General features: G+C 71.3%; 90 protein-coding genes (1 of these 90 cut by a window edge). 57 read left to right on the plus strand and 33 right to left on the minus strand.

The window, feature by feature from the left end:
* Window positions 1-1,900, plus strand: the 3' portion of a protein-coding gene (gene lon, locus C1A38_RS03205; protein WP_102656319.1) for an endopeptidase La. It extends 431 nt beyond the left edge of the window; 1,900 of the gene's 2,331 nt are visible here — the last part of the coding sequence; its start codon lies off the left edge, out of view; the stop codon is at window positions 1,898-1,900.
* 197 nt (window positions 1,901-2,097) lie between these two features.
* On the opposite strand, the gene C1A38_RS03210 is transcribed toward lon, so the two are convergent.
* Window positions 2,098-3,798, minus strand: coding sequence for a DEAD/DEAH box helicase (locus C1A38_RS03210; protein ID WP_102656320.1), 1,701 nt, complete (start codon window positions 3,796-3,798; stop codon window positions 2,098-2,100).
* 185 nt (window positions 3,799-3,983) lie between these two features.
* Here C1A38_RS03210 and C1A38_RS03215 point away from each other — a divergent pair, with 185 nt between their 5' ends.
* Genes C1A38_RS03215 through C1A38_RS03225 form a run of 3 tightly spaced genes read left to right on the plus strand, consistent with a single transcriptional unit; the run spans window position 3,984 to window position 7,449 of the window.
* A complete protein-coding gene (locus C1A38_RS03215; RefSeq protein WP_102656321.1) occupies window positions 3,984-4,940 on the plus strand; it encodes a DUF5715 family protein in 957 nt (318 codons plus the stop codon).
* 4 nt (window positions 4,941-4,944) lie between these two features.
* Window positions 4,945-6,576 carry an asparagine synthetase B family protein gene (locus tag C1A38_RS03220; RefSeq protein ID WP_102656322.1) on the plus strand — a complete coding sequence of 544 codons (1,632 nt, stop codon included), beginning with the start codon at window positions 4,945-4,947 and terminating at the stop codon, window positions 6,574-6,576.
* Window positions 6,577-6,630: 54 nt separating this feature from the next.
* Window positions 6,631-7,449, plus strand: coding sequence for a MerR family transcriptional regulator (locus C1A38_RS03225; protein WP_102656323.1), 819 nt, complete (start codon window positions 6,631-6,633; stop codon window positions 7,447-7,449).
* A gap of 113 nt (window positions 7,450-7,562) precedes the next feature.
* On the opposite strand, the gene C1A38_RS03230 is transcribed toward C1A38_RS03225, so the two are convergent.
* From C1A38_RS03230 to C1A38_RS03250, 5 genes are all read right to left on the minus strand, one after another.
* Complete coding sequence (locus C1A38_RS03230; RefSeq protein WP_102656324.1) at window positions 7,563-7,922, minus strand: winged helix-turn-helix domain-containing protein; 360 nt, start codon at window positions 7,920-7,922, stop codon at window positions 7,563-7,565.
* Window positions 7,919-8,596, minus strand: a complete 678-nt coding sequence (locus tag C1A38_RS03235) for a hypothetical protein (RefSeq protein WP_102656325.1) — start codon at window positions 8,594-8,596, stop codon at window positions 7,919-7,921. The genes C1A38_RS03230 and C1A38_RS03235 overlap by 4 nt, the downstream gene beginning before the upstream one ends.
* A gap of 14 nt (window positions 8,597-8,610) precedes the next feature.
* Window positions 8,611-9,822 (minus strand): ArsB/NhaD family transporter, encoded by a 1,212-nt coding sequence (locus tag C1A38_RS03240; protein ID WP_102656326.1) that lies wholly within the window; start codon window positions 9,820-9,822, stop codon window positions 8,611-8,613.
* A gap of 140 nt (window positions 9,823-9,962) precedes the next feature.
* On the minus strand, window positions 9,963-10,184 hold the full coding sequence (locus tag C1A38_RS03245; RefSeq protein ID WP_102656327.1) for a DUF2188 domain-containing protein: 222 nt from the start codon (window positions 10,182-10,184) through the stop codon (window positions 9,963-9,965).
* A gap of 118 nt (window positions 10,185-10,302) precedes the next feature.
* Window positions 10,303-11,757, minus strand: coding sequence for an LVIVD repeat-containing protein (locus C1A38_RS03250; protein ID WP_102656328.1), 1,455 nt, complete (start codon window positions 11,755-11,757; stop codon window positions 10,303-10,305).
* A 151-nt stretch (window positions 11,758-11,908) separates the two neighbouring features.
* Here C1A38_RS03250 and C1A38_RS03255 point away from each other — a divergent pair, with 151 nt between their 5' ends.
* The 4 genes from C1A38_RS03255 to C1A38_RS03270 all read left to right on the plus strand — a co-directional run bounded on the left by C1A38_RS03255 (window position 11,909) and on the right by C1A38_RS03270 (window position 17,222).
* Window positions 11,909-13,114, plus strand: coding sequence for a sensor histidine kinase (locus tag C1A38_RS03255; protein ID WP_102656329.1), 1,206 nt, complete (start codon window positions 11,909-11,911; stop codon window positions 13,112-13,114).
* Entirely contained in the window at window positions 13,111-13,794 is a 684-nt protein-coding gene (locus C1A38_RS03260; RefSeq protein ID WP_102656330.1) for a response regulator, read from the plus strand. Before C1A38_RS03255 ends, C1A38_RS03260 begins: the two co-directional genes overlap by 4 nt.
* Before the next feature lie 131 nt (window positions 13,795-13,925).
* Window positions 13,926-14,726 (plus strand): ABC transporter ATP-binding protein, encoded by an 801-nt coding sequence (locus C1A38_RS03265; RefSeq protein ID WP_102656331.1) that lies wholly within the window; start codon window positions 13,926-13,928, stop codon window positions 14,724-14,726.
* Window positions 14,727-14,753: 27 nt separating this feature from the next.
* Window positions 14,754-17,222: an ABC transporter permease gene (locus C1A38_RS03270; RefSeq protein WP_353505505.1), complete on the plus strand. Its 2,469-nt coding sequence runs from the start codon at window positions 14,754-14,756 to the stop codon at window positions 17,220-17,222.
* Window positions 17,223-17,277: 55 nt separating this feature from the next.
* On the opposite strand, the gene C1A38_RS03275 is transcribed toward C1A38_RS03270, so the two are convergent.
* Both C1A38_RS03275 and C1A38_RS03280 read right to left on the minus strand, forming a co-directional pair.
* Window positions 17,278-18,540 carry a nucleotide sugar dehydrogenase gene (locus C1A38_RS03275; protein ID WP_102656333.1) on the minus strand — a complete coding sequence of 421 codons (1,263 nt, stop codon included), beginning with the start codon at window positions 18,538-18,540 and terminating at the stop codon, window positions 17,278-17,280.
* Window positions 18,541-18,658: 118 nt separating this feature from the next.
* Window positions 18,659-20,041, minus strand: a complete 1,383-nt coding sequence (locus C1A38_RS03280; RefSeq protein WP_102656334.1) for a serine/threonine-protein kinase — start codon at window positions 20,039-20,041, stop codon at window positions 18,659-18,661.
* A gap of 341 nt (window positions 20,042-20,382) precedes the next feature.
* Between C1A38_RS03280 and C1A38_RS03285 the strand changes: the two genes are divergently transcribed.
* The 9 genes from C1A38_RS03285 to C1A38_RS03325 all read left to right on the plus strand — a co-directional run bounded on the left by C1A38_RS03285 (window position 20,383) and on the right by C1A38_RS03325 (window position 27,916).
* Window positions 20,383-21,012, plus strand: coding sequence for an RNA polymerase sigma factor (locus C1A38_RS03285; protein WP_102656335.1), 630 nt, complete (start codon window positions 20,383-20,385; stop codon window positions 21,010-21,012).
* A 1-nt stretch (window position 21,013) separates the two neighbouring features.
* Window positions 21,014-21,901 carry a hypothetical protein gene (locus tag C1A38_RS03290; RefSeq protein ID WP_146017417.1) on the plus strand — a complete coding sequence of 296 codons (888 nt, stop codon included), beginning with the start codon at window positions 21,014-21,016 and terminating at the stop codon, window positions 21,899-21,901.
* A 130-nt stretch (window positions 21,902-22,031) separates the two neighbouring features.
* Window positions 22,032-23,267 carry an ergothioneine biosynthesis glutamate--cysteine ligase EgtA gene (egtA, locus tag C1A38_RS03295; RefSeq protein WP_102656337.1) on the plus strand — a complete coding sequence of 412 codons (1,236 nt, stop codon included), beginning with the start codon at window positions 22,032-22,034 and terminating at the stop codon, window positions 23,265-23,267.
* Window positions 23,264-24,601: an ergothioneine biosynthesis protein EgtB gene (egtB, locus tag C1A38_RS03300; RefSeq protein WP_373306977.1), complete on the plus strand. Its 1,338-nt coding sequence runs from the start codon at window positions 23,264-23,266 to the stop codon at window positions 24,599-24,601. Before egtA ends, egtB begins: the two co-directional genes overlap by 4 nt.
* 10 nt (window positions 24,602-24,611) lie before the next feature.
* Window positions 24,612-25,358, plus strand: a complete 747-nt coding sequence (egtC, locus tag C1A38_RS03305) for an ergothioneine biosynthesis protein EgtC (protein ID WP_102656338.1) — start codon at window positions 24,612-24,614, stop codon at window positions 25,356-25,358.
* A 41-nt stretch (window positions 25,359-25,399) separates the two neighbouring features.
* Window positions 25,400-26,365, plus strand: coding sequence for an L-histidine N(alpha)-methyltransferase (gene egtD, locus C1A38_RS03310; protein WP_102656398.1), 966 nt, complete (start codon window positions 25,400-25,402; stop codon window positions 26,363-26,365).
* Window positions 26,366-26,624: 259 nt separating this feature from the next.
* Entirely contained in the window at window positions 26,625-27,212 is a 588-nt protein-coding gene (locus tag C1A38_RS03315; protein ID WP_102656399.1) for a TMEM165/GDT1 family protein, read from the plus strand.
* Between the two features lie 51 nt (window positions 27,213-27,263).
* Window positions 27,264-27,629 carry a DUF1622 domain-containing protein gene (locus tag C1A38_RS03320; protein ID WP_102656339.1) on the plus strand — a complete coding sequence of 122 codons (366 nt, stop codon included), beginning with the start codon at window positions 27,264-27,266 and terminating at the stop codon, window positions 27,627-27,629.
* Entirely contained in the window at window positions 27,626-27,916 is a 291-nt protein-coding gene (locus C1A38_RS03325; RefSeq protein ID WP_102656340.1) for a hypothetical protein, read from the plus strand. Before C1A38_RS03320 ends, C1A38_RS03325 begins: the two co-directional genes overlap by 4 nt.
* 4 nt (window positions 27,917-27,920) lie before the next feature.
* On the opposite strand, the gene nhaA is transcribed toward C1A38_RS03325, so the two are convergent.
* Window positions 27,921-29,249: a Na+/H+ antiporter NhaA gene (nhaA, locus tag C1A38_RS03330; protein ID WP_102656341.1), complete on the minus strand. Its 1,329-nt coding sequence runs from the start codon at window positions 29,247-29,249 to the stop codon at window positions 27,921-27,923.
* Window positions 29,250-29,611: 362 nt separating this feature from the next.
* Here nhaA and C1A38_RS03335 point away from each other — a divergent pair, with 362 nt between their 5' ends.
* On the plus strand, window positions 29,612-31,069 hold the full coding sequence (locus C1A38_RS03335; RefSeq protein WP_102656342.1) for a tyrosine-protein kinase domain-containing protein: 1,458 nt from the start codon (window positions 29,612-29,614) through the stop codon (window positions 31,067-31,069).
* On the opposite strand, the gene C1A38_RS03340 is transcribed toward C1A38_RS03335, so the two are convergent.
* Window positions 31,050-31,604, minus strand: coding sequence for an arsenate reductase/protein-tyrosine-phosphatase family protein (locus C1A38_RS03340; RefSeq protein WP_102656343.1), 555 nt, complete (start codon window positions 31,602-31,604; stop codon window positions 31,050-31,052). The genes C1A38_RS03335 and C1A38_RS03340 overlap by 20 nt on opposite strands.
* 159 nt (window positions 31,605-31,763) lie before the next feature.
* Here C1A38_RS03340 and C1A38_RS03345 point away from each other — a divergent pair, with 159 nt between their 5' ends.
* The 5 genes from C1A38_RS03345 (at window position 31,764) to C1A38_RS03365 (ending at window position 37,418) form a co-directional block, all read left to right on the plus strand.
* Window positions 31,764-33,023 carry a glycosyltransferase family 4 protein gene (locus C1A38_RS03345; protein WP_102656344.1) on the plus strand — a complete coding sequence of 420 codons (1,260 nt, stop codon included), beginning with the start codon at window positions 31,764-31,766 and terminating at the stop codon, window positions 33,021-33,023.
* Between the two features lie 79 nt (window positions 33,024-33,102).
* On the plus strand, window positions 33,103-34,887 hold the full coding sequence (locus tag C1A38_RS03350) for a DUF4012 domain-containing protein (protein WP_233196586.1): 1,785 nt from the start codon (window positions 33,103-33,105) through the stop codon (window positions 34,885-34,887).
* Window positions 34,888-34,900: 13 nt separating this feature from the next.
* Entirely contained in the window at window positions 34,901-35,539 is a 639-nt protein-coding gene (locus C1A38_RS03355) for a hypothetical protein (RefSeq protein WP_102656346.1), read from the plus strand.
* Between the two features lie 195 nt (window positions 35,540-35,734).
* On the plus strand, window positions 35,735-36,706 hold the full coding sequence (locus C1A38_RS03360) for a pirin family protein (protein WP_102656347.1): 972 nt from the start codon (window positions 35,735-35,737) through the stop codon (window positions 36,704-36,706).
* A 49-nt stretch (window positions 36,707-36,755) separates the two neighbouring features.
* Window positions 36,756-37,418, plus strand: a complete 663-nt coding sequence (locus tag C1A38_RS03365) for a hypothetical protein (protein ID WP_102656348.1) — start codon at window positions 36,756-36,758, stop codon at window positions 37,416-37,418.
* Between the two features lie 219 nt (window positions 37,419-37,637).
* On the opposite strand, the gene C1A38_RS03370 is transcribed toward C1A38_RS03365, so the two are convergent.
* The gene (locus C1A38_RS03370; protein ID WP_013734449.1) at window positions 37,638-37,910 is read right to left on the minus strand and encodes a DUF2795 domain-containing protein; all 273 of its coding nucleotides are present in this window, start codon (window positions 37,908-37,910) and stop codon (window positions 37,638-37,640) included.
* Between the two features lie 141 nt (window positions 37,911-38,051).
* Between C1A38_RS03370 and C1A38_RS03375 the strand changes: the two genes are divergently transcribed.
* Window positions 38,052-38,462 (plus strand): DUF2267 domain-containing protein, encoded by a 411-nt coding sequence (locus C1A38_RS03375; RefSeq protein WP_102656349.1) that lies wholly within the window; start codon window positions 38,052-38,054, stop codon window positions 38,460-38,462.
* Between the two features lie 16 nt (window positions 38,463-38,478).
* On the opposite strand, the gene C1A38_RS03380 is transcribed toward C1A38_RS03375, so the two are convergent.
* Entirely contained in the window at window positions 38,479-39,645 is a 1,167-nt protein-coding gene (locus C1A38_RS03380; protein ID WP_102656400.1) for a CaiB/BaiF CoA transferase family protein, read from the minus strand.
* A gap of 221 nt (window positions 39,646-39,866) precedes the next feature.
* Here C1A38_RS03380 and C1A38_RS03385 point away from each other — a divergent pair, with 221 nt between their 5' ends.
* The 5 genes from C1A38_RS03385 (at window position 39,867) to C1A38_RS03405 (ending at window position 43,971) form a co-directional block, all read left to right on the plus strand.
* Window positions 39,867-40,883 carry a TerC/Alx family metal homeostasis membrane protein gene (locus C1A38_RS03385; protein ID WP_102656350.1) on the plus strand — a complete coding sequence of 339 codons (1,017 nt, stop codon included), beginning with the start codon at window positions 39,867-39,869 and terminating at the stop codon, window positions 40,881-40,883.
* A 74-nt stretch (window positions 40,884-40,957) separates the two neighbouring features.
* On the plus strand, window positions 40,958-41,548 hold the full coding sequence (locus C1A38_RS03390; RefSeq protein ID WP_199180069.1) for a sulfite oxidase-like oxidoreductase: 591 nt from the start codon (window positions 40,958-40,960) through the stop codon (window positions 41,546-41,548).
* An 8-nt stretch (window positions 41,549-41,556) separates the two neighbouring features.
* Window positions 41,557-42,279: a ferredoxin reductase gene (locus tag C1A38_RS03395; RefSeq protein ID WP_102656352.1), complete on the plus strand. Its 723-nt coding sequence runs from the start codon at window positions 41,557-41,559 to the stop codon at window positions 42,277-42,279.
* A 54-nt stretch (window positions 42,280-42,333) separates the two neighbouring features.
* Window positions 42,334-42,618: a DUF6510 family protein gene (locus tag C1A38_RS03400; RefSeq protein WP_102656353.1), complete on the plus strand. Its 285-nt coding sequence runs from the start codon at window positions 42,334-42,336 to the stop codon at window positions 42,616-42,618.
* A gap of 51 nt (window positions 42,619-42,669) precedes the next feature.
* On the plus strand, window positions 42,670-43,971 hold the full coding sequence (locus C1A38_RS03405; RefSeq protein ID WP_102656354.1) for an NAD(P)/FAD-dependent oxidoreductase: 1,302 nt from the start codon (window positions 42,670-42,672) through the stop codon (window positions 43,969-43,971).
* Window positions 43,972-44,091: 120 nt separating this feature from the next.
* Here the strand turns inward: C1A38_RS03405 and C1A38_RS03410 are convergent, their stop codons facing one another.
* Window positions 44,092-45,072 (minus strand): 4a-hydroxytetrahydrobiopterin dehydratase, encoded by a 981-nt coding sequence (locus C1A38_RS03410; protein ID WP_102656355.1) that lies wholly within the window; start codon window positions 45,070-45,072, stop codon window positions 44,092-44,094.
* 218 nt (window positions 45,073-45,290) lie between these two features.
* Here C1A38_RS03410 and C1A38_RS03415 point away from each other — a divergent pair, with 218 nt between their 5' ends.
* The gene (locus C1A38_RS03415; RefSeq protein ID WP_102656401.1) at window positions 45,291-45,584 is read left to right on the plus strand and encodes a hypothetical protein; all 294 of its coding nucleotides are present in this window, start codon (window positions 45,291-45,293) and stop codon (window positions 45,582-45,584) included.
* Between the two features lie 58 nt (window positions 45,585-45,642).
* On the opposite strand, the gene C1A38_RS03420 is transcribed toward C1A38_RS03415, so the two are convergent.
* Together C1A38_RS03420 and C1A38_RS03425 are read right to left on the minus strand one after the other, a co-directional pair.
* Complete coding sequence (locus tag C1A38_RS03420; protein WP_102656356.1) at window positions 45,643-45,987, minus strand: STAS domain-containing protein; 345 nt, start codon at window positions 45,985-45,987, stop codon at window positions 45,643-45,645.
* Between the two features lie 99 nt (window positions 45,988-46,086).
* On the minus strand, window positions 46,087-46,443 hold the full coding sequence (locus tag C1A38_RS03425) for an STAS domain-containing protein (protein WP_233196587.1): 357 nt from the start codon (window positions 46,441-46,443) through the stop codon (window positions 46,087-46,089).
* A 244-nt stretch (window positions 46,444-46,687) separates the two neighbouring features.
* Between C1A38_RS03425 and C1A38_RS03430 the strand changes: the two genes are divergently transcribed.
* From C1A38_RS03430 to C1A38_RS03445, 4 genes are all read left to right on the plus strand, one after another.
* The gene (locus C1A38_RS03430; protein WP_102656357.1) at window positions 46,688-48,418 is read left to right on the plus strand and encodes a PP2C family protein-serine/threonine phosphatase; all 1,731 of its coding nucleotides are present in this window, start codon (window positions 46,688-46,690) and stop codon (window positions 48,416-48,418) included.
* The gene (locus C1A38_RS03435) at window positions 48,415-49,476 is read left to right on the plus strand and encodes a cobalamin B12-binding domain-containing protein (protein WP_102656358.1); all 1,062 of its coding nucleotides are present in this window, start codon (window positions 48,415-48,417) and stop codon (window positions 49,474-49,476) included. Before C1A38_RS03430 ends, C1A38_RS03435 begins: the two co-directional genes overlap by 4 nt.
* Before the next feature lie 77 nt (window positions 49,477-49,553).
* Complete coding sequence (locus C1A38_RS03440; RefSeq protein WP_102656359.1) at window positions 49,554-49,907, plus strand: STAS domain-containing protein; 354 nt, start codon at window positions 49,554-49,556, stop codon at window positions 49,905-49,907.
* Window positions 49,908-49,963: 56 nt separating this feature from the next.
* Window positions 49,964-50,416, plus strand: a complete 453-nt coding sequence (locus C1A38_RS03445) for a response regulator (protein WP_199180067.1) — start codon at window positions 49,964-49,966, stop codon at window positions 50,414-50,416.
* 30 nt (window positions 50,417-50,446) lie between these two features.
* On the opposite strand, the gene C1A38_RS03450 is transcribed toward C1A38_RS03445, so the two are convergent.
* From C1A38_RS03450 to C1A38_RS03460, 3 genes are all read right to left on the minus strand, one after another.
* On the minus strand, window positions 50,447-51,322 hold the full coding sequence (locus tag C1A38_RS03450) for a hypothetical protein (RefSeq protein WP_102656360.1): 876 nt from the start codon (window positions 51,320-51,322) through the stop codon (window positions 50,447-50,449).
* 307 nt (window positions 51,323-51,629) lie between these two features.
* A complete protein-coding gene (locus C1A38_RS03455) occupies window positions 51,630-52,052 on the minus strand; it encodes an OsmC family protein (RefSeq protein ID WP_013734432.1) in 423 nt (140 codons plus the stop codon).
* Between the two features lie 59 nt (window positions 52,053-52,111).
* A complete protein-coding gene (locus C1A38_RS03460; RefSeq protein WP_102656361.1) occupies window positions 52,112-53,053 on the minus strand; it encodes a serine/threonine-protein kinase in 942 nt (313 codons plus the stop codon).
* A gap of 155 nt (window positions 53,054-53,208) precedes the next feature.
* On the opposite strand from C1A38_RS03460, the gene C1A38_RS03465 reads away from it, so the two are divergent.
* From C1A38_RS03465 to C1A38_RS03480, 4 genes are all read left to right on the plus strand, one after another.
* Window positions 53,209-53,430: a DUF8847 domain-containing protein gene (locus C1A38_RS03465; protein WP_102656362.1), complete on the plus strand. Its 222-nt coding sequence runs from the start codon at window positions 53,209-53,211 to the stop codon at window positions 53,428-53,430.
* A gap of 75 nt (window positions 53,431-53,505) precedes the next feature.
* Window positions 53,506-54,249, plus strand: a complete 744-nt coding sequence (locus C1A38_RS03470; protein WP_373306981.1) for a response regulator transcription factor — start codon at window positions 53,506-53,508, stop codon at window positions 54,247-54,249.
* A gap of 17 nt (window positions 54,250-54,266) precedes the next feature.
* The gene (locus C1A38_RS03475) at window positions 54,267-55,706 is read left to right on the plus strand and encodes a sensor histidine kinase (protein ID WP_102656405.1); all 1,440 of its coding nucleotides are present in this window, start codon (window positions 54,267-54,269) and stop codon (window positions 55,704-55,706) included.
* Window positions 55,707-55,874: 168 nt separating this feature from the next.
* A complete protein-coding gene (locus C1A38_RS03480) occupies window positions 55,875-56,600 on the plus strand; it encodes a helix-turn-helix domain-containing protein (protein ID WP_102656363.1) in 726 nt (241 codons plus the stop codon).
* A 75-nt stretch (window positions 56,601-56,675) separates the two neighbouring features.
* Here C1A38_RS03480 and C1A38_RS03485 read toward each other — a convergent pair whose 3' ends face one another.
* Window positions 56,676-57,080 carry a VOC family protein gene (locus tag C1A38_RS03485; RefSeq protein ID WP_102656364.1) on the minus strand — a complete coding sequence of 135 codons (405 nt, stop codon included), beginning with the start codon at window positions 57,078-57,080 and terminating at the stop codon, window positions 56,676-56,678.
* A 181-nt stretch (window positions 57,081-57,261) separates the two neighbouring features.
* Here C1A38_RS03485 and C1A38_RS31275 point away from each other — a divergent pair, with 181 nt between their 5' ends.
* The 4 genes from C1A38_RS31275 (at window position 57,262) to C1A38_RS03500 (ending at window position 62,433) form a co-directional block, all read left to right on the plus strand.
* Window positions 57,262-57,411 (plus strand): hypothetical protein, encoded by a 150-nt coding sequence (locus C1A38_RS31275; RefSeq protein WP_013734425.1) that lies wholly within the window; start codon window positions 57,262-57,264, stop codon window positions 57,409-57,411.
* A 6-nt stretch (window positions 57,412-57,417) separates the two neighbouring features.
* Window positions 57,418-58,908 carry a class I SAM-dependent methyltransferase gene (locus C1A38_RS03490; RefSeq protein WP_233196588.1) on the plus strand — a complete coding sequence of 497 codons (1,491 nt, stop codon included), beginning with the start codon at window positions 57,418-57,420 and terminating at the stop codon, window positions 58,906-58,908.
* Complete coding sequence (locus C1A38_RS03495; protein ID WP_102656365.1) at window positions 58,901-60,934, plus strand: sulfatase-like hydrolase/transferase; 2,034 nt, start codon at window positions 58,901-58,903, stop codon at window positions 60,932-60,934. The genes C1A38_RS03490 and C1A38_RS03495 overlap by 8 nt, the downstream gene beginning before the upstream one ends.
* A 215-nt stretch (window positions 60,935-61,149) precedes the next feature.
* Window positions 61,150-62,433, plus strand: coding sequence for a citrate synthase (locus C1A38_RS03500; RefSeq protein WP_102656366.1), 1,284 nt, complete (start codon window positions 61,150-61,152; stop codon window positions 62,431-62,433).
* 145 nt (window positions 62,434-62,578) lie between these two features.
* Here C1A38_RS03500 and C1A38_RS03505 read toward each other — a convergent pair whose 3' ends face one another.
* The 4 genes from C1A38_RS03505 to C1A38_RS03520 all read right to left on the minus strand — a co-directional run bounded on the left by C1A38_RS03505 (window position 62,579) and on the right by C1A38_RS03520 (window position 68,251).
* Window positions 62,579-63,259, minus strand: a complete 681-nt coding sequence (locus C1A38_RS03505; protein WP_102656367.1) for a fasciclin domain-containing protein — start codon at window positions 63,257-63,259, stop codon at window positions 62,579-62,581.
* A 77-nt stretch (window positions 63,260-63,336) separates the two neighbouring features.
* Window positions 63,337-65,499: a M14 family metallopeptidase gene (locus tag C1A38_RS03510; RefSeq protein ID WP_233196589.1), complete on the minus strand. Its 2,163-nt coding sequence runs from the start codon at window positions 65,497-65,499 to the stop codon at window positions 63,337-63,339.
* 131 nt (window positions 65,500-65,630) lie between these two features.
* On the minus strand, window positions 65,631-66,287 hold the full coding sequence (locus C1A38_RS03515; protein WP_102656369.1) for a response regulator transcription factor: 657 nt from the start codon (window positions 66,285-66,287) through the stop codon (window positions 65,631-65,633).
* Window positions 66,288-66,847: 560 nt separating this feature from the next.
* The gene (locus C1A38_RS03520; protein ID WP_102656370.1) at window positions 66,848-68,251 is read right to left on the minus strand and encodes a glycosyltransferase family 4 protein; all 1,404 of its coding nucleotides are present in this window, start codon (window positions 68,249-68,251) and stop codon (window positions 66,848-66,850) included.
* A gap of 395 nt (window positions 68,252-68,646) precedes the next feature.
* Here C1A38_RS03520 and glgX point away from each other — a divergent pair, with 395 nt between their 5' ends.
* The 3 genes from glgX to treZ are packed head-to-tail and all read left to right on the plus strand — an operon-like array spanning window position 68,647 to window position 74,795.
* Window positions 68,647-70,764 carry a glycogen debranching protein GlgX gene (gene glgX, locus C1A38_RS03525; RefSeq protein ID WP_102656371.1) on the plus strand — a complete coding sequence of 706 codons (2,118 nt, stop codon included), beginning with the start codon at window positions 68,647-68,649 and terminating at the stop codon, window positions 70,762-70,764.
* A gap of 1 nt (window position 70,765) precedes the next feature.
* Window positions 70,766-73,057 (plus strand): malto-oligosyltrehalose synthase, encoded by a 2,292-nt coding sequence (gene treY / locus C1A38_RS03530; protein ID WP_102656372.1) that lies wholly within the window; start codon window positions 70,766-70,768, stop codon window positions 73,055-73,057.
* 16 nt (window positions 73,058-73,073) lie between these two features.
* Window positions 73,074-74,795: a malto-oligosyltrehalose trehalohydrolase gene (gene treZ, locus C1A38_RS03535; RefSeq protein WP_102656373.1), complete on the plus strand. Its 1,722-nt coding sequence runs from the start codon at window positions 73,074-73,076 to the stop codon at window positions 74,793-74,795.
* A gap of 1,092 nt (window positions 74,796-75,887) precedes the next feature.
* Here the strand turns inward: treZ and C1A38_RS03540 are convergent.
* Together C1A38_RS03540 and C1A38_RS03545 are read right to left on the minus strand one after the other, a co-directional pair.
* Window positions 75,888-76,376 carry an NUDIX domain-containing protein gene (locus C1A38_RS03540; RefSeq protein ID WP_102656374.1) on the minus strand — a complete coding sequence of 163 codons (489 nt, stop codon included), beginning with the start codon at window positions 76,374-76,376 and terminating at the stop codon, window positions 75,888-75,890.
* Between the two features lie 40 nt (window positions 76,377-76,416).
* The gene (locus tag C1A38_RS03545) at window positions 76,417-77,784 is read right to left on the minus strand and encodes an NsdA family TPR-like regulatory protein (RefSeq protein ID WP_146017419.1); all 1,368 of its coding nucleotides are present in this window, start codon (window positions 77,782-77,784) and stop codon (window positions 76,417-76,419) included.
* A gap of 202 nt (window positions 77,785-77,986) precedes the next feature.
* On the opposite strand from C1A38_RS03545, the gene C1A38_RS31280 reads away from it, so the two are divergent.
* The 3 genes from C1A38_RS31280 (at window position 77,987) to C1A38_RS03555 (ending at window position 80,107) form a co-directional block, all read left to right on the plus strand.
* Entirely contained in the window at window positions 77,987-78,151 is a 165-nt protein-coding gene (locus tag C1A38_RS31280; RefSeq protein ID WP_199180068.1) for a hypothetical protein, read from the plus strand.
* Entirely contained in the window at window positions 78,135-79,340 is a 1,206-nt protein-coding gene (locus tag C1A38_RS03550) for a helix-turn-helix domain-containing protein (RefSeq protein WP_102656376.1), read from the plus strand. Before C1A38_RS31280 ends, C1A38_RS03550 begins: the two co-directional genes overlap by 17 nt.
* 179 nt (window positions 79,341-79,519) lie before the next feature.
* Window positions 79,520-80,107, plus strand: coding sequence for a hemerythrin domain-containing protein (locus C1A38_RS03555; protein ID WP_102656377.1), 588 nt, complete (start codon window positions 79,520-79,522; stop codon window positions 80,105-80,107).
* Window positions 80,108-80,227: 120 nt separating this feature from the next.
* Here C1A38_RS03555 and C1A38_RS03560 read toward each other — a convergent pair whose 3' ends face one another.
* Window positions 80,228-81,226 carry a sulfite exporter TauE/SafE family protein gene (locus C1A38_RS03560; protein WP_102656378.1) on the minus strand — a complete coding sequence of 333 codons (999 nt, stop codon included), beginning with the start codon at window positions 81,224-81,226 and terminating at the stop codon, window positions 80,228-80,230.
* 178 nt (window positions 81,227-81,404) lie between these two features.
* Here C1A38_RS03560 and argG point away from each other — a divergent pair, with 178 nt between their 5' ends.
* A complete protein-coding gene (argG, locus tag C1A38_RS03565) occupies window positions 81,405-82,856 on the plus strand; it encodes an argininosuccinate synthase (RefSeq protein ID WP_102656407.1) in 1,452 nt (483 codons plus the stop codon).
* Between the two features lie 77 nt (window positions 82,857-82,933).
* Here the strand turns inward: argG and C1A38_RS03570 are convergent, their stop codons facing one another.
* From C1A38_RS03570 to C1A38_RS03580, 3 genes are read right to left on the minus strand one after another with little or no spacing between them, the layout of a single operon-like run.
* Window positions 82,934-83,911: an NAD(P)-dependent alcohol dehydrogenase gene (locus tag C1A38_RS03570; protein ID WP_102656379.1), complete on the minus strand. Its 978-nt coding sequence runs from the start codon at window positions 83,909-83,911 to the stop codon at window positions 82,934-82,936.
* Window positions 83,908-84,141 (minus strand): helix-turn-helix transcriptional regulator, encoded by a 234-nt coding sequence (locus tag C1A38_RS03575; RefSeq protein ID WP_102656380.1) that lies wholly within the window; start codon window positions 84,139-84,141, stop codon window positions 83,908-83,910. Before C1A38_RS03575 ends, C1A38_RS03570 begins: the two co-directional genes overlap by 4 nt.
* On the minus strand, window positions 84,135-84,563 hold the full coding sequence (locus C1A38_RS03580; RefSeq protein WP_102656381.1) for a hypothetical protein: 429 nt from the start codon (window positions 84,561-84,563) through the stop codon (window positions 84,135-84,137). Before C1A38_RS03580 ends, C1A38_RS03575 begins: the two co-directional genes overlap by 7 nt.
* Before the next feature lie 223 nt (window positions 84,564-84,786).
* Here C1A38_RS03580 and C1A38_RS03585 point away from each other — a divergent pair, with 223 nt between their 5' ends.
* From C1A38_RS03585 to C1A38_RS03595, 3 genes are read left to right on the plus strand one after another with little or no spacing between them, the layout of a single operon-like run.
* On the plus strand, window positions 84,787-85,704 hold the full coding sequence (locus C1A38_RS03585) for a polyphosphate polymerase domain-containing protein (protein WP_102656382.1): 918 nt from the start codon (window positions 84,787-84,789) through the stop codon (window positions 85,702-85,704).
* Window positions 85,705-85,708: 4 nt separating this feature from the next.
* Window positions 85,709-86,383, plus strand: a complete 675-nt coding sequence (locus C1A38_RS03590) for a DUF4956 domain-containing protein (RefSeq protein WP_102656383.1) — start codon at window positions 85,709-85,711, stop codon at window positions 86,381-86,383.
* Complete coding sequence (locus tag C1A38_RS03595) at window positions 86,383-88,101, plus strand: CotH kinase family protein (protein WP_102656384.1); 1,719 nt, start codon at window positions 86,383-86,385, stop codon at window positions 88,099-88,101. Before C1A38_RS03590 ends, C1A38_RS03595 begins: the two co-directional genes overlap by 1 nt.
* Before the next feature lie 78 nt (window positions 88,102-88,179).
* Here C1A38_RS03595 and C1A38_RS03600 read toward each other — a convergent pair whose 3' ends face one another.
* Complete coding sequence (locus C1A38_RS03600) at window positions 88,180-88,767, minus strand: TetR/AcrR family transcriptional regulator (protein ID WP_102656385.1); 588 nt, start codon at window positions 88,765-88,767, stop codon at window positions 88,180-88,182.
* A 76-nt stretch (window positions 88,768-88,843) separates the two neighbouring features.
* On the opposite strand from C1A38_RS03600, the gene C1A38_RS03605 reads away from it, so the two are divergent.
* Together C1A38_RS03605 and bla are read left to right on the plus strand one after the other, a co-directional pair.
* Window positions 88,844-89,335 carry an FBP domain-containing protein gene (locus tag C1A38_RS03605; protein WP_102656386.1) on the plus strand — a complete coding sequence of 164 codons (492 nt, stop codon included), beginning with the start codon at window positions 88,844-88,846 and terminating at the stop codon, window positions 89,333-89,335.
* Window positions 89,336-89,370: 35 nt separating this feature from the next.
* A complete protein-coding gene (gene bla / locus C1A38_RS03610; RefSeq protein WP_502696913.1) occupies window positions 89,371-90,303 on the plus strand; it encodes a class A beta-lactamase in 933 nt (310 codons plus the stop codon).
* A gap of 8 nt (window positions 90,304-90,311) precedes the next feature.
* On the opposite strand, the gene C1A38_RS03615 is transcribed toward bla, so the two are convergent.
* Window positions 90,312-91,406, minus strand: coding sequence for a carboxypeptidase-like regulatory domain-containing protein (locus tag C1A38_RS03615; RefSeq protein ID WP_102656388.1), 1,095 nt, complete (start codon window positions 91,404-91,406; stop codon window positions 90,312-90,314).
* 85 nt (window positions 91,407-91,491) lie between these two features.
* Window positions 91,492-92,970, minus strand: a complete 1,479-nt coding sequence (locus C1A38_RS03620; RefSeq protein WP_102656408.1) for a glutamate-cysteine ligase family protein — start codon at window positions 92,968-92,970, stop codon at window positions 91,492-91,494.
* Window positions 92,971-93,123: 153 nt separating this feature from the next.
* On the opposite strand from C1A38_RS03620, the gene C1A38_RS03625 reads away from it, so the two are divergent.
* Window positions 93,124-93,468, plus strand: a complete 345-nt coding sequence (locus C1A38_RS03625; protein ID WP_102656389.1) for a DUF3817 domain-containing protein — start codon at window positions 93,124-93,126, stop codon at window positions 93,466-93,468.
* Window positions 93,469-93,533: 65 nt separating this feature from the next.
* Here C1A38_RS03625 and C1A38_RS03630 read toward each other — a convergent pair whose 3' ends face one another.
* On the minus strand, window positions 93,534-94,073 hold the full coding sequence (locus C1A38_RS03630; protein ID WP_102656390.1) for a hypothetical protein: 540 nt from the start codon (window positions 94,071-94,073) through the stop codon (window positions 93,534-93,536).
* A 148-nt stretch (window positions 94,074-94,221) separates the two neighbouring features.
* Here C1A38_RS03630 and C1A38_RS03635 point away from each other — a divergent pair, with 148 nt between their 5' ends.
* Both C1A38_RS03635 and C1A38_RS03640 read left to right on the plus strand, forming a co-directional pair.
* Entirely contained in the window at window positions 94,222-95,340 is a 1,119-nt protein-coding gene (locus tag C1A38_RS03635; protein ID WP_102656391.1) for a baeRF2 domain-containing protein, read from the plus strand.
* The coding region (locus C1A38_RS03640) for a thiamine pyrophosphate-binding protein (RefSeq protein WP_233196590.1) at window positions 95,333-96,593 on the plus strand (1,261 nt) is incomplete at its 3' end. The genes C1A38_RS03635 and C1A38_RS03640, both read left to right, overlap by 8 nt.

Genomic DNA, 96,593 nt, shown 5'->3' on the forward strand with positions numbered 1-96,593 from the left:
CCTCGGCGAGCTGGCCGACTCGGCCGGCTACGCGCCCTGGCTCAGCCTGGCGCAGAAGACCGAACTGCTTGCCGCACCGGACGTCACCGCGCGGCTGGAACTGCTCGTCGGCTGGGTGAAGGACCACCTGGCCGAGCAGGAGGTCACCGAGCAGATCAACTCCGAGGTACGCGAAGAGCTGGAGAAGACGCAGCGGGAGTTCCTGCTGCGCCAGCAGCTCGCCGCGATCCGCAAGGAACTCGGCGAGGACGCCCCGGACGGCTCGGCCGACTACCGGGCCCGCGTCGAGACCGCCGACCTGCCCGAAAAGGTACGCGAGGCGGCGCTGCGCGAGGTCGGCAAGCTGGAACGGGCCAGCGACGCCTCCCCGGAGGCGGGCTGGATCCGTACCTGGCTGGACACGGTGCTGGAAATGCCGTGGAGCACGCGTACCGAGGACAACACCGACCTGACCGCGGCGCGGGCCGTGCTCGACGCCGACCACGCCGGTCTGTCCGATGTGAAGGATCGCATTCTGGAATATCTGGCGGTGCGCAACCGGCGGGCCGAGCGTGACCTCGGCGTGATCGGCGGTCGCGGCTCCGGCGCGGTGCTGGCCCTGGCCGGTCCGCCCGGCGTCGGCAAGACCAGCCTCGGCGAATCCGTCGCCCGGGCACTCGGCCGCCGCTTCGTCCGGGTCTCCCTCGGCGGCATCCGCGACGAGGCGGAGATCCGCGGTCACCGACGCACCTACGTCGGCGCGCTGCCGGGCCGGATCGTCCGGGCGCTGCGCGAGGCGGGCTCGATGAACCCGGTGGTGCTGCTCGACGAGGTCGACAAGCTCTCCGCGGGGTACGCGGGCGACCCGGCCGCCGCCCTGCTGGAGGTGCTCGACCCGGCGCAGAACCACACCTTCCGGGACCACTACCTGGAGGTCGACCTCGACCTGTCCGACGTGCTGTTCCTGGCCACCGCCAACGTGGTGGAGGCCATTCCCGGCCCGCTGCTGGACCGGATGGAACTGGTCACCCTGGACGGCTACACCGAGGACGAGAAGGTGGCCATCGCCCGGGATCACCTGCTGCCCCGGCAGCGGGAGCGGGCCGGGCTGACCGCCGACGAGGTCGACGTGGACCCCTCGGCGCTTAGCCGCATCGCGGGGGAGTACACCCGGGAGGCCGGCGTACGGCAGCTGGAACGGGCGCTTGCGAAGATCATGCGCAAGGTCGCGGTGGCGCTCACCGACGACCCGGCGCGGGTCCGCGTCGACGCCGACAACCTGGTCCGCTACCTCGGCCGGCCGAAGCACACGCCGGAGTCGGCGGAGCGTACGGCGGTGCCGGGGGTGGCCACCGGCCTGGCGGTCACCGGTGCCGGGGGAGACGTGCTGTTCATCGAGGCGACCAGCATGGAGGGTGAGCCCGGACTGACCCTTACCGGTCAGCTCGGTGACGTGATGAAGGAGTCGGCGCACATCGCCCTGTCCTACCTACGGGCCAACGGTCGCCGGCTGGGTCTGGACCCCAACGCCCTGGCCGGGCGGCGGATCCACCTGCACGTGCCGGCCGGCGCGGTGCCCAAGGACGGCCCCAGTGCGGGCATCACCATGGTCACCGCCCTGGCCTCGCTGGCCAGCGGACGCCCGGTACGCCCCGAGTTCGGGATGACCGGTGAGGTGACGCTCTCCGGTCGGGTGCTGCCCATCGGCGGGGTGAAGCAGAAGCTGCTCGCCGCGCACCGGGCCGGCCTGACCGAGGTGATCATCCCGGCCCGCAACGAGCCGGACCTCGACGACCTGCCCACCGAGGTCCGCGAGGCGCTGACCGTGCACACCCTGGCCGACGTCGCCGACGTCCTCGCCCTGGCCCTGCGCCCGGCCGACGCCGACACCCTCATCACCCCCAACCTCACCCCCGCCTGAGGTGTAAGGAAGGGCACCTTGTTAACGCATTCTGCATAGCAGGGTGCCCCTGTTAACAACGGGCAAGCCACGGGCACCTGTGCCGCCACGCAAGGCGGCACAGGTGCCCGTATGTCGTTGCGCGTGGGGTGAGAAGGGTTCCCTTCTATACGCGAGGCGTTAACAAGGTGCCCTTCCTTGCACACACCCCGTACGCCTCAGGGGCGGTCGTCGCGGTCGCGGCGGACGGTGGCCTTGCGGCCCTTGATGGTGCTGCCACGCAGCCCGGCGATCACCTCGTCGGCGACGGCGATCGGCACCTCGACCAGGGAGAACCGGTCGGCGATCTCGATCGAGCCGATGTCGCGGCCCCGGATGCCGGTCTCCCCGGTGATCGCACCGACCAGGTCCTGCGGGCGCACCCCGGCACGGCGACCCAGACCGATGAAGACCTGGGTGGTGCCGTTGCTGCGGGGCCGGGCCGGGCGGCGGTCGCCGCCGCGGGCGTCGGCACCGGGCCGGGACTCCCGCGGGGCGCGGACCGCCACCTGGGGGATCTCCTCGGCGGCCTCCTCGGCGCCGGGCAGGGTCGCCTCGTGGGCCAGCTTCACCGCAGCCAGCGCCACCTCCATCAGGTCGAACTCGTCGCTGAGCGTCTCGACGATGACCCGGAACGGATCGAGGTCGTCCTCCAGCAAGCTCTCCCGCAGCGCCGCCTGGGTCAGCTCCAGCCGGCGGGTACGCAGGTCGGCCACCGTCGGGATCTTGTCGATGGTGATCCGCTGCCCGGTGACCCGTTCGATGGTCTTGAGCATCCGGTGTTCGCGCGGCTCGGCGAGGGTGATCGCCACCCCTTCCCGCCCGGCCCGGCCGACCCGGCCGATGCGGTGCACGTACGACTCCGGGGCCGACGGCACGTCGTAGTTGACCACGTGGCTGAGCTGCTCGACGTCCAGCCCACGGGCCGCCACGTCGGTGGCGACCAGCAGGTCGGCGGTGCCGCCGCGCAGCCGGCCCATCACCCGGTCGCGCTGTTCCTGGCTCATCCCGCCGTGCAGCGCCTCGGCCCGGTAGCCGCGCCCGTTCATCGTCTCGGTGAGCCGGTCGACCTCTTCCCGGCTGCGGCAGAACACGATCGCCGCGGTCGGCGACTCGACGTCCAGCACCCGGCCCAGCGCCGCCGGCTTGTGCGCCCGCGCCACCAGGTACGCGCTCTGGCGTACCCGGGGGGCCTCGCCGGCCACCGGCTGCTCCCGGGCGATGAGGATGCGGACCGGATCGGTCAGATGGGCGCGGGCCATCCCGTCGATGCGCGACGGCATGGTCGCCGAGAACAGCACGGTCTGTCGCTGCTCGGGGGTGTGCTCCAGGATCGCCTCGATGTCCTCGGCGAAGCCCATGTCGAGCATCTCGTCGGCCTCGTCGAGCACCACCGTGGCGAGGTTGCCCAGCCGCAGCGTGCCCCGGGCGATGTGGTCGAGTGCCCGGCCCGGCGTGGCGACCACCACGTCGACCCCGTTGTCCAGGGCGCGCAACTGCCGGCCGATCGGCTGTCCGCCGTAGATCGGCAGCACCCGGGCACCGAGATCCTTGCCGTAGCGGTGGAAGGCCTCGGAGACCTGCACGGCCAGCTCCCGCGTCGGCACCAGCACCAGGGCGACCGGGTCGCCGGTGGGTCGCTCGTCGGGCATGCGTTGCAGCAGCGGAAGGGCGAACGCGGCCGTCTTGCCGGTGCCCGTGGCGGCCTGCCCGAGCAGGTCCCGACCGGCCAGCAGCGGACCGATGGCCTCCCGCTGGATCGGCGTGGGCTCCTCGTAGCCGAGCGCGGAGAGCGCGGCGAGCAGTTCGGAACGCAGGCCAAGGTCCGCGAAGGCGGGCGGCTCGGTGGACGGGTCCGGCAGTACGGGCGTGGAACTCATGGGTCAAGTTTTTCATTACGCCCCCGGCCGCATTGCGGCGACCACCGCAACACCGCCAACGACCGGCGGCGATAAGGACGGTGCGCACCCATTCAGGGAAAATGGGAGGATTGCTCGGACTCATCCCGCAAAGTGTGGTTACTGTCGGCAACAGGCGAACCCACACCGGGAGAGAGGACCCGACCATGCGAGTGCCCAGTCGAAGTCCGGGACAGCGGCCTGGTCCTCCTGCCGCACCGGCCCGGCGTCGCCCGCGTGGCCCGGGACGGCAGCCGGCCGCGAACGGTCCCGATCTGGACGCCTACCGCGCCGCCGTGGCGGAACTGCTCGTCGAGGTGGGTGCGCTCGCGTCGGCCAGCAGCACCAAGGCCCGCCAGGTGCTGATCGACCAGCGGCTGCGCGAGCCGGCCATCGCCGCGGTGCTCGACGCCACGCCTCAGGGGCTGATCGGCGCCCGGGAGACCCTGTTGCTGGAGATGGCCAGATACCAGCCCAACGCGCGCAGCTCGGCCGCGGACCTGACCGCCCTGGTGCGGATCTATCTGCTGTCCCGCATCGACGTGATGTGGTGGCGGGACGCGGGCACCTTCCTCACCGACATCGAGGTCCACCACAGCGTCGACCTCGTCGACCTGGACTGGCTGCGGCGTCGGGACCTGCTGCACTTCCGCTACACCGAGCAGCCCCGCACCCTGGTCGGACGGGGAGTACGCGCACTGCGCCGCCGGGTGCTGCCCGACGCCACTCCGCGTACCGCCGGTCTGCTGTTCCGCCGGGCGCGGCGGGAGGTGGTCGCGCTGCTCAACGACATCGGTCGTGAGTTCGCCGCGGTGACCCCGGCGGGCACCCCGCCGCTGTGGGTGACCAGCCTGGTGCGCAGCGCCGAGCACCAGTACCGGCTGCGCCGGCTGGGTTACGCCGCGATGGTGCCCAGCGGACACTGCCTCGGCTGGGCGGTCGACCTGGAGATGGAGTGGTTCGGCCGGTACGGCGTCCGGGACACCCTCGCCGGGCTCCTGTTGAACCGGCAGCGCTCCGGCGAGATCAACGTGGTCGACGAGGGTCAGGCCTGGCACGTCTGTCTGGCACCGACCGCGACCGCACGCCTGCGCCGGGCGTACGAAGCCGAGATGGGGATCTGACGCGATGTGCGGGATCGTACTCAGCCTCGGTCCGGAGGCCGATCCGGTGATCTTCCGCAGGATGCTCGCCGTGCTCGCCGCCCGTGGCGAGGTCACCGAGACCCGGTACGAGGCCGGCCTGCTCGCCGGCACCCGCCGGCTGCGGGTGGTGGACCGGGACCGGGCGGTGCAGCCGTGGGTCTCCGCCGACGAACGCTGGCTGCTCTGCTACAACGGCGAGGTCTTCAACCACCACCAGCTGCGCGCGCAGCTGAGCGGGCTGGGGCATCGCTTCCGCAGCGCCAGCGACACCGAGGTGGTGCTCGCCGCCTTCGCGCAGTGGGGCGAGCAGATGGTGACCCGGCTGCGCGGCGAGTACGCGTTCGCCATCGTGGAGCGGGCCACCGGCCGGGCCTACCTGGTGCGGGATCCGCTCGGAGTGAAGCCGCTGTACCTGTCGCGTACGCCGGGCTGTCTGCACGTCGCCAGCGAGGTCAAGGCGCTGGTCCGGGCGGGCGCACCGGTGGTCGAGGTGCCGCCCGGCCACCACGGTTGGGTCGACGCCGACCACCAGGTTCACCTGCGCCCGTACGTGGAGCTGCTCTCCCTCGGTGCCGATGCGCCGTTGGTGACGGATCCGGACGAGGCCGCCCTGCTCGTCCGTACCACGCTCACCGACAGCATCCAGGTGCGGCTGGACACCGACCTCACGGTGGGTGTGGTGCTCTCCGGCGGGCTGGACAGCTCCCTGGTGCTGCTGCATGCCGCGCAGCGGCACCCGGACTGCGTCGCGGTCACCGTCGGCGTGCCGGACAGCCCTGACGTGGCGTACGCGCGGCGACTGGCCAGGGAACTCGGCGTCCGGCACGAGGTCGTCGAGCTGCGGCCCCGGGACATCCGGCTGGCCGACGTGCGGGAGGCGATCCGGATCTCCGAGCTGACCGAGTACGGCGACATCATCAACGCGGTGGTCTCGGTGCCCATCTTCCGACGCCTGGCCGAGTTGGGCGTCAAGGTCGTGCTCACCGGCGACGGCTCGGACGAACTGTTCGGCGGCTACCCGATGTATCACGAGGTCGGCCCCCAGGCGGCGCGGCGGCTGTTCCTGCACAAGATCCGCAACCTCTGTCGTACGGAGTTGCAGCGCGTCGACCGCACCAGCATGGGCTTCGGGGTGGAGGCCCGGGTGCCCTTCCTCGACCTGGCCCTCGTCGAGTTGGCGATGCGCCTGCCGATCGAGTTGAAGATGCGCGAGGGGCAGGAGAAGTGGATCGTCCGGCAGGCCTTCGCGGACCTGCTGCCCGACTACATTCGGCGGCGGCCGAAGAACCCGATGTCGTACTCCTCCGGGTTGCACGAGCGGGCCCGGCTGTACAAGCCGCTGTTCGCCCGGCTGCACCGCACGTTCGGCTACCACCTGTTGGAGCCGGTCCGCCGCGACTTCGACAGCGTCCTGACGAGCTGCGACAACGACCTGGACGCGGCGATCGCGGCCGGTCGGGAACGGCGGGACTACACCGTGCTGGAACACGCCCGCGACCTGGTCGGCGCGGCCCGGTGGAACGCCGCCCCGATGGTTCGTCGCCTGGTCACTCCGCGCCGCAACCGAGTCTCATCGCGTCGCAACCGAGACGACGGAGCACCGCTGCCCGGTTGACCCGGCGGCCCAGGTTGACTCTGACACCGTGTCAGCGTCGACCGTGGAGGGGCCATGTTCACCATCGGAGATTTCGCCAACCTGGGCCGGGTGTCGGTACGGATGCTGCGGCACTACGACAGCATCGGGCTGCTCCGCCCGGCCGCCGTCGACCCGCACAGCGGCTACCGCTACTACACGGCCGCCCAACTGGGTCGACTGAATCGGGTGATCGCACTCAAGGAGCTGGGGCTGCCGCTCGGCCAGGTGCGGGCGATCCTCGACGAAGCGGTCGACAGCACCGAGTTGCGCGGCATGCTGCGGCTGCGTCGAGCACAGCTGGAGGCGCAGATGGCGGCAGACACCGCCCGCCTGGCCGGCGTCGAGGCGAGACTCCGCATGATCGAGACGGAGGGTCGGATGACCAGCCAGGATGTCGTCATCAAGGAAATCTCCCCGATTCGGGTCGCGACGCTGTCGGCGGTCGCGGGGAGCTACGACGGGGCGGACATCGCGCCCGCGTTGACCCCGCTCTACCCGGAGCTGTTCCGTCGGCTTGAGGCCGCCGACATTCGCCCCGCCGGGCCGGCGCTGGCCTGGTACGACGCGGCCGACGACGGTGAGGCCGTCATCGTGCACGCCGGAGTGGGGATTGACGTCGACGCGGCGGGCCCGGACGTGACAGTGGTGGAATTGCCGGCGATTACCGCGGCGACGACGGTCCACCACGGTTCGATGCTCACGGCCGACCAGAGCATCCAGGTGCTGGCCCGGTGGGTCGAGGAGAACGGCTGGCGAGCGGATGGCTTTGCCCGCGAGTTCTACCTGGAGTACTGCGCGGACGAGCCCGACAAGGGCGTCACCGAACTGCAACTGCCGGTGCTTCGGACCTGACCGTCGCTGGCTGCCCGGCACGGGGCGGGTGGCCATGGAATCCGACGGCCGTGGCCCCGGTCACGGCCTTCGGGCGGCTCGGTGTCGGTTTCGGCGCGCTGCGGATGCCGGTGTCAGATCTCCTCGTCGGTTGCGGTGCGGATTCGTCTGACCAGCTGCTCCAGGGCGGCCACCTCGGCGCGCAGCGCGGTGCGGCCCGCCCGGGTCAGCCGCAACCAGGTGACCGGTCGGCGTCCCTCGTAGCCCTTGGTGGACTGGAGCAGCCCGGCCTGCTCCAGGATCCGCAGGTGGCGGTTGAGGTTGCCGTCGGTCAGGCCCAACTCGTCGCGGAGCGTGGCGAAGCGGCATTCGGTCGCCTCGCTGAGCATGGTGAGGATGCCGAGGCGTACCCGCTGGTGCACCACGTCGTCGAGGGCCGTCGCCGGGTGCGGCGACGACCCGGCGTCCGGGCCGCCGAAGCGTGGCTCGGTCACCTGGAGTGGCGGGCTGTCGCCAGGTTGACGGCGGCGACGACCAGCAGGGGCAGGGCCATCAGGACAAGATAATGGGCCGTTCGCAGCGACAGTTGGCCGCCGGCACCACTACCGCCGATGAGAACGCTGGTCCAGCCGGGCAGATGCCCGAGCGGGAAGGAGGTGCACAGCCAGGCGGTGAGTGCGGCGATCCAGGTGCCGGCGGCGACCAAGCCACGGCTGTGTTCGGCCCGGCCCAGCACCACGACGGCGGCGGCCAGGGGGAGCAGCGGGGTCAACAGGCCGGCCCAGCGCGGGCCGGAGGCGGAGACGAGGCCGTCCGGAACCGGGCCGACCGGCACCGCCGCGAGCACGGCGAGCAGCACCAGGACGCCGAGCCCGGTGGCGGCGGCCAACGGCCAGCCGACCCGTACGCCGTGACGGTGGGCCCGCCACGCGTACCAGAGCGCGATGACGGCGAACAGCAACGGTGTGCCGAGGAACCAGAACAGGTAGGACGCCACCGGGCTGACCTGTTCGTCGGGCAGTCCCGCCCAGAACGGGTGCTTCGCGTCGATCGAGTAGGGGCGGGTCAGTGGGTGGCGGTAGAGGGCGGCGCTGGCCAGCAGCAGTACGGCGAAGCCGAGGGCCGGAAGCCACGCCCCGCCGTGGGCTCCGGTGGGGGCCGAGAACAAGGAGTGGGCAAGGTTCAGCCGGTGAGCAGCAGGGCGCCGACCGCCGCCAGGGTGCCGAGCACCGCCAGCACGGTGCTGGTCAGCAGGAATCGCGCCAGCGGCACCCGTACCCGCGCGGCCCGGCATCGTTCCAGCCACAGCAGGGTGGCCAGGGAGGCCCAGGGCAGGGCAAGCGGGCCGACGTTGGTGCCGACCAGCAGCGCGAGCAGGCGCTGCCGGTCGCCGGTCGGCAGCACCGCCTCGCCGGCCAGGTACGCGGGCAGGTTGTTCACCAGGTTGGCCAGCAGCGCGCCGGTGCCGCCGGCGCGCAGCACCCCCGACGTGCCCCCTTCGTCACCGGCGAGCCAGGCGACCAGGTCGTTGAGCCCGTGCACGCCGATGGTCTGGATCACCAGGAACAGCCCGGTGACGAAGACCAGCAGCCGCCAGGGCAGCAGAGCCGGGCGCAACGTGCCGGGGGAGCGGATCGCGAAGCCGAGCAGCAGCAGGCAGGTGGCGACGGCCGAGGCGAGCCCGACCGGCGCCCCGAGAAGGATGGCGGCGACGAAGAGCAGGCAGGCGACGAGCGCCGTGCGGTACAGCACCGCGTCGGTGGGCCGGTGTGTCGGCGGTGGCGGGAACCGGCCGTCCGGTGGTTGGTCCCGCCGCCACCAGAACCACCAGAGCAGGACGGTGGTGACCGCGATCGCCGCCAGTTGGGGCAACCACATGACGCCCAGGTAGGCCAGCGGGTCCAGCCCGATCCGTTCGCTGGCCAGCAGGTTCGTCAGGTTGGACACCGGCAGCAGCAGGCTCGCCGTGTTGGCCAGCCAGACCGTGGTCACCGCCAGCGGTGCCACCGCGGTGCGCAGCGTCACTGCCAGCGCGAGCATCACCGGGGTGAGCAGCACCGCCGTGGTGTCCAGGTTGAGCACGATGGTGGTCAGCGCGGCGAAGCCGACGCAGAGCGCGAACAGCGCGGGCCAGCGCCCTCGGGCGGCGCGGGCCATCCGGGTCGCCAGCACGTCGAAGACGCCGGCGGCGGCGGTCAGTTCGGCGAGCACCACCACCGTGCCGAGGAAGATCAGCAGGGGCAGGATCCGGGTGAGGGTGGCGGCGGCGTCGGCGCGGGGCAGCAGCCCGGTCGCGACACAGGCGGCACCGGCCAGCGCCAGCCCGACGGCGATCACGTCCAGCGGGTGTGGCCTGCGGCCAGGTGGTGTCGGGGCGTCCCCGATGGCGGTCACGGCCGGCCATCCTCGCACGTCCGCGATGTCTCACCGGCGCCGGAGCCGGCCGACGTGACGGCGGCGGCACCGGGGGGATGAAACACGCCGCCGGCCGGCGCCACCTGCGGTCAGGCGCCGGCCGGCGGTCTGGCTGACGGTCAGCCGGCCGGTGGGTAGGGGTCGTCCTGGTAGGTGTACTCCGTCTCGATGCGGCCGTCGGCGGTGTGCACCACGAGCTGACTGGGCTCGCTGCCGTGGGCCGCCTCGCGCCCGGCGGAGACCGCGCGGTGCTTCGTGTCGTACGTGCCGACCGTGGTGCCGCCCTGCTCGACCTTCCAGCCACCACCGTCGGGCACGACGTGATACTCGGTGCGGGTCATCTCGGCATCCCTTCCTGGTACCAGAGGTGCCGACGAGGTACCCGGGACGCGAGGGACAAAACGCGACAGGGAACCAGGGGGATGCGCCGGGGCGGACGCCGTCCGCCCCGGCGATCTCCTACCAGCTCAGATAACTGGGCTGGGTCTGGACGTTCAGCTCACGGAACTGGACCAGCTTGGCCGTCCAGGTCCGCCAGTCGTTGAGGTCCAGCACGTCCAGCCCCTTCTGGATGTCGGACGAGTAGATGTGTCCGTTGTAGTAGTAGGCCGACCAGGAGCCGCCGACGACCAGCTGGGTGTCCGACAGCGGTCCCCGCTCCCAGAAGCCGATCTCGGTGGGCCGGCGGGAGTCGGTGAAGTCCCACACCGAGATGCCGCCCTGGTACCACGCCTGGACCATGATGTCCTTGCCGAGCACCGGGATCAGCGAGCCGTTGTGCGCCACGCAGTTCTCGGTGTCGCCGTTGGTCCGCGGGATCTTGTAGTAGCTGCGGAACTCCAGCTTGCGCTTGTCGCCCCGGCCGGTGAGGTCGTAGATCGCGTTGGCGCCGCGCTCCGGGCCGACGGTCTCGTTGCAGGTGGCACCGCCGCCACCGCCCAGTTCGTCGGTGAAGACGACCTTGGTGCCGCGGTTGTTGAAGGTGGCCGAGTGCCAGAAGGCGAAGTTGGTGGTGTCCCGGACCCGGTGCAGCACCCGGGGGGCCTCCCGCTTGCTGATGTCCAGCAGCACCCCGTCGCCCATGCACGCGCCGGCGGCCAGGTCCTTCTGCGGGTAGGCGGTGATGTCGTGGCAGCCGGTGGTCGCCGAGGCGCCGGTGCGGCCCTCGTAGCCGCCGTCGGGGAAGAGGTTCGGGGTGGCGACCACGGCGGCGTCGGTCGGCTTCTTCAGCGGCACCTTGACGATGCTGATCGAGTCGTGCGGCGGCTGGCAGTCCGGGAAGGCGTCCTGCGGACTGTACGAGGAGACGTACAGGTAGACCGACTTGGTGTTCTTGGCCGGCACCAGGGTGTGGGTGTGCGAGCCGCAGGCGGTCTCCACCGACTTGATGTAGCGCGGCTGCTGCTTGTTCCGGACGTCGAAGATCTTGATGCCCTCCCACGACTCCTTCACCGAGGCAGGCTGGGAGACGCTGCTGCACGAGTCGTCGCTGCGGGACGAGTCGGTCGACAGGAAGAGCAGGTCACCGTAGATGGAGATGTCGTTCTGGGAACCCGGACAGAGCACCTGCGAGACGATCTTCGGCTGGCTGGGCCGGGACACGTCGTAGATGACGAAGCCGTCGTAGTTGCCGACGAAGGCGTACCTGCCTTGGAAGGCGATGTCGGTGCCGAGGGCGTTCGTGGTGTTGAACGGCGACTGTTTCGGCAGGTTGGCGATCAGCCTGAGGTTGGGGCTGTGGGCGATCTCGTCGACGCCGAGCGGCGGCGCGGCGGCCGACGTCGAGGTGGCGACCGCCAGCGTGACCGGCCCGGCGTTGCCGGGTGCGGCGGCGATGCTGGCGAGGAGCAGCCCGGTGGCGGCGGCGCTGGCGACGCGTAACCACCGCGCCCGCGCCGGAGTCGGTATGACCATCGGCGACACCCTTCGGGAAGGAAGGACCTTTCTCGTACCATACGCCCCAGTGGAGGTCATCGATGTGATCTGCGTCACAGCGATGGCGATGGCCCGCCACCGCGGACTGACCCGCCGGGCGGCCCGAATCCCCTGCGTACGCTAGGTGCCGATGAGAACGACGGTCTTCGGCCATCCGCTGCGCAGCGTCGCCTTCGACGTGGTCGTCGCCGCGCCGGTGATGCTTGTCAGTGCAGCCGGTGCCCCGGTCCAGCCCGGTGGCTGGCAGGCCGCCGCGATCGGGGCGGCGATGGGCGCCGCCCTGCTGGCGCGTCGGGCCCGACCGGTGGCGGTGACCGCCGTCGTGGCGGTGCTGGCCTTCGTCCAGGTCGCCCTGGGCTGGGCGCCGCTGCCGTACGACCTGGCGGTGCTGATCGCGCTCTACAGCGTGGTCAAGTACGCCGACCGGCTGCGGCCCGGGGTGATCGCCGGACTGGTCGCCGTCGGCGGGGCGGTGTTCGCCGCGGTCCGCACCTCCACCCCGGGCATCTGGTACTTCACCGCCATCTTCTACGCCCTGGTCATCGGCGCGGTCTGGTTGTTCGCCCTGAACGTCCGTACCCGCCGGTTGTACGTGCTCAGCCTGGAGGAGCGGGCCGCGACGCTGGAACGGGAACGGGAGGCGGAGGCCCGGGCGGCGGTGGCCGAGGAGCGCACCCGCATCGCCCGGGAACTGCACGACGTGGTGGCCCACAGCATGGCCGTCATGATCGCCCAGGCGGACGGGGCCCGGTACGTGCTCGACAGCAGCCCGGAGACCGCCCGCGAGGCGGTCCGGACCGTGGCGGACACCGGCCGCCGCGCCCTGGACGACATGCGCCGCCTGGTCGGCGTACTCCGGGAACCGCAACCGCCCGCCGACGCCCCGCATGCGCCCGCCGCCGAACCGGCCCACCGGCGTCCGGTCGTGGCCGAACTGCCCGCCCTGCTGCAGCGTTTCCGCGACGCCGGGCTGCGGGTGGGATACACAGTCACCGACCTGCCCAACCCGCTGCCCCCGGCACTCGAACTGACCCTGTACCGCCTGGTGCAGGAGGCCCTCACCAACACCCTCAAGCACGCCGGGCCGGGCGCACAGGTGCAGGTCGAGTTGGCCCACGTCGGCGGTGCCGTCACGCTGCGGGTCACCGACGACGGGCAGGGCCGCACCCCGGCCGGTCCGCCGCCGTCGGGCGGTCACGGCCTCGTCGGGATGCGCGAACGCGTGTCGGTGTACGACGGCACCCTCACCGCCGGTCCGCGGCTGGCCGGGGGCTGGCAGGTGCTGGCGCGGCTGCCGCTACCGTCGTCGCCGACAGCGGAGGTGGTCGCGGCATGACCGTGCGGGTGGTGATCGTGGACGACCAGGCGTTGGTTCGCGCCGGGTTCCGGATGGTGCTCGACTCCCAGCCCGACCTGGAGGTGGTGGGCGAGGCGATCGACGGTGCCGACGCGCTGCGCCTGCTCTCCCGGGTCGAGGCGGACGTGGTGGTGATGGACATCCGGATGCCCACCATGGACGGGGTGGAGGCCACCCGCCGGCTCTGCGCCGACCGTCCCGCCGGCCCACCGCGGGTGCTGGTGCTGACCACCTTCGACACCGAGGCCGACGCGTTCGCCGCGCTGCGCGCCGGGGCCAGCGGCTTCCTGCTCAAGAACGTGCCGCCGGAGGAACTGCTCGCCGCGATCCGGGTCGTCGCCGAGGGTGACTCGGTGGTCGCCCCGTCGATCACCCGACGGCTGCTCGACCGGTTCGCCGGTCAACTCGGCACCACCCCCGGCGAGGACCCCCGCCTGGCCCAGCTCACCGAGCGGGAACGGGAGATCCTGCTGCTGGTGGCGCAGGGGCTGGCCAACGCCGAGATCGCCGAACGGGTGCACGTCGCCGAGGCGACGGTGAAGACCCACGTCGGGCGGATCCTGGCCAAACTCCAGCTCCGCGACCGGGTGCAGGCGGTGGTGCTGGCCTACGAGAGCGGGCTGGTCGTGCCCGGTGCGGAGTCCGGGCGTACGACCTGAGGCGTACGGGTTGCTTCGGTCCGGGGCCACCTGGGTCGTACCCAGGTCGAGCGCGCAGGTTGATCTCCACCGGTCGTGATCTCCGTAGCGTCTGAAGACGTCAGAGATCACCTCCTGCTCGGAGAATCCACGTGTCCCTCGCACCGCCCGTCCACGTCACCGCCGGCGTCGCCGTCACCGCCCACGGCCTGCGCAAGCAGTACGGCACCGGGGAGGCCGCCGTCGTCGCCCTCGACGACGTCGACGTCACCTTCGCCGCCGGCCGGTTCACCGCCATCATGGGCCCCTCCGGCTCCGGCAAGTCGACCCTGATGCACTGCCTGGCGGGCCTGGACCGGCCCACCGCCGGCACCGTACGCATCGGCGACGCGGAACTGGGCAGCCTCGACGACCGGCGGCTGACCCTGCTGCGCCGGGACCGGGTCGGCTTCGTGTTCCAGCGCTTCAACCTGCTGCCCGCGCTCAGCACCGAGGAGAACATCCTGCTGCCGTTGGCCATCGCCGGCCGGCGACCGGAACCCGACTGGTTCCGCCAGGTGGTCGCCGCCGTCGGGCTGACCGACCGGCTGCGGCACCGACCGGCCGAGTTGTCCGGTGGCCAGCAGCAGCGGGTCGCGGTGGCCCGCGCGCTGGTCACCAAGCCGTGGGTGGTCTTCGCCGACGAGCCCACCGGCAACCTCGACTCCCGGGCCGGCAACGAGGTGCTGCGGCTGCTGCGCGAGGCGGTGGACACCCTGGGACAGACGGTGGTGATGGTCACCCACGACCCGACCGCCGCCGCCCACGCCGACCAGGTGGTCTTCCTCGCCGACGGCCGGCTGGTCCGCGACCTGACCGCACCGACCGCCGAGCGGATCCTCGACGTGCTCGCCCACCTGGACCCCGGTGCCGACCGGGCCGGTGACGCCGTCGCGGCGCAGCGGGGGCGGTGACCCGTGCTGCGTCTGACCCTGCGCTCCATGCGCGCCGATCTCGCGCGCATGCTGATGTCCACCCTCGCCGTCGTCCTCGGCGTGTCCTTCATCGCCGGAACGTTGATCTTCGTCGACGGCATGCGGGCCGGCGCCTACGACCGGGCAGCCACCTTCGACCGGCACACCGACGTCGGCGTGTACCCCGATCCGGACGTCGACACCGACCCGGATCTGATCGACGCCGCGCTCGTCGAGAAGGTGCGCGCAATCGAGGGCGTCCGGGCCGCGGCGGCGGAACTGGTCGGCACCGGCGGGGTGGTGGGCGCCGACGGCCGTCCGGTGCTCGGCTTCGGGGTGCTCGTCGCCGTCCCCGCCGAGCCTGCCCTGCAGTCCTACGACGTGCTGGCCGGGCGGCTGCCCGAACGGGCCGGCGAGGCGGTGCTCGACGAGCGGACCGTCGCCGACGAGGGATTCGCCGTCGGCACCGAGGTGCGGGTCGGCGGTGCCGGCGGTGCGGCCGAGCCGTACACCCTGGTCGGTGTGGTCGACGTGGCCGGCACCTCGCGGGACATCGGCGGGCCGTTCATCGGGCTGTTCGGGCCCGAAGCGCTCGCCGCCACCGAGCAGTCGGGTTACCACCGGATCCTCGTCGCGGCCGAGCCGGGCGTCGCCGACGAGGCGCTCGCCGCACGGATCGCCGAGGTCACCGGCGCCGGTACGACGGTGCACACCCGGGCGGAGATCCTCGACGCCGCCGTCGACGACGCGGTACGCGACGTCAACCAGTTCAACATGGTGCTGCTCGTCTTCACCGCGGTGGCGGTGCTGGTGGCGGCGTTCGTCATCGCCAACACGTTCACCATCGTGCTGGCCCAGCGCACCCGACGGACGGCCCTGCTGCGGCTGGTCGGCGCCACCCGGGGACAGGTGTTCCGGGCGACCCTGCTGGAGTCCGCGGTGCTCGGCCTGGTCGCCTCGGCAGTCGGTGTGCTGATCGGCATCGGCATGGCCGCCGCGCTGAGCGCCCTGATGAACAGCCTGGACATTGCGCTCAACGGCGAGTTGACGGTCACCGCCACCACGGTGCTCGGCAGCCTCGTCATCGGCACCGTGCTCACCGTCGGCGCCGCCCTCGTACCGGCCTGGCAGGGCACCCGGGTCGCCCCGGTGGCCGCGCTGACCGACGCCGCCCTCCAGGTCACCCGGACCGCCGGCCGACTGCGCCTGATCTTCGGCGGGCTGGTCCTCGCGGCCGGCGTCGCGGCCCTGGCCGGCGCGGGCGGCACCGGGCAGATCGCGCTTGTCGCCCTCGGCGGGATGCTGAGCTTCTTCGGCATCGTGCTGTTCGGTCCGGTGCTGGTGCCGGCGCTGGTCCGGATGTTCGGCGTCGTCGCCCGACGGGCCTTCGGGATCACCGCCGGCCTCGCGGTGGCCAACGCGGTCCGCAACCCCCGCCGGGTCGCCGCCACCGCCACCGCCCTGGTGATCGGGATCGGCCTGGTCTCGTCCTTCGTGGTGGGTGCCCACAGCACCAAGGCCGTCATCGAACGCAGCGTGGACGCCCAGATCGGGGTGGACTTCGTGGTGACCGGCATCGGCGGGGACCTGCCCGCCGGGGTGGTCGACGCGCTGGCCGCCCGGCCCGAGCTGGGCGTGGTGCACGAGCAGCGGTCCCGCATCGTCGACGAGGGCAGGATCCGCGCGGCCGATCCGGCGCTTGTCGAGCGTCAGCTGGAGAGCGTGCTGGCCGGGCAGGTCGGCAGCTTCGGGCCGGGCCGGGTGCTGGTGCACCGGGAGTTGGCCGCCGAGCGTGGCTGGTCGCCCGGTGACCGGATCGACCTGCACGGGCACTCGTTCGAGGTGGCCGCCGTGGTCGTCGGCCCGGATGCCGCCGACGGGCCGGTGTCGCCCGGTCGCGTCGTCGAGCTGGTCGCCGCCGACTTCACCCGGCTCTTCCCCGACGAGCGCGGCTACCTGGTCGAGATCGAGCCGGCCGAGGGGGTGTCGTCGGCGGCGGCCCGGGACGTGATCGAATCGGTGCTGGCCGACTATCCGACGGTCAACCTGATGGACCAGGCGGCGTACAAGCGGATGCTGACAAGCACCGTGGACATGCTGCTCGCGTTCGTGGTGGCGTTGCTCGGCCTGGCCGTGGTGATCGCCCTGGTGGGTGTGGCGAACACGCTGAGCCTGTCGGTGCTGGAGCGGACCCGGGAGAACGCGGTCCTGCGGGCCGTCGGCCTGACCCGGGGACGGATGCGCGCGATGCTCGCCGTCGAGGCCGTCCTCACCGCGCTGGTCGGCGCGCTGCTCGGCGTCGCCCTGGGCACCGCGGTCACCGGCTCGGCGATGGCGATGCTGGCCAGCCTCAGCGGCGGCTTCATGCTGGCCGTGCCGTGGGGGCAGCTCGGCGGCATCCTCGCCGTCGCGGTGCTGGCCGCGCTGGCCGCCTCGGTGCTGCCCGCCCGCCGCGCGCTGCGTCGACCGGTGGTGGAGGCGCTCGCGGACCTGTGACGGCGTACGAACGGCCCCCGCCGAACCCGGCGGGGGCCGTTGCGTTGCCGTTGCCCTAGAGGCGTTCCACGTTCGGGCCGGAGCAGCGGTTGCGGGCGTCGAAGACGTACCGGGCGTGCCGTTCGACCAGGGCGTAGTCGAACACGTCGTGGTCGGTGATCACGACCACGCAGTCGGCCTCGCGGATCTCCCGCTCGCTGAGGTCCACGGTCAGCACCCCGTCGGGCAGGTGGTTCGCCGCGGCGTACGGCTCGACCGCGCGAACCTGGGCGCCGAGCTCGCGCAACCGCCGGGTCACGTCGACCGCCGGGGAGTCCCGCATGTCACCGGTGTTGGGCTTGTACGCCAGCCCGAGCACCAGCAGCCGGGCGCCGCTGACCGCCTTACCGGAGCGGTTCAGCCCGGCCATCACCCGCTGCGCGACGTGTTCGGGCATCTCGTGGTTGATGTCGTTGGCCAGCTCGATGAACCGGAACTGCCGCCCGAGCCGCCGCTTGACCTGCCAGGACAGGTAGCAGGGGTCGATCGGCAGGCAGTGCCCGCCGACGCCGGGGCCCGGCTTGAAGGGCATGAAACCGAACGGCTTGGTCTCCGCCGCCTCGATCGCCTGCCACACGTCGATGTCCAGCTGGTGCGAGAGCATCGTCAGCTCGTTGACCAGGGCGATGTTGACCTGGCGGAAGGTGTTCTCGATCAGCTTGGTCAGCTCGGCCACCTGGGTGGAGTCCACCGGGACGGTGCGCTCCACCAGCCGCCGGTAGAAGCCGTCGACACGGTCCAGCGCGGCCGGGTCCATCCCGGAGACCACCTTGGGGGTGTTCTCCAGCCGCCAGGTGCGGTTGCCCGGGTCGATCCGCTCCGGGCTGTAGCCGAGGTGGAAGTCGCCGGGGCTGCGCAGCCCGCTGGCCGACTCCAGCAGCGGCCGGAGCAGCTCCTCGGTGGTACCCGGGTAGGTGGTCGACTCGAGGATGACCGTGCAGCCCGGACGCAGGTACGGCGCGATCGCCGTGCCGGCCTCCTCGACGAAGCTCAGGTCGGGAGTGCCGTCGCGCAGCGGCGTGGGCACGGTGATCACGCAGAAGTCGAAGTCCTTGGCGTCGGCGTACTCGCTGCTCGGGCGGTACCGCCCGGTCGCCGTTGCCCGACCGAGCCGGTCAGCCGGAATGTCCGAGACGAACGACTCACCCGAAGCGAGCCGCTTCACCCGATCGGTGTCGACGTCGAGTCCCACGACGTCGAAGCCCGCCTCGACGGCTCGCATGGCCAGCGGTAGGCCGACGTACCCCTGGCCGACGACGACCAGCTTCTCCACACTCATCCGGGCTCCCGAACGTCAGGCGGTAATTGCTGGTAGGAGCCTAAGGTGAATTATGATGCCGGGTGTCCGTTTTGGGGATTCCGGGGCTGTTGGTGTGGTTGGGTCGATCTGGTGCGGGTCAGCTGGCCTCGGCATCGTCCTCGGGCGGGGTGTCGCCGCCGGGCGGTGCGGTCGTCGGGGCCGGCGCTGAGGTCGGCGGTGTCGCGGGCTCCGTGGCGGGGGTGCTGGTGACGGGACCGGGAGCGGGAGTGTCGGTGCTCGGCGCCGGGTCGGGTGACTCGGGCTCGCTCGACTCGCTGGGCGTCCCGGTGCTGGGTGAGGCCGAGGGCGAATCGGTCGCCTTGCCCGTCGAGCCCGCCGGCCGGTACGGCGGCACCCGTGCCGGCCTGCTCTCCGTCGCGTCCGACGGCTCCTCGGCCTCGACGACCGAACCGGTGGCCGGGACGCTGCTCGGCACCTGCACCGCCGGGGTGTTGGCGTGGCGGGCTGCGCCGAGCGCCGCGCCGAGCGCGACGAGACCCACCACCACCGCGGTGAGCGCGCCGACAAGCGTGCCGCGCCCGCGGCGCGAACGCGAGCCGGCCGGTACGGCCTGCGCCACCGTGTTCGCCGTGCGGGTGTCCGGTCCGGGACCGCGTACCGCCGCCGGCACCATAGCGGTGGGCAGGGAGCTGTCGGAGACCGCGCTGCGGGCCGCCTCCGCCATCGCCGCGCCGCTGCTGAAGCGGTCCGCGGGATCCTTGGCGAGGGCACGTTCGACCAGGGCCCGCACCGCTTCCGGAATGTCGTGGGGCAGCTCCGGCGGCGGGTCGTCGAGGTGCCGTACGGCGACCTGGAGCGGGTTGTCGCCGGTGAACGGCGGGCTGCCGATGAGGCAGCAGTAGGCGACCGCGCCGAGCGCGTACAGGTCGGTCGCTCCGGAGACGGGTCGTCCCGCAGCCTGCTCGGGGGCCATGTAGAGGGCGGTGCCCGGCACCGCGTTCGTGCTGGTGATGCTGGTCACATTGACCGATCGGGCGACGCCGAAGTCGACGAGTACGACCGTCCCGTCCTCCTGGACCAGCAGGTTGCTCGGCTTGACGTCACGGTGCACGATGCCGCGCTGGTGTGCGGCGTGCAGTGCCTGTGCCGCCTGGGCCACCACGGACATGGTCTCGGCGACGTCCAGACGACCCTCGGCCTCGATCCGCTTCGACAACGGTTGGCCGGTGACGAACTCCATCACCAGGTAGTCGGCCCGCCCGCCGCCGGCCAGGTCGTCCTCGCCGCAGTCGAAGACCTGCACGATGCCCGGGTGACGCAGCGCCGCCATCATCCGGGCCTCGGCGCGGAAACGGGCGATGAAATCGGGGTCGGACACCAGCGCGGGCAGCAGCACCTTGATCGCGACCTGCCGGCCGAGGATCAGGTCGGTGCCTCGCCAGACATCGCCCATGCCGCCGGTGGCGACGCGTTCGTCCAAGCGGTATCGACCGCTGAGTACGACCTCCGAAGACAACACGGCACCACCGTACCCATGATGAGCCTGATCGGCGCGCCGGCGGCCCGGCTGCGGGAGGCCTCCCGACGGGCCGCGATGAGCGTACGGCACCCGATGGTGACCACCGGTGACGAGGTGATTGCACGGCGCATTTCGGGTCGGCTCGGGTTCCGCGACCGGTGGTTGTGGTCGGCGGTGCTGTCGGGAACAATCCGCTTCCGGGCCACAACGGCCCGGAAGCGAGCAGGTCGACGGGGGCGGGGTGCGGGGAACGGTGCCAGCCCGGACAATCGACCCGTGCCCGCTGCGCCTGTGGTTCGGGCGACCCATGGAAGGACCGGTAGAACGGAAGCGGCAAGGCCATGTCCGGTGAACTGAGTCAGGCCGTCGAGGCGGCTCAGGCCGGCGACGAGGAGGCGTTCCGTTTCCTCTACCGCAGCCTCCAGCCCGGGCTGCTGCGCTACCTGACCGCCCTGGTCGGCGCCGACGCCGCCGAGGACGTCGCCTCGGAGACCTGGTTGCAGGTGGCGCGCGACCTGCCGAACTTCAGCGGTGGGGAGTTTCGTGCCTGGGCCGTCACCATCGCCCGGAACCGGGCCATGGATCACCTGCGGCGGCAACGCCGTCGCCCCGCGTTGCCCGTGCCGGTGCAGGAACTCAGCGAACTGGCCGGGGACGCCGACACGGCCGAGCGGGCCGGGGAGAGCATCGGCACCGAGGCCGCCCTCGCCATGATCGCCAGCCTTCCGCCCCGGGAGGCGGAGGCGGTGCTGCTGCGTGCCGTCGTCGGGCTCGACGCCGAGACCGCCGGGCGGGTCCTCGGCCGCCGGGCCGGGGCGGTGCGTACCGCCGCGCACCGCGGCCTGCGTCGGCTGGCGCTGATGCTGGGTCAGCCGACCGAGGAGTGCGACGAGCCCGCCGCGACACGGGCCACGCCGCCACTTCCGCGTACCGCTTCACAGACGCCGCATGCCGAGCCGGTGGACGGCTGACGTGAGGGGACTACGCATGTACCTGCGGCGGTTGGACGGCACCGGAGTGCCGACCGACCACGACCACCTGCTCGACGCCGCGCGTGAACCACGCCCCACGGCTGGGCCGTCCGACTCGCCGGATCCGGTCGCCGGGCTGCTGCGGGCCGCCGCCGCCCCGCCCCGCCCGGCGGAACTCGTCGGCGAGGAGAAGGCGCTCGCCGCCTTCCGGGCCGCCCGGCAGGCCGGCCTGACCGCTCCACCGTCCCGCCCCACGCGCCGGCGGCGGTTCACCGCCGGCGTCGTGGTCTGGATCGCCGGGGTGGCCGCCACCGCCACCGCCGGTGCCGCCCTGGCGGCGGTACGGCTCGACTGGCCGCACGAGCGGTCGGCGCCGCCGTCGACCCCGATCACCCGTCCCGTCGCGCCGTCGCCGAGCGCAGCGGGCGGGCAACCCGATCGGGGTGGCGGCACCCCGTCCCAGGGCGTGCCCGGCGCCGCCCCCACCGCCTCCCCGGGAGTCACCCCCGGCGTCAGCGCCGAGCCGACCGAGGGCGCGCCGGACCCGACGACGTCGGCCTCGCCCACACCCGAACCGCCTCAGCAGCGTGAGCCGGCGGTGGACCGTACGGTGCAGGCCGGCCCGGGCAACTCCGACAACACCGCCGACCGGCCAGGGCTCTGCAAGGCATACCTGTCGAAGCCGGAGCGCCAGCGGGAGAAGGCGCTGAGGACCCCCGCGTTCAGCGAGTTGGTGGTCGCGGCCGGCGGTGCCGACAACGTACTGGCGTACTGCCAGGCGGTGCTGGCCGAGACCGACCCGGAGTGGCTGGCCAGACACGGTCCCGCCGCCGGGTCCACCGACGCGGCGGGACTCCTCCCGGCTGCCCTGCGGAGGATTTCCCCTTGACGTTCGGTTGATGCCTGCTAGACAGAAGGTGGCGGTCCGCCGATGTCACAGGTACGGGTTACCGTGACTGACAGGGCTGAGCCGGCAGCGCCGAAGGGAGCCGTCGCATGGTGCCAAGGGGAGCCGTCGCATGGTGATGTCACCGGAGCTGGACCGGGTCCAGGAGCTGCGTGATCGCGCTGCGGCCGCCCGGCATCTCGCCCGGATCTGCTTCAAGACCGGCCCACCGACCTACACCGGCGTCGAGCTCGAATGGACTGTCCACGATGCCGTCGACCCGACCCGTCCCGTCGACGCCGAGCGGCTGCGCGCGGCGCTCGGGCCCTACAGCCCCACCACGTTGGATCCGACCAGCCCCGCGCTGCGACTGTTGCACGGCGGCGCGGTGACCGTCGAGCCGGGTGGCCAGGTGGAGATCTCCACCCCACCGCGCGCCTCCGTGGCGGCCCTGATCGAGGCCACCCAGTCCGACATCGACCAGGTCGCCCGCCTGCTGGGCGCCGCCGGTCTGCGGCTGGGCGGCACCGGAATCGATCCCCACCGTCCGCCCGGAGCGTTGCTCGACACTCCTCGCTACCGCGCCATGCGTCTGGCCTTCGACAGACGTGGCCCGGCCGGGCGCACGATGATGTACGGCACCGCGGGCCTACAGGTCTGCCTGGATGCGGGCGAACCGGGTCAGGTGGCGGCCCGCTGGGCGGTGGTGCACATGATCGGGCCACCACTGCTGGCCGCCTTCGCCACCTCAGGCAGACACGCCGGCCGGGACACCGGCTGGGCCTCGGCCCGCATGGGCGCGTGGCTGCGCATCGACCCGGCTCGTACCGCCGCGGTCTGGGACCCCGGCCGACCCGACCAGGATCCGGTCGCCGCCTGGACCGCGTATGTGCTCGCCGCGCCGTTGCTCTGCGTCCGCGAACCCGACGGCGACTGGACCGCGCCACCGGGCGTCACCTTCGCCGACTGGCTCGACGGGGCGCTGCCCCGCCCACCCACCGTCGACGACCTCGACTATCACGCGAGCACGCTCTTTCCGCCGGTGCGCCCGCGTGGCTACCTCGAACTGCGCTACCTGGACGCCCAGCCGGGCCGGGACTGGACACTCCCGCTCGCGGTGCTCGCTGCCCTGCTCGCCGACGCCGAGACGATCGACTCGGCCGTCGCGGTGGCGGCGCCGGTGGCCGACAGGTGGCAGAGCGCGGCCCGGCACGGCCTGGGCGACCCGGCCCTGGCCTCGGCCGCCGCCGCCCTGTTCGACCTGGCCCGGGCGGCACTGCCGCGGCTCGACCTGCCGGCGGAACTGCACGACGACATCGACCGAGGGCTGCGCCGACGGCGGGCCGCGGCACGAAGGAGGCAAGGGTGACCCACACCGTGACCGAAGGGGCGGACGCCGAGGCACTGCGCAGCCGGATCGCCGCGGAACTGGAACGCACCCGGGCCCGGACCGCCCTGCTGACCGAGGTGGTGGACGACGCCGACCTGATGCGCCAACACTCGCCGCTGATGTCCCCGCTGGTGTGGGACCTGGCCCACGTGGGCAACCAGGAGGAGCTCTGGCTGGTGCGCGACGTCGGCGGCCGGGAGCCGGTGCGGTGCGACATCGACGACCTGTACGACGCCTTCAAGCAGCCCCGCCGGGACCGCCCCTCGTTGCCGCTGCTGCCGCCGACCGAGGCACGGGCGTACGTGGCCACCGTCCGGGACAAGGTCTTCGACCTGCTCGACCGGGTCGCCTTCGACAGCCGTCCACTTGTCGCCGACGGTTTCGCCTTCGGCATGATCGTGCAGCACGAGCAGCAGCACGACGAGACCATGCTCGCCACCCACCAGTTGCGGTCCGGGCCGGCGGTGCTGCAGGCGCCGCCGCCACCCGAACCGACCGTACGGCCCGCCGCGGAGGTGCTGGTGCCGGCCGGCCCGTTCGTGATGGGCACCGACGCCGACCCGTGGGCACTGGACAACGAGCGTCCCGGCCACCGGGTGGAGCTGCCTGCGTACCTCATCGACGCCACGCCGGTGACGAACGGGGCGTACGCCGAGTTCATCGCCGACGGCGGGTACGACGATCCGCGCTGGTGGAGCGAGCGGGGCTGGCAGCACCGTCAGGAGGCCGGGCTGAGCGCGCCGCTGCACTGGCGGCGTGACGGCGACGGGTGGGCGTACCGGCGCTTCGGCCGGTGGGCCCCGGTCCGCGCCGACGAGCCGGTGGTGCACGTCTGCTACCACGAGGCGCAGGCGTACGCCAGCTGGGCGGGCAAGCGACTGCCCACCGAGGCGGAGTGGGAGAAGGCGGCCCGCTGGGATCCGGCCACCGGCCGCTCCCGGCGCTACCCGTGGGGTGACGACGACCCGACCTCGGCGCACGCCAACCTGGGGCAGCGGCACCTGTGGCCGGCGCCCGTCGGCGCCTATCCGGCCGGTGCCTCGCCGCTGGGCGTGCACCAGCTCATCGGCGACGTGTGGGAGTGGACCTCCAGCACCTTCCGGGGCTACCCGGGTTTCGTCGCCTTCCCGTACCGCGAATATTCGGAGGTCTTCTTCGGCGACGACCACCAGGTGCTGCGGGGTGGTTCCTTCGGCACCGACCGGGCGGCCTGCCGGGGCACGTTCCGCAACTGGGACTACCCCATCCGGCGGCAGATCTTCAGCGGCTTCCGCTGCGCCCGCGACGCCGACGCCGAGCAGGCCCGCCGGTGACGGTGGGCTGATGTGCCGCCACCTGGTCTACCTGGGACCACCGGTGACCCTGCGCGAGGTGCTCCTCGATCCGCCGTACTCGCTGCTGCGTCAGTCCTGGGCCCCCCGCGACATGCGCGGCGGGGGGACGATCAACGCCGACGGGTTCGGTGTCGGCTGGTATCCGGGCGACGGCCCGCCGGTGCGGTACCGGCGGGCGCAGCCGATCTGGAGCGATCCGACAATCGCCGACCTCGCGGCGGTCACCTCGACCACGGCGGTGCTGGCCGCGGTGCGTTCCGCCACGGTCGGCATGGCGGTCGTCGACGGCGCCGCCGCCCCGTTCACCGAGGGCCGGTGGCTGTTCAGCCACAACGGCGTGGTGCGTGGCTGGCCGGACTCGATGGTGCCGCTCGCCGCCGAACTACCCGTACGCGACCTGCTCACGCTCGACGCGACGACCGACTCGGCGCTGCTGTGGGCGTTGGTGCGGCACCGGCTGCGCGCGGGCGTCGCACCGCAGCAGGCGGTCGCCGAGACGGTCACCCGGGTCGCCGCGGCCGCCCCCGGTTCCCGGCTCAACCTGCTGCTCACCGACGGGCACACGGCGGTCGCCACGACCGTCGGGCACGCGTTGTCCCTGCGGGCCACACCCGCATCGGTGCTGCTCGCCTCCGAGCCGCACGACGACGACCCGGGTTGGCGAGAGGTGCCGGACGGCCACCTCGTGCAGGCCACCGCGACCGTGGTGCGCCAGTGGGCGCTCACCGGGCCGTGAACCACCCGGACGAACCGACAAGCATCACCGAAAGGAAGCAGATGAGCGCCGAACCGCTGGAGATACACCTGGACGACCGGGACGTGGCCGAGAGCCTGCGTCGGGACGTACGCGTGGGGCTGAGCGCCGAGGCGAAGTGGCTGCCCCCGAAGTGGTTCTACGACACCCGGGGCAGTGAACTGTTCGACGAGATCACCCGGCTGCCGGAGTACTACCCGACCCGGGCCGAGCGGGCCGTGCTGGCCGAACACGCGGCCGAGATCGCCGAGTCGACAGGTGCGAAGACGCTTATCGAGCTCGGGTCCGGGTCGTCGGAGAAGACCCGGCTGCTCCTGGACGCCTTCACCCGCCGGGGCGGCCTGGGCACGTTCGTCCCGCTGGACGTGTCGGTAAGCGCGCTGCGGGGCTCCACCGCCGCTCTCGCGGCCGACTATGCCGGGCTGCGGGTACGCGGCATCGTCGGTGATTTCACCCGCGACCTGCATCGGCTGCCGGCCGGTGGGCGACGGCTGGTGATCTTCCTCGGCGGCACCATCGGCAACCTGTTGCCGGCCGAGCGGGCCGAGTTCCTGACCCGGATGCGGGCCGCCCTGGAGGTGGGGGACTGGTTCCTGGTCGGCACCGACCTGGTCAAGGACCCGTCGGTGATCGTGCCCGCCTACGACGACGCGGCGGGGGTGACCGCCGAGTTCAACCGCAACGTGCTGCGGGTGCTGAACCGGGAACTCGGTGCCGACTTCGATCCGGAGGCCTTCGACCATGTCGCGCTCTGGGATCCGGAGCAGGAGTGGATCGAGATGCGACTGCGGGCGCAACGACCGATGCGGGTCCAGGTGCTGGACATGGCTGTCGATTTCGCCGTCGGCGAGCAGATGCGGACCGAGGTGTCGGCGAAGTTCCGCCCCGAGGGGATCGCCGCCGAACTGGCTGCGGCCGGGTTGCCCGCGTACCGGTTCTGGACCGACCCGGACGGCCTGTTCGGGGTGACCCTGGCCCGCGCCGACTGACCCCTGCCGGGGGGTGCGCGACGCGTCCGCCGGGCCTCGACGCCAGCCACCCCACCCGGCCGTCCGACCCTCGGGTGGTCGGCTAGGCTGGGCGCAGCGAAGGGGAGTAGCCCGCAACATCGTGGTCGACATACTGGTGCGTTCCGCATCCGGCCACGGGGCCTCGCGCAGCGAGGCGGGCGAGACCTTCGACCAGGCTGTACACAGCCGGGTCGAGGGCATCCCCGTACCTCCTCCCGGCATGATCCGGAAGGATGTCATGGAGGGGTTCCTCGTCGCGCTGGCCGTCAGCTTCGGCGTGATCTTCGTTGCGGAGCTGGGAGACAAGTCCCAGCTCATGGCGCTGGCTTTCGCCACCAGATATCGCACCATGCCGATTCTGATCGGCATCACCGTCGCCACCGCCGTGGTGCACCTGGCCTCGGTGGCCATCGGGTACGGCCTCGGCTCGGCCCTGCCGACCGGCTGGATCTCACTGCTGGCGGGTGTGGCCTTCATCGGCTTCGGGCTGTGGACCCTGCGCGGTGACAGCCTCACCGAGGAGGACAAGCGCAAGGCCGCCCGGGGCGGAAAGTCCGCGGTGCTCACCGTCGGTGTCGCGTTCTTCCTCGCCGAACTCGGCGACAAGACGATGCTCGCCACGATCACCCTGGCCACCCAGTACGGGTGGTTCGGCACCTGGGTCGGTTCGACGATCGGCATGGTGGCCGCCGACGCGCTCGCCATCATCGTCGGCCGGCTGCTCGGCCGGAAGCTGCCGGAACGGACCATCAAGTACGGTGCCGCCGCGCTGTTCGCGATCAGCGGCATCTGGTTGATCATCGACGCGCTCACCGAACTGCTCTGAACGGCCGCCCCGGCACCGACTACCCGGGTGCCGGCCGGGTAAGGCGCCGGGGTGAACGTCGAGGAGGTTGTCGACCGCGGTCACCAGCTCGTGGTGACCGCGGTCGAGCTGGTCGGTGTCGTGGTGATCGTCGCGGGGGTGGGCTGGGCGGCGCTGCGGTTCGTGGTCGACGGGCTGCGGTGCCGCGACGCCGTGGTGTTCACCCGGATCCGGCTGACCCTGGGCCGCTTCCTCGTTCTGGGCCTGGAGTTCCAGTTGGCCGCGGACATCCTGCGTACCGCGTTGTCGCCGACGTTCGCCCAGATCGGTCAGCTCGCCGCGGTCGCGGCCATCCGGACCGGCCTGAACCGTGTCCTGCGCAAGGAGATCGAGCAGGAGCAACGGCAGGTGGAGAAGCCCCGGGAAGCGACACGATGATCGGGGCCCTGGCCGCGGTGGTCGGCGCGCTCGGCGTGCTCAGCGCCGGTGTGGCGCTGCTCGCCACCCGGTCGGTGCCGACGGCTGTCGAGGTGCTGCTGGACATGCTTGTCGCCGCCGGGCTGGTGCGGCTGGCCGGTGGGACGTCCTGGTCGGGTCTGGCGGCGGTGGTCGTGCTCGTGGCGGTGCGTCGGATGCTGCGGGCCGGGCTGCTCGCCGACGACCGCTGGCGGGCCTCGGCACGCCGACGCCCGGCCGGGCAGGCCGACCGGGCGTCGAGCCGGTGAGACGTCAGGCGTCGGGTCGTTGGTAGACGTCCGGCACGCCGTCCTGGTCGAGGTCGACCTGCTCCTTCATGGCGATCAACCGGTAGGCCCGGTTGCGGCGGACCAGGACCACTGTGGCCAGCAGCGCCGAGATCAGCGATCCGGCCAGCACCGCGGCCTTGACGTTGGCGCCCGCCATGCTCTCGGCACCGAACGCCAGTTCGCCGATGAGCAGCGAGACGGTGAACCCGATGCCCGCCAGCAGCGACACACCGAGCAGGTCCGACCAGGTGATGTCCTCGTCGAGTCGGGCCCGGGTGAACCGGGCCAGCAGGAACGTGGAGCCGAGGATGCCGACGGTCTTACCGACCACGAGACCGAGCACGATGCCGATCACGATCGGATCGCTTGCCACCGCACCCAGGTCGGCGCCGCGCAGCGAGACCCCGGCGGCGAAGAACGCGAACACCGGTACGGCGAAGCCGGCCGAGATCGGCCGCCACTTGTGCTCCAGGTGTTCGGCCAGACCCGGCGCGGGACGTCCGTCGCGGCCCTTGCCGGCGAGCACCGGCACGGTGAAACCGAGCAGCACGCCGGCCACCGTGGCGTGCACCCCGGAGGAGTGCACCAGGGTCCAGGCGATCACCGCCAACGGGATGAGTGCCCACCACCAGGTGCGCCGCCGCTGCACGAGCAGCGCGAACAACGCGATGGGCGCGATGGCGCCGAGCAGCGGGAGCACGTTGAAGTCGTCGGTGTAGAAGATCGCGATGATGGTGATCGCGAGCAGGTCGTCGACCACTGCCAGGGTGAGCAGGAAGGCACGCAGCCCCTGCGGCAGGTACGCCCCGATCACCGCCAGCACGGCCAGCGCGAAGGCGATGTCCGTCGCCGTGGGGATCGCCCAGCCGCGTAGCCCCTCGCCGCCGGCGGTGATGTTGACGGCGACGTAGATGAGTGCGGGCAGCGCCATGCCGCCGACCGCCGCCACGACCGGCAGCGCGGCCCGGCGTGGGTCGCGTAGCTCGCCGGCGACGAACTCGCGTTTGAGTTCGAGGCCGACCACGAAGAAGAAGATCGCCAGCAGCCCGTCGGCGGCCCAGGCGGCGAGGTCGAGGTCCAGGTGCAGCGCCGAGCCGCCGGGCCACGGCACCCATCGCCCCAGCTCGCTGTAGGAGTCCCCCCACGGGGAGTTGGCCCAGATCAGCGCGATTACCGCACCGACCAGCAGGAGGGCGCCACCGACGGTCTCCGTGCGCAGCACGTCGGCCAGGAAGCGGGCCTCCGGCCAGGAGGTACGGGAGAAGAGGCGGCGCACGCCGCGGTGTTGCGGGCGTGGGTCGTGGTCGGTCATGCGCAGATTCCACCTGTCGATCGGGGAGTACGGATCTCGTCGCCGACCAGACTTCCCGGCACACCGGCCACGACCTTATCCCCTGGCGGAGGCGGGCGCGAGAGCGGCGATCGGGCGACCCCCATCCGGCCACCGGCTCGTCGATGTCTCCCTGCGTCAAACCGCATCTTTTCCGCGGCGAGGGCGATTCCGACGGACGCTCGGTCCGGTTGGGCATGGGGGAGCGGAGTCGCCGCCAGGAAAACGCCTAACTCCGGACACAGGCCACATAAGCCGCTTTAATGGTTTCACGAGATTCAGTCGACCTTGGGGGTTTTCGTGAAGTTCTTTGGCGTTACCGGGCCGATCCGGAGGCGTGCCTGATGGACCTGTTGCGCCAGCTGCGCCTCGTGCGGCAGCACTGGTGGATCGTCCTGGTCACCGTCATGGTGGCGCTCGGCGTGACCGCCTTGATCACGGTCCGGGCGCAGCCCCGCTACGTCGCCTCGGTCACCTTCTTCGTCACCACCCCGAGCCAGGGCGTCACCGACGCCTACCAGGGCGGCCTGTTTCTCCAGCAGCGGGTCAAGTCGTACGCCGAACTGCTGACAAGTGACCGCCTGGCGCAGAGTGCCGCCGCCGATCGGCAGGTCGGGCTGACCGCCGAGGAGATCCAGCGCAGGGTGAGCACCTCCACCGAGAACGGCACAGTCCTGCTGCGGGCCTCGGTGACCGACACCGACCAGGCGCGGGCGCTGCGAGTCACCGAGGCGCTGTCGGCGAACTTCGTGGAACTCGTCCAGAAGGTCGAGACCAAGCCGGACGGCTCTGCCGGCCCGATCAAGATCGAGGTGGTGAGCGGCCCGCGCGTCACGCCCAGCCCGGTCTCCCCGCAGCCGGTCCGCAACACCGTCATCGGCGCCCTGCTCGGCCTGCTGGCCGGTGTCGGCCTGGCGGTGCTGCGCGGGATGGCCGACGTCCGGTTGCGCGACGCCGCCGCGTTGCGGCGGGTCACCGGCAGCCCGTTGCTCGGTGAGATCCCGCTGGACGGCAGCGCCCGGGTGGCCCCGCTGATCGTCGGGGACGCCGCGACCTCGGCCCGGGCCGAGGCGATCCGCAAGCTGCGGACCAACCTGCGCTTCGTCGACGTGCACGAACCGGCCCGGGTCATCGCCGTCACCAGCGCGCTGCAGGGCGAGGGCAAGACCACCCTGTCGTGCAACCTGGCGATCGCCCTGGCCGAGGCGGGCTGGCGGGTGCTGCTTGTCGACGCCGACCTGCGTCGGCCCAAGGTCGGCCACTATCTGGGCGTCGACTCCGGGGTCGGACTGACCGACGTGCTGGTCGGCGACGTGCACGTCGGCGACGTGGTGCAGCGGTGGGGCGACAAGTCCCTGCTCGTACTGCCCAGCGGCTCGGCACCGCCCAACCCGAGCGAACTGCTCGGCTCCAAGGCCATGTCGGATCTGCTGCTGGCACTGCGCGAGTCGGCCGACATCGTGATCATCGACACCGCCCCGCTGCTCGCCGTCACCGACGGCGTGGTGGTGGCCGTGCAGGCCGACGGCGCGCTGCTGGTCAGCCAGCAGGGACGCACCTCGCGGGCACAGGTGGCCGCCGCCGCCCGGGCCCTGCACTCGGTCTCCGTACGGCTGCTCGGCTGCGTGCTCAACATGGCGCGGGTGCCCAAGACCGACGCCTACCAGTACGAGGCCTACCGAGTGGTGACGGACGCCGCGTCGACGTCGGCAGCGCGGTCCTCGGCCGGCCGGCACGCCGAGCGTCGAGGCGCTGCCGAGCCGGTCGACCACACCCAGGAACTCACCCGGCTGTCCCGATGAGCACCGCCAGTGGTCGCAGCGACCGTTCGATCTCCTCCGCGCAGCGCCGGAACTGCTCAGGCGTGCCGGCGACGGGGTCGGGCAGGTCGTCGGCGTCGCCGGGAGCGGGTTGCAGCCGCGCCCGAGCCAGCGTGGCGGCGGTGACCGCGGCGGCCAGCGGACCGTCCTGCTCGGTCAGCGGCGGCTCGACGGCCGCGGCCAGGCGGCCGAACTGGCGCAGGGTGAACGTCCGATGCAGCGCGGCCGGCGCCATCGCGGTACAGACCGAACGCTGGCGGCGGGTCGCCGTGAGCACCAGTACCGCGTCGGTGAGGTGCTCCGCTGCCAGCCGTCGGGTGCGAAAGGTCTCCGGATCCGCACCGGCCTCGGCGACGACGGCCGCCGCGTACGGGTGCATGGCGCGTCCTGCCACCGCGTCCGTGCCGGCGCTGGCCACGGTCACCGGCAGCCCGGCGAGCATGCGGCGCGCGGTGTACTCGGCCATCGGTGACCGGCACAGGTTGGCGTGGCAGACGAACAGAACTGCGTTGACCATCGGGAACCCTCTCGACGAGGCGGCCGCACACGCTGGCGCCGCAACGAAGGACGGCCGCCACCGGCACCCGTCCCGGGAGGGGTTGCCGGCATCGTACGCAGCGGGACAGCCCCTCGTCGCGGACGCCGCGCCGGGTCGGGCGGGAGCGGGGGTGTCCCGGTGCGCATCGGCATCCTGACCTACCACTTTCCGCCCGAGCCCGCGTTCATCCCGGGCAGCCTGGCCGAGGAACTGGCCGCGCGCGGCCACGAGGTGCGGGTGCTGACCGGGTTTCCCGACTATCCCGGCGGTCACGTCTACCCGGGCTGGCGGCAGCGCTGGCGGCACGAGACCCGCAGCCGCGGACTGACCGTGCGCCGGGTGCCCCGCTACAGCACGGGTGACGGGGGTGTCCGGCCCCGGATGGCGTCCTGGCTCTCCTTCGCCGCCAGTGCCGGGTTGGTCGGTCGACGCTACCTCGCCGACGTCGACGTCCTCTACGTCCATCAGCCGCCGGCGACCGCGTTCGCCTCGGCGACGCTGCTGCGGCTGCTCGGCCGCAAACCGGTCGTGCTGCACGTGCCGGACGTGTGGGCGGAGCAGGCGCCGGACGACACCGACGACGGCCGCTGGGCGGCACGGGTACGCGCCGCCATGACCCGGACCTACCGGGCCGCCAGCGCGATCGCGGTGAGCACGCCGTCGTTGCGTGACGCGGTGGTCGCGGTCGGCGCCGATGCGGACCGGGTCCAGGTGGTGCTCAACTGGACCGACGAGCGGATCTTCCGGCCCGCGCCGGCCGGCTCGGCCGCCCGGGGACTGGTCCGCCGCGACGAGCGGTGCGTGGTGATGCACGCCGGCACCATCGGCGCGCGGCAGGGGCTGGAGACGGCGGTACGGGCGGCGGCAGCGCTGGAGAACACCATCGATCTGGTCCTGGTGGGCTCGGGTGCGCACGAGCGGCGGGTGCGGGGGCTCGCCGCCGAGCTGCGGGCCGACAACATCCGCTTCGTCGACCGGCGTTCGCCGCTGGACATGCCGGAGTTGTACGCGGCCGCCGACTACCAGCTGGTCATGCTGCGGGATCTGCCGGCGCTGCGCAGCACCGTACCGGACAAGCTCCCGGCGGCCCTGTCCTGCGCGGCACCCGTGGTGGCCTCGGCCGGCGGCGACACCGCCGCGCTCGTGGAACGGGCCCGGGCGGGACTGTCCTGCCCGCCGGAGGACTGGGCCAGCCTGGCGGACCGGTTCTGGCTCGCCGCGCAGATACCCCCGCCCGCACGAGCCGAGATGGGCCGTCGCGGCCGGGAGGCGTACCTGCGGGACATGTCGCTGCCGGGGGGCGTGGATCGGATCGAACGACTCCTGCGGGAGGCCGCGGTGGGCGATTCGAGGGGTGGAGCGGATACGTCGAAGGCCACCCTCATTCCGGCCGAATGAGGCAATAACAGCCACAAAACGGTCACCAACTGTTAGAACTATGGTGCCTTCTGTCCATATCGCCAGAAGTGAGGTAAGTGTGACGGACAGTGAAAGTCCGCGTCGGCGGCGGGGTCGATCCCGCCGACGGCGGCGTGCCCGACTGCGTCGCGTCCTGCTCACCTCGCTGGTGGTCACCTCGTTGGTGCTCACGATCGGCGGTTGGGTGGGATTCCGGGGCTGGCAGGCCCGGGCCCACCTGGTCAACGCCGCCGGTCTGGCCAGCGAGCTCAGTGGCCATCTGGTCGGCGGGGACACCGCCCGGGCGCAGCGCACCCTCGCCGCACTTCAGGAGCAGTCGGGTGCGGCCCGCCGGGCGACCGGCGACCCCGGCTGGTGGCTGGGCCGGCAGGTGCCGTACGCCGGCGGCAACCTCACGGCCGTTCGGCAGATCTCCATCGCCATCGACGACCTGGCCCGGCAGGCATTTCCGGCGCTGCTGGAGGTCGACCTCAGTGGCCTGGTGCCCCGCGAGGGCCGATTGGACGTCTCCGACCTGCAGGCCGTCGCCACCCGGTTGACCGAGGTCGACGCCACGGTGCGACGCACCCGGTCGGACCTGCTCGCCATCGACGACGATCGGCTGATCGACCAGGTCCGCGAGGCGGTGGTCCGGTTGCGGGGCGAGATCGACCGGCTCGCCGACCTGACCTCCGCCGCGGACCGGGCCGGCCGGCTGCTGCCACCGTTGCTCGGCGCCGACGGCCCGCGCCGCTATCTGCTGGTGTCGCAGAACCTCGCCGAGTTGCGCGCGACCGGGGGCATGTTCGGCGCGTACGCCCTGATCGAGGCGAACAAGGGCCGGCTCAGGATGGGCTCTCAGGGCAGTTCGGCGGGCTTCGGGGCGTTCACCAAGCCGCTCAAGGTGCCGGCCGAGGTGAAGGCCCTCTGGGGCGACCTGCCCGGCATCTATCCCGCCGACGTCAACCTGACCCCGCATTTCCCGACCGCCGCCGCGCTCTACCGCGACATGTACCGGCGGAGCGCGCAGGACACGGTCGACGGGGTGCTCGCCGTGGATCCGGTGGCGCTGTCGTACCTGTTACGGGTGACCGGTCCGGTCCGGGTGCCGTCCGGGGTCGAGTTGACCGCCGACAACGTGGTGAAGACGCTGCTCAGCGATACCTACCAGCGGATGGAGCCGGCCGAGCAGGACGCCTTCTTCGCCGCCGCCGCCGGCTCGGTGTTCGACGCCCTCTTCGAGCGGAAGATTCCCCCAAGTGGGTTGCTATCCGCATTTGACCGTTCTGTCACTGAACGCCGGATATTGTTCTGGAGTGCCCGTCCGGAGGAACAGCGGACGTTCGGTGACAGCCGGATGGCCGGGACGCTTCCGGAACAGGACGCGGTGCCGACAGTCGGCGTCTTCCTCAACGACGGCAGCGGCGCCAAGCTCGGCTACTACCTCCGGCAGAGCGCCGACCTGGCGGTCGGTGAATGTCAGGGGGACGGACGCCGCGAACTGCGCCTGCGGGTGACGATGCGCTCCACCGCACCGTCCTCCGGGCTCAGCGAATCGGTCCTCGGTCTGGCCAGGTCGGGCGACCCGTACACCGTCCGCACCCTGGTCTCGGTGTACGCGCCGGCCGGCGGGGCGGTGCTCGACATCCGCCTCGACGGGGACGAGACCGTGACGGCCACCGGCACCGAACGGCGCCGGCAGGTGGCCACCGTGAACGTCGAGATCGGCCCGGGCGGGAGCAAGACCCTGGAGGTCTCCCTGCTCACCGGCAAGACGGACACGGGAGATGCCGAGCTGTGGCTGACCCCGACCACCGCCCCATGGACCACCCAAGTTGTTACCGCACCTAGCTGTTCACAGTAGGAGGGAACGAGAAATGCGGCTATCCCGCATCATCATGGCGCTCACGGTCGGTCTGGCCGTAGTGGCCGTGCCGGCCGTGGCGGGGGCGGCGCAGCCGCAGCCGTCGCCATCGCCCACCGTCACCGATCCGCCTCAACCACCGCCGTACCCGCCGAACCTGGTGACGACGCTTACGGTGAACCGGCCCACCATCTTCCTCGGCGAGACGGTGGTCATCACCGGCCGCAACTTCGGGCCGAACGAGACAGTCGACATCGTGGTCACGGCCCAGCCGCTCGCCGCGCCCGCGGCCGGCACCGCCCGCCGCAGCGACGGCAGCACCGTCGCCATGGCACCGGTGGCCTTCCAGGCGGCCGCCGCGGTCGACCGTTTCACCGCCCGGACGAACGCCGCCGGCGTCTTCACCCGGCGGTACACGCCGCGGGTGACCGGCCTGCTCACCATCACCGCCACTGGGCGCGAGTCGGACCGTACCGCCTCGACCGAGCTGCGGGTGCTGCACAAGAAGAAGCCGCACCTGCCGGTCACCGGCAGCAGCCTGGGCACCCCGATGAAGGTCGGTGGTGGCCTGGTCGCGGTGGGCGGTGTGATGCTGCTCGGCACGATGCTCTGGCGGCGGCGTAACCGCTTCGGGACCGGTGGCGCACGCTGATCCCGTACTCCGGGCAGCGCCCGGAAGCACCGTAGCCGGTGCCCGTCGGACACCTCCGGCGGGCACCGGCCGTGTGGCGGTTCGCCATTCGACCTCGCTCGCCGGCCGGATCACCGACCGATCCGGCGGTGAGCGCTGGGGGTGACGCCGGTCCGGCCACGCCGAGGACGAGGCGGGTCGGCGTAGAGTCGGCTCGTGGAGCCTACCGAGTCGATGCCGGCGCAGACCCGACCGCCCGGGGTGGCGACCGTCGATCCCGGCAGCGTCCTGCTGCCCGGCCACGACGTGCCGCTGGGCCGCTACACCACGGTCCGGCGGTTGCTGCCCCAACGCACCCGGCGGATGGTCGGCGCCTGGTGCTTCGTCGACCATTTCGGCCCCGACGACGTGGCACAACGTCCCGGCATGGAGGTGCCGCCCCACCCGCACACCGGTCTGCAGACCGTGAGCTGGCTGCTCGACGGTGAGATCCTGCATCGGGACAGCCTCGGCAGCGTCCAGTCGATCCGTCCGGGGCAGCTCAACGTGATGACCTCCGGCCACGGCATCGCCCACTCCGAGCGGTCGCCGGTCGACCACCCGCCGCTGATGCACGGCGTGCAGCTGTGGGTGGCGCTGCCGGACCCGGTCCGGTCCGGCCCGGCCGACTTCGCCCACCACGCGCAGCTGCCCCGCTGGCGCGACGGGGCGTTGGACGTCACGCTGCTGGTCGGCGAGCTGGAGGGTGAGCGGTCACCCGCCCGGGTGCACACCCCGCTGGTCGGCGCGCAGCTGGAACTGACCGGCACCGGGCCGGTCGGCCTGCCGTTGCGGCCCGACTTCGAGTACGCCCTGCTGGCCGTCGACGGCGCGGCGGAGGTCGACGGCGTACCTGTCGCACCCGGGGCCCTGCTCTGGCTGGGCACGGGACGCGCCGAGTTCACCCTGCGCGGCGCGGCGGGCACCCGGCTGATGCTGCTCGGCGGCGCACCCTTCGAGGAGCCGCTGGTGATGTGGTGGAACTTCGTCGGTCGTAGCCACGAGGAGATCCACGCTGCCCGCGAGGACTGGATGGCCGGCCGCCGGTTCGGCACCGTCGCCGAGGACCCGGATCCCCCGTTGCCCGCGCCCGCCCTGCCGACCGTCCGTCTCAAGGCCCGCGACCGGGCCGGCGGCTGGCGGGACTGACCGGCCACCACCGCAGGCGTGAGCGGCCCGCGCGCGGGTAGTAGCCGGCATGGCAACGGCGACGTCCACCATCGAGGACAAGAAGCGTCTGGTACGCCGGCTGGCCGGCAGCGGTCGAGGCTTCGCCGAGCAGTACGGCTTCCGGGTGACGAACAATCCGGCCAGCCTGTTCCAACTGCTCTGCCTCGCGATCCTGCTGGCCCGCCGGGGCGACTACCGGCGGGCCCTGGACAGCGCGCACGCGCTGCCGGACGCCGGATGGGACAGCGCCGCCCGGTTGGCCCGCGCACTGCACGAAGACCTGGTCCGGGTGCTGCGCGAGCACGGTCAACGCGGTGACGTCGAAGCGCTGGCGGACCTGTTGGGTGACCTGGCCCGTACCGTGGTGCAGCGGTACCGGGGCGACCTGCGGCGGCTGCGCTCCGCCGCCGGGTACGACCCGGACCGCGAACGGGAGTTGCTCACCGCGCTCCCCGGAGTGGACGCCGCGGTCGTCGAGCTCTTCCTGCGCGAGGTACAGGCGCTGTGGGGCGAGGTGGCACCGGTGGCCGACCGGCGGGCGTTGGCCGCGGCCCGCCGGCTCAAGCTGGGCCGCTCCGCCGAGGACCTCGCCGTGCTGGCCGGCGGTGGCGAGTCGGAACGGCTGGCCTGGCTGGTCGGGGCGTTGGCCCGGATCGACCTGGAGCGCCGGTACGCGGAGCTGTCCGGGTGAGATATTCGTTCGGCGACCCCCTGTTGACCGTTCGGCTGATGCGTGTCGTATGATTCTCGCGGTAGCAGCAGTCACCCGGTTCGGGTGAGCTGTGGGCCGCCTGGTGGTCCCGACCGGTTCGGACGGGACACCACCAGGGCAGGTGGCTACTCAGGGGCGCGCCGGTCGCGGTTCGTGGCCGGGGCGCCCTCCTGACGCTCCGGCCGCCTCACCGCCCGTTCAGATGCTGCGCAGGTGTTGCGAGACCCGCTGATGACGCTTGTCCCGGCCGGCGGCGGCGCGCTGTGCGTCGTCCACCTCGGGAGCTGCCTCGATGCCCGCGGAGCGGGCCACCTCCGGGCCGTTGGCATAGTCCACCGGTGGCAACGCGCGCAGGGCACGCAGCACGTCCGGCGGGGCTCCCTCCCGCTCGGCCTCGCGTAGCACGTCGTCCTTGCCGGCGGGGTAGTCCAAACTGGACAGGTAGTGCAGTACGTCGGCGTAACTCGCCATGGTGTCGGCTCCTCCCGGCTTCGATCCGCCACGACCGGGCGCGGTTACCCGGCCGAGCCGGTGTCACGCGCCGCAAGCGGGAAAACCGGCCCCGTTTCCGGTCCCTCGCGGCGGGTAACCGCGCGACGAGGGGGGTACGCGATGAACTACGACACGTTCGTCGATCAGGTCGCCCAGCGCACCGGCACGTCCTCGCAGCGGGCGGTGGAGCTGATCCAGGCCACTCTGGCGACGCTCGCCGACCGGTTGACCGGTGGCGAGGTGCTGGATCTGGCCGTTCAACTGCCCGAGCCGCTGCGGCTGCCGCTGCGACCGACACCCGCCACCGAGGCGGCGGAGCGCTTCGGTGCCGGTGAGTTCGTCGCCCGGGTGGCGCTGCGCGCCCGGATCGACGAGTCGGCGGCCCGCGGCGTGATCAGCGCGGTGTTCACCACCATCCGTGAGGCGGTGACCGGCGGCGAGTTCGACGAGTTGGTCGTGCAACTGCCCCGCGACTACCGCGACATCGTCGAGCCCGCGATGGCCCCCGGCGCCACCCTGCGCCGCCGCTGACCGCCCACGGGCCGGGTCAGCCGATCGCGCCGGTGGCCCGTAGCTGCGCCACCCGGTCCGCCGGGTAGCCGATCTCGTCGAGCACCTCGTCGGTGTGTTCACCGGGCCACGGTGGTGGTCGGCGTACCACGGTGGGGCTGCCGGAGAACCGGGGGGCCGGTGCCGGCTGGCGCACCCCGTCGTGGACGACGAAGGTCCGCCGGGCGGCCAGATGCGGATGCTCGGGCGCCTCCTGCCAGTCGAGCACGGGCGCCAGGCAGGAGTCGGAGGCGGCGAGCAGGGCCGCCCACTCGTCCCGGGGTCGGGTGCGGAACAACCGTGCCCAGGCCGCCCGCAGGGCCGGCCAGTTCGCCGGGTCGCTGCGGTCGGGCGCCTCGTCCGGCGGCAGCGGGAAGCCGGTGCGGTGGACCAGTTCGTCGTAGAACTTCGGCTCCAACGCGCCGACGGCGATGTACCGGCCGTCGGCGCACTCGTAGCTGTCGTAGAACGGGGCGCCGCCGTCGAGCAGGTTCACCCCCCGAGGGTCCTGCCACATGCCCAGTCGGCGCAGCGCGTGGATCTGGGTGCTGAGCACCGCTACGCCGTCCACGATCGCCGCGTCGACCACCTGGCCGGCCGCGCCGCCGCGTACCGCGTACAGCGCGGCGACGACGCCCAGGGCCAGCATCATGCCGCCGCCGCCGAAGTCGCCGAGCAGGTTGAGCGGGGGCACCGGCGGCTCTCCGGCCCGGCCGACGCCGTGCAGGGCGCCGGTCAGGGCCAGGTAGGTGATGTCGTGTCCGGCGTACGGCGCGTACGGGCCGTCCTGCCCCCAGCCGGTCATCCGGCCGTACACCAGTCGTGGGTTGATCGCGTGGCAGTCGGCGGGGCCGAGGCCGAGCCGCTCGGTCACGCCCGGGCGGAAGCCTTCGATCAGGGCGTCGGCGTCGGTGATCAGGGCCAGCGCCACCTCGCGGCCGTCGGTGGACCGGAGGTCCACGGCGATCGAGCGACGCCCCCGGTTGAGCAGGTCCGGGTGCGGGGTGCCGAAGCTGCTCGGATCCACGTCGCCGACCCGGTCCACCCGGATCACGTCGGCGCCGAGGTCGGCGAGCATCATCGCGGCGAAGGGGCCGGGCCCGATGCCGGCCAGCTCGATCACGCGTACGCCGGTCAACGGCCCGGTCGGCAGCTCAGCGGTCATCTCGGTCACGATAAGGGCTCGCATCCACGCCGGTGGGACGCGACTCGCCCGCCCCGCCTGGCGGGCCGGTTCGGGCTGTCCTAACCTTGTCGGGACGAGGGGAGTACTTCCCACGAACCATACCGGTCAGTACGGCGTGCCCAGGGTGCGCCTCGGGTGGTTGCCCACGATTCCGTGGGTGAAGGAGACCTCGAACATGACACGGTGTTCGAGGAGGCCCCATGTCCGAAATGTCGTACGTAGCTGCGGGTTTGCAGTCCATTGGCACGCCCTCGCTCTGGGCGATCACCATTGCCGGAGTCATCGCGCTGCTGGTGCTCGACTTCGTGGTGACCCGACGCCCGCACGAGGTGTCGCTGAAGGAAGCACTCGGCTGGTCCGCCTTCTACATAGCCCTGCCGCTGGCTTTCGGCGCCTGGGTCTGGTCGCAGTACGGCAGACAGGAGGGCATCGACTACCTCGCCGGCTACCTGGTCGAGAAGTCGCTGTCGGTCGACAACCTCTTCGTCTTCATGCTGCTGCTGGCCGCCTTCGCGGTGCCGAGCGTGCTCGCCCAGCGGGTGCTGCTGTTCGGCATCGCCGGTGCGTTGGTGCTGCGCGGTATCTTCATCGCCCTCGGCGCGGCGGCGCTGCAGACGCTCGACTTCGCCTTCCTGATCTTCGCGCTGATCCTGCTGTTCACCGCGGCCAAACTGCTCCGGGACGCCTTCACCGGCCATGAGCAGAGCGTCGACATCGCCAGCATGCGCTCGGTGCGCCTGCTGCGCCGGTTCATGCCGGTGGTCAACGAGTACCACGGCACCAAGATGACCGTCCGTGTCGACGGTCGCCGGGCGTTGACGCCGCTGGCGTTGGTGGTGGTGGCGGTCCTCGCCACCGACGTGGTCTTCGCCGTCGACTCGGTGCCCGCCGTCTACGGCATCACCGAGGACCCGTACCTGGTCTTCGCCACCAACGCCTTCGCCCTGCTCGGCCTGCGGGCGCTGTACTTCGTGCTGCACGCGGCGCTGAGCCGGCTGGTGCACCTCAGCTACGGTCTGGCGATTATCCTGGCCTTCATCGGTGTCAAGCTCGGCCTGCACTGGGCGCACGGCATCTGGGAGAACGTCCCGATCATCCCCACCGAGATCTCCCTGATGGTCATCGTCGCCGTGCTGATCATCGTCACCATCACCAGCCTGCGGGCCACCCGCAACGTCGTACCCGGATCGAAGGAGGTCGTCACCGAACGCCGGTGACCAGACACGCCGGACCGGCCTGCGAAGCCGGCCCGGCGTCCTGTCGGACGTGGTAGGACTGAGCGGTGGGAATCATCACGCCGGGCTTCTCGGGTCGGCCGCGCTCCGCTGCGCCGGAGCTGCCGCCCGGGCAGTACCTGACACCGGACTTTCCCGTGCTCTCCGCCGGCCCCACGCCGAAGGTGCCGCGTGACACCTGGGAGTTCGTCATCACCACCGAGACCGGCGCCGAGCACCGGTGGAGCTGGGACGAGATGATGGCGCTGCCCCAACAGACGCCGACCGTCGACATCCACTGCGTCACCCGCTGGTCGAAACTCGGCACCAGTTGGCAGGGGGTCTCCCTGGACACCCTCTTCGAGGACGTGGACACCGCCGCCGACTACGCCCTGGCGCACTGCTACGGCGGCTACACCACGAACCTGCCGCTTGACGACCTGCTCGACGGGCAGGCCTGGCTGGTGCACACCTTCGGCGGGGAGGAACTCCCCGCCGAACACGGCGGTCCGGCCCGGCTGCTGGTGCCGCACCTCTACTTCTGGAAGTCCGCCAAGTGGGTGCGCGGCATCCACCTGGGCCACGAGGACACCCCCGGTTTCTGGGAGACCGCCGGCTATCACGACTACGGTGACCCGTGGCGTGAGCAGCGGTACCAGGGCGATTGAGCGGGCGGATGCGCTGGCAGCCGGCCCGGCTGGTCAGCCGCCGGGTCGAGACGGCGACCGCGCAGACCCTGGTGCTCGAGGTGCCGGACTGGCCCGGCCACCTGCCCGGCCAACACGTCGACATCCGCCTCACCGCCCCCGACGGCTACCAGGCCGCCCGCTCGTACTCCCTGGCCGGTCCCGCCGACGGCGACCGGATCGAGGTGACCGTGCAGCGGGTGCCCGACGGCGAGGTGTCGCCGTTCCTGGTCGACGGCTATCAGGTGGGCGACCCGGTGGAGGTTCGTGGGCCCCTGGGCGGCTGGTTCATCTGGCGACCGCAGCAGACCGAACCGGTGCTGCTGGTCGCCGGCGGGTCGGGGGTGGTGCCGCTGATGGCCATGATCCGGGCCCGTCGGGCGGCGGGCAGTCGCGTCCCGTTCCGGTTGATCTATTCCGTACGCACTCCCGACGACGTGTTCTACGCCGAGGAGTTGCGTCAGCGGGTCCGTGACGATGCCGGCCTCGACGTGGCGTACGTCTACACCCGCGAGGCACCCCAGCAGTGGCCGGGCCGGCCGCACCGGATCGGCCTCGCCGACGTCAACACCCACGGTTGGCCGCCGGAGCTGGAACCCCGGGTGTACGTCTGCGGCCCCACCGGGTTCGTGGAGACCGTCGCCGACCTGCTCGTCGGGTTGGGACACCCGGCCCGCCTGGTGCGGACCGAACGCTTCGGCCCGACCGGCTGAGGAGTACCCGACCGGCTGAGTACCGCCCGAGCGGCTGAGTGAAGGAGGCCAGGTATGACCACGCTGCCGTACGTCGACGGCAACATGCTCGACGGCCCGTTGGGGGAGGTGTTCGCGGTCGACCTGAGCACGGCCACCGGCCGCTGCGCCCACTGCGGCGCCACCGGCCCGGTGGCCGCCCTGCGGGTCTACTCGCACGCACCGGGACTCGTGGCGCGCTGCCCGACCTGCACCGAGGTGATGATGCGACTGGTCCGCGCGCCAGAGAGGGCCTTCCTGGACCTGCGCGGGACCGCCCTGCTCCAGCTGCCGATGCCGCAGGTGCCCGCCGGAGGGTGACCGCCGCCGGCGTGGACGTTTGTCTCAGTCATCCAGGGGAACCGGCCCAGGATGACGAAACCTCGTGTGGTGATCGTGGGAGCCGGGTTCGCCGGTTACCACGCGGCGAAGACGCTGAGCCGGCTGGCCCGTGGCCGGGCCGAGATCGTCCTGCTCAACTCGACGAACTACTTCCTGTACCTGCCGCTGCTGCCCGAGGTGGCGGCGGGTGTGGTGGCGCCCGGCCGGATCGCCGTGCCGCTGACCGGCACGCTGGACAACGTCCGTGTGGTCATCGGCGAAGCCGATCACGTCGATCTCCAGAACCGGTGGGTCGGCTTCACCCAGCCCGAGGGGGACCGTAACCGGCTGGCGTACGACCGGCTGGTCCTCTCCGTCGGCAGCGTCAACAAGCTGCTGCCGATCCCCGGGGTGACCGAGTACGCGCACGGCTTCCGGGGCCTGCCCGAGGCGCTGTACCTGCACGACCACGTGATCCGGCAGGTCGAACTGGCCGAGCAGACGACGGACCCGGTCGAGCAGCAGGCCCGGGCGACCTTCGTGGTGGTGGGGGCCGGCTACACCGGTACGGAGGTGGCCGCGCACGGCCAGCTCTTCACCGACGAACTCGCCAGTCAACGACCCCGGTTGAAGATCCGCCCGAAGTGGATGCTGCTGGACGTGGCGCCACGGGTGCTGCCCGAGTTGGACCAGCACATGTCGCGTACCGCGGACCGGGTGCTGCGCCGACGCGGCGTGGACGTCCGGATGGGCACCTCCGTCGCGGTGGCGACCGCCGACGGCGTCAAGCTCACCGACGGGGAGTACGTGCCCACCTGCTCGCTGGTCTGGTGCGTCGGGGTACGCCCCGACCCGTTCGTGGCGCAGTTGGGTCTGCGTACCGAGAAGGGGCGGTTGGTCGTCGACGAGTACCTCAACGTCCCCGGCTTCCCCGAGGTGTACGCCTGCGGTGACGCCGCCGCGGTGCCGGATCTGACCCGGCCGGGCGAGATCTGCACGATGACCGCCCAGCACGCTCAGCGGCAGGGCAAGCTCGCCGCGCACAACATCGCCGCCTCCTACGGTCAGGGCCGGCGTCGCCCGTACAAGCACCACGACCTGGGCTGGGTGGTCGACCTGGGCGGCAAGCACGCGGCGGCCAATCCGCTCAAGGTGCCGCTGTCCGGCCTGCCGGCGAAGGCGGTCACCCGCGGGTACCACCTGCTGGCCATGCCCGGCAACCGGGCCAGGGTGAGCGCCGACTGGGTGCTGGACGCGACGCTGCCCCGCTCGTCGACCCAACTGGGCCTCGTGCCGGCCCATGCGGTCCCGCTGGAGAGCACCTCGCCGGAGGTGCCCGCCTGGGCGCACTGAGCCGGCGGCGGGGGACCGGTGCCGATGATCGGAACGGGCAGGCCACGAGGCCGGTGGACAGCATGCCCACCGGCCTCGTTCCTGCTGCCCGCGTCGCCGGGCCCGATCGATCCGGCCGGCTCAGCCGGCGGCCAGACCTGCGCCCGCCTCGTCGATCGCGGCGTCGACCGTGTGAGCCAGGTCGACATCCAGCGCGGTCACCCCACCGGCACTGCCGGTGCGGACGGTGAGTACCGCCGTGGTCGGGTCCGCCCGGCCGATGCGCGGCCCTCGACCGGTCTGGACGCGGAGTTGGTCGAGCCGGTCCAGCACCCGGTCGAGATTGTCCGACGGCAGCTCAAGGGTGCGGGTCAGGACCTCGTCGTCGCCCGACCAGTACGGCAGAGCATCGAGCGCGGCAGCCAGTTCCGAGCCGGTAAGTGGCGCGGTGGCGCTGCTGGCGCCGACCAGGCCACCGCCGACGTCCATCGGTTCCAGCAGTTCCCGCAACTGGTCCGGCACGTGCAGCGACTCGACCAGGTCACCGTCGCGCTCGGCGAGGGCCGCAAGGGTCGCCTCGGCCTGGTAACGGGCCTGCTCGGGACTGCGGCCGCTGATCCGTCCCACCTCGGACAGGAAGCCGGGCAGATCCTCGCGCCGTTCGATGCCGTCGACCGGCACGACGTCGTGCAGCGACGTCGGCACCGCCGCCAGCAGGCGTTGGCGCTCGGCCGTGCCCAACGCCCAGGCCAGCACGAGCACCGTCGATTCCACACCCACCTTCGCGGTGCGGAAGTCGACGCCGGCTCGCCGGCCGACGTCCGCGACGAGATCGTGGTAGCCCACAGTGGTGACGCCGGGGTTGCCCACGCCCGCCTCGGGCATCGGTCGACTGTTCTGCGGGACGCCGGCCGGCGGCGGCGCGGGACCACCACGCGTGGTGTTCGGTTTGTGGCGCTGACCGGCCGCGGGCGGGCCGGATCGTCGGGACTGGTCGAGATGGGTGAGTTGCTTCGACGCGCTCAGGCTGGCGCCCGTGTCGGCGGCCTGAAGGCCGCGCTCGCGGGCCTGTCGGGCAAGCGCCCGTCGCCGCTGGTTGTCGCCCTCCATCTGCTTGCGCATGCTGACACCTCGCTTCCGCTGGTGTACTGCTTCGGGCTTCGCCGGTGGCCTTCCCACCGCTACCGGGCACGAAACGATCGGCCCGGACCGGGAGACGGCGCGGGTGGGCGACGATCGCCACGCTTCATCCCGGTCGGGTGAGGGCCGCTCACCCGACCGGCGTCGATGATCGCAGCGGACCGGAGATCTTCCGAGGCACGGCGGAAGGGCAGGTCATGATGAAGCGGATTGTCGAGATCGTCCCGGCTCGGCCCGGCTGGTACGCCCGCTGGCGGCTGGCCCCCGAGAACACCCGCTGCTATCCGGTGAGCCTGTGGGCTCTGCTGGAGGACGCCGACGGCACCGGACGTGAGGTGATCGGCGTCGACTGTGCGGGACAGTGGCCCGGCGACGGCGGAACGGATGCGGAGTTCGTCCGCTATCTGTTCCAGACGCCGGATTCGGGTCCGCCCGACGACGCGGAGCCGATGCCCGAGGCCCGCCGTGCCGGATCGGTCGTGACGGCACCCTGAGCCATCCTCCGGCCCCCGGCCCCTGGTCCCAGGGTCGGGGGCACCCCCGACGCCGGTGTCAGCCGGCGGCCTGCGTGTCGCCGTCGGCGGCGGTCGACACCTGGAGCAACTCGGCCAGACCGGTGCGGTCGAGCAGTTGCCGCAGGTTGGGGTTGATGCCGACCAGCCGGACGGGGACCGGACCGCCCCGGTGGGCCACCACGAGCGCACTCAGACCCGAGGAGTCGCACATCGCCACTCCGGCCAGGTCGATGACAAGGTGCTGGTAGCCGTCCCGGCGCAGCTTCTCGACGGCGCTCACCAGTTCCGGAGCGCTGTCGAAGTCCAGGTCACCGGTGAGCCGCAGCTCCGCACGTCCGACATCGAACCGGCTGACCTCGATGGCCAACAGCTGGGAGGACATGCCTCCATGCTCCCAGCCCCACCGCGGAACGCAAGTCGCGGGGGTGCGCGATTCACCGCGGCGCGAACGGGCCGGGGTCTCGCCGACCACGCGGGTCGCTCAGACGGTGACCGTGGGTTGCCCGTCCGGCTCGGTGCCCAGCGGTGCGTCGCCGCTCGTCGAGCGGGCGAGCAGGCCGGTGACCCCGGTCATGTCCAGGATGGTCTCCAGGAACCGAGGCACCGCGCGCAGCCGCAGGGTGACGCCGTCGCGCAGCCCTTCACGCCAGGTGTGCACGATGATGCTGAGCCCGGTGCTGTCGATGAACTGGAGGTCGGCGAAGTCGAGCACGAGAGTGGCGGGACCGGCCTGTAGTTCCCGGTCGATCTCCGAACGCAGCGGGCTCGCGGTGGTGTAGGCGAGATCGCCGCCCACCCGGATCACCGGCATGTCGGGATCGGACCGGTCGACGATCACGCTCAGTGGCGTGGTCTCGGGTCTTCGACCGTGGGACAGCAACGATCACGCCTTCCGCGGCTGGCAGGCGGGCACGGGCGTCCGGATCGTAACAACCTTGTCGCCGACCCGCCTGAGGGGCGGACGGTAGCGTCGGAGCGCCGCCCGACTGGCGGTGCGCTGACACCGGCGTACCCTGGTGACGGAACGCGACCAGGCACACCGCGGCGCGGGTGCGGCATCGAGAAGGAGTGGGGCTTACCTGGTGACTGGTGCCGACGTCAGGGACATCGACCCCGGCGACGGACGGTTCACGCCGAGTCCCCCGCAGGCCCCGGCGTGGAGCCCTGCCGCGTCCACCGCCGTCCCGCCCACCATCGATTCGTCGGAGTTCGCCGGCTGGCCGGAGATCGTCGAGCACCTCCGGGAAGGGCTGGTGCTGTGCGGTCCGGACGGCCTGGTGTGGCAGGTGAGCCCGGTCGCCCAACGGTTGCTGCCGGAGATCGTCGTGGGCGGTGCCTGCGCCGCATTCGACGGGCTGGACGGCTCGAGCGCCGAGATCGTGCACCACGGACGTCGGCTGCGCGTCCGGCGGGTGCCGCTCTCCGCCGGCCCGACCTGCTGGTACGTCGAGGACGTCAGCGAAGACACCGGCCCGGCCGACGAGTTGGCCGCCGAACGCGCCCGCTCGGCCTTCCTCGCGGTGGTGGGGGAGAAGCTCGGCAACCCGTTGCATCCCGACCGCGCCGCCGCTGCCGTGGTGCGGCTGGCCGTGCCGACCCTGGCCGAGGTGGCCGTGCTGATCCTGGCACCCCGCTCGGGGCGGGCCCGGTGGTGGCGAGCCCGCCGGGACGACGACGACCTGCCCACTCTGGACCGAGGTGTGCTGGCCGCGGCGGAGCTGCCCGCAGCCGTCACCGACAGCCTGCACGGTGTACAGCCGCACGCCGTCGACTGGCTCGCCGAACAGGCCGTCGAAGCGGGCTGGCTGCCCGGCATGGACGCCGCCGACGCCAGTGTCCGACTGGTGGCGTTGCCCGGTCGGGACGCGCCGGTGGGCGTGCTGCTGGTGGCCCGGCCGGCGGCCCGCTGGTACACCGACGACGATCTCGACCTGCTGCGAGCCTTCGCCGACCGCGCCGGCGCGGCGTTGACCACCGCCCTGCTCTACCGCAACCAGGCCGAGGTGGCCGACACGTTGCAGGCGAGCCTGCTGCCGGTGGAGCCGGCGGAGGTGTCGGGCGTGCAGTGGGGCACGGCGTACCGGCCGGCGCAGGCCGGTCTGCGCATCGGCGGCGACTTCTACGGCTCCCACCGGTTGCCCGACGGTGGCGCGGTGTTCTTTCTCGGCGACGTCTCGGGCAAGGGGGTGGAGGCCGCGGTCTTCACCGGCCAGCTGCGCCAGTGCCTGCACGCGCTGCACCGCATCGAGGCGCAGCCGGCCCGGTTGCTGCGGCTGCTCAACGACGCGCTGCTGGAGAGCACCCTGGCGCACGGGCAGGGCCGGTTCGCCACGATGGTGCTGGGTGTGGTCCGGCCGCACCGTGACGGCGGCCTGGCGCTGACGCTGGCCGGCGGAGGCCACCTGCCCCCGCTTGTGGTGCGGTCCTCCGGTGAGGTGGAGCAGCTCCCGCTCAACGGGATGCTCATCGGGGTGGTCCCCGACCCGCGGGTCAGCCAGGTTTCCACCCGACTCGCCCCCGGCGAGACCTGTCTGCTCTACAGCGACGGGGTGACCGAGGCACGCGGCGGTCGCCGGGGCGCGGAGCAACTCGGCACCGAGCGCCTGATGCAGGCGTTGACCGGCTGCCAGCGGATGCCGGCGCCGGCCCTCGCCGAACGGGTCGAGCAGATCACCTGCGACTGGCTGGCCCAGCGCGACCACGACGACATAGCGGTGCTGGCGCTGCGTGCCACCGGCACCCGGCCACACCGGCACCTGCACGCGGTGCCCACTCCGACTCCGGTGGTGCGGGAAGGGACGACGACATCGTGACCACGGCGACGACGGGCACCTCTCCCGCTGCGCTCTACCCGCGATATCTGCACTGCCTCGCCGAAGCCGACGAACCGGCCGCCGTCGAGGTGGCGCGGGAACTGCTCGACGCGGGTGTGCCCGCCGACCGGGTACTGCTGGACCTGGTCGCACCGGCGCAGGCCGAGGTGGGGGAGCGGTGGGCGCGCAACGAGTGGAGTGTGGCCCAGGAACACGCGGCCACGCACGTCAGCGAGCGGGTGGTGGCGTCGATTGCCGCGTACGCCAATCCCCGGGGCGACCGCGGTCGGATCGTGGTGGCCTGTATGGACGGTGAGTGGCACGCCCTGCCGGCGCGGCTGGTCGCCGAGGTGCTGCGGCTGCGGGGCTGGCAGGTGACCTTCCTGGGGGCCAGCGTGCCCGCCGCGCATCTGGTGTCGTACCTGCACCGGCATGACGCGTACGCGGTCGCGTTGGCCTGTGCGCTGCCGATGCGGCTGCCTCAGGCCCACCGGATGATCGAGGCGTGTCAGCGTTCGGATGTGCCGGTCGTGGTCGGCGGCCGGGGTTTCGGCGCGGACGGCCGCTGGGCGCGTCGGCTCGGGGTGGCCTGGGCGCCGGACGGTCCCACCGCCGCCGATCTGCTCGGCGACGAGCGGGTGCTGCGGGCCGTGGCACCCGCCGACCTGGCCCACCTGGCCGACGACGAGTACGCCGGCCTGGTCGGTCGACGTGGCGAACTGATCGACAGCGCGCTGGCCGACCTGGCGCAGCGGATACCGGGCTTCGGTGACTACACCCTGGCCCAACTCGACTCGACGGTCAGCGATCTCGGCTACATCCTGGACTTCCTGGCCGCCGCGCTCTATGTCGACGACGGTTCGTTGTTCACCGAGTTCGTCGACTGGCTGGTGACCGTGCTGGCCAGTCGAGGAGTGCCGGCCGCCGCGGTGGGCGCGACGTTGCGGCACTACGCGGGCGTGCTGCACGACTTCCCGCGCGCCGGAGCGTATCTGCGGGCCGGTGGCGCGTCGCTGCCGGCGGCGGGGCGTCGGCACAGTCCGTCACCGGAGGCGTAAGATGCGGCCCGCCGTGTGGTGCGCACTATACTTGCCGCACGGCAAGCATTCGTCCCGGGCGGCGAGAGGGGATTACCGTGACGCTCACCGTCACGTACGCCGAACGTGATGGTGGCGGCCCGGCCCGCCTCCGTCTCGTCGGCGAGCTCGACATGAGCAGCGCCCCCGAGTTGAACGAGGCGATCGACCGGTTGGCCGCCGCCGGGCAGCGACGCCTGTTGATCGACCTGACCGAGCTCACGTTCTGTGACTCGACCGGGATCGCCGTCTTCGTACGCGGCGACAACCGCGCTGCCGAGCAGGGCGGTTGGCTGCGTGTCACCGGCGCGACCGGTCGGGTGGAGCGGGTGCTCAAGGTGACCGGCCTGGCCGATGTGCTCGGGTACGGTTCTGCCGACCCGGGCCCGGACGATCGTGCCGGAATGGGTTAGATTCCCCGCCAGCGTGGGAATCGCAGATCCCGTCCGCGCCGACCTGAGGCAGGTAAATGATGGCCGCTCGTGCCCTTGACCCGGTTCGCATCCTCGTCGTGGACGACGACCCGGGTGACGTGCTCATGATCGAGGAAGCGTTGGCCACCTCCGACGTCGACAAGGTCATCGACGTGGTCAGCGACGGCCAGGAGGCGATGGAGTTCCTGCGCCGCGAGGGTCGACACAGCGCCGCGCACCGCCCGGACGTGATCCTGCTCGATCTCAACATGCCCCGCATGGACGGGCGTCAGGTGCTGGGCGAGGTGAAGGGCGACGCGGACCTGCGCACCATTCCGATCGTCGTGCTGACCACGTCCAACGCGGACACCGACATCATCAGCAGCTACACCCTGCAGGCCAACGCGTACGTCACCAAGCCGATCGACCTCGACGACTTCAACGACGTGGTGCACCGCATCGACGAGTTCTTCGGCCGGGTGGTCGTGCTGCCCAAGCAGCGCCCCTGACCCTCGCCTGACGTCGCGAGTGCGGCGACCTCAGCTCAGGAGTGCGGCGACGATGGTGTTCGCCCGCTCCTCGTGCTGGGCGTACGCGTACGGGAAGGCGGAGATCTGCACGGCCTGCGCGGCCAGGGTCAGGCTCATCTGCTCCCAGCCGGGCACTTGCAGCAGAGCCTCGTAGAACGCGCGGGCCGAGTAGGCGGGACGCATCAGGTCGCGGACGGTGCCCCAGCCGCTGCTCGGGCGCTGCTGGAACAGCCCGACCGAGTCGTGGTCCCAGCCGATGGCCTGGTGGGGGTAGTTCTGCGACTCGGGCAGCACACCGCTGGCGTAGTTGAGCAGGGTGCTCTCCTGCATGGCGGTGGCGACGGCGACGACCAGGCCCTTGCGCGGGATCTTCATGTCGACGCCGACGTCCACGATCACCTTGGCGTTGTCCATCTGCGCCTGGGTCAGCCCGGCGACCGGCTTGGGGCGGGAGGGCTTCTTCGGCTTGGCCGTCGTCTTCTTCGCCTTGGGCGTGGCGGACGGCTTCGCGGTGGGGGAGGCGGACGGGCTGGGGCTGCTCGACGGGGCGGGGGAAGGGCTGGAGCGGTCCAGGGACCGGGAGGCGGCGCCGTCCTCGGCGGCCAGCGCGCGGTCGGCCACGGCCTCGGCCACCTGAGGGCGGGGAGCCTCGTCGGTGTCGCGAGTCGACGCCACCGCCACGGCGGTCGCGCCGAGGCAGCAGGCCACGCCGGTGGCCAGGGCCACCCGCAGCCCGGTGCCGCCCAGCACGGCGGCGATGCCGCGACGGGGCGCTACCACGGCGCGATGCCGGCCGACCACCTTTTCGGGTGATGAACCATCGGCCGATCGGCTCGCCGGTTGCTGTGGGGGCAGCTTCTGGTCGAAGTCGTCGTCGGGGTGCATCCGCCGAGGTTAAAGAGGTCTCGGCGTCCTGCCATCCGGGTGGCTTGATGGCATGAGTCACATTTTGCGGCTAACGGCCGGGTGATTCTGCGCAGCAGCACCCACAGCTGACGATAAGCACCAACCTGCCATTTCCGCTATGACCGGAATGTCATCGGAAACCGGCAGGAAAAGGTGATCTTGGTCGGGGATCTGGCCGCGATGGTCGGCATCCACCGAACGGTCGACCCGCCATCGGCCCCCCAGGGCGGCCGGATCGGCCGCCCTGACGATGAGCGGCCGCCTCGGCCGCCCTGACGATGACTGCCTAGTGCCGTCCGTTCTCGGCCGGGGTGACGGTGAGCCGGTGGCGGCCGCCGTCGTCGCGGGAGAACGGCCACAGCCGGTCGGCGTGCTCGACCAGTTCGGCGAGCTGCTCACGGCTCAGGCCGACCGAGGAGATCGAGGCATGCACGTCGGCCCGGTACCGCCCGTCGTCGTCGCGACCCAGCTTCGCCTCCGCGCGTACCTGCACGGTGTGGGCCTCGTCGGTGATCCCGCCGGCCGCCTCCACCGCGGCATGGTGCAGGCAGGACGCGTACGCGGCGGCGAGCAGCTGCGAGGGGGTCAGCCCCGTGCTGTGTGGTGCCAGCGGTGAGGCGAGGGTGGTGGACAGCGCCTCGTCGTCGGTGTGAATGTGACCGCCCTCGGCGGTCGCGGCGGCAACCTCGTTCAGCCAGGAACTCGGCATCGCGTTCCTCCCGTCACTCACCGCCCGGCTACCCGACGCCGCTCAGGTGAAACCGGAAGTCAGCCGCCGTGCCGGCTCCACTGCGCCCCGACCACCGCCTCGGTGGCCTCGGCGGCCGCCTGCTCCGTCCACGGGCTCACCGCGCGCTGTCGCGGCAGCAGGGGCTCGTGCATCGGCACGTACACCCGGGCGTCCACCACCTCGGCCAGCAGCAGCGCCGTGACCAGGCTGCTCGGCCGCAGCAGCGGTTCCTCGGCGAGACAGCGCCGACACATCTCGGCCACCTCGGCGGGCAGCCCGGGCACCTCGGGCAGCGGCTGCGGCGGCTGCCGCCGCTGCGGCCCGAGCAGTTGGGTGACACTGTCGGCGGTGTACGGCAGCCGCCCGGTCAGGCAGTAGTAGAGCAGCACGCCGAGGGCGTACATGTCGGCTGCCGGCGTGCTGGGCGCCCGACGCAGCTGTTCCGGGGCCAGGTAGGCCGGCGTACCGACGACCATGCCCTCGCCGGCGGTGTCGGCGGCCCCGGCGGGCGTGGCGATGCCGAAGTCGAGCACCTTGACCCCGGACGGCGTGAGCATCACGTTTGCCGGTTTGACGTCGCGGTGCACGATGCCGTGCCCGTGCGCGGCGGCCAGGGCGGCGCTCACCTCCGCGCACACCCGCACCGCGATGCGCCAGTCCAGCGGGCCGGCGCGCAGGTGGGCGGCGAGCGTCTCGCCCTGCACCAGCTCCATCACCAGGTACGGCGTCTCCCGGCCCGGAATGGTGGCGCAGGTGCCGAAGTCGTGCACGCTGGCGATGTTGGGATGCGCCAACCGGGCGGCGGATCGCGCCTCGGCCCGGATCCGTTCCACCGACGCCGTGCCGTCCGGCTGATCCGGGGACACCAGCTTGACCGCCACCGGCCGGTCCAGCACCGTGTCGTGGGCCCGCCAGACCTCCGACATGCCGCCGACACCGATGCGCTGTTCGAGCCGGTACCGCCCGTCCAGCGTTCTCATCGACCGCCCCTTGCCCTCGCCTCGTGCCTGCCTCACCGGCGGCTTCGGCACCCGTACCCCGCCGCCGATCAGGGCAAACCGGCCTGAGATCGCGGTCGGTGCGTTAGCGTGCGAGCCGGGAGCGCGATACCAGGGAGTCTGGAGGGATACGGGTGATGAGTGAGGTGACCGTACGTTTTGTCGGTGGCCCGGCCCACGACCTGGTTCGGGAGCTACCGGCCGGCCCCGACGGTGCTCCGCCCCGCCTGTGGGTGCTGCGGCGACCGGAGGCGGCGCCCACGCCGGCCGCCGACCATCTCTACGCCCGCCAGCGGCCCGACGGCACGGCCTGGACGATGCGCTACGTGCGAACCGACCCGGTCGGGGTGACCGAATGACCCACCGGTACGCACAGCCGGCTCACAGAATCCGCACAAGCCGTCTCCAACGTGCCGGACCACGATGAGCTCATGATGACCGAGAGGGAGGCCGGGCCGGGTCGGGTCGAGCTGCGCCGGCCCGACGGCGAACCGGTCCGGGTGCTGGTGGTCGACGACGAGCCGACCCTGACCGACCTGCTGTCGATGGCCCTGCGCTACGAGGGCTGGCAGGTGCGCACGGCCGGCGACGGCATGGGTGCGATCCGCACCGCCCGACAGTTCCAGCCCGACGCCGTGGTGCTCGACGTGATGCTCCCCGACCTCGACGGCTTCCAGGTGCTGCGCAAGCTGCGCGAGGACAACGCCACGGTGCCGGTGCTCTTCCTGACCGCCCGGGACGCGGTGGAGGAGCGCGTCGCCGGGCTGACCGTGGGCGGCGACGACTACGTGACCAAGCCGTTCAGCCTGGAAGAGGTGATCGCCCGGCTGCGCGCCCTGCTGCGCCGCTCCGGCTTCGCCGTCACCGCCCGGCAGGAGGCGGTGCTGACCGTCGGTGACCTCACCCTGGACGAGGAGAGCCACGAGGTACGCCGCGGCGGTCAGCTGATCACCCTGACCGCCACCGAGTTCGAGCTGCTGCGGTACCTGATGCGCAATCCCCGTCGGGTGTTGAGCAAGGCGCAGATCCTCGACCGGGTGTGGAACTACGACTTCGGCGGCCAGGCCAACGTGGTCGAGCTGTACATCTCGTACCTGCGCAAGAAGATCGACGCCGGTCGGCAGCCGATGATCCACACGCTGCGGGGTGCCGGGTACCTGCTCAAACCGGCGGAGTGAGCGTGCTGCGCCGCTGGGTGGCAGGGTGGTCCCTGCGGACCCGTCTGGTGGTCACCCTGGTCGCCCTGCTGGCCGTGGTCAGCCTGGCCATCGGCGGGATCACCACGGCGGCGCTGCGGGAGTTCCTGGTCTCCCGGCTGGACGAGCAACTGCTCCCGATGGCGGGGATGCGCGCCGGGGCACCGTGGGAGCCGGGACCGGGCACCCCGTCCTGGAACGACGTGCGGGTGCCGCGCGGCTTCCCGCCCGGCACGATCAACGCCCGCGTCGTCGACGGGCAGGTCACCGAGGCGTGGACGCTTGCCGACCGGCAGGAACGGGCGGTACCTGTCGACGAGGTCGCCGCGTTGGCCACGGTGCCCACCGACGGCCGCGCGCACAGCCGCGACCTCGGCGACCGGGGCAGCTACCGGCTCGTCGCCCGGCAGTCCACCGCCGGCACCGTCCGGGTGCTCGGCGTGCCGCTGTCCGGAGTGCAGGAGACCGTGTGGTGGATGGTGCTGGCCCAGGCCGGGGTCACCGCCGCCGGGCTGCTCGTCGCCGGCACCGCCGCCACGGTGATCGTCCGGGCCACCCTGCGCCCGCTGCGCCGGGTCGCCGCCACCGCCGGCCGGGTCAGCGAACTGCGGCTGGACCGGGGCGAGGTGGCGCTCTCCGAACGGGTGCCGACCGCCGACACCGACCCGCGTACCGAGGTGGGGCAGGTCGGTGCCGCACTCAACCGGCTGCTCGGGCACGTCGCCGCCGCGCTCGCCGCCCGCCAGGCCAGCGAGACCCGGGTACGCCAGTTCGTCGCCGACGCCAGCCACGAACTGCGTACGCCGTTGGCCGCGATCCGCGGCTACGCCGAGGTGGCCCGCCGCGGCCACGACCAGGTACCGGCCGACGTGGCGCACGCCCTGCGCCGGGTCGAGTCGGAGAGCACCCGGATGACCAGCCTCGTCGACGACCTGCTGCTGCTGGCCCGGCTCGACTCCGGCCGCCCCCTGGCGGTCGAGCCGGTCGACCTCACCGCCCTGGTGGTGGACGCGGTAAGCGACGCGCACGTCGCCGGCCCCGACCACCGCTGGCAGCTCGACCTGCCCGACCAGGTCATCCGGGTACCCGGCGATCCTGCCCGGCTGCACCAGGTGCTGGCGAACCTGCTGACCAACGCGCGGGTACACACCCCGCCCGGCAGCACCGTCACCACCAGCCTGCGGCTGGCCGACGAGGCCGCCGAACTCAGCGTCACCGACGACGGCCCCGGCGTCCCCGCCGAACTACGGGCCGAGGTCTTCGAACGGTTCGCCCGCGGCGACAGTTCCCGCTCCCGCGCCCACGGCAGCACCGGCCTCGGCCTGGCCATCGTCGCTGCCGTGGTGGCGGCCCACCACGGCAGCGTCACCCTCGACAGCCGGCCCGGCCGCACCGTGTTCACCGTCCGACTACCCGACCCCACCCTGGACGGCGGATAGCAGCCGAAGGCTCCACAGCCGGCCAACCGCGGCCCCGCCCTGACAGCCCCGCCACACGGCGGCCCTGACGGCCAGCCTTCCCCGCCTGCGGATTGCCCTGGCGGCCGGACACCGCCCCACTGGCGCGGCAGCGGGGCGGACGTCGGCGTAGCGGGGCAGACTGGGGGCGTGTATCGGGAACGTCCGGCCGGGGTGGCCGGGGCGGTGCTGTGGACCAGCAGCGCCCCGGCGCACCCGCGACCCGTCCGGGTGCTTCCCGACGGATGCCTGGACCTGCTCTGGTCCAGCCGGGCCGGGCTGCTGGTCGCCGGGCCGGACCGCACCGCGCACCTGAGTACGAGCGCACCGGCCGAGCACTGGGTCGGGTTGCGCCTGCCGCCCGGTGTCGGCCCGGCCGTCTTCGGGGTCCCCGCCGTCGAACTGCGCGACAAGCGGGTGCCCCTGGCCGACCTCTGGGGTGCCCGGGCGACCCGCCTCCTGGCCGACCAGGCGGCCGACGCTGCGGTGGGCCGTGGCGCTGCCGATGCCGGGCTGTACGAGGTTGGCACGCTCCTGGCGACGGTGGCGGTGCGCCGACTGCGGACTGCCGGCGGAGCTGACCCGCGGGGCCTGCGGATGGCCGCCGCCCTGGCCGCGGGAGCCACCGTGGCCGAGACCGCCGCCCGGGCCGGGCTCGACCAGCGCAGCCTGCTGCGACACAGCCGACACCTGTTCGGGTACGGCCCGAAGACCCTCGCCCGGATCCTGCGGATGCGCCGGGCGCTGGCCCTGGCCCGGGCGGGCATGTCGCTGGCCGAGGTGGCCGCCCGGGCCGGCTACGCCGACCAGGCGCACCTGACCCGCGAGGTGCGCGCCCTCGCCGGTGTGCCACCCACCGCACTGCTCACCCCCTGAGCCCGGCACCGGCCTGAGCCCGCACCGGCTCGACCAAGGCACCGGCTCACCGGTCGCTGGCAACTCCGGCGGTGCTCACGACTCGGCAGGCGGCAGCGGGGCGAAGAGGTCGACGGCGTTGCCGTCCGGGTCGTGTACGACGGCGTAGCGCTGCCCCCATACCGCGTCCCAGGGCGGCCGGTGCCCATGACCGCCCGCTGCGGTGAGCTCGGCGTACCACCGGTCCACCTCGGCCGGGTCGGCGCAGCGGAAGGCCAGCGCGGTGCGCGCGCCACCCACCGGTGGGGTCCAGTCCGGGTCGAAGGAACGGATCGTGGCGACGTCGTCCCAGGCCAGTCGCAGACCGTTGGGCAGCCGTACCTCCACGTGCGGTTCGCGTTCGGCGTCCGGCGGGATGTCGAGGCCGAGCCGGCGGTAGAAGGCGACGGTGCGGGTCAGGTCCGTGCTGACCATGCCGATGAGGTCGAGTTCTGGGGTCATGGCCGCAGGCTACGGCGGATCGCCGGCCACCGTCTTGAACGAAACGGACGCCAGATGTGGGCGTTGTGCCCGACAGGACACCGAAGATCGGCGTACGGTGGCAGAAGTCCGGCTAGACCATGAATGTGAGCTTTGTTGCGGTGTAGCCGGGGTTCGACACGGCGAGGGAAAGGAGCGGTCGGTGAACCACTTGGCCTACCTGGACGCGGGATCCGGCAGCCTGATCGTGCAGGCGGTGGTCGGCGGGGTCGCTGGCGTCGCGGTCGCAGCCAAGCTCTACTGGCGCAGACTGGTCAGCCGGTTCCGCCGCCAGCCCACCGACCAGAGCTGACCTGGCATGGCGATCCCGCACCTGCACCACCCCGCACCGCCCGGGAGCAACCTGAGCGCCGCGCCCGGCACCGACCTGCCCGCCGTGGCCGGCAGTGACCTGCGCGCCGAGCCCGGATCGTTCCGCGATCCGGCCAACCGGGTCTTCCACGCCGGCCAGGACGTGCTGCGCGCGCTCGACGAGACTGCGGCGGCACACTGGCGGGCCCTGGCCGGCAGTGACTTCTTCCCGCCGCTGATGGCCGCCGGCAAGGTCTGCGGCACCGAGGAGATGCCGGCGGCCACGGCACCCCAGCGGTGGGCGGCGGTGCTGCGGCACGACCGCATCCCGTTCGTGTCCCACCCGTACGAGTGGTCGTTCACGATGCTGCGTGACGCCGCGCTGTTGCACCTGGAGATCCTCCGGGAGGCCCTGCCGGCGGGCTTCACCACCAAGGACGGGTCGGCGTACAACCTGCAGTGGCGGGGCACCGAACCGGTCTTCATCGACGTGGGATCGTTCGCCCCGCTACGCGACGGCGAGCCCTGGGCCGGCTACCGGCAGTTCTGCCAGACGCTGCTCTACCCGCTGCTGCTCAACGCCCATCTCGGGGTCGACTTCCGCCCGTGGCTGCGCTCGCAGGTCGACGGCATCGAACCGGACCAGATGGGCCGCCTCTTCCGGGGCGTACGCCGCCTGCTGCCGGGCGTGTTGACCCACGTCCACCTGCACGACAGCGTGCAACGCCGCAACGCCGCCCGCACCACCACCGACGTACGCGCCCAGCTGCGCGACGCCGGCTACAGCCGTGAGCTGGCGCTGGCCACCGTACGCGGGATGGAGAAGCTGGTCCGGCGTCTGGACCATCAGCCGCCGACCAGCCACTGGGTGGACTACCAGCGCACCTGCGGCTACTCCGAGGCCGACCGGTCGACCAAGGAACGCTTCGTCACCGCCGCGCTGACCAGCGCCGCCCAACGGCGACTCGTGCTCGACCTGGGCGCCAACGACGGCCGGTACGCCCGACTGGCCGCCGCGCACGCCGACTACGTCGTCGCGGTGGAACAGGATCCGGCGGTCGTGGACCGGCTCTACCGCGCCCTGCGGGGCGAGGGCGAGCGGCGGGTGCTGCCGCTGGTGATGGACCTGGCCGACCCGTCACCCGGTGGCGGTTGGCGCGGCGTCGAACGGGCCTCCTTCGCGGCCCGCACCGGCGCGGACACCGTCCTGGCCCTGGCGCTGGTGCACCACCTGGCGATCGGCCGCAACGTGCCGCTGCCCGAGGTGCTGGCCTGCCTCACCGCCCTGGCCGCCCCCGGCGGTCGGCTGGTGGTGGAGTTCGTCCACCCCGAGGACCCGATGGCCCGCCGCCTGCTGGCCAACAAGCCCGACGGGCTGTTCCCGGACTACCGGCGGGACGCCTTCGAGGCGCTGCTCGCGGCGCACGGCACCGTCGAGGACCGGCTGGAGCTGCCGTCGGGTAGCCGGACGCTGTACCGGGTGGCCCTGGGTGGCTGACCAGCCCGGCACCGGGCAGCGGACGCGTCGCTGGCGGTGGGGGTGGGGCGGCTGGCGGACCGAGGTGGGTCGACTGCTGGAGGTCGCGGCGCTGCTCGGCCTCGTGATCACCCAGCCGCTGCTGGACGTGCTCGGGCGCAGTCCGGACTTCTTCCTGTTCCACCGCGCCGACCGTCGGGAGATCCTGCTGCTGGTGGCCCTGGTCGCGGTGCTGCCGACGGTGGCGGTCGGGTTGCTCGGGCTGGCCGGCGGGCTGCTCGGGCCGACCGTGCGCGCGGGGACGCACACGTTGCTGGTGGGCCTGCTGGTCGCCGCGTTGGCCGTGCAGGTCGGTCGGCAGCTCACGCCGCTGCGGGGCGTACCGCTGCTGCTGGTGGCCGGGGTGGCCGGCGCCGTCGGGGCGTACGCCCATTGGCGCTGGCGGGCGGCGGGCCGGGTGCTGCGGGTGGCCGCCGTCGGTCCGCTGATCTTCGTCGGGTTGTTCCTGTTCGCCTCGCCGACCGCGCCGGTGGTGCTGCCCCGCGGTGACGGCGGCGCGGCCGGCACCGCCACCGGCAACCGGCATCCGCCGGTGGTCGTGCTGGTCCTCGACGAGCTGCCGCTGGTCTCCCTGCTCGGCCCGGACGGCGGCATCGACGCGCAGCGGTTCCCGCACTTCGCCGAGTTGGCCGCCGCGTCCACCTGGTACCGCAACGCGACAGGGGTGAGCGGCTGGACGCCCTACGCGCTGCCGGCCATGTTGACCGGCCGCTACCCGGCGCAGCCGTACGCCCCGCACTACTCGCACTACCCGGACAACCTGTTCACCGCCTTCGGCGGCCTGTACGACATCCGCGCCGAGGAGAGCATCACCCGGCTCTGCCCGCCCAGCCGGTGCGAGCAGCCGATCATGCCGGAGCAGGGGCTCGGCGTCCTGGTGCGCGAGACCGGCCAGTTGCTGCGCCAGGTGACCTCGCCGCAGGACAGCCGGATCGACCCGGAGAACTCCTACCGGGAACGCACCGCCGAGGAGGCGGGCATCGATGCCGCCGAGCCGGTGCCGGACGACCCGAAGTTCCGCTGGGACAGCCTGAACGTCAACCAGCCCGCCCGCTTCACCAGCTTCCTCAACGGCCTGACCCCCGCACCTCGACCGACGCTGCACTTCCTGCACCTACTGATGCCGCACTCGCCTTGGGCGTACCTGCCCTCCGGGGCGCGCTACGAGGCGCCGGAGGAGTTCCCCAACGAGGGCGACGGCTGGGTGGACCTGGCCCGCGCCCGTCACCTGGCACAGCTCGGCTACACCGACCGGCTGATCGGCGAGACGCTGCGGACGCTGCGCGAGACCGGCCTGTGGGACCAGTCGCTTGTGGTGGTCACCGCCGACCACGGGGTCAGCTTCACCAAGGGCGCGCAGGGCCGGGGGATGGACGCCATCCGGGCCGCCGCCGACGAGGTGGCCTGGGTGCCGACCTTCGTCAAGACACCGGGACAACGCGCCGGCCGGGTCGACGACCGCAACTGGGAGCACGTCGACCTGCTGCCCACCATCGCCGACGAGGCCGCCATCTCGCTGCCGTGGCGGGTCGACGGCCGCTCCGCCCGCCAGGCGGCGCGCACCGAGCCGGGCAAGGTGTTCTACGACCGGCCCGCCGAACCGACCCCGATCGCCGGCGGGGTGCCCGACCCGTTGCCACCGCCGGCCCCGCATCCGTTGGTCGGCACCGTCGTGGCGGACGCTGCGCCCGGCGGCACCGTCCGCATCGGCGGCCAGGACGGCTTCCGGGCCGTCGACCCGGACAGCGGCCAACTACCGGCACTGATCTGGGGCACCCTGCCCGAACAGGTCCCCGACGGCACGCTGCTGGCGGTAGCCGTCAACGGCACAGTCGCCTCGGTGGTGCCGGTGGTCGCCCCCGACCCGTCAGGACGGCGGTTCGCCGCCCTGATCGCCGACGACCGGTTCTTCCGGGCCGGCGCGAACCGCCTCGACTTGTACCTGGTCGAGCCGACCGGCACCCTGCGGCAGCTCACCATCTCCTGAGTCGTCGCACAGTCCCGTTTCGACAGGGAACTTCCACGCTCCGTGTGCTCTCCGTGCCTGTGTGTCCTGATCGTCGGGGTTTCCCCGCCGCCTGGTCGGGAATCGGGTGACGCATACCTCACCGCAGAACCACGGCGGGCGGTGTTGTCGCAACCGCAATTACGGTAGAAGCGAAGGCAATTCAACGTAGATCTGCCGGCGAAGCGAGGAAACACATGACGGAAGTCAAGCTCGATCACCCCGGCGGGCAGCTGTCGATGCCGGTACATTCCGCGGTCGAGGGCCCCGCCGGCATCGGTGTCGGCAAGCTCCTGAAGGAAACCGGACTCACGACGTACGACCCCGGTTTCGTCAACACGGCCGCCTGCTCGTCCGCGATCACCTACATCGACGGGGACGCGGGCATCCTGCGTTACCGGGGTTACCCGATCGAGCAGCTGGCCGAGAAGAGCTCCTTCCTGGAGGTCTCCTACCTGCTGATCTACGGTGAGCTGCCGACCAGCGAGCAGCTGACCGAGTTCAGTGAGCGGATCCGTCGGCACTCGCTGCTGCACGAGGAGATGCGCCGGTTCTTCGACGGCTTCCCCCGGGACGCGCACCCGATGGCGGTGCTCTCCTCGGCGGTGAGCGCCATCTCCACCTTCTACCAGGACAGCCTGGACCCGTTCGACGCCCAGCACGTGGAGATGTCCACGGTCCGGCTGATGGCGAAGGTCCCGACCATCGCCTCGTACGCCTACAAGAAGTCCATCGGTCAGCCGCTGCTGTACCCGGACAACTCGCTGGGCTACGTGGAGAACTTCCTGCGGATGACGTTCGGCGTGCCGGCGGAGCCGTACGAGGTGGACCCGGTGATGGCCCGGGTGCTGGACATGCTCTTCGTCCTGCACGCCGACCACGAGCAGAACTGCTCCACGTCGACCGTACGGCTTGTCGGTTCCAGCAACGCCAACCTGTTCGCCTCGGTCTCCGCCGGCGTGAACGCCCTGTTCGGCCCGCTGCACGGCGGCGCCAACCAGGCGGTGCTGGAGATGCTGGAGCGCATCCAGGCCAGCGGTGGCGACGTGCAGTCCTTCGTCCGCAAGGTCAAGGACAAGCAGGACGGCGTCAAGCTGATGGGCTTCGGCCACCGGGTCTACAAGAACTACGACCCGCGTGCCGCGATCGTGAAGAAGGCGGCCCAGGACGTGCTCGGCCGGATGGCCAAGCCCGACCCGCTGCTGGACATCGCCATGGAGCTGGAGGAGATCGCCCTCGCCGACGACTTCTTCGTCTCCCGGCGGCTCTACCCGAACGTGGACTTCTACACCGGCCTGATCTACAAGGCCATGGGCTTCCCGACGAAGATGTTCACCGTGCTGTTCGCCTTGGGCCGGCTGCCCGGCTGGATCGCACAGTGGCGCGAGATGATCAACGACCCGGAGACCAAGATCGGTCGGCCGCGGCAGATCTACACCGGTGCCACCGAGCGCGACTACCTCCCGCTCGAAAACCGCTGACCCGTAAGGAAGGGCCCCTTCTTAACGCCTGGCGTAGAGGAGGGGCCCCTTCTTAACAAGCGACGAAACACGAACGGCCGCCGCCCCGGAATCGGGGTCGGCGGCCGTTCGTGGTCCGCGAGGAGGGGGTTTGTACCCCGCGGGCCTAGTGGTACGGATGGTCGTCCTCGCCGCCGGCCGTGGTGGGCAGCGAACCGAGGACGTGGTCGATGACGTGGATGCGAGCGTTCGTCGCCTGGTAGTCGGCGCACACCGTCTCGGCCTCGTTGCCGAACCGGGCAACCGACCCCTGAGCGGTGACGGTGAGTTCGCCCTCGGCGACGGTCTTCACCGTGCCGGCGGCGACCATCTCGGCGACCGACATCGGCGCGGTCACCAGGTGCTCGCGCAGCAACTCACGTAGTTCGTCGGTGTCGTGCAGCAGCAGCTCGTCGAGGTTGGTCCGGGAGAACTTCTCGGCGAACGCGTCGTCGGTGGGCGCCAGGACGGTCACCCCGGTCAGCTCGCCGGCCAGGCCCGTGGCCCGAACCGCCGCGTCGAAGGTGGTCAGCACGGGAATCCACTGCACGGCCTGGTCGGCGGGCATGCCGGCGAGCGACTCCGGGTTTCCCGGCTCGGTGCCCGCCGGCAGCTCGGCACAGAGTGGACCGGTGACGGTGAACGCGACGGGCGTGATCCCGTCACCGTCCGTCGCGTCGCCACCGGTACACCCCGTGACCGCCAGCAGCGTGGCCAGCGCCAGCCCTGCGGCCGGGCCGGCCCGTCGGACCCGCCGTGGTGTCGGCCTCATGGTGTCGAGGAAGACGTCGGTCACGATGTTCTCCACTCCGCACTTGGTGTACCGGCAGGCCGGGCGCGGATCCGGCCTGCCGGTACGTCTGTTACCGGTTGACGGTCAGTGACTCAGATACGAGCGCACTGGCCGATCTTGAGACCCCGAACGGTGTTGGGGGTCTCCAGGTTCACCGGCGTGACGGCGTTGCTGGTGCAGGTCAGCAGGCCGGTGAGGGTGTTGCCCGCCACCAGCGGCGCCCCGATGACACCGTTGGCCACGTTGGCCGGGCCGCTGGCCTTGGTGCCGTGCACCAGCACCGAGCCGCTGATCTTGTTGCCGACCATGATGACCGGGCCGGCGGTGTTGAGCACGTTGACCATCGCGTTGACCTTGCTGTCGGTCAGCACGAACCCGGCCGCGCGGTCAGCGTTGACCAGACCGTTGATCGTGCTGCCGGTGGCGATGAGCGTGGCACCCTTCTTCACCGTGATCGCGCCCCGCACGGTGGCGTCGGCGATGCAGGTGACACCGGAGACCGTCAGCGCACCCTTGCGGGTACCGGTCACGGTCGGCATGATCCGCTCGGCGGCGACCAGGCCGGCGACGGCCTGCTCGTCGAGCAGCAGCGGCACCAGGCCCCGCTGCGGCTGGGACAGCGGAACGATGTACCCGTCGTTGGTCTTGATGACCTTCCAGCCGTGCGCGGCGAGCCGCTGGGCGACCGTGGTGCCCTGGCCGCCCGGACCGTCGGTGCGGGCGCCGTTGTACTGCTCCTCGGTGAGCTTGTACGCGCACGGCGCGTGCTGGAGGATGTTCTCCTCGCGCGGAGCGTCGACCGGCGGCGGGGCCTCACCCGGGTGCGGGGCGGGGTACGCCTTGATCTCCCGGGAGCCCTCGAGAACGATCGGTCCGGTGTTCGCGGACTGGAACTGGATCGCCTCGGCCCGGGCCTTGTTGAGGTCCTTGAGCTGTGCGCCGTGGTACTGGAAGAACTGGTTGAACGTCCACAGACCCGAGTAGGTCTTACGCCGCCGGTTGTTGGCGGTGTTGCTCTCGTTCGGCCGAGTGGGGCCACCGGAGCTGCGCAGCTCCAGCAGAGAGTTGACCACGTTCTTCAGGCCGAGGGTGTTGCGCAGGATGGTCTCCTGACCCAGACCCACGGTGGCACCGGGGGTGCAGCCGTAGGGGCAGGCCCACCAGCCGTCCTTGGCACCCTGGGTGTACATGTGGCCTTCGATCATGTCCTGCGACTCGTCGAAGATGCCCTGAGGCACGTTGGCGTGCCGCGGCGACAGCATCGGCAGGTCACCGGTGTTGGCGTTGCCGTACTCGTGGCCGTCGTAGCCGGCGATCGGCCGGTAGTCGCGGACCATCTCCGCGAAGGCCTGGGTCTCCGGCTGACGGATCAGCGAGTGGTCCCGGTTGAGGTCCTGACCGGTGGAGTTGCCCCGGCTGTTGGCCGCCCGGCCGTCACCGTTGATCGTCGGGACGATCAGCACGGTGGTCTTCGACAGCAGGTTGAGCGTGGCCCGGTCCTGGGTGAAGGCCAGCTGACGCGCCATGATGAAGCACGCCTCACGGTCACCCGGCTCGTTGCCGTGCACGTTGCAGTTGACGACCAGCGGGCTCGTCGCGGCCACCGCCTCCGGGGTCGCCGGCGGCTTCGGGTAGCCGATGATGAACATGTTGATCGGCCGGTTGAGGACCGTGCGGCCGATCTCCGTCACGCGCACCCGGTCGCTCAGCTCGTCGATGGCCGCCGTGTACGCGTACTCGTTGACGTCGCTTGTGTACTGCGCGCCGAGGGTCTGCTCCCACTGGGTCCGCAGGTTCTGACCCGGGATGTTCGGGTCGCCCCAGTGCGGCTTGGTGGTGCCGACGACGGCGGCCGAGTACGGCTGCGCCTCGGTGCCGAAGCGCGCCCGGACCCGCCACTGGAAGCGGTCACCGGGAGCGAACCCAGCGTCGGCGAAGGTCGGCTTGTCGTTGTTGATCTGACGGTTCGGCCGCCAGAGACCGACGATCACACCGTTGCCGGTCGCGGTGCCGTCCTCTGCGACGGGCGTCCGCTCGATCTGGTAGTCGGTGGCGCCGTCGACGTGGGTCCAGGCCAGGGTCGTGTAGCCGTCGCCCTGGACCACCGTCACGTTCTGAACCTGGTTCGGCTCCGCCTGCATCTGAAGAGCGGTGGCGGCCGGCTTTCCGTGTGCCAGCGCCGGCAGCGCCGTCACCGCGAGGATGGCGGCAAGGAGGCTGGAGAAGACACCGGCCTTTGTCCGTCTGTATCGCAAAGGGATCTCCAAACAGGAGGTATGGCTGGGTGTCAGACAGCACACCCGCCGTGGACTGGGCACGGGGCCGGTGGCTGGGATTCTTGAGGATCATCTGAGGTTCACCTCACATCCCGGCTTTGACCGCCGAGTCAGTCCACCCGCAGTCGATATCCCACTCCGCGCACGGTCTCCACCAGTTGGGGGTTCTCCAACTTGCCACGCAACGCCGCGACGTGGACGTCGAGGTTGTGCCGGGTGGCCCAGGTGGTCTGCCACACCTCCAGCTGCAACCGGTCCCGGGGCACCACCGTCCCCGCCTGCCGGGCCAACGCCACGAGCAGGTCGAACTCCTTGCGGGACAGGGCGACCTCCCGCTCGCGGATCCAGACCCGGCGGGCGTCGACGTCGATGCGCAGCGGCCCGATCTGAAGGGCAGCCGCCGCCCGCACCGCACGGCCGGTCCGCCGCATCACCGCATCGATACGGGCCTGCAACTCGACCATCGAGAACGGCTTCACCACGTAGTCGTCGGCACCGGCGCGCAGCCCCGCCACCCGGTCGTGCTCCTCCGCGCGGGCGGTCACCGCGATGATGGCGACTTCCTCGTTGTGCTGGCGGATCCGCCGGCACACCTCCAGACCGTCGCGGTCCGGCAGGTTCATGTCCAGCAGGATGAGGTCGACCGGCTCGGCTTCGGCCGCCTCGGCGGCCGTGAGCGCCTGCACCACCTCGTGCCCCCGTCGTCGCAGCGCCGAGGCGAGCCCCGCCGACACACGCAGATCGTCTTCCACCAGGAGCACCCGCACCTACATCCCTCCTCGACCCGCCCCCGCTGGATGTACGCGAGTCTGTCGGATGTGAACGTGCGTTGACCAGTGCGGATACAAGATCGTAACGCTAGAAACGGCTACCCGAACGGCCCTGGCGGCAACCCGAGACTGCGCACTGTCGTGTGACGATCACCCTACGTGCCGGGCGCGACGGCTCGGTCACCACGACCCGGCCCGCGGTCGTCACCGCCTGTATCAGCTCCGCCGCCCGGCCGTCCCCGCACTGTCCCCTTTGCTCTGCTTCAACCCACGCAACGGTCACCGACAGTGCGGGACACTGCGCGTCCGCTTCTGCCGCCCGCCGGATCCGCCCAGCTCAGGCGCTATTGCGTGGGTTGAAGCAGAGCAAAGGGCGGTGGGGGAATAGTCGCTGATCACCGTATCGGTCACGCAACGCCACATCCCGGTCCGTGACACCACGGCAGGCGATCCCACACTCTGCGACGCCACCGTCCGACGCAGCGGTCCGCGACGCCGAGGTGGCGACATCGCGGACCGTGGGACGTCGGGCGACGCCAACTGCGAACAGGTGGCGGTCAGCGCAGGCCGGCGGCGGCGAGCAGGTTGCCCTCCGGCACGGTGAGCCGAGGCCGGCCGTGCGCCATCTGCTGGGCCGCGCGTTCGGCCGCCACGGCCGGGGCCTGGGCGATCGCCGAGGCGTACGCGGACGCGGTGCGGCTGGCGATGGCCGCCCAGCCGTACTTCTCGTGCACCATGGCGCGGGCACGTCGGGCCAGCGCCCGGGCGTGGTCAGTGTCGGCGAGCAGGGTGTGCACCGCGTCGGTCAACGCCTCCGGATCATGTGGACGGAAGGTCACTCCGGTGACACCCGGCTCGACGATCTCGGCGAGCCCGCCGGTCTCGGCGACCGCCAGTGGCGCACCGGCGGCGGCCCCCTCCAGGGCGACCATGCCGAACGGCTCGTAGATGCTGGGCACCGCGAAGCAGTCCGAGGCGGCCATCACCGCCGGCAGGTCCGTGCGGCCGAGGAAGCCGGGCAGGCTGACCGTGTCGGTCAGACCGAGCCGGTGTACGTCGGCCTCCAGTTCGCCACGGTACGGGCCGTCACCGACGATCACCGCACGCAGACCCGGGTGCCGTTCCCGCAGCCGGGGCAACCCGGCGAGCAGGTGCTGCACACCCTTCTCGTACACCAGTCGACCGGCGAAGGTGACAAGCGGACCGTCCCCGGCGAACCGGGCCCTGGCCTGCGCCACCGCGCTCGCCGGCACCCGCCAGCGGTGCGGCTCCACCCCGTTGGGCACCACGTCGACGCGACCGGCCGGCACGCCGAACAGCCCGGTCACCTCGTCGCGCATGTAGCCGGAGCAGACCACCACCCGGGTCGACTCGGTGCTGATCCACTGCTCGACACCGTGGATGGTGCGGTTCATCTCCTCGGGCAACCAGCCCTGGTGCCGGCCCGCCTCGGTGGCGTGAATGGTGCTGACCAGCGGCAGGTCGAGGTGCTCGCGCAGGGTCATCGCGGTGTGCGCGACCAGCCAGTCGTGGGCGTGGATGACGTCGTACCCGCCGGTGGAGACGGCGCGCAGGGCGGCGCGGGTGAGCGTGTGGTTGAACGCCATCGTCCAGGCCAGCAGGCTCTCGGTGGCCAGCGGGAAGGTCACCGGGTCCTCGGCGGCGCGGACGACCCGCACCCCGTCGACGTACTCCTCCAGCGGCGCGCCCTCGGCATGACGGGTGACGACGGTGACCTCGTGGCCCGCGGCGACCAGCGCCACCGACAGGGCGTGCACGTGCCGGCCGAGGCCACCCACGAGCACCGGCGGGAACTCCCAGGACAGCATCAGGATGCGGTGGCTGCGCGGCGGGGTGGCCGGGCCGGGCTGCGTCGGGATCTGGGCTCGCGAGGTGAGGGTGGGCCGGTGGGTCCGGTCCGTGGCGGTGGCGGTCCGCCCGCCGACCCGCAGGGTCGTCACATCAGTCTCCGTCCGTGCAGGAAGGAACGCGCCGGCGTCGATGGCGGCGAAGGAACAAGGTTGGGTTTCGGACACGCGCGGACGCGTCCGGCGGTGCGAGGATCGAGGCATGCGCGACCAGGCGCCAGCGAACCTGCACGATCACCGGCGCATGGACGTCTGCCCGCAACAAGGAAACGTCATCTTGGCCGATTCCGCACCTTGAGGACGGTCACAGTGACTGACGGCACCGTAGGAATTCACTCGGGGTCAGTCGGGCGGATACCAGGCATTCATCCGATCGGATGGATTGGTGGCCGACCGTGCGGGGCATTACCGCCGCGCGCATCCGCCCGGCCCCCCGGACGGTGCGCTCATGATGCGGGCGCGCTCATGATTCTTGCCGAAGGAGCGACATGCAGGTCTGGCCGGGCGAGCGGTTCCCCCTCGGGGCGACGTACGACGGGATGGGCACCAATTTCGCGATCTTCTCCGAGGTGGCCGAGCGCATCGAACTCTGCCTCTTCGACGAGTGGGACGTCGGCCATGAGCGCCGGGTCGAATTGCGCGAGGTCGACGCGTACGTCTGGCACGCCTACATCCCGGGGATCGGACCGGGACAGCGGTACGGCTACCGGGTGCACGGCCCGTACGACCCGGCGAACGGGTTGCGCTGCAACCCCCACAAGCTGCTCATCGACCCGTACGCCAAGGCGATCGACTCCGACGTGCGGTGGGACCCGGCGGTGTACGACTACACACTCGGTGACCCGGAGCGGATGAGCGAGACCGACTCGGCACCGTTCATGCCGAAGTCGGTGGTGGTGAACCCGTACTTCGACTGGGGCAACGACGCCCCACCGCGCATCCCGTACCACCACTCGGTCATCTACGAGGCACACGTACGCGGACTGACCATGCGACTGCCCGGCATCCCGGAGGAACTGCGTGGCACGTACGCCGGCATCGCCTCACCCCCGATGATCGACCATCTGACCCAGCTCGGCGTCACCGCCATCGAGTTGATGCCGGTCCACGAGTTCGTCCACGACCACCGCCTGGCCGACCTGGGGCTGCGCAACTACTGGGGTTACAACACCATCGGTTTCTTCGCCCCGCACCACGGCTACTCCGCCCTCGGTCACCTGGGCCAGCAGGTGCAGGAGTTCCGGGGCATGGTGAAGGCGCTGCACGCCGCCGGCATCGAGGTCATCCTCGACGTGGTCTACAACCACACCGCCGAGGGCAACCACCTCGGCCCGACGCTGAGCTTCAAGGGCGTCGACAACCCCAGCTACTACCGCCTGTCGGAAGAGAACCGGCAGTACTACGTCGACTACACCGGCACCGGCAACAGCCTCAACGTGCGCAACCCGCACTCACTCCAGCTGATCATGGATTCGCTGCGGTACTGGGTCACCGAGATGCACGTCGACGGGTTCCGCTTCGACCTGGCCGCCACCCTCGCCCGCGAGTTCTACGAGGTGGACCGGCTCTCCACCTTCTTCGAGGTGGTGCAGCAGGACCCGGTGGTCAGCCGGGTCAAGCTGATCGCCGAGCCGTGGGACGTCGGCCCCGGCGGCTACCAGGTGGGCAACTTCCCGCCGCAGTGGACCGAGTGGAACGGCAAGTACCGCGACACCGTGCGTGACTTCTGGCGCGGCGAACCGGCCACCCTCGCCGAGTTCGCCTCCCGCATCTGCGGCTCCGCCGACCTGTATCAGGACGACGGGCGTCGCCCCTTCCACAGCATCAACTTCGTCACCTGCCACGACGGGTTCACCCTGACCGACCTGGTGTCGTACAACGACAAGCACAACGAGGCCAACGGCGAGGACAACCGGGACGGGGAGAGCCACAACCGGTCCTGGAACTGCGGCGTCGAGGGCGACACCGACGACCCCGGGGTGCTGGCCCTGCGCGCCAGGCAGCGGCGCAACTTCATCGCCACCCTGCTGCTCTCCCAGGGAGTGCCGATGATCGGTCACGGCGACGAGCTGGGCCGCACCCAGCGCGGCAACAACAACGCCTACTGCCAGGACAGCGAACTGGCCTGGGTCGACTGGGACAACATCGACCACGACCTGCTCGACTTCACCCGCCGACTGGTCGCCTTCCGCCGTCAACACCAGGTGTTCCAACGCCGCCGCTTCTTCACCGGCCTGCCGGTACGCGGCCGGGGCGCCGACGAACCCCTGCCCGACCTGGCCTGGTACACCCCCGACGGGCGGGAGATGACCGGCGAGGACTGGGGCAACGACTTCGGCCGCTCGGTGGCGCTGTTCGTCAACGGCGACGGCATCCGGGAACGCGGCCAGTACGGCCAACGCCACCACGACACCTCCTTCTGGCTCTGCTTCAACGCCCACGACGCGCCACTGGACTTCACGTCACCGCTGGCCGAATTCGGCCAGCGGTGGGAACTGGTGATCAGCACCGCCGAACCTGACCAGGACAAGGGCACCACCGTCGAGGCCGGCGGCACGGTCTGCGTACCGGACCGGTCCCTGGTGGTGCTGGAGAGGGTCGCCTGACATGACCGACACCCCTCGACCGGTCGGCGCCACCTACCGGGTGCAGGTGCGCCCCGACTTCGACCTGGACGCCACCGCCGGCCTCGCCGGTTACCTCGCCGACCTCGGCGTCACCCACCTCTACAGCGCGCCGCTGCTGACCGCCGCACCGGGCAGCACACACGGCTACGACGTGGTCGACCACGCTCAGGTCAACCCGCAACTCGGCGGCGAACCCGCCCGGCAGCGGCTGCTGCGGGCGCTGCGGTCCGTCGGGCTCGGCCTGGTCGTGGACATCGTGCCGAACCACGCCGGGGTCGCCGTACCGGCCGCCAACCCGGCCTGGTGGGACGTGCTGCGCCGGGGACGGGACTCGGCGTATGCGGACTGGTTCGACATCGACTGGGCGCGGGGCCGGCTGCTGCTGCCGGTGCTCGCCGAGGACCCCGACGCGCTGGACGACCTCACGATCGTCGACGGGGAACTGCGCTATCACGAGCACCGGTTCCCGATCGCCGACGGCACCGGCGACGGCAGCCCCCGCGAGGTGCACGACCGGCAGCACTACGAGCTGGTCTGCTGGCGGCGCGGCGACGCCGAGCTGACGTACCGCCGGTTCTTCGCCGTTTCCAGCCTGGCCGGGCTGCGGGTGGAGGATCCGGCGGTGTTCGCCGCCACCCACGAGCTGATCCTGGCCTGGGCGGCGGCCGGCGAGATCGACGGCATCCGGGTCGACCACCCCGACGGGCTGCGCGACCCGGCCGGCTACCTGGCCCGGCTACGCGACGCCGCCCCCGACACGTGGCTGATCGTGGAGAAGATCCTGGAGTACGGCGAGGAGTTGCCTGGCTGGCCGGTCGACGGCACCACCGGCTACGACGCCCTCGCGGCGGTCTGCGGAATCTTCGTCGACGGTGACGCCGAAGCCGACTTCACCGCCCTGGACACCCGGCTGACCGGCCGGGCCACCTCCTGGGCCGACCTGACCCACGACACCAAACTCGGCGCCGCCACCCGACTGCTCGCCGCCGAGCTGACCCGACTGGCCGCCCTCGCCCCCGAGGTGGACGCCGATGCCGCCCGCGCCGCCCTGGCCGAGTTGGCCGCCGCGTTCCCGGTCTACCGCGGCTACCCGCCCGACGGGGTACGCCACCTGGCCAACGCCCGCGCCGAGGCCGGCCGCCGCCGCACCGACCTGACCGGGGCCCTGGACGCGATCACCCGGCGGCTGCGCGACCCCGACGACGAACTGGCCCGCCGCTTCCCCCAGTTCACCGGCGCGGTGATGGCCAAGGGGGTGGAGGACACCGCCTACTACCGGTGGAGCCGGTTCGTCGCACTCAACGAGGTCGGAGGCAGCCCCGCCCACTTCGGCACCCTGCCCGGCCGGTTCCACCGCTTCGCCGTCGCCCGGCACGACCGCTGGCCGACAAGCATGACCACCCTGTCGACCCACGACACCAAACGCGGCGAGGACGTCCGCGCCCGCCTCGCCGTCCTCGCCGAACTGCCGCAACGCTGGGCACAGCTGGTCACCGGCTGGATGGCGGCCGTGCCGTTGCCGGACGCCGCCCTGGCGCACCTGCTGTGGCAGACCGCCGTCGGCGCCTGGCCCGTCGAGCGTGAGCGCCTGCACGCGTACGCCGAGAAAGCCGCCCGGGAGGCCGCGGTCTCGACCGGTTGGACCGACCCCGACCCGGCCTTCGAGCAGGCCATGCACGCCCTCGTCGACGCCATGTACGACGACCCGGCCGTCAGTGGCGAGCTGGCCGCCTTCGCCGCCGAGATCACCCCGGCCGGTTGGTCCAACTCGCTCGGTCAGAAGCTGATCCAACTCGCCATGCCCGGGGTGCCGGACACCTACCAGGGCACCGAACTGTGGGACAACTCCCTGGTCGACCCGGACAACCGCCGCCCGGTCGACTTCGGCGTACGCCGGGAGCTGCTGGCCCGGCTCGACGCCGGCTGGCAGCCGGCGGTGGACGACACCGGCGCGGCCAAGCTGCTCGTGGTGTCCCGGACCCTGCGGGCCCGCCGGGACCGGCCGGAGCTGTTCGGCGACTACCAGCCGATGCTGGTGCACGGCCCGGCGGCCCGCCACGCCGTCGCCTTCGACCGGGGTGGCGCGGTAGCGGTGGCCACCCGCCTGCCCCTGCGGCTGGCCGCCGAGGGCGGCTGGCGCGACACCACCCTGTCATTGCCCGTTAATCAGATGTCGTGCCTGTTCACCGGTCGGGTCTACAGTGATGGACGGGTCCGACTCGCGGACCTGTTGGCCACATATCCCGTCGCTCTGCTGGTGCCCACCACCTGACCCGGGAGGCTGCGTCATGTCCGAATTCACGGTCTGGGCGCCCGAGGCGAAACGGGTACGGCTGCGCCTGCCCGACGCCGACCACGAGATGAGAGCCGGCCGGGGCGGCTGGTGGCGCGTCGAGGTCCCCGACGCCGGCTCCGACTACGCGTTCCTGCTGGACGACGACGACCAGGCGTTGCCCGACCCCCGCTCCCTGTGGCAGCCCTTCGGCGTGCACGGCGTCAGCCGCGCCTACGACCACTCGGCCTTCGCCTGGACCGACAGCGCCTGGACCGGCCGCCAACTGCCCGGCAGCATCCTCTACGAACTGCACGTCGGCACCTTCACCCCCGAAGGCACCTTCGACGCCGCGATCGACAAGCTCGACCACCTGGTCGACCTCGGCGTCGACATGATCGAACTGCTGCCGGTCAACGCCTTCAACGGCGAACACAACTGGGGGTACGACGGCGTCTGCTGGTTCGCCCCGCACGAACCGTACGGCGGCCCGGACGGGCTGAAACGGCTCGTCGACGCCGCCCACGCCAAAGGTCTGGGGGTGATCCTCGACGTCGTCTACAACCATTTCGGGCCCTCCGGGGCCTACGCGCCGCGCTTCGCGCCGTACCTCAGCGACCGCACCACCCCCTGGGGACAGGCCGTCAACCTCGACGGCCCGCACTCCGACGGGGTTCGCCGCTTCATCCTCGACAGCGTGCTCATGTGGCTGCGCGACTACCACGTCGACGGCCTGCGCCTGGACGCCGTACACGCCATGCCCGACACCCGCGCGGTGCATCTGCTGGAGGAGATCGCCGTCGAGGTCGAGAGTCTGTCGGTGCACCTGGGCCGCCCGCTGTCGTTGATCGCCGAATCCGACCTCAACGACCCCCGGCTGATCAGCCCACGCGAGGCCGGTGGCTACGGCCTGCAGGCCCAGTGGAACGACGACGCCCACCACGCCCTGCACACCCTGCTCACCGGCGAACGGCAGGGCTACTACGGCGACTTCGGCACCATGGAATGCCTCGCCGAGGTGCTGACCGGCGCCTTCTTCCACACCGGCACCTGGTCCAGCTTCCGCAACCGCCAACACGGCCGCCCGGTCGACCCGCGTACCCCCGGGCACCGCTTCGTGGCGTACCTGCAGAACCACGACCAGATCGGCAACCGTGCGGTCGGTGATCGCCTCTCGGCGTCGCTGTCGCCCGCCATGCTCCGGGTCGGCGCGGTGCTGCTGATGGCCTCGCCCTTCACCCCGATGCTGTTCATGGGGGAGGAGTGGGCTGCTTCGACGCCCTGGCAGTACTTCACCTCCCACCCGGAACCCGAACTGGCCACCGCCGTTGTGCTGGGTCGCCGTCAGGAGTTCGCCACCCACGGCTGGACCGCCGAGGCGGTGCCGGACCCGCAGGACCGGCAGACGTTCGTACGCTCCCGGTTGGACTGGGCCGAGCTGGACAAACCCGAACACCGGGCGATGTACGACTTCTACCGGCGGTTGATCGCGTTGCGGAAGTCACGGCCCGAGCTGTCGGATCCGCACCTGTTCGCCGTCGAGGTGCGGCACGGGGACCGGTTCCTGGTAATGCGGCGCGGTGGGTGCCTGGTAGCGGCGAACCTGGCCGACAAGCCGCAGCGGGTGACGTTGCCGGGGGTGGCCCGACGGGTCCTGCTGGCCACGGGGGAGGGGGTCACGGTGACCCGCGACCGCATCGACCTACCAGCAGAAACAGCAGCCATCGTGGCCTTGTGAGGAAGAGGAAGGCGCGCGATAGGTGCGCGTTCGTCGGCCCGGCATTGACTCAATGTTATCCCTGATAACCGAACTGTGCGTAGGCTCGCGGTCGATATGCGAGGGTACATCAGGTCGAGCGGGTGTACGGCGGACCAGGCAACTATGGACAATCGGATGATGGCGTAAGGAGCCCGATAGGGACGACAGTCATCAGGTCGATTCGAGTGTATTCTTGGAATAGAGGATCAGCGTGAAAGGTGCCCTCGCAGCTGCAGCCGCCATCGCAGGCATTTTTAGCGCGATCTTTGCCATCGTCGTCTACGTCTTTCCGAGGAGTGAGTCGGGGTCTGATGGCTCCATCCGGAAGGCGGACCAATATGCCGGCCAATCGCCGCATCCTATCAGTCCCTCAGAGCCGCTCCCGCGCAAGACGGAGGAAGCTGACGCTCAATCATCATCGCCGACTCCGGCGACTGCCGGAACATCATATCGTCCTGATGGTCCAGATGTTACCGTCCAGCCGGTCATCGAAACAATATACTTGTCCAGGATGCGCGCTAGCGGTGTGCACGGGACGATTCAGAAGGGCCCAAAGGCGATTCGTGGTGTCAACTATCCAAACTCCGTCTACCTGTGCTCCGAACTCTCATGGGCTGGGAACATCAACTGTAACAGGGACGAATCGAATCCGTACTATGTGGAGTATGTAGTGCCCGAAGGTCGCCCGAAGCTCCGCATGGTCATAGGTCTGTCTGACGACTCGCCGAGTACTTGCTCTACCCAGTTGACGATTTCTGTAGGAGGCAAGGCGATCTACGACGAGAAGCTTTTGGCGGGTGCAAAATACGATCGCACCTGGCGCGTTGAGGTGGGCGAGCGTGTGAAGTTCTCGGTGCGCCCATTGCCGGGGGGCGGGCGGTGCCGGACCGTGTTCGGGGACGCTCGCTTCGAGCCTGCGGAATAGGCTTCCGCCGTCCAAGACCTAATCGCACGGATCTGCCACACCGAGCAGCGTGCAGCCGGTGTACCGTCGCCGGGCAGGTCTACCTTTTGGATCGAGGATGGCGTGCGGATGGGCGTATCCTCTGTATTCGTAGCCGATGCAGTGCCTCACCATCCATACATGGTTTGCCCGCCGCCGAGGTATATGGCCTCACGTTGATTCCGGGCTCGGATAGCCGCAGCAACCCGTGGGGCGACGTTGCTGGGAAGCCGGTCGCTGGCGTCTCCTGGCGGCAAGAACGCCAAATCCTCCAGCTCCTGCATCTGTAGCTTGACGCTTGCTGATTCGGCGATAGTTCCACAGTCGAACACAAAGCTGACAATCGACCGCGGTCGTTGATCGCTGGGGGGTGCCCAGTCCACGACAAGTAGGCGGCCAACTGTCAGCGTGAGTCCCAGTTCTTCGCGGACCTCGCGAGCACACGCCTCGTGCGGGTATTCGCCTTCGTCAACATAGCCGCCGGGAAAGGCCCAGTGATCTCGGTAGGTTGGCTTGACGAGCAAGACGTTGCCGGCCGGATCCGTGATGAAGGCGGCTGCGGCAGCGTAGAAGGAGGCGAGGTTGGCGTACCAAGTGGCAGGCTCCGTCCAGGTCACGTCGGTGACGCTAGCGGAGACGGCTCGATCTGGCTCCCGGTCAGGCGGTCGATGCCGTGGTGCGAAGAGCAAGCAGTAGTTCGTTTACCTGGGGTACTGCCTGGTGAGGTCCGAGGACATCGACGAGTTCGCGGACACGATCCTTTACACGCGCCGATCGGACCGCCGTTGCATGCTGCGCCAGTTGCCGGCCCCAATCGCACGCGGTATCGAACTCCCCGGCTTGGGCATAGGTCGTCGCGATGAGTGCCGTGTGCAGGGCGAGCGTTCTGGGGTTTTGTTCGCCGAGGGCGACCGCGTTGGGTTGGTGCCGTAGGGCCTGACGGCTCAGGCGCAGATCGCTCATGCACTTCAACGCGGCACCGGCAAAGTGTGCAGGGCTGAAGTAGTTGACCCAGCGAGGGCCGGTGTTGGGTGAAGCTCGGTCGAGAGCACGTTCAGCCTTGGCCAATGCCGCTTGGCAGACCTGCTTGTCTCCTGAGCGGCCGTAGGCACTGGCGGCGGTGGTGTAAAGGCGGGCGAGGACAGCGGCAGGGGCCCGGCCTGCTCCGTCGATCGCCGCTTCGGCGAGCCGTGCCGCGTCCTGAGCGTGGCCCAGATAGATGGCCTGGGTAGCGAGATTGGCCAGCAGGTGGGCCCCGAACAGACGGTCATCTGCCGCCTTGGCGAGCCGTAGGGCAACGGTCAGGTGATGTTGAGCGTTGCCGTGGTCACCTGCGTCGTAGGACATGAAAGCCAGTTGGCCAGTGAGCATGGCGGTTGCACGCATGAGGTCTCGCCCGACGGCATCGGTGTAGGTGCCGTGCAGCATAGGGGCTACCTGACGCACGAGGATGTCGGCCATGAGTGTCCGGACGCGCGAGGAACCGCCACCATGACGCCGGTCAAGATCGGTGAAATGGTCAGCGAGGGCGTACAGCGACTGCACTTCGGCTGTTGTGACAGGCTGTCGGCCGGTCCGGCTGACCGGCTTGTCGGGCCAGTCGTACCGCCAGGCGAATGCGGCCTGGAGGGCATTAGCGCTATCGAAAGTGCCGCTGGTCCGCAGACTGGCCTGTTTGGTCAGCCTCGTCCAGATCCGCTCGGCGTATCCAATCGCGTCAGCGGTGGATGCAGGGTAGGGGACGTTCTCGGCAACCTGAGCAGTCGCGAATCCCAACTCCGCGATCGCAACCGGGCGACCGAGTCTGCGGCTGAGAACCTCGGCCATGATGGTTTGGACATATTCGGCGGGCTGGCGTCCACGTAGCCACCAGTAGACGCTGGCGGCGTCGTACCGCCAGGTGCCGTGGACGCGGCCAGCGTGATTGAGTTGGCGGGCGAAGGCAGCACGGGCGTTGCCGTAGCCCGCAGCGCCCAGCAACGCTTCGAAGGCTCCGTTTGTGACCGGTCGCACCACGGCTTGCACCTCTCGAGATTGATCGGCTACTGCCGGTGATTAGCCTATGGTCTATCGATCTGCTGTGGGGGGGACACGCAACCCCGCGCAACCTCTGTTAGGCCGACGCAATAGCGCGCACCGGCCGCCATCTGTCCCGCCGATTGGTAGTCGGCTTCGCTGCTATTGGGGTGCCCGCACGCGGCGGCGCTCCGAGGCGACGGAGGTGACGATGAACCGCGACGAGCCGGTCAGTCGGGGTGAGCAGATTCAGGCGGCTGAGCGGGAGGCGGCGAAGCGGCGGCTGTTGGAGCAGGCCGAGGCGGAGCGCGTACCGATGGAGGAGACCACTCGGGCGGTGCCGGATCGGCGGTGGCGGCGTGACCGGCCGCAGTGAGGTGCCGATCGGCCGACGGGTGGCGCAGTGGCGGATGCGGCGGCGGATGACGCAGCAGGGCCTCGCCGACCGGCTGGGGAAGTCGAAAAGCTGGGTGGACAAGGTGGAGCGAGGTGCCCGTCGACTCGACAGGTTCTCGGTGATCCAGGCTATCGCCGAGGTGCTGCGCATCGACCCGGCGGTGTTGCTCGGCCAGCATCCGCTGTCAACCGGCGGCGACGTACGCGATGGGTTCGATGGGGTACGCGCGGCCCTTGCGCGGTACGGGGTCTTCGAGGCGTCGGCGCGTCAGGTGCCGCTGGCAGAGCTGCGTCGGCGGGTGGGTCATGCTTGGTTGAGCTTTCAGCATGGGCAGTACGCCCAGGTGGTGCGTGCGCTGCCTGGGCTGCTGGACGCCGTGCAACTGTCGTCGGTGTCGGAGCACGGGGAGTTGCCGGTGCAGGCGTACCGGGTCGCCTCGTCGGTGCTGGTGAAGCTGGGTGAGGCCGACCTCGGGTGGTTGACCGCCGACCGGGCGGTGGCGGCGGCCGGCGAGGATGCGGTGTTGGCGGGTGCGGCGGCCATCTCGATCGGGCAGGCGCTGCGGCTCGCCGGTCGGCAGCGGCTGGCGCTGGCCGCCACCGTTGCCGCCGCGCAGCGGCTGACCGGCGTTGCGGCGCGACCGGCGGGGGATGGGGTGGCGTCGGGTCGGCGGGCGCAGGAGTTGGCGGTAGGTGGGACGCTGCTGCTCCAGGCCGCTCTCGCCGCGGCGGGCTGCGGCGAGCCTGGGCAGGCCGGGGTGCTGCTCGACCAGGCCGCAGCGGTGGCGGGCCGGGTCGAGGTCGCCGACGATCCGTACGGTACGAGTTTCGGGCCGGTCGCCGTGGAGCTGGCGCGGGTGGTGGTGGCGGTCGAGCGGGGCGCTGCGGCCGAGGCGGTCGGTCGGCACGAGCTGCTGATCCGGCGGGACGGGTGGCGGCGGTTGTCGCCCGAGTACCGGGGCGCCTACCTGGTGGACGCCGCGCGGGCGTACCTGCTGGCCGGTGACCTGTCCGGGGCGGGACGGATGCTGGTCGCGGCGGATGGTGTCGCGCCCGCTGAGGTCCGGTTGCGCCCCTGCGCGCGTACCCTCCTCGCCGAGCTGGCCCGGGGTCGACCCGCACCGCCCGGCGTGGCCCGCCTGGCCACCCTCGTCGGCCTCACCCGCTGACCCACCGCTGCCCTGGCCGCCGTGACGCTCGCAAGATCGTGCTCGATGTGGGATCGAGTGCTTGACCGTCGTGCTGAGGCCACTCGATTCCATATCGAGCGTGACCATGATCGCGTGTGGGCTCGTCCAGGTCGGGTAGGGGTGACGACAAGGACGAGTTCGACAGCGGGAGGTTGATCATGACCGCAACCAAGCCGGACCAGGATGTCATTGATCTGCTCGTCGACCAGCATGAGCAGATCAGGTCGTTGTTCGCGGAGGTCAGGGAGAGCGAGGGGGAGGCCAAGCAGCAGGCCTTCCAGGATCTCGTACGCCTGCTGGCCGTGCACGAGAGCGCCGAGGAGCAGGTGGTGCATCCGGCGGCGCGGGCCGACGCGGGGGACGCGGTGGTCGACGCGCGGCTGCGTGAGGAGAGTGAGGCCAAGCGCGAACTCTCCGAGCTGTACGAGATGGGCACCTCGGCGCCGGGGTTCGACGCCCGGTTCGCCGCGTTCGAGCAGGCGGTGCTGGACCATGCGCGGCACGAGGAGCAGGAGGAGTTCCCGCAGTTGCGGCGCGACACCGATCCGCAGCGGCTGCGTCAGATGGCCGGTGCCGTGCGGGCCGCCGAGGCGATCTCGCCCACCCGGCCGCATCCGGCGGCGGGTGAGTCGCCGGTGAGCAACATGCTGCTCGGGCCGCCGGTGGCGGTCTTCGACCGGATGCGGGACGCGGTCCGTGACTGGCGCCAGTCCCACGACAGCGAGCATCAGTCGCACGGCAGGTGACCTGAGGGTCGGGCGTGCGGGGGCACGGTCGTGCTCGATTCCGGATCGAGTGGCATCCCTACAAAGGTGAGGCCACTCGATCCGGGATCGAGCGTGAGAGTGGGAGTGGCCAGGTGGCTGCTAGACCCAGGGGGCGGTCGGGTACCAGGGGATGATCTCGCGGCGGGCGAGCAGGCGGACGTCCCAGTAGAGGAACATGAAGGCGCCCGCGATGATGAACGCCACCGCGATGGTGGCGGCCAGTCGGGTCGGCTTGGCGGCGAACCAGCGCTGGAGTCGGCTGCCGACGAACCAGCTCAGCAGCAGGAACAGGATCGCCATGATCACGATGTTGCCGATCGACTGGAGGGTGAAGGCGGCTGCGCCGTACAGCGGGTTGCCGCTCTCGGCGGCGTCGCGGAACATCTGCCGGAACAGCGGGAACGGCCGTCCGATCAGGAAGCCGGCGATGAGCGCGCCCATGAAGACAAGCGGGGCGTTCGGGTAGCGCTGCGAGATCCGGGCGAACGGGTCCGGCACCACCTTCAACGCGGCCAGTCCCAGGTAGATCATGACCAGGCCGATGATGCCGTAGACCACCATGGACTGGATGCTGCGCGGTGACAGCGAGCCGGGCACGTTCGGCGCGGTGGAGAACTGCGGCATCGCAGTGCCGACCAGGCCGACGATCGCACCGTAGAGGGCGGAAACCGCGATCATGCCGACCGCCATCCAGCCGAGTGGGCGCAGCGGCGCCAGGAAGCGGCTCATCCGGCTGTCGGCCGTGCCGGTCAGGGGAGCGAGAGCGCCGAAGGCGGCGATGTTGCAGGCGGTGAAGGTGCCGGCGATCCCGGAGACGAACGCGAACATCACGCCCGCCACCGCCCCGCTGATCGGCGTTTCCTTCGCGTCGTGGCCCAGCAGGGTGTTGGCGACGTTGTCGCCGATTGTCGAATCGACGAATTCGGCGGACCAGACGACGGTGAGCAGGAAACCGCCAAGCAGGCTGAGCAGGATGATCATCCCGCGTCGGCGGGGGACGTCTCCGGGAGCGAACAGGGAGGTGGCGCGGGAGTCGGACGGTAGCTGGATCTTGTCGGCGGCCTGCGGGCGGCGGGTACGACGTTCTGCTTGTGTCACGGAAAGACTCCTCAGCATCACGGAGGGTGAGAATTGATGATGCTGGATTATTCGAGCGTGCCTTTCTCCCTGATTGCTCTATGTAATGCCGGAACGGCTGATGGTGGGGTCGGTCGAGGTGGTGGCACCACCCACCCCTGGCTTGCATGGGTATGCGCCGTGGTGCATACTCTTCCTTGTGTCCAAGGTTCTGACCTCCCTGCCCATCGGTGAACGTGTCGGCATCGCCTTCTCCGGCGGCCTCGACACCTCGGTCGCGGTCGCGTGGATGCGCGACAAGGGCGCGATTCCGTGCGCCTACACCGCCGACATCGGCCAGTACGACGAGCCCGACATCGCCTCGGTGCCCGGCCGCGCGCTCAACTACGGCGCCGAGCTGGCCCGGCTGGTCGACTGCCGAGCCGCCTTGGTCGAGGAAGGGCTGGCGGCGCTGACCTGCGGCGCCTTCCACATCCGCTCGGGCGGGCGGGCCTACTTCAACACCACCCCGCTGGGCCGGGCGGTCACCGGGACGCTGCTGGTGCGGGCCATGGTCGAGGACGACGTCCAGATCTGGGGTGACGGCTCCACCTTCAAGGGCAACGACATCGAGCGGTTCTACCGCTACGGCCTGCTGGCCAACCCGCAGCTGCGCATCTACAAGCCGTGGCTGGACGCCGACTTCGTCACCGAACTCGGCGGGCGTAAGGAGATGTCGGAGTGGCTGCTGGAACGCGGCCTGCCCTACCGGGACAGCACCGAGAAGGCGTACTCCACCGATGCCAACATCTGGGGTGCCACGCACGAGGCGAAGACCCTGGAGCACCTGGACACCGGCATCGAGACGGTCAACCCGATCATGGGGGTCCGGTTCTGGGACCTGTCGGTGGAGATCCCCACCGAGGACGTCACCATCGGCTTCGACCAGGGTCGCCCGGTGACGATCAACGGCAAGGAGTTCGCCAGCGCGGTCGACCTGGTGCTGGAGGCCAACGCCATCGGCGGCCGGCACGGCCTGGGCATGTCCGACCAGATCGAGAACCGGATCATCGAGGCCAAGAGCCGCGGCATCTACGAGGCCCCCGGCATGGCGCTGCTGCACGCCGCGTACGAGCGGCTGGTCAACGCCATCCACAACGAGGACACCCTGGCCAACTACCACAACGAGGGTCGTCGCCTGGGCCGGTTGATGTACGAGGGCCGCTGGCTGGACCCCCAGGCGCTGATGCTGCGCGAGTCGTTGCAGCGCTGGGTGGGCACGGCGGTCACCGGGGAGGTGACGCTGCGGCTGCGTCGGGGCGAGGACTACTCGATCCTGGACACCACCGGCCCGGCCTTCAGCTACCACCCGGACAAGCTGTCGATGGAGCGTACCGAGGACTCGGCCTTCGGCCCCTCCGACCGCATCGGTCAGCTCACCATGCGTAATCTGGACATCGCCGACTCGCGGGCCAAGCTGGAGCAGTACGCGAACCTCGGCATGGTCGGCGGCGGATCGCCGCAGCGGATGGTCGGCGCCGCGCAGGCGGCCTCGACCGGGCTGATCGGCGCGATGCCGCAGGGTGGCGCCGAGGCGATCGCCTCCCGGGGCGTGGCCCCGGCCGAGGACGAGGCCCTCGACCGGGCCGCCATGGAGTTCGGCGTCGACTGACCCTCACCGCCGGGACCGACTCGTCACCGGTCAGCCCTGTCGCGGCTGACCGGTGAAGTCGCCGGTGAGCGAGACCGTCAGATGGTGACCACGATCTTGCCCGCCGGGTGCCCGGTGCGCAGATGGCGGAGAGCGTCGGCCGCCTCGGCCAGCGGATAGCAACTGTCGACCGGCGGGGTGAGTGCGCCCGAGGCGATCAGGTCACGCAGTTCGTCGAGGTCCTCGCTGCGCTCCACGGCACTGACGTTGCGCAGTCGATGGCCGACGAACAGGGACAGCAGCGGTGCCCCGAACATCTGCCGGCCGTACCCGCCGAGCAGCCCACCCCGGGTGTACGTGCCACCGACCAGCGCCAGGGTGCCGCGCGGGGTGAGCGCACGACGCATCAACGACAGCGGACGGTCACCGCCGGTGTCGATGACCACGTCGTACACCGGACCGTCCCGGTCGACCTCCTCGCGGGTGTAGTCGAGCACGTCGTCGGCGCCGAGGGAACGGACGAGGTCGGCCCTGGCGGGGGCGCAGACACCGGTCACGGTGGCGCCGTACGCCTTGGCGATCTGCACCGCCTGTGATCCGACGCCGCCGGAGGCCCCGATCACCATGACCCGCTGCCCCGGCCGCACCGCGCCGCTGTCGCGTACGGCGCGCAGCGCCGTCAACCCGGAGACGGGAGCCGCGGCAGCCTGGGCGAAGGACACGTTCGCCGGCTTGTGGGCCAACCGCCGCGCAGAGGTGCTGGCGAACTCGGCGTACGACCCGCGCAGGCAGGTGCCGAACACCTCGTCGCCCGGCCGGAACCGGGTCACCCGGGCGCCGACCTCGGCCACCACCCCGGCCAGGTCCCGGCCGCGTACCGGCACCCGGGGCCGGCGCAACCCGCTGGCCAGGCGCACCAGGTACGGCTGACCGACCATGAAGATCCAGACTCCGGGATCCACCGCCGCCGCGCGCACCTGCACGAGCACCTCGTCGTCACCCACGCGGGGCCGGTCGACCGCGCCCAGCCGCAGTACGTCGGCCGGGCCGTAGCTGTCCTGAACGATGGCCCTCACGGTGCCACCTCCTCGGAGTCGGGGTACTGGAAGACGTCGTCGAGCCGTACGCCGAACACCCGGGCGATCCGGAACGCCATCTCCAGGGAGGGGGAGTAGCGGCCCTGCTCGATGGCGATCACTGTCTGCCGGGTCACTCCGACCCGCTCGGCGAGATCGGCCTGGGTCATCTCGTCGTGGGCGAAGCGCAACGCCCGGATGTTGTTGGTGACGCGTGTCGGTTTCACCACTGCGGAACGCCCCTGCGGTAGACGATCACCTTCGCCAGGGAGCCGATCACGGCCGACAGGACGAAGCAGAGGTAGATGACGTTGGCGATCCAGAACCAGTCCCACTCGGCCATCGCCATGAGCAACGCCGACACCGCGCCGATGACCACGAACGCGTGGCCGACGTGGTCGCCGAGGCGCCCGATCTCCCGGTCGCGGTCATCCTTGACCCGCGAGGCCCGCGGACTGGCCATCCCCATCCCGATCTCGGCCAGCATGCTCGCGACCATGGCGCCGCCCACCGTCCAGAGCAGCGCGCCGACGTAGGGCACCGCGGTAAGCGGCCCGCCGTCGTGCCGGCCCAGCACGACCGCCACATAACCGGCGTACGCGATCACGCTGACCACCAGCATGATCCACGCGCGTTTCTCCTCGTGCGTCACGACGACCTCCCCGAGGTAAAGAATCTTTGACATCCTCAGAGTAAGGCCTTCTTGACATCATGTCTAGAAAACTTTACATAGCCGATCTTGTGGGCGGGCGAGACGTCGCGGAGGGCTCGGTGGTGCCAGTTCACCGCTGGTTCATCCGGAACGCAAAGCTGATTCATAGCCTCGCCCGCTTGGATGTGCTGGTCCCCGTCGTCACAGAGATCGGCCATGTCGTATGCGTTCGTGGCTCCGCCGGGCTGCGTCCCAGGCCCCAGACCCGCAGTCGTCCTCCCGGCCACAGTCGACCCCGCAGGTCGGGCCGGAGACCGGTGACGACCGGGGCGGGCATGCGCTGCGGGCGCCGAGCAGGTTGCACGCCTTCAACCGGTACGAGATCAAGTATCTGGTGCCGACCGGCGACGTCCCGGCGTTGCGCGAGCACTTCGCCGCCCGGATGGACCGCGACAGTCACGGCGGCGACACCGGGTACGGCGTGTGGAGCGTCTACTACGACACCGCTGAGTTGCGCTTCTACTGGGAGAAGATCGAAGGGCTGAAGTTCCGCCGCAAGCTGCGGGTGCGGCACTACGGCGAGGCGTCCACGGTCACCGACGACAGCATCGTGCACGTCGAGATCAAGCAGCGGGTCAACCGGGTCACCCAGAAACGGCGGGTGGCGTTGCCGTACCACCTGGCCCGTGACCTGTGCGACCGGCGACAGTTGGTCGAGCACACCCCGGAGCAGCGCGCCTTCCTCGACGAGGTGCTGGAACTGCTCTGCGGCCTGGACCTGCGGCCGGTGGCGATGACCGGCTACCAGCGCGAGGCGTTCATCGGCCGGGACGCCGACCTCGGCCTGCGGGTCACCCTCGACCACCGGGTACGCGGTCGGGACCGCGACTTCCACCTCGGCGCGGACGCCGAGAACCGGCTCATCGTGCCGGCGACGTTCTCCGTGCTGGAGATCAAGGCCAACGAGCGGGTGCCGTACTGGCTGACCGACCTGGCCGCCCGGACGAACCTGTCAATCGTCCGCATGTCGAAGTACTGCCAGAGCGTCGAGGCGTTCGGTCGTGCCCCCCGCTCCCTCTTCCACGTCCCCGACGACGCCGAGTCGGCTGCCGCCGGCAGCCCGTTGAAAAGTGAGGTCTGAACCCATGCCGTTCGAGTTCCAGGATCTGTCCGGCACCTTCAGTGTCGGCGACATCGCCCTGGCCCTTTCGCTGTCGTTCCTGCTCAGCGCCATGATCGGTTGGGTCTACCGGTTCACCCACCGCAACGTGTCGTACAGCCAGTCGTACGTGCAGACACTTGTCATCCTCGGCATGCTCATCTCGCTGATCATGCTTGTCGTCGGCTCCAACATCGCCCGCGCCTTCGCCCTGGTGGGCGCGCTGTCGGTGGTGCGGTTCCGCAACGCCATCAAGGAGACCCGTGACGTCGGGTTCATCTTCCTGGTGATGGGCGTGGGCATGGCCTGCGGCACCCGGTTCTACCTGCTGGCGGTGGTCGCCGCCGTGACGATCAGCCTGATCATCGTGCTGATGTACCGCTTCAACTGGTTCGCCTCCAACGTCCAACGCCAGGTGGTCAAGGTGCAGGTGCCACCCGGCAGCCACACCGACCACATCCAGGACGTGCTGATCCGCTTCACCAGCGAATTCGAACTGGTCAGCATGGAGACCATCCGGGGCGGCGCGCTTACCGAGATCATGTACACGGTGCGGTTGAAGAAGGGCACCGAGCCCGCCGACCTGATCAACGCGCTGGCCGAGCGGACCGGCGGCCAGCGGGTGACCGTGCTGACCGGCTACGACCAGACGGACCTGTGATGCGCTGGCGGCATCGCATCCCGGTCCGGATCCGGCACTACTGGAAGTTCCTCGCGGGCTGCCTCGCGTTCGCGCTGGTGCTCGCCGTGACGCTCAGTTCGGTGCCGATCCGCCCGTACGTGACAAGCACCAGCGCCAGCGGCGGTGACCTGGTCACCCAGGACATCGCCGGCACCGTCGACCTCTTCGACGAGACCGTGGCGCACCGCATCGAGTTGGTCTTCCGCGACGCCGACTACGAACGGATGCTGGACGCCTTCTACGCCGAGGGGGAGAAGGAGTACCTGGAGGCCGACCTGGTCATCGACGGCACCGCCATCCCCAGCGTCGGCATCCGACTCAAGGGCAACTCCACCCTGCGCAGCCTGACCCGCAACGGGCAGACCTCACAGCGCGGCGGCGGCCCGCAAGGCCCGAACGCTCCGAACAGGCCGGATGGTCGAGGCCCCGGCCAGGCTGGGCCCGATGGTCAGGCTGGGCCCGATGGTCAGGCTGGGCCAGGTGGTGCCGGCGGGCCGGGTGGATTCTCGCGGACGTCACTGCGGGCCGAGGAGCCGGAGACGCTGCCTTGGCTGATCCGCTTCGACGAGTACGTCGACGGCCGCCGGTACCAGGGCCATCGGGAGATCGCGGTGCGGGTGGCCGGCATGGGCGGCGGATCCACCGTGCTCAACGAGGCGGTCACCCTCAACCTGCTCGCCGCCGCCGGCGAGGTGGCCCAGGAGTACGCGTACACCAGCTTCACCGTCAACGACCGGCCGACCACCGCCCGGCTGGTCGTGGAGCATCCCGACGAGCATTTCGCCGAGGACTTCGACGCTCCCGGGGTGCTGTACAAGGCGCTGGCCACCAGCGAGTTCACCGACCAGGGCGACGACCAGACCGCGTACGCCGACGACTTCAAGCAGATCACCATGAAGGGCAGCCAGGACCTGCAACCCGTCATCGACCTGATCAGGTGGGTCGACACGGCCAGCGACGCCGAGTTCGACACCCAGCTCGCCGACCGGCTCGACGTGACGTCCTTCGCCCGGTACGTCGCCTGGCAGAACCTGCTGCTCAACTTCGACGACATGGCCGGTCCCGGCCGCAACTACTACCTCTGGTACGACCTGACCTCCAAGAAGTTCAGCGTCATCGGCTGGGACTACAACCTGACGTTCAGCGGGGACGCCGCCCAGGGGCCCCACGAGCAGGGCCGCTTCGGTGGGGGCGGTGCCTTCCGGGGCGGCGCGAACCAGGGCGGTCCGGACCGCGCGGGCGGCGCGCAACAGGACACCACCGGCCCGCCCGACGGTTTCACGCCGCCTGACGGTTTCACGCCGCCTGACGGTTTCACGCTGCCCGAAGGTTTCACGCCACCCGAAGGTTTCACACCGCCCGGCGGAACCGCTGGACCGGGTGGGAACGCTGGACCGGGTGGGAACGCTGGACCGGGTGGGGACGCCGGACCGGGTGGCGGCGGACACAAGCTCAAGGAGCGGTTCCTCGCCAGTGAGAAGTTCACCCAGGTGTACGAGGACGCCTACCGCGACCTCTACCAGGAGGTGTACGCCAGCGGTGCGGCGCTGGGCGCGGTCGACGCCATCACAAGCGTGCTGGCCACTGTCGACGGATACGACGCGGCGGCGGCCGGCAGGGATGCGGAGAGCCTGCGCACGCTGATCGGCCAGCGCACCGAGAGCCTTGCCAGCAACGAGGTGATCACCCGGAGCTGACCGGCCGAGGCGTGGCGGCCAGGACCGGACCCAGCCCTCGCTGCTGCTCCTCGGGGCTGGTGGCGGATCGGGCGCTGGTCAGTGTGGTGGCCGGCGGTTGCTGGGTGACTGGGAGGAGAGCAACGCGTCCAGGGCGTCGAGGGTCCACGACCAGGATTTCTCGCTGTCGGGGACGCTGTGGCTGAACGCGCCGCCGAGGTCCAGGCTGGCGAAGCCGTGGAACACGCTGCCGAGCAGGCGTACCGCGTGGGTCTGCTCGGGCTCGCCCAGGTGGTAGCCGCGCAGGACCGCGCGGGCCAGCTGGGAGTGTCGGGGGCCGGCGCTGGCCGCCGCCGTCGCCGAGTCGAGTCGCAGTTGGCTGGCGGCGTACCGGCCGGGGTGTTCGCGGGCGTAGTCGCGGTAGACGTTGCCGAGCGCGACCAGGGCGTCCTTGCCGGCCCGGCCGGCCACGGCCTCGGCGGCCCGGTCGGCCAGCTCGTTCAGCGCGAACAGCGCGATGCGTACCTTCAGGTCCTGGGTGCTGCGGATGTGCGCGTACAGGCTGGCCACCTTGACGCCGCAGCGCTGCGCCAGCGCGGAGGCGGTGACCCGGTCGAAGCCGACCTCGTCGGCCAGCTCCGCACCTTCGGCCGCCAGGCGCTGCGGGGTCAGTCCCAGCCGTGCCATGTTCCCTCCAGGGTCCGTGTGTCATGACACTCTTAATGACTTTGCCTAAAGTCTTTAGGAAAAATACCATGGCGTTATGGAAGCACTGACCGAGTCAGAGATCCGTGCCGCTTTCGTCAACTGCAGCAAGGGGGAGGCCAAGCGCTTGTTCGTGCCGCGCGACCTGGCCACCCGGCCCTGGGCCGACCTGGATTACCTGGGCTGGCGTGATCCGAAGGCGGAGGACCGCGCCTACCTGGTCACCGAGCAGGCCGGCCGCCCCACGGCGCTGGTCCTGCGCAGTCCGAGCGCGGCGGCGGGGCGAGGCAGCCGCAACATGTGCTCGATCTGCCTGACCTCCCCGGAGGCCGGGGTCAGCCTGCTCGTCGCCCCCAGGGCCGGTCGCGCCGGCCGGGACGGCAGTTCGGTGGGCACCTACCTGTGCAGCGACCTGTCCTGCTCGCTCTACCTGCGCGGCAAGAAGGACGCCGGGGCCGGCGCGCGGCTGCACGAGACGATCAGCCTGGACGAGAAAATTGCCCGCACCACCACCAATTTGGCAGGCTTCATAGCGAAGGTGATGGCCTGACCGGTTCGTCATCACCGGCTAGCTGGAAGGATGCGATTTTGCTCAGCACCACCCGCCGTACCCGTGCCGGTGTGCTCGCCGCCGTAGTAACGGCTGCGCTGCTCACCGGTTGCTCGACCGACACCCCGGCCGCACCCTCCTCACCGGACGCCCCGTCGGCCACCCCGCCGGGCACCCCGTCGGCCGCGCCGGTCGCCGTCGACTTCGGTCCACTGGAGCAGGAGTTCGACGCCCGCCTCGGCGTGTACGCGGTGGACACCGGCACCGGCCGCACGATCGAGCACCGGGCCGACGAGCGTTTCGCGTACGCCTCGACGTTCAAGGCCCTGGCCGCCGCCGCGGTGCTGAAGGCGACCACCGCCGAGGAGTTGGACCAGGTCGTCCGCTACTCCCGCGACGACCTGGTCACCTACTCGCCGATCACCGAGCAGCACGTGGCGACCGGCATGACGCTGCGCGCGATCGCCGACGCGGCGGTGCGCTACAGCGACAACACCGCCGGCAACCTGCTCTTCGACCGCCTCGGCGGTCCGGCCGGCTTCAAGCAGGCACTGCGCGACATCGGCGACGACGTCACCGAGCCGGCGCGGATCGAGACGGCGCTCAACGAGGGCACCCCGGGCGACGTCCGCGACACCAGCACGCCCCGGGCGCTGGCCACCTCGCTGCGGGCGTACGCGGTCGACGACGCGCTCACCACCGAGGACCGGGACATGCTTGTCGACTGGCTCAAGCGCAACACCACCGGGGACAAGGTGATCCGGGCCGGCACGCCCGACGGCTGGGTGGTCGGCGACAAGACCGGCTCCGGTGGCTACGGCACCCGCAACGACATCGCGGTGATCTGGCCGCCGGACCGGGCGCCCATCGTGCTGGCCGTGCTCTCCAGCCGGGACGCCGAGGACGCCGGCACGGACGACGCCCTCCTCGCCCGTGCCGCCGAACTCAGCTTGAACGCCCTGCGCTGAGGCGCGGATCAGGGCGCGGCGGGGCCGGTCAGGTCGAAGTGCGCGGTGACCGGCGAGTTGCGCACCCGTAGGGTCCGGGCATCGTCGATGCCGGCGGCGTTCGGATACCAGCGGCTCGGCGTGTACGCGCAGTCGCAGCGCAGCAGCACCCGTTGCCCGGGCAGCAGCCGCAGCTGGTAACTCTCGGCGGCATCGGCCACACCCACCACGTCGCCGGTGCGCGCGTGGAAGGCGACGACCTGTGAGTAGAACGGCATCTCGGCGGTGGTGATCGTGCCGCTGACCACTGTGCCGGCGGTGAGGGCCGTATCGGCGGTGACGGTGCCGCCGGCGGGTACCCGCACCGTGGCGGCCCGCAGCCGGTCGGCGGTCGCCCCGGACCACTGGCTGGCCAGCCCGTAACCGCTGAAGTACAACGGCCAACGGTACGGCCCGAGACCGGTCATCGTGTAGCGGCCGTCGTCGTCGGTGAGCACGCCCTGACTGCCGTACTTGGGGTGCTGGATCTCCGGCAGCAGCAGTACGGCGGCAGCGGACACCGGGTTGCCGTCTGCGACCCGGGTCACTCGGCCGGTCACCGTGCCGGGCGGGTCGAGGCGTACCCGGGGTGCGGTGACGACCCGGCCCGGTCGTACGTGGACCATCGCCGCCCGCTCCCGCTGACCCGTGCCACCGTGCGGGCCGACCCACTGCGCGCCGTACCGGACGCTGTCGTAGGGGCGGACCAGCAGGTGGTAACGGCCGGGTGCCACGTCGGTGGCCACCACTGGGCCACCGTCGAGGTCGGTGCAGCCGCCGTACCGGCCCTGCTGTACCTCGCCCAGGCCCACGACGGTGAGCGGGTCACGGTCGGCGGGAACCAGGTTGAGGCAGGCCCGCACGGCGGCGCCGGTGACAGCGTCCCGCACGACGGCACGCACCTCGCCGGTGCTGACCGTGCCGGGTTTCCCGGCGCTGGCAGGTTGGCTGGCGGGGACGGCGGTGGCCGGTTGGCTGGCGGGGGCGGCGGTGGCGGGTTGGCTGGCGGCAGCGGGCAGCGGATGGCCGAGCCCGATGAGGAGTGCGAGGGCGGTGAACGCGACGGCCGGACGTGGCAGCGACATCGGCGGATCCTCTCGACCCGGCGGAGGGAAACGCACTCACCGTAATCGTTATATCCGCGCCGTTACGAACAGTGTCAGGAGTCGGTCAGGGGATCGGCCACTCGTGCACCGGACGGTTGCTGTGCATCAGCTCCACATAGTGCCGGACCACCTCGCGCAACGCCGTCGGCCGGTCGAGCTGGTCGGCCGACTCCAGCCGGTGCAGCGTGGCGATCTGCCAGGTCGCGCCGTTGCGTCCGGTCAGGCACCGTTGCTCGATGATGCCCAGCAGGCGGTCCCGTTCGTCCGGATCCAGACCCCACCGGTCCAGGCCGTACTGCGCCAGCGGCAACAGCCGCCGCAGCACCAGCTCGGTGACGGGCAGGTAGCCCAGGCCCGGCCAGAAGATGTGCGCGTCGATGCCGTGCCGGGCGCAGGTGTTGAAGTTCTCCTCGGCGGCGCTGAACGACATCTGCGACCACAGTGGCCGATCGGCCTCGGCCAGCGCCCGAACCAGTCCGAAGTAGAACGCCCCGTTGGCGACCGTGTCCAGCACGGTCGGCCCGGCAGGCAGCACCCGATTCTCCACCCGCAGGTGCGGGCGACCCCGGGACACGTCGTAGACCGGCCGGTTCCACCGGTAGACGGTGCCGTTGTGCAGCCGCAACTCGGCAAGCGTCGGTACGCCACCGCTGGCGAGGGTCTCCGACGGGTCCTCCGCATCGCAGACCGGCAGCAGCGCCGGGAAGTAGCGCACGTTCTCCTCGAACAGGTCGAACACCGAGGTGATCCACCGTTCACCGAACCACACCCGAGGGCGTACGCCCTGGGTCTTGATCTCCTCGGCGCGGGTGTCGGTGGCCTGCTGGAACAGCGGGATGCGGGTCTCGCGCCACAACTCCCGACCGAAGAACAGCGGCGAGTTGGCGCCGAGTGCCACCTGAACCCCGGCGATGGCCTGGGCCGCGTTCCAGTAGTCGGCGAACTGGCTCGGCCCGACCTGGACGTGGAACTGGGTGCTGGTGCAGGCCGCCTCCGGCGTGATGGTGTCGGCGGTGACCGCCAACCGCTCCACCCCGTTGATGGCGATCCGCAGGTCCTCACCACGGGCCGCGAAGATCTGCTCGTTGAGCAGTGCGTACCGGGGGTTCGCCGACAGGGTGGCCGCGGTCAGATGCTCGGGCAGCACGGTCGGCAGGATGCCGATCATCACCAGGTGCGCGCCGACCGTACGGGCCCGTTGGTCGGCAGCGTTGAGGGTGGCCCGCAGGTGTTCCTCGAACTCGACCGTGCCGGTGCCGTTCAGCCGGCGGGGCGTCACGTTGATCTCGATGTTGAACTGGCCCAACTCGGTCTGGAAGCTCGGATCGGCGATGGCCCGCAGCACGTTGGCGTTGCGCATCGCCGGCATCGAGTCGTCGTCGACCAGGTTCAGCTCGATCTCCAACCCGGTCATCGGTCGTTCGAGCTCGAAGCGGGACTCGCGCAGCATCTCGGCGAAGACGTCGAGGCAACGGCGCACCTTGTCCCGGTAGCGAGCCCGATCCTGGCGGCTGAACGTCTGTACGCCGACTTCCTCGCCCATGGTCACCACCTTGTCACCACTGGTACCCCCAACGTCGCATGTCCATGCACTCTGTGAAAAGTCCTGACGTCCGGTTACCCACCATCCGGTAGGCGGTGACCGGCGTCGCCTCTGCGCACGGCAGCATGAGCCGCCCCCGCCGCCGGCACTACCATGGCCGTCGTGCGTGACAAGGTGACCCGGTTGTTCGTGGTGGCGGCGATCGCTGAGGCGATCTCCTGGGCCGGCCTGCTCGCCGGCATGGCGGTCAAGTACGGCCCGCCCGGCAACGAACTGGGGGTGCAGATCTTCGGCCCGCTCCACGGCGCGCTCTTCGTGATCTACGGGGCGCTGGTGCTCGCGGTGGCCCGGGTACGCCGGTGGAGCCTGCTGGCCGCCGTCGTGGCGCTGGCCTGCGCGGTGCCGCCGTTCGCCACCATCGCCTTCGAGCGCTGGGCCCGCCGGCGCGGCATGCTGGACACCACCGAGCCGGTCCGCGAGCCTGCCCCGGTCGGCTGACCCTGCCCCGGTCGGCTGACCCTGCCCCGGTCGGCTGCCCGGCCTCCTTCGGCGGCAGCGAGGGCTCAGGTGAGAGCGGTGCAGGCGGCCAACCCGGTCAGCAGCAGCGCGCCCAGCACGGCCTGCAACAGCAGTGGCGGCCCGAGATGCGACCACATGGTGGCGGTACGCGGACGCAGCAGCTGACCGGTGGTCAGGTTGACGATCCGCTCGATCTTCGGCGGCAGGTCGGGGTCGCCCTGGTCGCGCAGCGTCAACTGGACCAGGTCGGCCGGATGCAGCGCGCTCTGCGGCAGGTGCCCGTGCAGCTCGACCTCGTACAGCCGGCCGTCGTCGTCGCGCAGCCGGATCGGGGTGACCAGGTACTCCGGGCCCTTTTTTAGCTCCTTGAACTTGCGTCGGCCGGTGCCCGAACCGGCGGAGAGCGCGGCGCGCACCAGCTTGGCGAGCAGGCCGACCACCCCCGCCGCGGCCAGCACCATCACCAGCACCGGCTGGCCCACCCGTACCTCCCGGGGATAGCCGTCCATCAGGCGGGCGACCCGGGCTGTGAGGATGCGGCCGGTGGGGTGGAGGCTGCGCCGGGAATACGATGTCACGTCCATTTCCACCACCCTGAGTCCGCATCCGTGCACAGATCGTATCGATCCTCCGGGTTGAACGGCGTGAATGAAATCCGGTCACGCGATGACAGGCAGGTGACAAGCCGGGTGAGGCGGGTAAGCGCAGGGCCGAGCTGGAAAGGGGTCGAGCATGCAGCTGTCCTTCCTGCGCCCGCTCTACGACCGTCCCGGGCCGTGGTGCTCGGTCTATCTGGACGCATCCCTGGACACGGAGGATGCACACGCGGCGCTCGATCTGCGCTGGCGCGACCTGCAACGGCGACTGGCCGAGCAGGGTGCCGACGAGCCGACCGTCGCCGCGATCGACCGGGTGATCCGGGGTCACGACCCGATGCCCGGCGACTACGGGCTGGCCGTCTTCGGCACCCGGGGCCGGGTGGTGCTCTCCGAGTACCTGGCCGCCCCGCCGCGCCGTGACCTGGCCGCGTACGCCCCGCTGCCGCACGTGATGCCGTTGCTGGCCCAGCGCGGCGAGCAGGTGGCCTGGGTACGGGTCGTGGCCGACCGCACCGGTGCCGACGCGATGTCGGTAAGCGCCGGTGGCGTACCGCGTCGGGCCCACGTCGTCGGCCGGGAGAGTCACCAGTTGTGTCGGGTCCAGCCCGGCGGCTGGTCGCAGTCGCGCTACCAGCGGGCGGCGATGGAGGCGTGGCACCACAACGCCGGTGACGTCACCGCAGCGACAGTGGAACTGGCCGAACGGGTCGGTGCCGAGGTGGTCGTGGTGGCCGGCGACGTCCGCGCCACCGGCATGATCGCGGCACAGATGCCGGAGCGATGGCAGGACATGGTGGTGCGTACCGACGCCGGCTCGCGAGCCGGTGGCGCGGACCAGACCCTGCTGGACGACCTCACCGTGCAGACCATCGCCGAGGTCGCCGACCAGCGGATCAACGCGGCGCTGGACCGCTTCGGCATGCAGGAGGACGTCGGGGCCGGACTCGATGCCGTGGTGGCCGCGCTGCAACGCAACCAGGTCGACACCATGCTGATCGTGGACGACCCGTCCGCCGACGGCGAGCTGTGGATCGGCCCCGCCGCCACCGACATCGCCACCGCGCCGGGTCAGCTACCCGGCGTCGGCGACCCCGAGCGGGTACGCGCCGACGCGGCGCTGGTGCGCGCCCTGGTCGGCACCGACGCCGAGCTGACCGTGCTCGGCCCGGACGAGGCCCCGCAGTTGACCGACGGGGTCGGCGCGGTGCTGCGGTACGTCGACCCGTCCACGCCGGGACGGGGCGGTGCCTGACCCGCGTCTGGCGGAGACGGCGGTGCCCGATCCGTACCTAACGGAGACGGCGGTGCCCGTCCCGTACCTGGCGGAGACGGACGTGCCCGACCCGTACCTGGCGGAGACGGTTGTCGAGCGGCTCGCGGCCTGGCGGGTGCCACGGGTCTTCGGCGTCGCGGGGGAGCCGGTCGCCACGCTGGTCGAGGCGTTGCACTCGGCCGGCGGGGAACCGGAGTTCGTGTCCGTACGCCACGGTGAGACCGCGGCGTCCATGGCGATCGGGCACGCCCGGCTCACCGGCGGGATCGGCGTCTGCCTGAGCCCCGCCGGCCCGGCCGCGTTCGGCCTGCTGGCCGGCCTCGACGCCGCCCGGCGGGCCACGCTGCCCGTACTGGCGATCATCGGGGCGGTGGACGAGGGCGATGGGGTCGGTGGGGTCTACCAGACGTTCGCCGGGCTGTGCCGGCAGGTGTGGCACGTCGATGACCTGCGGCGTGCTCCGGCCCTGGTGGACGCGGCGGTTCGCGCGGCGCTGGCCGGGCCCGGCCCGGCCTGCCTGCTGCTCCCCGGCAAGTCGGGTCGGCCCCCGGCTCGCACGCAGGTCAGTGTCGAAAGCGCTGTCATCGATCCGGGCCGACCGTCGGCGGTTCCGCAGGTCGGTGCCGGGATGCTCTTCGTCGACTCGGTCGGACCGTCGGCCGTTCCGGACGTTGACACTGCGTCTGACGTCACGGAGCCGCGGCGACCGTCCGTCGTTGCGGGGGTCGACATTGGGTCGGTCGTCGTCGAGCTTTCCGCCCGTGTACCGCCGGAGGCCGCCGTGACGATCGATGGTGATTGCGGCCTCAGCCGCCATGCGTGTCGCCTGCCACCCGGCATCGCCGTACTGGCCTGTGACGCCCACGAGGTGGCGGGCGCCGCGCTGCCGTACGCCGTGGCCGTCAAACTGGCTGACCCGCGGCGGCCGGTGCTCGCACTGCTCACCGACGACGGCATGCGGTCACACGGCCTGTCCGAGCTGGTCACCATCGCCCGGGACTGGCCGCACTGGCCCGATCCGCGGCTGGTGGTGCTGGTACTCAACACCCGGTCCGGCTACCCCGGACGGCAGGTGGCCGACGACGTGCCGTACTCGGGCTGGGCCCGACTGCTGGGCCTGCACGGCGTACGCGTCGACCGACCGGAGCTGGTCGGCGCAGCCTGCGACGAAGCCCTCGCCGCCAACCGCCCCTGCCTCCTCGACCTGGTCGTCACCCCCCACCCCCCTCCCT

It is taken from the genome of Verrucosispora sp. ts21, from assembly GCF_002879555.1.
GTDB classification, from domain to species: Bacteria; Actinomycetota; Actinomycetes; order Mycobacteriales; family Micromonosporaceae; genus Micromonospora; species Micromonospora gifhornensis.

Excerpts from the sequence above, each read along its gene's own strand:
- C1A38_RS03210 (WP_102656320.1), bottom strand. The coding sequence starts at position 3,798 with ATGAGTTCCACGCCCGTACTGCCGGACCCGTCCACCGAGCCGCCCGCC.
- C1A38_RS03215 (WP_102656321.1), top strand. The coding sequence starts at position 3,984 with ATGCGAGTGCCCAGTCGAAGTCCGGGACAGCGGCCTGGTCCTCCTGCC.
- C1A38_RS03220 (WP_102656322.1), top strand. The coding sequence starts at position 4,945 with ATGTGCGGGATCGTACTCAGCCTCGGTCCGGAGGCCGATCCGGTGATC.
- C1A38_RS03225 (WP_102656323.1), top strand. The coding sequence starts at position 6,631 with ATGTTCACCATCGGAGATTTCGCCAACCTGGGCCGGGTGTCGGTACGG.
- C1A38_RS03245 (WP_102656327.1), bottom strand. The coding sequence starts at position 10,184 with ATGACCCGCACCGAGTATCACGTCGTGCCCGACGGTGGTGGCTGGAAG.
- C1A38_RS03250 (WP_102656328.1), bottom strand. The coding sequence starts at position 11,757 with ATGGTCATACCGACTCCGGCGCGGGCGCGGTGGTTACGCGTCGCCAGC.
- C1A38_RS03255 (WP_102656329.1), top strand. The coding sequence starts at position 11,909 with ATGAGAACGACGGTCTTCGGCCATCCGCTGCGCAGCGTCGCCTTCGAC.
- C1A38_RS03260 (WP_102656330.1), top strand. The coding sequence starts at position 13,111 with ATGACCGTGCGGGTGGTGATCGTGGACGACCAGGCGTTGGTTCGCGCC.
- C1A38_RS03270 (WP_353505505.1), top strand. The coding sequence starts at position 14,754 with ATGCGCGCCGATCTCGCGCGCATGCTGATGTCCACCCTCGCCGTCGTC.
- C1A38_RS03275 (WP_102656333.1), bottom strand. The coding sequence starts at position 18,540 with ATGAGTGTGGAGAAGCTGGTCGTCGTCGGCCAGGGGTACGTCGGCCTA.
- C1A38_RS03285 (WP_102656335.1), top strand. The coding sequence starts at position 20,383 with ATGTCCGGTGAACTGAGTCAGGCCGTCGAGGCGGCTCAGGCCGGCGAC.
- egtA (WP_102656337.1), top strand. The coding sequence starts at position 22,032 with ATGGTGATGTCACCGGAGCTGGACCGGGTCCAGGAGCTGCGTGATCGC.
- egtC (WP_102656338.1), top strand. The coding sequence starts at position 24,612 with ATGTGCCGCCACCTGGTCTACCTGGGACCACCGGTGACCCTGCGCGAG.
- egtD (WP_102656398.1), top strand. The coding sequence starts at position 25,400 with ATGAGCGCCGAACCGCTGGAGATACACCTGGACGACCGGGACGTGGCC.
- C1A38_RS03315 (WP_102656399.1), top strand. The coding sequence starts at position 26,625 with ATGGAGGGGTTCCTCGTCGCGCTGGCCGTCAGCTTCGGCGTGATCTTC.
- C1A38_RS03325 (WP_102656340.1), top strand. The coding sequence starts at position 27,626 with ATGATCGGGGCCCTGGCCGCGGTGGTCGGCGCGCTCGGCGTGCTCAGC.
- nhaA (WP_102656341.1), bottom strand. The coding sequence starts at position 29,249 with ATGACCGACCACGACCCACGCCCGCAACACCGCGGCGTGCGCCGCCTC.
- C1A38_RS03335 (WP_102656342.1), top strand. The coding sequence starts at position 29,612 with ATGGACCTGTTGCGCCAGCTGCGCCTCGTGCGGCAGCACTGGTGGATC.
- C1A38_RS03340 (WP_102656343.1), bottom strand. The coding sequence starts at position 31,604 with ATGGTCAACGCAGTTCTGTTCGTCTGCCACGCCAACCTGTGCCGGTCA.
- C1A38_RS03355 (WP_102656346.1), top strand. The coding sequence starts at position 34,901 with ATGCGGCTATCCCGCATCATCATGGCGCTCACGGTCGGTCTGGCCGTA.
- C1A38_RS03365 (WP_102656348.1), top strand. The coding sequence starts at position 36,756 with ATGGCAACGGCGACGTCCACCATCGAGGACAAGAAGCGTCTGGTACGC.
- C1A38_RS03370 (WP_013734449.1), bottom strand. The coding sequence starts at position 37,910 with ATGGCGAGTTACGCCGACGTACTGCACTACCTGTCCAGTTTGGACTAC.
- C1A38_RS03375 (WP_102656349.1), top strand. The coding sequence starts at position 38,052 with ATGAACTACGACACGTTCGTCGATCAGGTCGCCCAGCGCACCGGCACG.
- C1A38_RS03380 (WP_102656400.1), bottom strand. The coding sequence starts at position 39,645 with ATGACCGCTGAGCTGCCGACCGGGCCGTTGACCGGCGTACGCGTGATC.
- C1A38_RS03385 (WP_102656350.1), top strand. The coding sequence starts at position 39,867 with ATGTCCGAAATGTCGTACGTAGCTGCGGGTTTGCAGTCCATTGGCACG.
- C1A38_RS03395 (WP_102656352.1), top strand. The coding sequence starts at position 41,557 with ATGCGCTGGCAGCCGGCCCGGCTGGTCAGCCGCCGGGTCGAGACGGCG.
- C1A38_RS03400 (WP_102656353.1), top strand. The coding sequence starts at position 42,334 with ATGACCACGCTGCCGTACGTCGACGGCAACATGCTCGACGGCCCGTTG.
- C1A38_RS03405 (WP_102656354.1), top strand. The coding sequence starts at position 42,670 with ATGACGAAACCTCGTGTGGTGATCGTGGGAGCCGGGTTCGCCGGTTAC.
- C1A38_RS03410 (WP_102656355.1), bottom strand. The coding sequence starts at position 45,072 with ATGCGCAAGCAGATGGAGGGCGACAACCAGCGGCGACGGGCGCTTGCC.
- C1A38_RS03415 (WP_102656401.1), top strand. The coding sequence starts at position 45,291 with ATGAAGCGGATTGTCGAGATCGTCCCGGCTCGGCCCGGCTGGTACGCC.
- C1A38_RS03420 (WP_102656356.1), bottom strand. The coding sequence starts at position 45,987 with ATGTCCTCCCAGCTGTTGGCCATCGAGGTCAGCCGGTTCGATGTCGGA.
- C1A38_RS03445 (WP_199180067.1), top strand. The coding sequence starts at position 49,964 with ATGATGGCCGCTCGTGCCCTTGACCCGGTTCGCATCCTCGTCGTGGAC.
- C1A38_RS03450 (WP_102656360.1), bottom strand. The coding sequence starts at position 51,322 with ATGCACCCCGACGACGACTTCGACCAGAAGCTGCCCCCACAGCAACCG.
- C1A38_RS03455 (WP_013734432.1), bottom strand. The coding sequence starts at position 52,052 with ATGCCGAGTTCCTGGCTGAACGAGGTTGCCGCCGCGACCGCCGAGGGC.
- C1A38_RS03460 (WP_102656361.1), bottom strand. The coding sequence starts at position 53,053 with ATGAGAACGCTGGACGGGCGGTACCGGCTCGAACAGCGCATCGGTGTC.
- C1A38_RS03465 (WP_102656362.1), top strand. The coding sequence starts at position 53,209 with ATGAGTGAGGTGACCGTACGTTTTGTCGGTGGCCCGGCCCACGACCTG.
- C1A38_RS03470 (WP_373306981.1), top strand. The coding sequence starts at position 53,506 with ATGACCGAGAGGGAGGCCGGGCCGGGTCGGGTCGAGCTGCGCCGGCCC.
- C1A38_RS03485 (WP_102656364.1), bottom strand. The coding sequence starts at position 57,080 with ATGACCCCAGAACTCGACCTCATCGGCATGGTCAGCACGGACCTGACC.
- C1A38_RS03490 (WP_233196588.1), top strand. The coding sequence starts at position 57,418 with ATGGCGATCCCGCACCTGCACCACCCCGCACCGCCCGGGAGCAACCTG.
- C1A38_RS03500 (WP_102656366.1), top strand. The coding sequence starts at position 61,150 with ATGACGGAAGTCAAGCTCGATCACCCCGGCGGGCAGCTGTCGATGCCG.
- glgX (WP_102656371.1), top strand. The coding sequence starts at position 68,647 with ATGCAGGTCTGGCCGGGCGAGCGGTTCCCCCTCGGGGCGACGTACGAC.
- treY (WP_102656372.1), top strand. The coding sequence starts at position 70,766 with ATGACCGACACCCCTCGACCGGTCGGCGCCACCTACCGGGTGCAGGTG.
- treZ (WP_102656373.1), top strand. The coding sequence starts at position 73,074 with ATGTCCGAATTCACGGTCTGGGCGCCCGAGGCGAAACGGGTACGGCTG.
- C1A38_RS31280 (WP_199180068.1), top strand. The coding sequence starts at position 77,987 with ATGAACCGCGACGAGCCGGTCAGTCGGGGTGAGCAGATTCAGGCGGCT.
- C1A38_RS03555 (WP_102656377.1), top strand. The coding sequence starts at position 79,520 with ATGACCGCAACCAAGCCGGACCAGGATGTCATTGATCTGCTCGTCGAC.
- C1A38_RS03585 (WP_102656382.1), top strand. The coding sequence starts at position 84,787 with ATGCGTTCGTGGCTCCGCCGGGCTGCGTCCCAGGCCCCAGACCCGCAG.
- C1A38_RS03590 (WP_102656383.1), top strand. The coding sequence starts at position 85,709 with ATGCCGTTCGAGTTCCAGGATCTGTCCGGCACCTTCAGTGTCGGCGAC.
- C1A38_RS03595 (WP_102656384.1), top strand. The coding sequence starts at position 86,383 with ATGCGCTGGCGGCATCGCATCCCGGTCCGGATCCGGCACTACTGGAAG.
- C1A38_RS03600 (WP_102656385.1), bottom strand. The coding sequence starts at position 88,767 with ATGGCACGGCTGGGACTGACCCCGCAGCGCCTGGCGGCCGAAGGTGCG.
- C1A38_RS03605 (WP_102656386.1), top strand. The coding sequence starts at position 88,844 with ATGGAAGCACTGACCGAGTCAGAGATCCGTGCCGCTTTCGTCAACTGC.
- C1A38_RS03615 (WP_102656388.1), bottom strand. The coding sequence starts at position 91,406 with ATGTCGCTGCCACGTCCGGCCGTCGCGTTCACCGCCCTCGCACTCCTC.
- C1A38_RS03620 (WP_102656408.1), bottom strand. The coding sequence starts at position 92,970 with ATGGGCGAGGAAGTCGGCGTACAGACGTTCAGCCGCCAGGATCGGGCT.
- C1A38_RS03625 (WP_102656389.1), top strand. The coding sequence starts at position 93,124 with ATGGCCGTCGTGCGTGACAAGGTGACCCGGTTGTTCGTGGTGGCGGCG.
- C1A38_RS03630 (WP_102656390.1), bottom strand. The coding sequence starts at position 94,073 with ATGGACGTGACATCGTATTCCCGGCGCAGCCTCCACCCCACCGGCCGC.
- C1A38_RS03635 (WP_102656391.1), top strand. The coding sequence starts at position 94,222 with ATGCAGCTGTCCTTCCTGCGCCCGCTCTACGACCGTCCCGGGCCGTGG.